The sequence below is a fragment of the Leisingera sp. SS27 genome (assembly GCF_028368855.1).
GTDB lineage: Bacteria > Pseudomonadota > Alphaproteobacteria > Rhodobacterales > Rhodobacteraceae > Leisingera.
Genome location: NZ_JAQNCY010000006.1, coordinates 167,099 through 279,346 on the forward strand (window position 1 = coordinate 167,099; position 112,248 = coordinate 279,346).

The window sequence follows — 112,248 nt, forward strand, 5'->3', positions numbered from 1 at the left end:
CAAGCCGCTGGACCGTGACCTGATCCTGCAGCTGGCCGCGGACCACGAGGCGCTGATCACCATCGAGGAAGGCGCAGTGGGCGGCTTCGGCTCCCATGTGGCGCAGCTTCTGGCGGAGGAAGGCGTTTTTGACAGCGGCCTCAAGTACCGCTCGATGGTGCTGCCCGACACCTTCATCGACCAGGCCAGCCCGGCGGATATGTATGAGACCGCCGCCATGAACGCACCGCAGATCGAGGCCAAGGTGCTGGAGGTTTTGGGTGTTGCAACGATTGGCGAGAAACGGGCGTAACCTGGGCCAGCACTAGGGTTGAGCCTGCCTGGGCAGGTCCGGCTAAAGTTCAGTTACACCCCCGGCGGCTCAGCCGGCGGCACAAAGCTCTCCATATCCTCAGCCTCCAGCACCGCCCGCAACCCCTCGCGGTAGGTGGGATAGAGCAGCTCCACTCCCAGCTCTTCCTTGATCAGGCGGTTCCTGACCCGCTTGTTCTCGCCATAAAAGCTGCGTGCCATCGGGGTCATGCCAGCCTCTTCAAACGGCACCTCCGCAGGCATTGGCAGGCCCAAGAGTTCCGCCGCATGGCCCAGTACATCCTGCGGCGGGGCCGGGTCGTTGTCGCAGACGTTATAGATGGCGCCCGGACGCGGCTGCGCGATGGAGGCCGCCAGCACCTGGGCGATGTCGTCCACATGGATACGCGAAAACACCTGCCCCGGCTTGATGATCCGCCGCGCCTTGCCCGCCATCAGCTTGGCAAAGGGGCCGCGGCCGGGGCCGTAGATGCCGGCCAAGCGGAAGATGTGCAGCGGCAAGCCGGGAATGGCTTGCCATTGCGCCTCTGCCAGGGCGCGCCAGTCGCCGCGCTGGCTGGAGGGTGTCACCGGTGTATTCTCATCCACCCAGGCGCCGTCGTGGTGGCCGTAGACGGCTGTGGTCGACAGGTAGCCGACCCACTCCAGATCAGGCGCGGCGGCAATCCGGTCCCCCATGGCCGCCAGCACCGGATCCCCATCCGCATTGGGGCCGATCGAATTCAGGATATGTGTCACCCCGTCCAGCGGAACGTCCTGCCCGGGCCAGGTGATCATCTCAACACCATCGGCCGCCGCCACCTCGCGCGAGGTGCCGATGACCCGCCAGCCCTGCGCCAGCAGACGCGGGGCAAGCGCCCTGGCGGTATAGCCAAATCCAAGACAAAGCAGCGTTTTTCTCATGCCTCCTAGATGCGTTGGCCGCAGCCGGGGTGCAAGGGTTGATTCGAATCCTTCGCGCGGCTTTGATGGCCCGATGAAAAAGAAGACACCCGGATTGGCCGATGCCTATGAACTGAGCACGCCTGAGGATTCGCGGCGGCTTTATGCGGACTGGGCCGGCACCTACGATCAGGATTTCGCCGCCGGGCAGGACTACCTGCTGCCCGAACTGACGGCCAAGGCTTTTGCCGCCGCCGGGGGATCGGGCCCGGTGCTGGACGCGGGCGCAGGCACCGGCCTCTGCGGCGCGGCGCTGCGGGCGCTTGGGGTTGAACCTGTCGACGCCACCGACATCAGCGCTGCCATGCTGGCCGAGGCGCTGCGCAAGGACGCCTACCGCGACGTGATCGAGGCCGACCTGATGGAAGGCATTCCGGTGCCGCGCAGCTCTTACCGCGGGGTGGTGTCTTCGGGCACGTTCACCCACGGCCACCTTGGCCCCGAAGTGCTGCCCGCCCTGCTGCGCGTGGCCGCACCCGGAGCCTGGTTTGCACTGTCAGTGAATGCCAGGTTCTACGAAAAGGCAGGATTTGCCGAAGCCTTTGACCGGCTGCTCAGCGGTCAATGGATCAAGAGCCTCACCCTGCCGGAGCTGCGCATCTATGGCCCGCGCGCCACCGGCCCGCACAAGGATGACACTGCCCTCATTGCTCTGTTCCAGAAGGCGTAGCACTGTTCCGCTTTCGCCGTGTCAAGGGAGGCGCAGCCTCCGCGCGGCACGCGCGGCTTGCCCTTGAGGCGGCGATGGCCGGTCATACAATGGGCCTGGCTTCTTGAGGAGCAGACCTGCTCCTCAAGAGCGTCCCCGCAAAAAGGTAACGCCGCGCGAAGCGCGGCGCCGGGCCCAACTGTGCAGGGGCGTCTTCAGATTCCCCGCAGCAGGCGGGAGAATTGCGTTACCGCCCCTTCCAGACCGGATCGCGTTTTTCGGCAAAGGCGCGGGCGCCTTCCAGATTGTCCTCCGAACCATAGAGCACATCCACCGTCTTGAGCTGGCGCTGCGTGATGCGGTTCATCGCGTCCTGGAATTTGCTGTCCTCGGCGTCGCGCACGATCTCCTTGATCGCCGCATAGACAAGCGGCGGGCCGGAAGCGAGCAGCCTTGCCAGCTCCCAGGCACGGTCCATCAGCTGATCCGCGGGAACGATCTCATTCACCAGCCCCCAGCGGTTGGCCTCTTCTGCATCAAACCAGCGCCCGGTCAGCAAAAGTTCCATGGCGATGTGATGGGGGATGCGTTTGGGAAGCTTTACGCTGGCGGCATCCGCCACGGTGCCGGAGCGGATCTCCGGCAGCGCAAAGGTGGCATGATCGGCAGCAATGATCATGTCCGCCGACAGTGCCAGCTCCAGTCCGCCGCCGCAGGCGATGCCGTTCACGGCAGCAATCACCGGCTTGTTCATATCGCGCAGTTCCTGAAGTCCGCCAAAACCGCCGACACCATAATCGCCATCCACCGCATCGCCGTCCGCCGCCGCCTTCAGGTCCCAGCCGGGGCAGAAAAATTTCTCCCCGCCGCCGGTCAGGATTGCCACCCGCAGCTCCTGGTCGTCACGGAAATCACGGAACACCTCGCCCATCACCCGGCTGGTGGCCAGATCTATGGCGTTGGCCTTGGGCCGGTCCAGCGTCACTTCCAGAATGGCGCCGTCGCGGCGGGTTCTTACGGGGCTTTCACTCATGTTGTCTCCTCCTGGCATTGGGCATGCCGTTCTGTTTCAGGGCCGCAGCGCTAGTATTTCCGGCGCATCAGCGCATCCGCTGCAACCGCATCCTTTGGCGTGCACAAAAGCGGGTTGATCTCGATCTCCTCAAGGCCCAGCGCATTCTCCAACACATAGGCTTCGACCGCACGGATGGCGCGCAGGATTGCCTCGCGGTCTGCCGCCGGGGCGCCGCGGTAGCCATCCAGCAGCTTGGAGATGCGCAGCGACTGGAGTGCCGCCTCGATCTCCGCTTCCGAGGCCGGCAGAAGGAAAGACGCGCTGTCCTCCATCAGCTCGGTCAGGGTGCCGCCCGCCGCCAGGGTCATGACAAACCCGTGCGCCGCGTCCTTGACCACACCGATCAGCAGTTCCGCCACCGCGCCGGTGACCATCTCCTCCACCAGAAAACGCTCCGCAGGCATGTTAAAAGCCGCGTCGCTCACCTCCTGGCCCGAATTCAGGTTCAGAACCACCGCCCCCGCCTCTGTCTTATGCGCGACGCCTTCGCCCTTCAGCACCACCGGGAAGCCGACATCCACTGCCACAGCGCGGGCATTGGTGGCCGAAGCCGCCCGTTTGAAGCGCGGCGTGCGCAGCCCATAGCTGGCAAGCTGCCACTTGGCTTCGGCTTCCGGCACCAGATCAGGCTCTACAGCGGGAGTTGGCAGCAACAGCGGCGCAGGCGCTTCCGGCAGCGGCAGGCTGGCGGCTTCGCAGGCAGCAATTGCCTCGCTGAGACCGCAGAAGGGCACCACGCCTGCGTCCATCAGCCGGGCCGCCACATCCTCTGGCAATAGCTCCGGCAGAGTCGCCACCAGCCCAACATTGGCGCCGGTCCGTTCGTGCGAACCGATGGCGGCCTGAATGGTGCATTCCCAGTCCGAGGCATCGCAGCGGTCATCACGCGGGAAGTCCACAATCAGCATGGTCATTGCCAGCTGCGGATCCATCATGGCTGAGAACGCCTTGGTCATCGCCTCGGTGTCGCGCCAGATATAGGTGTGGTAGTCGAGCGGATTTGCCAGCGCCACCATCGGGCCCAGCGCGTCGCGCAGGTCCGTTTTCTGGCGGTCATGCAGCGGTGGGAACTCCACCTTCCGCGTATGGCCGGTGTCTGCGGCCAGGCTTGCCTCCCCGCCCGAACAGCTGATGGTTGCGATACGGTTCGAAGGCAGCCGCCCCGTCACATGCAGCAGCTTCAGCGTTTCCAGGAAGGACGGCAGGTCATCCAGACGCGGAATGCCAAGGCGTGAGAGCAAAGCCCCGGCCCCCGCGTCACCGCCCGCAAGCGAGGCGGTATGAGAAACAGTTGCGGCCTGGGCCTCAGCCGATTTGCCGACCTTCAGCGCTATGATCGGCTTGCCCAGTTCACGCGCCCGCGCCGCCAGCGCCTCAAACGCGCGCAGGTCGCCAAAGCCTTCGATGTGCAGGCCCAGCGCAGTGACACGGTCGTCCTCCAGCAGCGCCTCACCAATGGCTGCTATGCCCGACTGCGCCTGATTGCCGGCGGTCACCACATAGGCAAGCGGCAGACCGCGCTTCTGCATGGTCAGGTTGATGGCGATATTGGAGCTTTGGGTGACCAGCGCCACACCCTTCTGCGCCCGCGCGCCGCCATGCTGATCCGGCCACAGCAGGGCGCCGTCCAGATAGTTGATGAAGCCATAGCAATTGGGCCCAAGGAAAGGCATATCGCCCGCCGCTTCCAGCAGCTGCGCCTGAAGGTCCGCGCCTTCAGCGTCCTCGGCTGCCGCTTCCAGAAAACCCGAGGCAAAGCACACGGCCCCGCCAGCACCGCGCGCAGACAGCGCCCGCACCACTTCGATAGTGGCAAAGCGGTTCACTCCGATAAAGGCCGCATCGGGCGCTTCCGGCAGGCTGTCCGCATCCTTGAAGGCCGGCAGCCCCGCGACCTCTTCTGCCTTGGGATGGACGGGCCAGATGGTGCCCTCGAATCCCATCTTCTGACATTGCTCGATGACAAGGCGGCACCACGCGCCGCCGCCAATTACAGCAATGGTTTTCGGGCGGAAAAGCCTGTTTAGAGACTGCATTTGATCTTATTCACCGGTCTTGCCGCGGTCCAGGTGGCCGAGGTCTTGTTCAGGGTCAATCCGGTCGCGCACGCGGGTCTTCAGCTCTTTCACATCAGGAAAGCCGCCATCCCGTTTGCGCTCCCAGACCAGCTCCTTATCAACATGGATCTCAAAGATCCCGCCCAAATCTCCGGGAACCAGTGTCACCCCGCCCAGTTGGTCCTGAAAAGTCTGCAGCAGTTCCTGCGCCATCCAGCCCGCCCGCAGCAGCCAGTTGCAGCCGATGCAGTAGGTAATGGTAACAACGGGTTTCCCGGCTTGGGTCATGGATCAGCCTCCGACGGCGCGCAGCATCTCGCGGCTGATGATGTGCCGCTGGATTTCACTGGTGCCTTCCCAGATACGCTCCACCCGCGCATCGCGCCAGATGCGTTCCAGCGGCAGCTCGTCCATCAGGCCCATGCCGCCGTGAATCTGGATCGCCTCGTCTGCGACAAAGGCCAGCATCTCGGTGGCCTTCAGCTTGGCCATCGACATGTCGCTCTCGGTGACGGTGCCCTGGTCGAACTTCCAGCCGGCTTCCCAGGTCAAGAGGTTCGCCGCCTTCAGCTCCAGCGCCATGTCGGCGAGTTTAAAGGAGATGCCCTGGAACTTGCCGATCTGCTGGCCGAACTGCTTGCGCTCGGCAGCGTATTCGATCGAGTGCTGCAGCGCCCGTTCGGCGCGGCCCAGGCAGGTGGCCGCGACCTGCAGGCGGGTGGCGCCCAGCCAGGTGTTGGCCACCTCGAACCCCTTGTCGACCTCGCCCAGAATGGCCGAGGACGGCAGACGGCAGTCGTCGAATTCCAGCACCGCGTTGGTATAGCCGCGGTGGCTGACGTTGCCGTAGCCGTCGCGCACCTCAAAACCCGGCGTGCCCTTGTCGACAAAGAAGGCGGTGATTTTCTTCTTCGGCCCGCGCGGTGTGTCCTCGACCCCGGTGGCCATGAAGCAAATCGCGAAATCGGCGATGTCCGCGTGGCTGATGAAGTGCTTGGTGCCGTTCAGGATCCAGTCATCACCGTCCTGGCGCGCGGTTGCCTTCATGCCGCGCAGGTCCGAGCCGGCGTCCGGCTCTGTCATCGCCAGACAGTCCCACTTCTCGCCCTTCATACAGGGGAACAGGTATTTCTCTTTCTGCTCCTCGGTGCCTGCCAGCAGGATGTTCGACGGCCGCGCAACGCCGGTCCAGTGCAGCGCATAGTTGGCGCGGCCCAGTTCCTTTTCATACATCAGCCAGGTCAGGGTATCGAGGCCGGCACCACCGGCTTCCTCAGGCATGTTGGCGGCATAAAGCCCCGCTTCCATCGCCTTCTTCTGCACGTCGCGGATTACATCCATGTCCAGGTGGCCGGTGCGCTCGATCTCCGCTTCATGCGGATAGAGCTCCTTCTCCACAAAGGCGCGGGTGGTCTCTACGATCATGGACTGTTCTTCGGTCATCCCGAACTGCATGGCGGTGTTCCTTCGGCAAATCTGTTGCACATCAGATTACGCCGCTTGCCTGCACCTATCATGCAGGAATAGAAATAATCATGCAAAATTGGACAAAAGATACCGCTGCAGTGCAGCAATTGGATGTGCTGCTGTTTGATGCCTTTTCGGCCCATTGCCTGGCCAACACGGTGGAGCCGCTGCGTGCCGCCAATACGTTTGCCGGGCGGCAGGTCTATGCCTGGCGGTTCCTGACGCTGGACGGCAGGGCGGCGGTGTCCTCGTCGGGCATGGAGGTGCGGGCGCACGGGAAACTGGGCGATTGCAGCGGCGATCTGCTGATTGCGATGCCGTCTTATGACTTCCTGCGCCATGCCAGTGCGGCGACCGCCCGAGCGCTGAAGTCCGCAGCCCGCCGCTACAAGGGACTGGCGGGTTTTGACACCGGCGCCTGGCTGCTGGCGCAGGCCGGGTTGCTGAACGGGCGGCGCGCCACCATCCACTGGGAAGAACTGGACCGTTTCACCGAGGCTTTCCCCGAGGTGCAGGCCGAACGCGCTCGGCAAGTCTGGGACGGCGACCGCATCACCTGCACCGGCGCGCTGGCGGCCTTTGACACGATGATGGAGTTGATCGGCGACCAGCATGGCGCCGCCCTGCGGCTTGAGGTTGCCGCGCTGTTCATGGCACCTGAGGCGACCGAAACCCAGGATCCGATCCTGGTGCGCGGCAAATCGGTTGCCCGCGCGGTTGCGGTGATGCAGGCCAATCTGGAAACGCCCTTGCCGATCGCTGCCGTGGCCAGAAAAGCGGGGCGCAGCCAGAAGGATTTGGAGGCCCGGATGAAGGGTGAACTGGGGGCAACGCCGCAGGCGGTCTACCGGCGGCTGCGGCTGATACAGGCCAGAAAGCTCGTGTTAGAAACTGTTCTAAGCGTTTCCGAAATTGCCCTGCGCTGCGGATACGACGACCCGAGCGCGCTGACCCGGGCCTTCAAGGCCGAGTTCGGAACCACCCCGCGCAGCTTGCGCAGCAGCGGTTAGGCCTGCTTCGCCGCCATCCACTGGTTCAGCCGCCACAGCCCCCAGGCCAGCGGAATCGCCGCCAGCCCGCCGATCACATAGGCCAACGGCTCATCGGCAAAGGATTCGAACATCTGCGTATAGGCATGGATCGCGGCAAAGGTCAGCGCCGCATTGAACAGCCCGCGCTGGTGCCGCTGGGCCGCCCAGAAAATCACCGCTGCCAGCACCGCCGCCCAAAGCACGGAATAGACGTTTTCAGAGATGAACAGCGCGCTGTCGCGGAAGGCATCGCGGGCAGCGGAAAAGGATTCCCAATCCTCGTAGCCGTTGCTGTAACGACCCGGCCCCCAGACGGTTTCGCCCACCACGTCCCCCCACAGCGACCCGACCAGGGCGCAGAGGTTTGCAACCACAAATCCCAGGATCGCCAGGATGCGCAGGTGCCGGGCGTCACGCTCTGCCAGCCGGGAGGCACCCCAGACACAGAGCACGATCAGCAGCACCATCTGCAGGATCGTCAGCGTCGATTCCGGCGAATAGAACACATAAGCCGCGTGGAAATAACTGGTGCCGGTCTCCAGCATCTGGGCAAAGGGCGCAATCGCCAGCGCGGTGACAAAGCGCACGTCCACCTGCCAGCCGGCCAGTGCCAGCGCCGCCGTGTAGTAAAGCAGCGCCAGGTTCCGCAACGGTGATCCGATGCCGTATTGCTGCAGCAGCAGCTCGATCCCGGCCAAATGCATCGCCAGTCCCATCAGCAGGATCGCGCCCAACACAAAGCCCGCGGACCAGGCCCCGTGCCGCCAGCGCCAGGTGCAGATCAGCGCCACCAGCGCACCGGCGGGCAGCATCACCCAGCCGGCAATGTCCTCATACTTATCGACCAGCTCAATCCCGGCGCCGCCCATCAGCATGCCTGCGCCGATCAGGGTTGCGGAATTTCCGAACATCCGCAGCGTCTCGCTGCCGCGGGCCAGAACCGCCAGCCCGCCGCCCAGCATCAGGATGCCAGTGACCGCTACCGCCAGCGGATCCGCCAGCCAGAAGATGAACCCGGCAGTGGCTGCAATGATCCCGAAACACAGGATCGCGTTCACCGCCAGCGATACCATCACTTCGCGCGAACGCGCCTCGATGGTGCGGGCCTGATCCGGGGTCAGCACCCCTTCTTCGACCAGGGCAGTTGTATCGGCAATGGCATGCATCAGCGGTCCCTCGCGGCATCAAAATAATACCGCCCAGCATGGACCGGCCGTGGCCAGGGTGAAAGGGGAGGAATTCCCGCCGCTTACCCTTTGGGCCGGCTTGGCACCCAGGCGTAGCCGTTTTCACACAGGACATAGGCCTCGCGCAGGCCATGCGGCTTGTCCGTTGGTGCTTGCAGAATGGTGAAACCCGCGGCCTCCGCCCGTTCCGCCGCGTTATCCGGATCGGTGTCATAAAGCCGGATCTCAATCCCCGCCCCGCGCGGCGGGTTTTCCGGCAGCAGCCCCAGCAGCGGGTTTTCCGCATAAGTGCCGTCACTGTGCAGCTGGAACACCTGTCCGCCATAGGTGACGATGGCAAAATCCTTACTCACCTGATGGCCCTTCATGGCGAAAACAGTCTCTAAAAAAGCGACTTCTGCTGGCACATCCCGCACCAGCAGGTTGATCCCTATCCCGCGCAGGGAGCGGCCGAAACTGTCTGCATCTATTGTTTGATAATCCATAAGGACAGTGTCGTCCCGTTACGGCCCTGCGGCAATGCCAAACACGTCAGCTTTCGGCGCCTTTCCACCGCCTGCATGAAGCTTTGATGGCAAAGCCGGCAATCCGCTTGCCTTCCCGCCCGCAATCGGAACAATTGGATTATGTCAGATAATATTTTCCCAAGCTGGCCCGACTCCGCCCCGCAATTGATCGAAGTAGCCGCCGGCCGCGCGCCCGCCGACACGGTGATCCGGCAGGGCATTTGGGTCAATGTCCACACCCGCGAACAGCTGCCGGATCATGATATTGCGATCAAGGCGGGCCGCATCGCCTATGTCGGGCCGGATGCCTCTTATTGCACCGGGCCGGAGACACAAATCATCGAGGCAAACGGCCGCTACATGATCCCCGGCCTGTGCGACGCGCATATGCATATTGAATCCGGCATGCTGACGCCCGCAGAATTTGCCCGCGCGGTGATCCCGCATGGCACCACCTCGATGTTCACCGACCCGCATGAGATTGCCAATGTTCTGGGTCTGGACGGCGTGCGCTGCATGCATGACGAGGCGCTGATGCAGCCCGTCAACATCTTCACCCAGATGCCTAGCTGCGCGCCCTCGGCGCCGGGGCTGGAAACCACCGGTTATGAAATCTCTGCCGAAGACGTGGCAGAGGCAATGAACTGGCCCGGCATCATCGGGCTGGGGGAGATGATGAACTTCCCCGGCGTTGCCAACGCCGACCCCAAGATGCTGGCCGAAATCGCCGCCACCCAGCGCGCGGGCAAAACCGTCGGCGGCCATTACGCCTCCCCCGACCTTGGCCCGGACTTCGCCGCCTATGTGGCCGGCGGCCCGGCCGATGACCACGAGGGCACCTGCGAGGCCGACGCCATCGCCCGGGTGCGCCAGGGGATGCGGTCGATGATGCGGCTCGGGTCTGCCTGGTATGACGTCGAGAGCCAGATCACCGCCGTCACCGAGAAGGGGCTGGACCCGCGCAACTTCATTCTCTGCACCGATGACTGCCACTCCGGCACGCTGGTCAACGACGGACATGTGAACCGGGTGGTGCGCCACGCCATTGCCTGCGGCTGCGACCCGGTGATCGCCCTGCAGATGGCGACCATCAACACTGCCACCCATTTCGGGCTGGAGCGCGAGATCGGTTCCATCACCCCGGGCCGCCGCGCCGATGTGATCCTGACCTCGGATTTGCGCGAACTGCCGATCGAGGTGGTGATCGCCCGCGGGCAGATCGTGGCGGAATCAGGCTCTATCAAGGTCGAATGCCCGCATTTCAACTGGCCCGCCAGCGCCCGCGGCACCGTGCATCTGGGTCATGAGCTGACGGCTAAGGACTTCGAACTCACTGCGCCTGAAGGCGCCAATGCGGTCACTGCAAATGTGATCGGCGTGGTCGAAAACCAGGCCCCGACCAAGGCGCTGCAGGCGGAGCTGCCGGTGGTGGACGGGTTGGTCGAAGGCAGCGGCGACGTCTGCCAGATTGCGCTGGTCGAACGCCACCGCGCCACTGGCGGCGTCACCAACGCCTTTGTTTCCGGCTTTGGCTACAGCGGCAAAATGGCAATGGCCTCCACCGTGGCGCATGACAGCCACCATATGATCGTGGTCGGCACCGACCGCGCGCAGATGGCGCTGGCGGCCAACCGGCTGGCACAGGTGGGCGGCGGCATCACCCTGTATAAGAACGGGCAGGAGCAGGCGCTGGTCGAGCTGCCGATTGCCGGCCTGATGTCCGACAGCCCCGCCACCGAGGTTGCGGCCAAGGCGCAGGTGATGATGGAGGCAATGCAGGCCTGCGGCTGCGCCCTCAACAACGCTTACATGCAGCACTCGCTTCTGGCGCTGGTGGTGATCCCGGAACTCAGGATCTCCGACCTCGGCCTTGTCGACGTGCGCACCTTCCAGAAAATCCCGGTAATCGAGCCTGCCCAATGATAACAACAAAACACCCCGGTCATCCGCCGGACGAAAGCTTCAACGACGCAACCGAGGCCGTGGACCGTTTGGAGCTGCTGTACCGGCAGGCCACCGGTTTCCTGTGCGATGAGTTTATCCGCGCGATGGCCGACGGCGCGCCTGACAACCAGCGCATCCGCGCCTATTACCCGGAGATCCGGTTCTCCACCCTGACCTTCGCCCAGGTGGACAGCCGCCTCAGCTTCGGCCATGTCTCATCGCCCGGCACCTATGCCACCACGGTGACGCGGCCGGACTTGTTCCGCAACTACCTGATCCAGCAAATCGGCCTGCTGATCCGCAACCACGGCCAGCCAGTGACCATCAGCGTCTCTGACACCCCGATCCCGGTGCATTTCGCAGTGGCCTCGCGCCCGGACCTTACCGTGCCGCAGGAGGGCGCGGCGGGCTTCACCCTGCGCGATGTGTTTGACGTGCCGGATCTGTCCACCACCAATGACGACATCGTCAACGGCACCTATCAGCCCGCCAATGGCACCGGGCCGCTGGCGCTGTTCACCGCCCAGCGCATCGATTACTCGCTGGCGCGGCTCAGCCATTACACGGCCACCAGCCCGGAGCATTTCCAGAACCACGTCCTGTTCACCAACTACCAATTCTACGTGGCGGAGTTCGAAGCCTATGCCCGCGCCCAGTTGGCCGATCCAGACAGCGGCTACACCAGCTTTGTCAGCACCGGAAACCACGAGATCACGGACCCCGCGGCAGTGATCCCCGAAGCCGGCAAACTGCCGCAAATGCCTACCTACCACCTCAAGCGCGAAGGCGGGAACGGCATCACCCTGGTCAACATCGGCGTCGGCCCCTCCAACGCCAAGACCGCAACCGACCACATCGCGGTGCTGCGCCCGCATGCCTGGCTGATGGTCGGCCATTGCGCCGGTCTCCGGAACACTCAGGCGCTGGGAGACTTCGTTCTGGCGCATGGCTACCTGCGCGAGGACCATGTTCTGGACGACGATCTGCCGGTCTGGACCCCGATCCCGGCGCTGGCGGAAATTCAGGTGGCTCTGGAGGAGGCGGTGGCAGAGATCACCGAATACGAAGGCTTCGACCTCAAGCGGATCATGCGCACCGGCACGGTCGCCACCATCGACAACCGCAACTGGGAACTGCGCGACCAGTCCGGCCCGGTGCAGCGCCTGTCCCAGTCCCGCGCCGTCGCGCTGGATATGGAAAGCGCGACCATTGCCGCCAACGGCTACCGCTTCCGGGTTCCGTATGGCACGCTGCTCTGTGTGTCGGACAAACCGCTGCATGGCGAACTGAAGCTGCCGGGCATGGCATCGGACTTTTACAGGACCCAGGTTGCGCGCCATCTGCAAATCGGCATAAGAGCTATGGAACGCCTGCGCGGCATGCCGTTGGAGCGCCTGCACAGCCGGAAATTGCGCTCATTCGACGAAACAGCCTTCCTGTAGGGCGGTTTTTTGCAGTTTTCCTAGAAAAAATGCCCATTTTGGCCTGCGCGGAGCACACAAGAAGTTGTGTTATCATACAACATAACGATAATGTCACGCGATGAGGCCCCACAGTTCGGGCAGTTTAAGGAGACGAAGAATGTCCAAACCGATGACCAAAACCCAGCTTGTTGCCGCTCTGGCAGAGGAAATGGGCAGCGACAAGAAAGTCGCAGGTTCCGCACTGGAAGCGGTCTGCTCGCTGATCACCCGCGAAGTGTCGGGCGGCGGTGCAGTGACCCTGCCGGGCGTCGGCAAGATTTACTGCCGCGAGCGCCCCGAGCGTGAAGTGCGCAACCCGGCCACCGGTGAGAAGTTCACCAAAGAAGCCGACAAGGTTGTGAAAATGACCATCGCCAAAGCGCTGAAGGACAGCGTGAACGGCTGATACCGGACCTGATCCGGACGGTTTGAGGGCTGCCCGCTGCGGGCAGCCCTTTTCTTTTGCCCCGCACATACGGCCGACAGTTCGCCCTCCACCGCAGCGTTCCCGATTGCAAAGCCGGTCCCGGCGGCGCAGGCTGAGGTGAACGCACAAGGGGACCCGCGCCATGGAGAACGTCAATCTTCTGCTGATCCTGGGGGCAGCGCTGCTGGCCGGCGCCAGCCCCGGCCCCGCCACCCTGACCATTGCCGGCACTGCCATGCAGCGCGGCCGCGCCGCCGGGCTGGCACTGGCGGCCGGCGTCAGCAGCGGCTCGCTGATCTGGTCGGTCTCTGCCGCATTTGGCTTGGGCGCGGTGATGCTGGCAAATGCCTGGATGTTCGAGGCGGTCCGCTATTTCGGCGCCGCCTACCTGATGTATCTGGCGGTCCGCTCCGCCCGTTCTGCGCTGCGCTCCGGCGCCCCTGAGCTGCGCCCGTCTGCGGCACCCTCATTGCGCGCCGCCTATGCCAAGGGGCTGGCGCTGCATCTGACAAACCCCAAGGCGATCCTGTTCTTCGGCTCGCTCTATGCTATCGGCATCCCGCCCGGCACCGGACCCTCAGCGCTGCTGGTGGTGATCGCCGCCATCGCGGTGCAAAGCACGCTGGTCTTCCACGGCTACGCGCTCCTGTTCTCCAGCACCGCTGCCAGCCGCATCTACATCCGCATGCGCCGCGGGTTCGAGGCCCTGTTTGCCGCAGCCTTCGGTGCCGCCAGCTGGCAGATCCTGGCAGCCCGCCTCAGCTGACTGGGCTTGAATGACGGGGCTTGATCCCGCCGCCCGCTTCCCTGAAGGTCCGCAGCAGCAGAAAGGGTTGGGACAATGGACGCACGCGCAATTGCCATGGGGCTGGCCTTTGCCCTGATGTGGTCCTCGGCCTTCACCTCGGCAAGGATCATCGTTCAGGACGCCTCGCCGCTGTTCTCGCTGGCGGTGCGGTTCCTGATCTCCGGCCTGATCGGCGTCGCCATCGCCCGCGCCATGGGCCAGACCTGGCGGCTGACGCCCGGCCAGTGGCGCGCGACGGTGATCTTCGGAATTTGCCAGAATGCGCTCTACCTCGGCCTGAACTTTGTTGCCATGCAATGGATCGAGGCCTCACTCGCCGCCATTATCGCCTCCACCATGCCGCTGCTGGTGGCGCTGGCGGGCTGGATGATGTTTGGCGAACGGCTGCGCCCCCTGGGCTATGCCGGGCTGCTGGCAGGCATCCTGGGTGTCGCCCTGATCATGGGCACCCGCCTCAGCGCCGGCGTGGACCTGATGGGCGTCTTCCTCTGCGTGATTGGCGTGCTGGCGCTCACCACCGCAACCCTCGCCCTGCGCGGTGCCACTTCGGGCGGCAACTTCATGATGGTGGTCGGGCTGCAGATGCTGATCGGCTCTGCCATCCTGTTCGTGGCCGCACCGCTGAGCGAGGACATCTTTGTCAACCCAACCTGGCGGCTGGCGGCGGCCTTTACCTACACCACCATCGTGCCGGGGCTGATGGCGACCTTCATCTGGGTGCTGCTGCTGAACCGCATAGGTGCCGTGCGCGCCGCCACCTTCCACTTCCTGAACCCGGTGTTCGGTGTGGCGGTTGCCAGCGTGCTGCTGGGAGAGAAACTGGGGCCGCTCGATGTGCTGGGTGTTGCCATCGTCACCGGCGGCATTCTGGCGGTGCAACTCTCCCGTCAGCCTGCACAGCCGCAAACAGGGCCCTCCCGCGCGGCAAAGCCGGGCTGACACCCGTCCCTGCCCCTTGGGCCCGGCGCCGCTGCCGCGGCGCGGCCCCGTTGCAAGTGCTTGCGTTTCCAACGTAACCTGATCCGCAAGGACACAAACAGGAGGACGCGGCATGAGCGCGCAACTATCCCAGGTGGTGGACGCCATCGACGCCGCCAATGCCAAGGACCCGACACTGGAAGACGGCCAGCCCGCTGCGCTGCTTTACGGCCAGCGGATGAGCGCAGAGCAGGCCCGCCTGTTCCCGGGTGCTTCTGAGCCGCTGCAGATCGCTGCCCGAGGCCAGCATGTGGAACGCTGGAAACTGGAACGCAGCGCCTTCCCCGAAGGCCGCGCCGGCTACCTCGCATGGCGCAAGGCAGAGGCGGAGCACCACGCCGAAGTCGTCACCGCCCTGATGCAGGACGCAGGCTATGGCGCTGAGGACGTGGACGCCGCCGCCAAGATGCTGCGCAAGGAAGGCATCAAGCGCGACGACCAGGTGCAGGCGCTGGAGGACATCATCTGCTTTGTCTTCCTGAAGTGGTACTTTGAACCCTTTGCCGCCAAGCATCCGGCAGACAAGGTGCAGCGCATCGTCGAAAAGACCGCCCGCAAGATGTCGGCAGAGGCCCGCGCCCGGGTGCTGGGCGAATTCACCCTGCCCGCAAAGCTGGCCGGCGCCTTCGCCGCCTGACCGGCACCCGCTACACGGCTTTGCGAGCCGCCTGTAACAGGATTTGCATTTCCGCATCCAGACCCCATGTTCTGCACCAAACGCGAACAGGCGGGAGGACACCATGACCAAATTTTTCAAGAACCCGGACGTTATCGCCACCCTCTCCGAGGAAGAGTTCTATGTGACCCAGAACGCGGGCACCGAACGGCCGGGCACCGGCAAGCTGCTGAACAACAAGGAACCGGGCATCTACGTCGACATCGTCTCGGGCGAGCCGCTGTTTGCCTCCTCCGACAAATATGAATCCGGCTGCGGCTGGCCCAGCTTCACCAAGCCGATCGAATCCGCGCATATCCAGGAGCTGGAAGACCGCACCCTCGGCATGATCCGCACAGAGGTCCGCTCCACCCATGGCGACAGCCACCTCGGCCACGTGTTCCCGGACGGCCCGATGGACCGGGGCGGCCTGCGCTACTGCATCAACTCCGCGTCTCTGCGGTTCGTGCATCTGGACGACATGGAGGCCGAGGGCTATGGCGCCTACATCAACCAACTGGAGGTCGTGAAATGAGCACCACCGAACGCGCCGTCCTGGCAGGCGGCTGTTTCTGGGGCATGCAGGAACTGATCCGCAAACGCCCCGGCGTCATCAGCACCCGCGTCGGCTACACCGGCGGCGACGTGCCCAACGCCACCTACAAGAACCACGGCACCCATGCCGAGGGAATTGAGATCATCTTTGAGCCCGCCGTCACCTCCTTCCGGGAGATGCTGGAGTTCTTCTTCCAGATCCACGACCCGACCACGGTCAACCGCCAGGGCAATGACCTGGGGATGAGCTACCGCTCGGCGATCTACTACGCGGACGAAACCCAAAAGGCCGTGGCCGAGGACACCATCGCCGACGTCAACGCCTCCGGCCTCTGGCCCGGCAAGGTGGTGACAGAGGTTGAACCCGTGGGCGACTTCTGGGAAGCCGAGCCTGAGCATCAGGACTACCTGCAGCGGCTGCCAACCGGCTACACCTGCCATTTCGCGCGGCCCGACTGGGTGCTGCCGAAGCGAAACGAAGCCGCAGAATAGGCTCTAACAAGGCGCTTTTTGCCCCGCCGCACCCCGGCGGGGTTATTCACATGTCAGACGCCCAACAGGCAAACCTGCTTCTTCCGGCTAAAAACATCCCCGCCGGAGACAGCGGCTTTTCCCCGAAAAACCGCTCAGCAAATCCGAAACTAGGCGTGCGCCACCCGCGGCCGCCCGCTGGCTTCCACCGTCAGCGTGCCTTCGACAAACACCTCCCGCGACTCCACCTGCGCGGTGCGGATATCCCGCTCCACATGCACATGGATGTCCTCGGCGCCCGCTTCCTCTGCCGCACCGCGGGCCTCACCGGCCAGTGCTGCCTCCAGCGCCGCCAGCGCCTCGTCTGAGGCCTGGTAATCCACCGGCCCGCTCTCCAGATGCACCCGGTATTTGCCTTCGGAAGGCGACGTCACGGTGCCGCTGCGCCGCATGGTGACACGCCCCACCACAGCACCGATGGCATTCGCCACGCCCGCATGTTCCGGCAGGATCATGTTGCAGTGCAGCCGCTCCCCGACCGCCGGGTAGTAGCTGGGGGCAGAGGCCCCCAGCCCCACCACATCGACATTCAGCGCTGCATCCAGCGCCAGCAGCCCGCGGTGCTTTGCCAGCCCGCGCTGCAACAGAACATGCCGTGCCAGCTGATCCTCGGGCAGGCCAAAATCCTCGGCTTCTTCGGCAAAAGCAGATTCTAACAAGGTCAAAGCGGTCTGTTCGGTCAGCTGATCAATGATCATCTGCGCCAGCGTCTCCGCATCCCTTGCCACCATGTCGCCGCTGCCCACCCGGCGCCGCGCAAACAGCGTCAGCGCCTTCTCTGCCGCCTCCCGGTCCCAAGCATCCACCCGGCCCAGCACATGACTGGCATCCGACGGCGTCACGCCGGATACCTGCACCAGCCCGCGGTCCACCAGCCGGCCCAATGAGCCATGCTCCATCCGGGTGCGCAGGATCTGGCCCAGCGGGTGCACCTGCATCCCGATCCGCGCCAGCAGCCCGGCCTCCCGCTCGCTCAGCCCCGCAACCGGCACCCCCGGCACCGCGCGGACAAAACGCCCGTCAAACTCACCCACGGTGGAGTTGCGCAGCTGCTCATCCAGCGCCGCATGCACCACCTCTGGCGCGTCGGCGGCAATCAGCGAGACCGGAACCACCCGTCGCGGCCCCAGGGTCAGCCCGCCAGCGAGCCCGCTGGTGACCAGATGCACCTGGCTGTCGCCCCCCAGGCCGGTGGTCCGCATCGCCACCGCCTCGACCATGGTGCGGAACGCCCCGACCCGGGCACCCGCCGGGTCAATTGCGGGCTTGCCGTCCTTGATCAGCGCCACATCCGTTGTGGTACCGCCGATGTCGCTGACCAGCGCGTGATCCGCCCCGGTCATCCAGCGCGCGCCCACGATTGAGGCTGCGGGGCCGGACAGGATGGTCTCAATCGGCCGCTCCCGCGCCTGCTCGCCGCTCATCAGCGCGCCGTCGCCGCGCACCACCATCATCGGCGCCTCAATCCCCAGATCGCGCAGCGTGTCCTGCGCCCGCCCGATCAGCCGGTCAATCATCCCGATCAGCCGCGCGTTCAGCACCGCTGTCACCGCCCGCTTGGGCCCGTTCAGCTTGGCCGATAGCTGATGCGAGCAGGTGGCCGGCGCGCCGGTCATCTCATGAATGATCCGCGCTGCCTCAACCTCATGGGCCGGGTTGCGGGTGGCAAAGACGCCCGCCACGGCAAAGCCGGTAACCCCCTGCCCCTCAGTGCGCAGGAACAACTCCAGCGCCTCCGTGTCCAAGGGCGCTGCTTCGCTGCCGGCATGGGTATGGCCGCCGGCAATCACCAGCGCCGGATCGCCCTTCAGCGCATCCCGCAGCCCGTGCCGGTCCAGGTCGGACTCGTTAAACCCGATATAGATCAGCGCCACCCGGCCGCCCTGACCCTCAACCAGCGCATTGGTGGCCAGCGTGGTGGACAGGGCCGCCAGCGACACCTCCTGCGGCTGTACCCCGGACTGCTCCAGCACCGCCCGGATCGCGCCGCCGACACCAATCGCCAGATCAGCCCGCGTGGTCAGCGACTTGGCGGAGGCGATCACCTCCTTCTCGTCGCGGATCAGCACCGCATCGGTATAGGTTCCGCCTGTGTCCACTCCCAGCAGCAACGCCATGCCCAGCCCCTTCACATTCTGTTCGCCGGACCGGGTGTAACGCCTGTATGCGGCCCGTCCATCCTGTTTGCGTCACGAAAGCCGTTGAACCGCCCACCGCGCCGCATCCGCCACCGCCGGATCCGGATCCTCCGCCAGCCCCTGCGCCACCGCGCGCAGCTCCGTCAGGCCGGAATTTCCTATCGCATAGAGCACGTTGCGCACAAAACGGTCGCGCCCGATGCGCTTGATCGGCGAGCCGGAGAATTTCTCCCGGAACGCAGCGTCATCCAGCACCGCCAGCTCCGCCAGCTTCGGCGCCTTCAGCTCTTCGCGCGCGGCATAGCGCATGTCGCTGGCCGCCACCGCAAACTTGTTCCACGGGCAGGCCGCCAGACAGTCGTCGCAGCCATAGATCCGGTTGCCCAGCTTGCCCCGCAGTTCTTCGTCCACCGGCCCCTTGTGCTCGATCGTGAGGTAGGAAATGCAGCGCCGTGCATCAACCTGGTAGGGCGCCGGAAAGGCATCGGTCGGGCAACTGTCCAGACAGGCCCGGCAGGATCCGCAGCGGTCCGGTTCTGCCTTGTCCGCCGGCAGCTCCAGCGTGGTGAAAACAGACCCTAAAAAGGCCCAATTCCCCCAATTCCGGCTCACCAGATTGCTGTGCTTGCCCTGCCAGCCCAGCCCCGCCGCCATGCCCAGCGCCTTTTCCGGCACCGGCGCGGTATCGACAAAGACCTTCACCTCGCAGTCCTCTCCCGCCTCCGCAATCAGCCAGCGCGCCAGCCGCTTCAGCCGCTTCTTAACCAGGTCGTGATAATCCTTATTGCGGGCATAGACCGACACCGCACCGCGGTCCGCCTGCCCCACCACCGCCATCGGGTCTTCCTTGGGCGTGTAGCTTTCAGCCAGCATGATCACCGACCGCGCCTCGGGCCACAACAGCGCCGGATCGCCCCGCCAATGGCTGCGGTCCTCCATCCAGCCCATCTGCCCGTGATAGCCCGCCGCCAGAAACGCCTGCAGCCTCCCAGTCACCTGCGGCACATCCCAAGGCCGGCAGATCCGGCAGGACACAAACCCTTCCGCCAGCGCCTGAGCGACCAGTTTCTCCTTGATGCCGGATCCGTCTTTCATCTGGCTGAAAATATCCTCGGGGGTGAATTGAGCCGGAGGCTCAAGAGGGGGCAGACAGCCCCCTAACCCCGTTAATATCAGAAATCCAGATCAGTGTAATGCGGCGGCGGCCGGAAACCCGGCACCTGATCCGCCAGGATCGACCGGAAGGCGGGCCGCGACTTGATCTTGGCGTACCAGTCCTTGACCACCGCCGACCGGTTCCAGTCCACATCCGAAATGTAATCCAGCGACGACAGATGCGCGGCGGCAGCGAAATCCGCCAGCGTCATCATGTCCCCGGCCAGCCAGCGCCGGTGATCCAAGAGCCAGGCCATGTAATCCAGGTGGTATTTGATCGCCTTGGCGCCGGCCTTCACGTTGCGGCTGTCGGGATAGCCCTCACCGGTGATCTTCTTGTTCACCCGCTCATACAGCAGTTTCGACGTCACCTCGTGGTGGAACTTGTCATCAAACCAGCTGACCAGGCGGCGCACCTCAAACCGGCCCGCGGCATCCTTGGGCATCAGCGGCGGCTCGGGGCGGGTTTCCTCCAGGTATTCACAGATTGCGGCGCTCTCGGCCATCATCTGGCCGTCCAGCCGGATCACCGGCACCTTGGCAGCCGGGTTGCGGCGCAGAAAATCCGGATCCTGCTCCCAGTAGCGTTCCTCGACCAGTTCAACCTCGATCTTCTTCTCTGCCAGCGACAGCCGCACCTTGCGGCAATAGGGGGACAGGGGAACGTGGTACAGGCGCGCCATGGCTACAGGGGATCTCCAGAAAACTTATAACGGTTTCCCCAGCAATGCCTTGCAGGGGAGAAAGATTCAATCCTCGAAACAATCCGCCCGCCCGTCTGCGCGAATGGTGGCCGCCCCGTCCTGGATTTGCCGCGCCCGGCGCTGCACAAAGCCGGAGGGCTTGCGGGCCGAGCGTTCCTTTGGATTAGGCAGCACCGCGGCAATCAGCGCCGCCTGACGGGCGCTCAAGCCTTCCGGGCCCACACCGAAATACTTGCGCGCCGCCGCTTCGGCGCCAAACACGCCCTCATCCATTTCGGCCACGTTCAGGTAGACTTCCAGAATGCGGCGCTTGCTCCAGACGATTTCCACCACCGGCGTCAGCAGCGTCTCCAGCACCTTGCGCGGCCAGCTTCGGCCCTGCCACAGGAACACGTTCTTCACCACCTGCTGTGAAATGGTGGAGCCGCCGCGGCTCCCGCCCGCCTCGATTGCGGCCTGAATTGCGCGGGCATCAAATCCCCAATGGCGGCAGAACTGCGCATCCTCGGCCGCCACGACAGAGCGCGCCAGCACCGGCGCCATTTCCTCCAGCGGCACCCACATCCGGTCCACCTCGCCCAAACGGCGCTGCTCGGCCCAAATGGTATGGGTGATCGGCGGGTTCACCACCGAGTACAGCAGGATAAGGGCTAGAAACACCCCGGCCACTGCCAGAGCCGCCCGCAAAACCCAGCGCCGCAGCCAGCGCAACGGCTGGACCTTCAGCGCCGCCGTCTTTTTGCTGCTCTTGGTTTTCTTCTTTTTTGCAACTGCCTTCGCCATGCCCCTCTATAGGCCAGCATGCCCCCGCGAACCAACCGCCAAAAAGAAAACCCCGCAAGCATTTGCCTGCGGGGTTCCCGTTTTCGTCTCTAACAGGGCTTATTCTGCCGGAACAGCCGCCTGCTCCTGCATCACCGGATGCGGCAGCTTGTCGAGCATCTCCTTCGGGCAGACCTGCAGGAAGTTCGCCTTCTCGATGTCCCAATGCTGCAGAATCTCCGCGGCCTTACGGCTGCCGGTTTCATCCAGATGGCGGGCAATCAGGCCCTTCAGCTCTGCTTCCCAATGGGCAACGGTGACCGGGCAGGTGACCAGGGATTCCCTGTTCATCAAGTCCTCGGCCTTGCCTTCAGGATCATAGAGATAGGCCATGCCGCCGGTCATGCCTGCACCGAAGTTGGCGCCGATCGAGCCGAGGATCACCGCAACGCCGCCGGTCATGTATTCGCAGCCGTTGGAGCCGCAGCCCTCAATCACCACCTTGGCGCCGGAGTTGCGGACCGCAAAGCGCTCGCCCGCGCGGCCGGCTGCAAACAGGTAGCCATCGGTGGCGCCATACAGCACGGTATTGCCGATGATGGTGTTCTCGCTCGCCACCAGCGGGCTCACCTGCGGCGGGCGCACCACAATGATGCCGCCTGACAGGCCCTTGCCGACATAGTCGTTCGCATCACCCGACACTTCCAGCTTCAGCCCCGGCGCGGCAAAGGCGCCCAGCGCCTGACCGGCAGAACCCTGCAGCTTCACCGTCAGGTGGTCCGGCTGGAACGAATTCCGCATGCCGAAGTTGCGCACGATATGGCTGGAGGTCCGGGTGCCCACGGTGCGGTGGGTGTTCTGGATCGCATAAGACAGCTGCATCTTCTCGCCGTCCTGCAGGAAGCGGGCCGCGTCGCGTACAATTTCCGCATCCAGCGTGTCCGGCACCGCGTTGCGTTCACGCTCGCGGTTGTAGACGATGTTGGCGGAGCCATCGACGGTGATCAGCAGCGGGTTCAGGTCCAGGTCGTCCAGATGCGCAGAACCGCGCGACACCTGCGCCAGGAGGTCGGCCCGGCCGATCACCTCATCCAAGCTGCGGGCGCCGATGGAGGCGAGGATTTCCCGCACTTCCTGTGCATAGAAGGTGATCAGGTTCACCACCTTGTCCGCATTGCCGGTGAACTTGGCGCGCAGGCTCTCGTCCTGGGTGCAAACACCGACCGGGCAGGTGTTGGACTGGCACTGGCGCACCATGATGCAGCCCATCGCGATCAGCGCTGCGGTGCCGATGCCGTATTCCTCAGCCCCCAGCATCGCCGCCATCACGATGTCGCGCCCGGTGCGCAGGCCGCCGTCGGTGCGCAGCGTCACCCGCTCGCGCAGGTTGTTCATCGCCAGCACCTGATGCGCCTCGGTCAGGCCCATCTCCCACGGCAGGCCCGCATATTTGATTGAGGTCGCGGGCGACGCCCCGGTGCCGCCGTTGTGGCCCGAGATCAGGATGATGTCAGCCTTCGCCTTGGCCACGCCCGCGGCGATGGTGCCAACGCCGGAGGACGCCACCAGCTTCACCGTCACCTTGCAGCGCGGGTTGATCTGCTTCAGGTCATAGATCAGCTGCGCCAGATCCTCGATCGAGTAGATATCGTGGTGCGGCGGCGGCGAGATCAGGGTCACACCTTTGGTCGAATGGCGCAGGCGGGCAATCAGGTCGGTGACCTTCATCCCCGGCAGCTGGCCGCCTTCACCGGGCTTGGCGCCCTGGGCCACCTTGATTTCCAGTTCCTCGCACTGGTTCAGGTATTCGGCAGTGACGCCAAAGCGGCCCGATGCCACCTGCTTGATCTTGGCAGAGGGGTTGTCACCGTTCGGCTCCGGCACAAAATGCGCCGGATCTTCGCCGCCCTCGCCGGAGTCGGACTTGGCGCCGATCCGGTTCATGGCCACGTTCAGCGTCTTGTGCGCCTCGGGGCTCAGCGCACCCAGCGACATGCCCGGGGTCACGAACCGCTTGCGGATCGAAGTGATCGATTCCACTTCCTCAATCGGAACCGCCTTGCCCAGCGGCTTGATCTGCAAGAGGTCGCGCAGGTGGATCGGCGGATTGCTCTGCATCTTTCCCGAATACTGCTTCCACAGCTCATATGAGGCTCTGTTACAGGCCATTTGCATCATATGCATGCTGGTGGCTTCCCAGGCGTGGGTCTCACCCGACTTGCGCGCCTTGTAGAAACCGCCAATGGGCAGGATGCCTTCCGGCGCCTTCCAGGCCTTGGCGTGGATTTCCTCCGCCTTGGTCTGGATGCCGGTCACACCGATCCCCGAAATACGCGAAGTCATGCCCGGGAAATACTCCGCGCACATGGCGCGGGACAGGCCTACGGCTTCAAAGTTCAACCCGCCGCGGTAAGACGACACAACCGAGATCCCCATCTTGGCCATGATCTTCAACAGACCCTGGTCAATGGCCTCGCGGTAGCGCGCGACGTTTTCAGTCAGCGAACCGTCCAGCAGGCCGCGCTCAATCCGGTCGGCCAGCGAATCCTCGGCCAGATAGGCGTTCACCACAGTGGCGCCGCAGCCGATCAGCACCGCAAAGTAATGCGGGTCGATACATTCGGCGGAGCGGACGTTCAGCGAGCAGAAGGTGCGCAAGCCCTTGCGGGTCAGATGCGAATGCACGGCAGACGTTGCCAGGATCATCGGCATCGCCACCTTGCCGTCATCCGAATACTGGTCAGTCAGCACGATATGGCCGGCACCCGAACGCACCGCCTCCTCGGCCTCGGCCCGGATCCGCGCCAGTGCGGCATTCAGCGAGCCGCGGCCCGGTGCAAAGGTACAGTCGATTTCCGCAAGCGGCGCATTGAACTGCTGCACCAGCTTGTCCCACTGGGCGTTGCCGACAAACGGGCTCTCAAGCACGATGATCTCGGTCTGGGAGCTGTCCTCGTCCAGCACGTTCTTCAGGTTGCCGAACCGGGTCTTCAGCGACATCACCCGGAATTCGCGCAAACTGTCGATCGGCGGGTTGGTCACCTGGGAGAAGTTCTGCCGGAAGAAGTGGCTCAGCGGGCGGTACATCTTGGACAGCACCGCAGACGGGGTGTCATCCCCCATCGAGGCCAGCGATTCCTTGCCGTCCTCGGCCATCGGCGCCAGGATCTGCTCCAGCTCCTCAATCGTGTAGCCCGCGGCCACCTGGCGGCGGCGCAGCTCCTCACCGCTGAACAGCGGCTGTTCAGTCACCTTCGCCAGGGTCCCGTCCAGATCGTTGATACGTTTGACCCAGTCGCCGAAGGGCAGCGCGCGCGACAGCTTGTCCTTGATCTCGGTGTCGCGGAACAGCTTGCCCTTTTCCATATCGACAGCCAGCATCTGGCCCGGGCCCAGGGCGCCCTTCTCGACCACCGACGCCTCGTCAATCGGCACCATGCCGGCCTCGGAGCCTGCAATCACCAGCCCGTCGCCGGTCACCACATAGCGCATCGGGCGCAGGCCGTTGCGGTCCAGGCCCGCGCAGACCCAACGGCCGTCGGTCATCGCCAGCGCGGCGGGGCCGTCCCAGGGCTCCATCACAGAGTTGCAGTAGGAATACATGTCGCGCCAGGCCTGCGGCAGTTCCACCGCCTGCTTGGACCAGCTTTCCGGCACCAGCATGGTCTTCGCCATCGGTGCCGACCGGCCCGCGCGCACCAGAACCTCGAACACCCCGTCCAGCGCGGCAGAGTCTGACGCCCCGCCCGGCACGATCGGCTTGATGTCCTCGGCATAGTCGCCAAAGGTCGCCGAGGCCATGCGGATCTCATGGCTCTTCATCCAGTTCAGGTTGCCCTTCAGCGTGTTGATCTCGCCGTTATGCGCCAGCATGCGGAACGGCTGCGCCAGCCACCACTGCGGGAAGGTGTTGGTGGAATAGCGCTGGTGATAGATCGCAAAGGCGCTCTCGAAACGCTCATCCATCAGGTCCGGGTAGAACACAGCCACCTGTTCTGCCAGCATCATCCCCTTATAGATGATCGAGCGGCAGGACAGCGACGCAATATAGAGACCCGAGATCGCAGCCGCATTGGCCGCCTTCTCGATCCGGCGGCGGATCACATAGAGCTCCCGCTCAAACGTCTCTTCATCCACGCCCTTGGCGTTGGAGATCAGGATCTGCTCGATCTCGGGGCGGGTCGCGTTGGCCTTCTCGCCCAGGCAGGTCACATCCACCGGCACATGGCGCCAGCCGTAGATGGAATAGCCCATGCGCAGAACTTCGGTCTCGACAATGGTCCGGCAGCGCTCCTGGGCACCGAAATCGGTGCGCGGCAGGAACACCTGGCCCACCGCCATCAGCTCATCCTGGCGCGGCTCGTGTCCGGTGCGGCGGATCTGGTCATAGAAGAACGGAACCGGAATCTGCACATGGATGCCCGCGCCGTCGCCGGTCTTGCCGTCGGCATCCACCGCACCGCGGTGCCAGATCGCCTTCAGCGCGTCGATGCCGGCCTCAACCACCTTGCGGCTTTTCTTGCCGTCGACCGACACCACCAGGCCCACGCCGCAGGAGGAATGCTCTTCCTCCTCGGAATAGAGACCGTTTTCGGCCATCCATTTGCGCTTGTCTTCCTCGGCCTTGACCCATGCGGCATCAAATTTGGTCATGACGTTCTCCGATTAACTGATGGCGCAGCATGCCGCTGCGGCCGGTTGACTGTGCAGATCCAGGGCGCGTTCGCCCCAGGCGCGGGGCACCGCGCGGATCCGTTGCATAAGGGTTTTCACGCGGTCCTGATCGTCCTGCCAGACGGCGCCGATCACCGGGTAAAGGATGCCCGCGTCGCGCAGCGGGTCGATGACATCGTGGCTGTCGCGGTCAGCCAGGTAGTGATGAATACCCGGCCCCTGCGGGAAGGACTGCCAGTGCAGCGCTTCCTCGGCATTGTTGCGGCCATGCAGCAGGGTGTACTGCACCTGCCCGCCCATCGCCTGATCCAGCGCCGGACGGCTGAAGTCCGTGATCCGGCTGCGCGCTTCGATCCAGCGGCGGTCCGCCGGAAACGTTTCCGGGCGCGGGCAGTACTGCGGTGCCAGCGCCAGCGCGCGGCCAGCGCCCAGTTCCGCGGCATAAGACAGCGCGCCATAGCCGCCCATCGACACCCCGACCGTCATCAGCCGGCGCAAACCGTGCTGTTGGACATAGCCGGACACGGCCCGAAGGATCGCCGCCGCAACACCTGCCCCCTGGAACCAGCCCTGGCGGCGGTCGGTGACAAAGATGCAATGGCGCGCGCCCCCGTCCGAGGCGCTGGCCGCAAACTCCAGCAGTCCGCGCTTGGCGGCATTGGCATGATAGCTTGTGAACACGATCATGCCGCCATCCCCGCGCCCTTCCAGCGCACGGATCTCCAGCGCCGCGTCCGCGTGGAGGCGGCGGGATCTCAGGCGGAACATTGCCTGACGGAGGGATTTGCGGATCATCATCGGCATGGCAGTCAGCAGCGGGCCGAGCGGGCCTCAGGCTTCTCCTTCAGCGGTTTCGGCGAACATGGCGCGGCATTCCTCGCCAGTCATCCGCCGGTGGGCGCCGGCAAAACCATAGCCTGCAGGCTTTTCGTCGATGAAGAATTCCAGCTTCAGCGCAGCGCCGCCGGCGTTTTCAAACAGGCCAGCCGAAATCTGCGTGTGGCCATGCATCTTTCCCGGCGCTGTCATCCGGTACCACAGCACCGATCCGCATTCGCCGCAGAACGCCCGTTCCGCCCATTGCGAGGACTGAAAGGTCCGCACCGGGCCCAGCGCCGCATAGCCGGTGTCCGCCTGAAAGCTCAGGAACGGGCCGCTGGCCCAGCGCTGGCACATGTCGCAATGGCAGGCGGTCAGGGACGCCTGAACCGGCGTTGCGGTGACGCTGACCGCGCCGCACATGCACTGTCCCTGCAATTCGCTCATATCCATTGTCCTTCTGCTGGCTGGGTCAGCAATGCTGACCTTGCTGCGGTTCGGTCGCTGCCCCGCCGGTGCACAGGGGGTGCACAGACGGTGTACAGGGGGTGCCGGGTTATTCCGCCGCCACCGCGGCCTTGCTGTTGAGTTTCTCCAGGATCGCCTCGGCGCAGTCGCGGCCGTCCTTGATCGCCCAAACCACCAGCGATGCGCCGCGCACGATGTCGCCCACCGCATAGACGCCATCCAGTTCGGTGGCACCGGTCTTGAACGCCGCCTTGACGGTGCCCCAGCGGGTCACCGGCAGCTCCGGCTGGTTCCACAGGGTGGGCAGCTCTTCCGGCTCAAAGCCCAGGGCTTTGATAACCAGATCGGCCTCCTCGACGTAGTCCGCGCCTTCGATCACTTCCGGCGCCTGACGGCCCGAGGCATCCGGCTGGCCCAGGCGCATTTTCTGCACCATCACGCCGGAGACCTTGCCGCCCTCGTCCGTGAAGCCCTTGGGCGCCGACAGCCATTCGAAGATCACGCCTTCTTCCTCGGCGTTCTGGGTCTCGCGCTGCGAACCCGGCATGTTGGCCCGGTCGCGGCGGTAGAGGCATTTGACCGAGGTCGCGCCCTGGCGGATCGAGGTGCGCACGCAATCCATCGCGGTGTCGCCGCCGCCGATCACCACAACCTTCTTGCCTTCGGCATTCAGGCTGCCGTTGTCGAACTCAGCAACTTCGTCGCCAAAGCTCTTCTTGTTGGAGGCGCACAGGAAGTCGATTGCCTTGACGATGCCTTCAGCACCGCTGCCCGGCATTGCCAGATCACGCGATTTATAGACGCCGGTGGCGATGATCACCGCGTCATGCTTGCCGTGAATGTCTTCAAAGGAGATGTCCTCGCCCACGTTGCAGTTCAGCACAAAGGTCACGCCGCCGTCGGCCAGCAGCTTGTTGCGGCGTTCCACCACGTCCTTTTCCAGCTTGAAGCTGGGGATGCCGTACATCAGCAGCCCGCCGGCGCGGTCATAGCGGTCGTAAACAGTGACCTGCACACCCGCCTGGCGCAGCATGTCCGCCGCCGCCAGGCCGCCAGGGCCGGCACCGATGATGCCAACGCTCTCGCTGCGCTCGGCCAGCGGTGCGGCGGGCTTGACCCAGCCGTTTTCCCAGGCGGTGTCGGTGATGTATTTCTCAACCGAGCCGATGGTCACGGTGCCATGGCCGGACTGTTCGATCACGCAGTTGCCTTCGCACAGGCGGTCCTGCGGGCAGATGCGGCCGCAGATCTCCGGGAAGGTATTGGTGGCCTGGCTGGTGGCATAGGCCTCTTCCAGGCGGCCGGTTGCAGTCAGGCGCAGCCAGTCGGGGATGTTGTTGTGCAGCGGGCAGTGGCTCTGGCAGTACGGCACACCGCACTGGCTGCAGCGGCTGGCCTGTTCTTCGGCCTTGGCAGCTGCGTACTCCGCATAAATCTCATTGAAGTCTTCCTTGCGCACACTTGCGTCACGCTTTTGAGGCATGTCGCGTTCGATCTGCACAAATTTCAGCATCGGTTGCTTGGCCACGGGCTGGACTCCATCGTTTGTCTGGCTGCGCTGGCACCCTTTCAGGTACGGATACGCCTTTATGTCAACTGTGCTGACCTATTTTGCCAGCACTTTCCTTCTGATATCGTTTTTGGTGGAAATGTACAGATATTTTAGGTCCATTTCGGACCTTAATAATGACTTTCCAATCCAGAGCCGGGATTTATACAGAGACGCGACAGTTTACGGCCCTTCCGCGGCCAGCGAAGGAAGATTTCAGCATGCCGCTTTTTCAACTGATTCTGGTTGCGTTGATCCAAGGCATCACCGAATTCCTGCCTGTTTCCTCGTCCGGACACCTGATTCTGCTGCCGGGTCTCACAGGCCTCGATGATCAGGGCCAGGTGATCGACGTCGCTGTTCATGTCGGCACCCTGGCGGCGGTGATGATCTATTTCTGGAGCGATGTGCGAACGGGGCTGGCCGGATTGCCCCGTGCTTTGACGGGCCGAACAGACACGCCAGGCGCACGGTTGGCCATGGGGCTGATCGTGGCCACCATCCCCACCGTTTTGTTCGGCGCCTTGCTGCATTTCACCGGCCTCAGCGATGCCTTGCGGTCGATCACCGTGATCGGATGGACCATGCTCGGCTTCGGTCTTGTGCTCTACTGGGCAGACCAGAAAGGCGCCGCGGTAAAACAGGCCGGCGACTGGAGCCTGCGGGACGCGCTGATCATGGGCCTGTGGCAGATGCTGGCGCTGATCCCGGGCACTTCACGCTCCGGCATCACCATCACCGGAGCGCGCCAGCTGGGCTATAAGCGGGAGGACGGTGCCCGCATTGCCATGCTGATGTCGATCCCGACCATCATCGCCTCGGGCGTTCTGCTGGGAACAGAGGTGGCTCTGGAGGCCAACACCGCGCTGCTGCGGGATGCCGGCATTGCCGCTCTTCTGGCAATGCTGTCAGCGCTTGCTGCACTCAGCCTGATGATGAAGCTGCTGCGATCAGTCAGCTTCACACCTTATGTAGTCTACCGCGTGATCCTGGGTGCCGTGCTGTTGAGCATTGCCTACAGCAGCTGAGGCGGACATGAAAAAGCGCGGGTAATGTCCCGCGCTCTCAAGTTCTTCAGCCTTGCCCCGGATCAGGCGCCGTTGCGCAGATTGCGGGCAGAGTCCGTCATTTCGTCATACTGGCCGGAGGGACGGAACTTCCACAGGTAGTCCGGCAGCACGGAACCAGCGGACACAGGGTCGATACCCAGAGCTGCAAACCCCTTGGCACCATCAGACACAACATTGTCCGACTTCAGGCTTTTCAGCTGATCGCGGGTCAGCATCTTGTTCTCGATCAGCTGGAAGCTGACGAACTGAAGCACGTCAAAGCCAAACGCCACCAGCTTTGCCATGAAACCCGGCAGCGAGATGATGACGCGGCGGCGGTGGATCACTTCCAGCATCTGTTCCATCAGCGCGCGGAAGGTTTTGACCTCAGGCCCGCCCAGCTCGTAAACGCCGCCCTCAGCCTCACCCAGTGCGCCCTTGACCGCAGCCTTGGCCACATCGTCCACAAACACTGGCTGGAACCTGGTGCCGCCTGCTGCAATCGGCAGGAAGGGCGACAGGCGGGTCATGCCGGCAAAGCGGTTGAAGAAGCCGTCCTCTGCCCCGAAGATCACCGAGGGGCGCAGGATAACGGCACCCGGGAAATGCTGTTTCACCGCGGCTTCGCCGTCGGCCTTGGTCCGGGAATACTGGCTGGCAGCATCCGCATCGGCGCCAATCGCCGAGATATGCACCAGATTGGCAACGCCTTGCTGCGCGGCGATGCGGGCAATGCGGCCTGCGCCATCGGCGTGGATGGCGCCAAATGTGTTCTTGCCCAGCTCGTTCAGAACACCGACGCAGTTCACAACTGCATCCGCACCCTGCATCACAGACGCTACTGACATTTCGTCGCGGACATTGCAGAAAACAGGCTCCACCTGGCCCGGAACACCGTAGGGTTTCACATGCATGGCTTCGTTTGGCCTGCGCACGGCAACCCGCACCCGCCAGCCTTCCTTGGCCATGCGCCGCGCGATGTAGCGGCCCACAAAACCGGATCCGCCATAGATCGTGACCAGTTTGGACATCATTTGGCTCCTGAACTTAGCTGCCCCTATGCTGTAGCGCCGCAAGAGGCGCCAAACAAGGCGCAAATGGCCGCTGCGGCGGCTCAACCAGCCTGCTTGCACTGGTTTTTCCGCATCTCGGGCAAAGGCTTGGAGACCATCAGCCAAATATCCTGAAGAATCCGTTTGACGCCCCCCGGCAAGCTGCTTATACGCCGGTCTCACGACACCTGCCCAGGTGGCGGAATTGGTAGACGCGCTAGCTTCAGGTGCTAGTGTCCGTATGGACGTGGAGGTTCGAGTCCTCTCCTGGGCACCATCCCCCGAATAGATGAAATTTGTAAGCCGCCGAATGCCCCGGACCCTGCGGAGGCGTGCAGCATCACCTGTTCAAAATGAAAAACGGCAGGACCCGCCTGCCGTCTATCTTGGATCTTCGTTTTAGTGGAAACGGCTTCAGGTCTCCGGTTTAACCGTTTCCCGGGTCTCGCTCTCTGCATCCTCGGCTGGTTCGACTATCTCCGCATCCTCGACCGGTTCCGCGCTTTTGTCCTCAAGCGCGCCGGTGATCAGCGGCAGCATGTGGGCGGCTGCGACGCTGGCCACCTCCGGCGTCTCCGGTCGCTTCCAGGACAAGGTGTCAAAGCTGGAGCAATGCTCGCAGACCGGCGCCCATTCCGCATGGATATGATTGCAGCTGTCACAGACCCACTGCGGCCCGCGCGGCGCGGTCAGCGCCTTGGCCAGCCAGCCCTGCACCACCTTGTCGCTGGCACCCTCGCCGCGTTCTATTGCCGCCATCAGCGTCAGCGCGCGAGCGTCCGGCGCCCGTTTGGCCAGGTCATTCAGCCAGCGGCGGGCTTCGGGGAAATCCTCGGCCACGATGTTCAGCTCTGCCATCACCAGCCGGGTCTCGTCGTTCAGCGGCTTGATACGCGCCAGCTGGTCGAACCGCTTGACGCGCTCCGCAGCTGTTTCCTCCGGCTCGATTTCGGCAAAGGCGTGGGCCAGATCCGGGTGCGGCTGGCTTTCCCAGGCTTTCTTCAGCAGCCGGACAGCCGGGCGTTTCTTGCCCTTGGCAATATAGGCCCGTGCAGCCATGGCAGCAGCCGGGACCAGATCCGGCGACAGGCGGTTGGCCTCAATTGCCTGCTCCTGCTGCTCGACGGTTGCGCCCTCATCCAGCACCCCCTTGGAGGCTGACAAAGCCAGAACTGCATCGCGGCGCTTGTACACATCGCGCGGCAGGGTGCCGGTCTTGAGCTTGGTCGACAGCGTCTTGCGCGCGCCTGCCCAGTCTTCGGCCTGCGCCTGCAGGCGCAGCAGCGTGTCCTGCACTTCCTCGTGCTTGGGGCGCAGCGCCAGTGCCTTTTCGGCCAGCTGGCGGGCGGTATCCATGTCGCCTTCCGAGAGCTTCTGCTTCATGATCCCGCGCACCCCGACAAAGCGGGTCGGCTGGTTGGAGAGCAAACGCTTGTACGCCTCCGCGGCCTTGTGGGTATCGCCGCTCATCTCCGCCGCTTGCGCGACCAGAAGATCAGTCAGCTCCGGCTTCTGCAGATACTTCTCCGCCCGCGCCGCCTTGGCCAGCGCCAGGCGCCCTTCGCCAGAGGCCAGCGCCATCAGACCATCCGACAGCGCCTGGTAGCCTTTCCGCTCGCGGCCCTTGTCCCAATAGCGCGACAGCGCGGTTTCATCGCCATTCAGGAAGCGCAGCGTGGCGACCAGCAGCGACAGCAGTTTCAGGAACAGCCACAGACCAGCAACCAGCACGCCCAGCGCAATGACGGACTGCAGCGCGCCAAGGGTGTATTCCGTGCCGGCAACGGTGATCTGCACCCCGCCGGCTGTTTCCATCAGCAGACCGGCGCCAAAGGCAAGAAGCGCGACAATTGCGACAAATACGAGGATCTTAAACAACGACCAGAGCATGGCGGCTTCCTTATTTGGCTTGCAGGCTTTGGGCCAGTTCAGCAGCTGCTGTGACAGCAGCCGCCCGCGCATTTGCCGCGGCTTCCCAGTTGGACAGGGCCGCACGGGCCGTTTCGGGCAATGCAGATAGTTCGGTCAGCGCATCCTGCAGCTTGCCTGCGGCCACCGCGGCTTCAGCACGGGACAGGACCGCGTCCGGACCCTCACCCTCCTGCGGGGTTACCGAGCGTGCGCCGAGGTGCCGGTTCACGTAGTCCAGCAAACCGCCGCTGCCTTTGGTCTCCTCGCGTGCCGCAGCCAGCGCATCCCGGGCCGCCGGCGCAAAGCTGTCGCGCAAGGCGGAAATTGTGGCAACACCGCTGTCTGCCGGACCGGTCAGGGCTGCGGGCACGTCCACACCCAGGTTTGAAAGCTCCTGCACATTGGCGGCATAGCTGTTGCCGCTGTCCAGCGCAGAGCGCAGCTGCGCCAGCTGGGTCTGGGCGCTGGCGATCCGCGCTGCCTCGGCGCTGGCGGCATCCATTGCCTGGGCCTCCGCCAGCATCTGTTCAACTTCAGACCGCTGCGCGGCAAGACTGTCCTGCAGCTTGGCCAGTTCAGCTTCAAACGCGGCCACAGCCTCCGGCGAGGTGCCTTCGGGCGGCCGGGTTTCCAGCGCGGCAACACGGGCCGCCAATGCATCCAGATCCGCCCGCAAAGCCGCATCCGGGGCCGACGCGGTTTTCAGCGGTTCAATGTCCGCGGCCAGGGCATCAATGCGGGAGGCAAGCGGCGCAAGGTCGGGCGCCTGAGTGGCCTCCACCTGCTGTTTCAATGCAGCAAGGGCTGCCTCCAGCTCTGCCTGGCCAGTCTCAAGCGCGGTCAGATCAACGCCGCCGCGCATGGAGGCGGGCAAGACGCTGTCGAGCCAGCCGCCCTGACCGGCCACGAAGCCGATTACAGCCGCCACGGCACCGCCCAGCACCGCAGAGCCGAAGCCGCCGCGCTTTTCCACCACGCGTTCGATTTCACGCGGAACCTCAACCGCGGCAAGCGGTTCAACCGAGGCCTCTTCCCGCTCTGCAGCGGTGTCCTGATCAAAGGTCTCGGTCTCGGTCTCGGTCTCGGTCTCGGTCTCGGTCTCGGTCTCGGTCTCGGTCTCGGTCTCGGTCTCGGTCTCGGTCTCGGTCTCGGTCTCGGTCTCGGTCTCGGTCTCGGTCTCGGTCTCGGAAACCGGGGAGACTACATCATCAGAAGTGTCAACGGACTCAGCACCGGTTTCCTGCGCCGCATCCTGTTCTGAAGTCTCTGCAGCATCTTCAGCCGGCTGGGTTTCACCGGGGCCGGGCTCAATCACGTCTTCCGGATTTTTCTTGTCAGCCACGCCGGCCTCCCCCTCGATTCCTAAAATACATTTGTGCGAACACGCTGGACCCTACTCCGCGCGTCTCTGGCCCTCAAGCCGGGACAGCTGCGCTGCGGCATCAAGGACAGCCGCCGCCATGGCCGGTGCATCCGGGGCTTTACTTACGCTGAAAGCCTTGTAATTCAAGCCTTTCAACGGTTCCGCCACAGCCTCGCTCAGTGCAATCAGATGCAAATGCGACGCGTCCCCGCACAGATTGGCAAAATGGCGCGCAGTCCTGGGTGAAAATAGCGGCACGATCACACCGTTTTGCGCAGCAAGCACGGTTTGCGCCTCCTCCGTCAGCGGCAGAAGCGCCTGATCATACACGATTTGCTCATCGCACGGGAGGCCTGCCTCCGTCAGCCGCCGGGCAATGCTTCCGCGGGCATGGGTGCCGCGCAGATGCAAAAGCGGTGCCTCCGGCCGACCTTTCAGCAGGGCTGCAGTCAGCTCATCAGCACATTGCCCCAAGAACTCGGCCTGCCAGCCCAATCCGGCCGCAGCCTGCGCCGTGCGTTCCCCGACGCAAAAGGCAGGCAACCGGACTGCGGTTTCACGTGAAGCGGCTTCAACACCGTTGGCGGAGGTGAAGATCACCCCCTTTATGCCCTGCATATCGATCGGTGCCTGAACCGGCTGGATCTCCATCAGCGGCGTATAGATCACTTGCAGCCCGGCAAGTGCCTCTGCAGGCAGGCTGGCGGCAAACCTCTTTGCCGCTGCCAGCGGGCGTGTCATCAGCAAAGGCACCATCGCCAGGCTCCCGGGATTGTTTGCACCCCGCTTCGGTGGTAGCCCCGGCGGCAGTTTGATGCAACGGTAAGGCCATGACAAAGACCCTGACAATCCTGGGGCTGGAGAGCAGCTGCGACGACACCGCCGCCGCCGTGGTACGGCAGGCAGAGGGGGTCAAGCCGGAAGTCCTGTCCTCAATCGTGTTCGGCCAAACCGAGCTGCACAGCGCCTTTGGCGGCGTGGTGCCGGAAATCGCGGCCCGCGCCCATGCCGAAAAGCTGGACATCTGCGTCCGTGATGCGCTGGCAGAGGCCGGGCTGAGCCTGAAGGACTTGGATGCGGTTGCCGTCACGGCCGGCCCCGGGCTGATCGGCGGCGTGATGTCCGGCGTGATGTGCGCCAAGGGGATTGCCGCCGCGACCGGCCTGCCGCTGATCGGAGTAAACCACCTGGCAGGCCACGCACTGACACCACGGCTGACGGACGGGATTGCCTATCCCTATCTGATGCTGCTGGTTTCCGGCGGCCACTGCCAGTACCTGCTGGTGCGCGGGCCTGAGGATTTCACCCGGCTGGGCGGCACCATCGATGACGCACCGGGCGAGGCCTTTGACAAAACCGCCCGGCTGCTGGGCCTGCCGCAACCCGGCGGGCCGTCGGTGCAGGCTGAGGCGGAAAAGGGTGACCCCAAGCGGTTCCGCTTTCCCCGGCCCTTGCTGGACCGGCCCGATTGCAACCTGTCTTTCTCCGGCCTGAAAACCGCGCTGATGCGGATGCGCGATCAGATTGTGGCGGAAAAGGGCGGCTTGACCCGCCAGGACCGCGCCGACCTGTGTGCAGGGTTTCAGGCAGCGGTGGCTGATACCTTGGCGGAGAAAACCCGCCGCGCCATCCGTCTGTATCTGGAAGAACAGCCAGCGCAGGCAGCCATTGCTGTGGCTGGCGGTGTGGCAGCAAATACCGCCATTCGGGCAGCACTGGAGGCTGTTTGCGAAGAGGCCGGCGCCGCCTTTACCGCACCGCCGCTGCGGCTGTGCACCGACAATGCGGCGATGATCGCCTATGCGGGCCTGGAGCGGTTCAAGGCGGGCGCGCGCGACGGGCTGGATCTGACCGCCCGCCCCCGCTGGCCGCTGGATCAAAACAGCCCGGCATTGATCGGATCCGGCCGCAAGGGAGCAAAAGCATGAACATCTCGGTACTGGGATCTGGCGCATTTGGCACCGCCCTGGCAATCTCGCTGGCCGGCAACGGGCCGGTGACCCTGTGGGCGCGCAACGCAATGAAGGCCCAGGCGATGCAGGACAGCCGCCGCAACGGCACACGGCTGCCGGGCGTGTCGCTGCCGGAAAACCTCACTGTCACCGCGGATATCGCCAAGGCCAGCCAGTCCGAAGTGCTGCTTCTGGCGGTGCCGATGCAGACGCTGCGCGGCGTGCTGGAGGAGTACGGCGCGCAGCTGGCAGGAAAGACACTTGTTGCCTGCTGCAAGGGGATTGAGCTGGAGACCGGTCTAGGCCCGGTTGCCGTCATCCAGGAGGTTCTGCCAGATGCGAAGGCCGCGCTGCTGACCGGGCCAAGCTTTGCTGCTGACATCGCCCGGGGGCTGCCAACCGCGCTGACGCTGGCCTGCGGCGATGCCGATCTGTGCAAGTCCCTGCAGGAACTGCTGACCACCGCCAACCTGCGCCTGTACCGGACCACGGACACCATCGGCGCGGAAATCGGCGGCGCGCTGAAGAATGTGATGGCGATTGCCTGCGGTGCGGTCATCGGCGCCGGGCTGGGTGACAGCGCCCGTGCGGCGCTGATGACCCGCGGTTATGCGGAGATGCAGCGCATGGCGCTGGCCTGCGGCGCCAAAGCGGAAACGCTGGCCGGGCTATCAGGCTTTGGCGACCTCGCGCTGACCTGCACTTCTGACTTGTCCCGCAATTACCGGTTGGGCCTGTCCATTGGCCGCGGCGAGGAATTTGACCCCAGCATCACCGTGGAAGGAGCAGCCACCGCGCGGGCCGTGGCGGAGCAGGCCCAGCGGATGGCCTTGGATATGCCGGTCACACTCACGGTAACCAATTTAGTAGATCAGCGCTTGACGATCAGCGAGGCAGCGGCACATTTGCTTAAAAGACCATTAAAAGAGGAATAAAATGCTCATCGCCCTGATCGCCCGCGACAAGCCCGGCCATTTGCAGACCCGGCTCGACAACCGTGACGCCCATCTTGCCTATATCAACGACACTGGTGCAGTCGCACAGGCGGGGCCGCTTTTGGATCAGGAAGGCAATATGGCAGGCTCCCTGGTAATTCTGGACGTAGTGGATATGGCGGCCGGAGAGGTATGGGCAGCGAACGACCCCTATAACAAAGCAGGCCTGTTCGAAGCAGTAGAATTGATCACCTGGAAGAAAGTCATCGGCTGATGCGCTATTGGCTGTTCAAATCCGAACCCTCCACCTGGAGCTGGGATGACCAGGTTGCCAAGGGCGATGAAGGCGAAGAATGGGACGGCGTGCGGAACTACCAGGCGCGCAACTTCATGCGCGAGATGAAAATCGGCGACCGTGGCTTTTTCTATCACTCGCAGAAAGAAAAATCCGTGGTCGGCATCGTCGAGGTTTGCGCCGGGGCGCATCCCGACAGCACCACCGAGGACGACCGCTGGGAATGCGTGGACATCAAGGCGGTGCGCCCCTTTGCCAAGCCAGTAAGCCTGGACCAGATCAAGGCCGACCCGCGGCTGGAAGACATGGTGCTGGTGAAAAACTCCCGATTGTCAGTGCAGCCGGTGAGCGAAACCGAGTGGGCCGCCATCTGCGCGCTGGGGGAGACAGATCCAAGCTGATCTGACACTCTGCTTTCAAATGGCCAAAACCATTCAGGAGAGCATCATGGGATTTCTCAGCGTGATTGCCGCGGCTGCGGCTGCTTTTGCCCTTGGGGCCGCGTATTACGGCACCCTGGCCAAGCCTTGGGTTGAAGCGTCTGGCGTGGAAGTTGACGAGAGCGGCAAGCCGAAGGGCGGGCAAAGCCCGATGATCTTCGCTATGGCTTTTGTCCTGCAGCTGATTGTGGCCGGCATGATGCGCCATGTGTTCAGCCTGTCGGGTATCGAGTCCCTGGGCGCAGGTCTTGTGGGGGGCGCCGGCATCGGCCTCTTTTTCATCAGCCCCTGGATTGCGCTCAACAACATGTACGGGATGCGGCCGGTGAAACTGACGCTGATTGATGGCGGCTATGCCACGCTGGCCTGCGCGGCGGCAGGTCTGGTGCTGACGCTGTTTTGAACTGACACCGGTCTGCGCTGGCGCTGATCTGAAATGAAAAAGGGAAGGACCTGAGGACAATCAGGACCTTCCCTTCCACCCCGCGTGCTCCACTATCCACCACACGCGTATGAAAATCTGGTTCCTGGCCGTCCTGGCCGGTTCCTTAGGTATAGGCCGTTCAGCGCCGATTCCGCAAAACAATAACCCGGACAATGCGAGCTAAATCGGAAAAGACGGGAAGCAAACCGGAAGGTTTCATCTTCAGGTATTGCCAGCTGAGCCGCGCCCTTCCTCCGGGTTCACAGTTCCAGATCCCTCAATAGCATTGCCACCGCTTTTCGGCGCCAGGGCAGATGCCTTTCCGGGCCAGGGACCTATATCGAGGCCTGCGTAACAGCGACACGGAGGAGGTAATTCCATGCAAAAGTTTCTCATCGAACGGGAGATCCCGAAGGTAGGCAGCATGAGCGGTGAAGAGCTTGGCGGCGCGGCGCGCACCTCCAATGAGGCGCTGGCCAAACTGGCCCCCCGGGTCCAGTGGCAGCACTCCTACGTTGCCGGAGACAAAACCTTCTGCATTTACCTGGCCGACTCCGAAGACGCGATACACGAGCATTCAAAGCTGAGCGGCTTCCCGGCCAGTAAGATCACAAGAATCGAAACTGTTATCGACCCAACCACTGGCAGCTAAGCAAGCCGGGAAATGAAAAGCGCCGCCGGATTTCCCCGGCGGCGCTTTGGTAGTTCTGCTTTTACAGCTTAGTAGCGGTAATGCTCCGGCTTGAACGGGCCTTCCGGCTTGACACCTATATAGGCGGCTTGCTCAGAGCTCAGCTGGGTCAGCTTGACGCCGATGCGGCCCAGGTGCAGGCGGGCGACTTTCTCGTCCAGATGCTTGGGCAGGATGTAGACGTCGTTTTCATAGTGGTCGCCGCGGGTCCACAATTCGATCTGGGCCAGCACCTGGTTGGTGAAGGAGGCCGACATCACAAACGACGGGTGGCCGGTGGCATTGCCGAGGTTCAGCAGCCGGCCTTCGGACAAGAGGATCAGACGGTTGCCGGAGGGCATCTCGATCATATCCACCTGGTCCTTGATGTTGGTCCATTTGTGGTTCTTCAGCGCGGCGACCTGGATCTCGTTGTCGAAGTGGCCGATGTTGCCGACGATCGCCATGTCCTTCATCTCGCGCATGTGCTCGATGCGGATCACGTCCTTGTTGCCGGTGGTGGTGATGAACACGTCAGCGGTGGCGACTTCATCTTCCAGCAGGGTAACTTCGAAACCATCCATGGCGGCCTGCAGCGCGCAGATCGGATCGGCTTCGGTGACTTTCACGCGGGCACCGGCGCCGCGCAGGGAGGCTGCGGAGCCTTTACCCACGTCGCCATAACCGCAGACCACGGCAACCTTGCCGGCCATCATGGTGTCGGTGGCGCGGCGGATGCCGTCGACCAGCGATTCCTTGCAGCCGTATTTGTTGTCGAATTTCGACTTGGTGACAGAGTCGTTCACGTTGATCGCCGGGAACGGCAGCTGGCCGTTCTTCTGCAGTTCATACAGGCGGTGAACGCCGGTGGTGGTTTCCTCGGACACACCCAGGATTGCGTCGCGGGTCTTGGTGAACCAGCCGGGCGATGCTTCCATGCGCTTCATGATCTGCGCCTTGATGACCGCTTCTTCCTCGGATTGCGGCACCGGGATGATCTCTTCGCCTGCTTCGGCACGGGCGCCCAGCAGCACGTAAAGAGTAGCGTCGCCGCCATCGTCCAGGATCAGGTTCGCGCCTTCGGGGAACATGAAGGATTTGTCGAGGTAATCCCAATGCTCTTCCAGGGTCTGGCCCTTGATCGCAAAGACCGGAATGCCGGCCTCGGCTATTGCCGCGGCGGCGTGGTCCTGGGTCGAGAAGATGTTGCAGGAGGCCCAGCGCACATCCGCACCCAGCGCCACCAGCGTCTCGATCAGAACCGCGGTCTGAATGGTCATGTGCAGCGAGCCGACAATGCGCGCGCCCTTCAGCGGTTTGCTTTCACCATATTCCTCGCGCAGGGCCATCAGGCCCGGCATTTCGGTTTCAGCGATGTCCAGCTCTTTGCGGCCAAAGCCTGCCAGCGCGATGTCCTTGACGATATAATCCCCGGCCATAGTCTGCTCCATTCCGGTTACGAGTACACTTGGTGCAGGGCCTAGCACTGCAATAGTTGATATTCAACGAAGATACCCGCAACCGGAGCCGTTGGCTCAGGCTTTTCGTCTAGTGTCAGGCAGGAGGGGAAGCCTGTCAGGCGGCCATTGTCAGCTTGGCGTGCCCAGGTCAGACGCTTTTTCAGCAATGTGGAAAAAGGAGGATCCGGTTGCGACAACGCAGCTGATCCCGTTTGCATGTGTGACCAGAACCGTGAATGTACCGGTTTCATCCGAAGACCAAACTTCAATCACTGTCGCTTCGGGGCGGCTTTTCTGCAATCCGCCGGCGGTCAGCCGTTCGGAGTATCCGCTTTCCAGTTTTTGCGTCATGACCTCACGGTCGCCGCAGCTGGCGGCCAAGGCTGGCGGCGCTGTCGCTGCCATGCCGAACAACAGGGAAAGACCAAGTAAGCGTTTGAACATGACAAACTCCTTTCTGTTGCGTGTCACGTCGCAAAAGGGGTTTGCCGCAGAGAGGGGGCGGTGCCCCTTGTGTACCTATAATATTGGGTCTGGATGCACCTTTTTCAAACTCACGCCGCATAAACTGCCCGTTTTCATCCGTGTTCGCGAAAACATACAAACGACGGCAAGCATTGCCCGGCACAGGCCCAGAAGGTAGTCAAAGGACTGAGTGCAGCAACAGGAAAACCCATGCCCGCCAAACCCGCCCGCGCCTGGCAGAGAATGCTGTCCGGCCGCCGTCTGAACCTGCTGGATCCGACGCCCGTCGATATCGAGATTGAGGATATCGCGCACGGTCTGGCCTTTGTGGCGCGCTGGAACGGCCAGACGATGGGGGATTTTGCCTATTCCGTGGCAGAGCATTCGCTGCTGGTCGAGGACATCTTCACCCGCATGCAGCCCAAGGCGCCGGTCAGATGGCGGCTGGCGGCGCTGCTGCATGATGCGCCGGAATATGTGATCGGCGATATGATCTCTCCTGTGAAGGCCGCGGTCGGTCCGGGTTACGGCGATCTGGATCAGCGGCTGACGGCGGCCATTCACCTGCGGTTCGGGCTGCCTACGGCGCTGCCCAAAACGGTGAAGGCGCAGATCAAGCGGGCGGACAAGGTCAGTGCCTGGATGGAAGCGGTACAAATCGCTGGGTTTTCAGAGGCAGAAGCCGGCAAGTTCTTTGGCCGCCCGAATGCAGAGATTGCCAAAGGCCTGCACATCCGCCTGCGCCCGCCGGTGGAGGTGCGTCAGGACTTCATAGCCCGGCACCAGGCGCTGTTGCAGCAGATGTAGCTGGCACCGGTCAGAGCCGTTGCCCCGCCGGTTTTTCAATCCTTATACAGCTGTTTGTCCTGAGTAAGAGCTTGAGCAAGTTATGGGTGGCGGCGCCGCCAGGGGGCGGAGTCGGGACGGGAGTTTCCTCCCGCACGCGAAACGTCGTCTGTGCGTGCCCGTGCCAATGGGCCCTGTTCCTATGCGCCGGGGGTGTCAGGCCCGGCAGTGACCGCGATCAATTGGCACAATGCCGCACGCCGCTTAAGATCCGGTGAGACCAGCGTACGCCGGGTACGCAACACCCCACAGATGCAGGGTGCAGCGCCGTGTCTGAAGCTACCCGCTCAGCGCGGGCTGCGCTTGGCCAGGATTCGCTGCAGGGTGCGCCGGTGCATGTTCAACCGGCGGGCAGTTTCCGAGACATTGCGGTCGCAAAGTTCGTAGATCCGCTGGATATGCTCCCAGCGCACCCGGTCGGCGCTCATCGGGTTTTCCGGCGGCGGCGGCAGCTCGTCTCCGGTCGACAGCAGCGCGTTCATGATGTCGGTGGCGTCAGCGGGCTTGGACAGGTAATCGGTCGCGCCGATCTTTACAGCCGCAACTGCCGTTGCGATGGCGCCATAGCCAGTCAGCACCACAACCCGGCTGTCCGGGCGTTTTTCGCGCAGCACCTCGACAACGTCGAGGCCGTTGCCATCCTCCAGCCGCAGATCAACCACGGCATAGGCAGGCGGGCGGGCGGTTGCGATGGCACTGCCTGCGGCGACGGAGCCTGCGGTCTCCACCTCAAAGCCGCGTTTCTCCATTGCCTTGGCAAGGCGCCGCAGAAACGGCTCGTCGTCATCGACCAGCAGCAGTGTCTTGTCGGGTCCAATTTCCTGCAGAGCAGTTTCGGCCATGCCCGGTCCTCCGCGCAGTTTTATCTATTGACGCAAGAATATGTCCGGGCAGGGGAAAAGGTCAAACAGCTATCCTGCTTCAGATTTTTCCGGCAAAGCAGGCGGTCTTGTCCGCCATTTGTTGTGCCGTTTCATCGCGGCGGAAGAACTCAACGAAGCCTTCTTCGGGCAGCACCAGGTACGAGAAGGTGGAGTGGTCCACGAGGTAGTAATCCTCATCCCCCTCGTTCTTCTTGAAGTAGGTCTTGTAGGCCCTGCTGGCAGCTTTCACCTGCTCCAGCGAACCTGTCAGCCCGATCATCTTTTCATGCAGGTTGGCAGCAAAATCACCAACGGCTTCAGGGGTATCGCGGTCCGGGTCGATAGAAATAAACACTGGCGTTGCGCTGATGCCGCGCTCTGCAAGAACATCGATGGCATCCGCGTTGCGGGCGGCATCCATCGGGCAGACATCGGGGCAGAAGGTGTAGCCGAAATAGACAATTGAGGGCTCGGTGATCACGTCCTTGTCGGTGACGGTTTCACCCTTGGCGTTGATCAGTTCGAACGGGCCGCCGATGGTTTCGGTGCCGCCCGCGATCTGGCTGCTGCGGCACTGCGCGAATTTGTCACCCCCGCCGCCCCCGCGTGTCAGAAACCAGGCGCCCCCCACAAGGGCAGCGACAAAAGCAACAGCTAGAAGAGCATAGACGCGGGTCATGGGATCACACTTTTCGTCAGGGAAGGGTTGTTGATCGTTTGCGGCGCCAGACCTATCAAGAAATACGGCCGATGCAACTGGCGCACGGCGTCACATCTGCGGGAGCACCGGAACCGGATGAACGATCGACTTTTCATGCTGGCAAGCAGCCACGATCACAGTCACTGGGTCCGGCTTCGGACATTGATCCTGCTGCGCTGGGTGGCCATTGCCGGGCAGATCACGGCCATTGCGGTGGCACAGCACCGGTTCAACCTGCAGCTGGAGCTGGGTCTGTGCTATCTGGCAATCGGTATTTCCGCCGCCGGCAACCTGATCGCCATCTTCGCTTTTCCGGAAAACAAGCGTCTCAGCGAGTTCGAGAACTTCCTGATGGTGCTCTTCGACCTGCTGCAACTGGCCTTTCTGGTCTATCTGACAGGCGGGCTGAACAACCCCTTTGCTTTGCTTGTACTGGGACCCGTGACGATTTCCGCTGCGGTGATGGGCCTGCGCTCCACCCTGATCATCGGGGCAACCGCCATTATCCTGGTCACCCTGATGGCCGAATTCCACCTGCCGCTGCGCACGGAGCAGGGGTTCATCCTGCGGATCCCGGATGTGTTCATCTTCGGCAACTGGATCGCCATCGTCATCGCCATTCTTTTCATCGGCGCCTATTCCTTCCGGGTCAGCAACGAAATGCGTCTGATGTCGGACGCGCTGAGCGCCACCCAGCTGGCCTTGTCGCGCGAGCAGAAGCTGACTGATTTGGGCGGGGTGGTGGCCGCTGCTGCGCATGAGCTGGGAACACCGCTGGCGACGATAAAGCTGACCAGTGCCGAGCTGATCGAGGAGCTGGACGACCGCCCCGACCTGCGCGAAGATGCCGCGCTGATCCGCGAACAGGCCGACCGCTGCCGCGACATCCTGCGCAGCATGGGCCGGGCTGGCAAGGATGACCTGCACCTGCGCCAGGCGCCGCTGTCGACACTGGTGACTGAAGCAGCAGAGCCGCACATGCATCGCGGCAAGGCGGTTCTTTATCACGAGGAACCGCTGGAAGGCGGTGACTTTCAGCAGCCTACAGTGCTGCGCAAGCCAGAGATCATTCACGGTCTGCGCAATCTGGTCCAGAACGCGGTGGATTTCTCGAAATCCACGGTCTGGATCAATGCGGCCTGGAACGATGAGCGCATTGTTCTTCTGATCAGCGACGACGGCCAAGGATTTCCGCCGCATCTGCTCGGCCGAATCGGCGACCCTTTTGTCCGCCGCCGCCGGGGGGAAAGCGAACTGAAGCAACGTCCGGAATATGAAGGCATGGGGCTGGGGCTTTTCATTGCCAAGACACTGCTTCAGCGCACCGGGGCGCGTCTGAAGTTCGCCAATGGCTGGGACCAGATGCATACTGCTGCGCATGGGTCTGAAGGGCGCGGGGCCATCGTCGAGGTGGTCTGGCCGCGCGAGAAAATCGACGCCATGGAAGCAGGCGGCCCTGTTACCGGCAAAAATTTGCCTTTAGAAATTTAACTATTCACTTTTGGGAAACCAATTAAACTTCATTTAACCATTTTTAGGGAACCATTAGGGCAAACGAGAGCTGAGCTAGGCAGGAAGACATGCAGGATTTCGCTTCGATCGAATGGTTTGTACTGGCCGCACTGTGCGCCGCCACGGCTGCCGCCGCAGTCTGGTGGCTATCGCCCGCGCCGCGGCGCAATGGCATGGAACATGACCTGCTTGCCGGCGACGGCCGCACCGACGCGGTCTTTCTGTTTGATGACAGCAGCCTGATCGGCTGGTCCTCCGGCGCCCGCAAGTTCATCGGCGATCAGGCGGAGAACTTTGACTGGAGCATGCTGCGCGACCAGCTGGCCCGCAGCTACCCGGGCCTGCCGCAATCCCCCGGTTTTCTTAAGGATGTGGGGCCGCTTGTTCTGTCTGGTACTGCCTCTGCCGAAAGCCGCGAGGCACATTGCGAGTGGATTGATGGTGTCACCCGCGTGCAGCTGCGCCGCAGCACACTGGAAGAGCATAACAAATCCCTGGATCAGGAACTCACCACCCTGCGCGCTGCGGTGCACCAGGCCCCCTATCCGGTCTGGCTTCAGTCGGAAGATGGAAACGTTACCTGGTCCAATCTCGCCTACGACAATCTGAACCATAAAATTCGCGGCGGCAGTGCGGATTTTGCCGATCCTTTGTTCACCGATCTCCACGATCCGATGACCAGCGGCAAGCCAGAGCGCATCCACATTCCGCTGCCGGACAGCGGCAAGAAGCTTTGGTACAACGTGTCGACAACCGAGACCGAGGCCGGCTGGCTGTGCCATGCAGTCGACGTAAATGCCGTGGTCGACGCCGAAGTTGCCCAGCGCAACTTTGTGCAGACCCTGGCCAAGACCTTTGCCCAGCTGTCAATCGGCCTGGCGATTTTTGACCGCAACCGCCAGCTGGTGCTGTTCAATCCAGTGCTGATCGACCTGACCGCGCTGCCCGCAAACTTCCTCAGCTCGCGGCCCAACCTTCTGACCTTCTTCGACCGGTTGCGCGACCAGCGTATGATGCCGGAACCCAAGAGCTATTCCAGCTGGCGCCATCAGATGGCGGACCTCCTGGAAGCAGCAGCCGAGGGCCGTTACCAGGAAACCTGGTCGCTGCCGTCGGGCTCTGTCTACAAGGTCTCCGGCCGGCCGCATCCGGATGGCGCCATCGCCTTCCTGTTCGAGGATATCACCGCCGAAGTCACCCTTACCCGCCAGTTCCGCTCTGAGCTGGAAATGGGGCAGTCGATCCTGGACCAGATGGACGAAGCCATCGCAGTGTTCGCCAATGACGGCAGCATGAGCTTTTCAAACAGCGCGTATGACACCCTCTGGCAGATGGATCCGGACTCCAGCTTTGCCAAAGTGTCCATCATGGATGCCAGCCGGATCTGGCAGGACACCTGCGCGCCTACCCCCGTCTGGGGCGAAATCCGTGACTTCGTGGCAGGCTGCGAAGGACGCGAGGCCTGGTGGTCCAATGTTCAGCTGCGCGACGGCACCGGGCTGGTCTGCAAAGTGTCCGCTATCCAGAACGGGGCCACAATGGTCAGCTTCCGCAAGCCTGAAACCGCGGCTCTGCCGGCTGGCCAGGAACGGTTTCCCGCCTCAAGCAAGAGCTGAGCCGGGAAACCCGCTTGCAGCAGCTGCGCGGCGGCGCCATTCTACCGCCATGACAATTGAAACTGCGTCGTTCACGCTGAATTCACCTGACGAAACGGCCCAGATGGCCGCCCAGATCGCCGGAGCCTTGCGCCCCGGCGATTGCCTGTTGCTGGAGGGCGTAATAGGCGCCGGAAAAACCCATTTTGCCCGCCATCTGATACAGTCCCTGATGGACGAGCCGGAGGATGTGCCCTCGCCCACTTTCACATTGGTTCAGACTTACGACGTGCCCGCCGGCGAGCTGTGGCACACTGACCTGTACCGGCTGTCCTCTTTGGATGAGCTGGAGGAACTGGGCCTGACCGAGGCCTTTGAAAATGCGATTTGCCTTGTCGAATGGCCCGATCGGCTGCAGGAGCTGACACCGCCGCATGCGTTGCATCTGGCGATAGCCCTCGACCCGGAACACGAAGACCGCCGCCATCTGACGCTTCGCTGGAGCGATGAAAAATGGCGGCCCCTAATGGAGCGCATCTGCGCATGAGCGAACGAAACGCATTGTGCGAAAGTTTCCTTTCGCAAACCCCCTGTGCCACCTGGCAGCGCGGACCGCTGGCAGGCGACGCCTCCAACCGGCGCTATGAGCGGTTGACCGGCAGCGAAAGCCAGACCGTTGTGCTGATGGACGCGCCGCCGGAGAAAGGCGAGGATGTCCGCCCCTTTGTCCGCATTGCCGGCTACCTGCGTGCACAAGGACTGAGTGCTCCTGAAATTCTGGCGCAGGATTGCGAAAACGGGTTTCTGCTTTTGGAGGATTTGGGAGACGATCTTTATGCCCGCATCATCGAACGCGAGCCCGCGCTGGAGAAAGAACTCTATGAAGCGGCGACCGACGCGCTGGTTGCCCTCCATCAGGCGCCGATGCCGGAATTGGTGCCCTATGGCCCGCGGCTGATGGCGGAAATGGCCGGGCTGGCCTTTTCGAAATACCGCGCCGGTATTCTTGGCCAGGTCGACCCGGATCTGCAGGCCCGGTTCGAAGACCAGTTCGAAGACATCCTGCGCGAAACGGTCAAGGGCGATCCTGTTCTGGTCCAGCGGGACTACCACGCAGAAAACCTGCTGTGGCTGCCGGACCGCGACGGTGTGGCCCGGGTTGGCTTGCTGGATTTCCAGGACGCGCGCGCCGGCCACCCTGCCTATGATCTTGTGTCGCTGCTGCAGGACGCCCGCCGTGACGTGCCGGCGGGTATCGAGATGCAGATGATCAGCCGTTACATCGCAGCTGCTGGCGCGGATAAATCCGGCTTCCGGACCGCCTATACCGTTTTAGGCGTGCAGCGGAACCTGCGCATTCTGGGTGTCTTTGCGCGGCTCAGCCTGGATTATGGAAAACCGCACTATGTGGATTTGATTCCACGGGTCTGGGATCATTTCATCCGCGGGCTGGACCACCCGGCGCTGGCCCCGGTGGCGGGTCTTCTGCGTGACAGCCTGCCCGTACCGAAACCGGAAAACCTGGAAAAGCTGAGGCCCTGATGCAGCGTGCTCCGAACGCCGTGATGCTGTTTGCCGCTGGTTTTGGCACCCGGATGCGGGAGCTGACCCGCGACAGGCCGAAGCCGATGATCGAAGTTGCCGGCCGGCCGCTGATTGCCCATGCGCTGGATCTGGCCAAGGAAGTTCAGCCGGCCCGGATTGCCGCCAATGTGCATTACAAGCCTGAACCGCTTTTGACCTTTTTAGAGCCTGAAAAGGTGCTGATCAGCCATGAGGCGCCCGAGATCCTCGATACCGGCGGCGGGTTGCGCCAAGCCCTGCCTCTGCTGGGCAGCGGGCCGGTTTTCACGATGAACACGGATGCTATCTGGAAAGGCCCGAACCCGCTGCAATTGGTGCAAGACGCCTGGGACCCTGACCGAATGGATGCGCTTTTGGTCTGCGTGCCGCTGGAGCGCGCGGCGGGGCGCACTGGCTGCGGGGATTTCTCAGCCGATGCCGAGGGCCGTATCAGCCGCGGCGGGAATCTGGTCTATGGCGGTGTTCAGATCCTGAAAACAGAGGGGCTGCACGACGTCGAGGAGCAGGTATTCTCTCTCAATGTCCTGTGGAACCGGATGGCTGCAGCCGGCCGGCTGTTTGCGCTGGAATATCCCGGCCGCTGGTGCGATGTGGGCCATCCCGAAGGGATCAAACTGGCCGAGGACCTGATAGCCGCAGATGATGTTTGAACCGTCCGCCAAACCGCGTGTTTTTGCCGTGTCCTGCGGCGTGGATTTTCCGGGTGCGCTGGTCGAAGGGCTGCGGGAGCAGGCCCGAAGCTTGCCGCCGGAGGCACTGGCGCGGGCTGAGCTGATCGTCAACACGTCCCGCATGGCACGGCGCATCCGCAGCCTGTTTGACAACGGCCCAGCGATGCTGCTGCCACGCATGCTGATGCTGACCGATCTGGCGCAGAAGGCTGCATTGGACGGATTGCCACCCGCCCTGCCCCCGCTGCGGCGCCGGCTGGAGTTGTCGCAGCTGATCGCCAAGCTGCTGGACGCGCAGCCTGACCTAGCCTCCCGCGCGTCCCTTTATGATCTTTCTGACAGCCTCGCGGCTCTTATCGACGAGATGCAGGGTGAAGGTGTCAGCACCGATGCCATCCGGGATCTGGACGTCTCTGACATGTCCGGCCATTGGGCGCGGGCGCAGGCCTTCATTGGTATCGCGGATGAGTTCACCGGCCTGCATGAAGGCGCGATGGACGCGCAGGCACGGCAGCGGCAGGTGGTGCTGAACCTGATTGGAGAGTGGCAGGAAAACCCGCCGCCGCATCCCGTCATCCTGGCCGGTTCAACCGGCTCCCGCGGCACCACATTGATGCTGATGCAGGCCATCGCCCGCCTGCCGCAGGGTGCGGTGGTGCTGCCCGGATTCGATTTTGACCAGCCGGACCACGTTTGGGATGGTCTGGATGACCCGATGATCTCGGAAGATCACCCGCAGTACCGCTTCCACAAACTGATGAAAGATCTGGAGCTGGCCCCGGGCGATGTACTGTCCTGGACTGGAACCCCACCGGTCTCTCCCGAGCGCAACCGTCTGGTCTCTCTCGCCTTGCGTCCTGCTCCGATAACTGACGCCTGGATGAGCGAAGGCCCCAAGCTGACCGGGTTGGACAAAGCCACGGAAAATGTCACGCTTGTTGAAGCCCCAAGCCCCCGTTCCGAGGCACTGGCCATCGCGCTGCGCCTGCGCCAGGCGGCAGAGGACGGTCAGACCGCTGCTCTGATCACGCCCGACCGGATGCTGACGCGCCAAGTCTCCGCCGCGTTGGACCGCTGGGACATCCTGCCGGATGATTCCGCCGGCCAGCCGCTTCAGCTGTCGCCGCCGGGCCGGTTCCTGCGCCATGTCGCCGGGCTGTTCTGCAAACCGCTGGCCTGCGACAGCCTGCTGACGCTGCTGAAGCACCCGCTCACCCATGACGGCGCTGATCGCGGCAACCACTTGCGCCAGACCCGTGAGCTGGAGCTGTCGCTGCGCCGCAATGGACCGCCCTTCCCCGATGCCGCGGCTTTTGCCGGCTTTGAAAAGGGACGCAACCTGATCCCCGGTTGGACAGAATGGCTGTCCGCCTGTTTCGCGGATCAGGAGATCGCCGGCACTCTGCCCCTGACCGATTGGGCCGAACGGCTGCGGCAGCTGGCCGAGCGCATCGCCGCCGGCAGCCAGGCTGATGGCGCAGGGACACTTTGGGACAAGAAAGCCGGGCAAGCCGCCCTCGCCTGCATCGAAAACCTGGAAGCCGAAGCCCCCTTTGGCGGAGAAATGAGCGCCCGTGATTTCGCCGACCTGCTGGGCGCGCTGCTGAGCCAGGGCGAGGTGCGCGACCGCGATGCGCCCTATGGCTCGATCATGATCTGGGGCACGCTGGAGGCCCGGGTGCAGGGCGCCGATCTGGTCATTCTGGGCGGTTTGAACGAAGGCAGCTGGCCGGAGGCCGCCAGCCCTGATCCCTGGCTGAACCGCCAGCTGCGCAACCAGGCGGGGCTGTTGCTGCCTGAACGCCGTATCGGTCTGTCGGCGCATGACTTCCAGCAGGCGATTGCCGCACCTGAGGTCTGGCTGACCCGCGCTGAGAGGTCAGAAGAAGCCGACACCGTGCCGTCGCGCTGGTTGAACCGGCTGACAAACCTGCTGTCCGGGCTGCCGGATCAGGGCGGCCGCGATGCGCTGAACGCGATGCGTGCAAGGGGCCAGAAATGGCTGGGCTTGGCAGACGCACTGGAGGAACCCGCGTTCATTCCGCAGATGCCGCGCCCGTCGCCGCGGCCGCCGGTTGCGGCCCGCCCGCGCCGCTTGACCATCACAGAGATCCCGCGCCTTATCCGTGACCCCTATGCGATCTATGCCAAACATGTGCTGCGTCTGAAGCCGCTGAACCCGCTGGTGCAGGAGCCCGACGCCCTGCTGCGCGGGATCGTGGTGCATGAGGTGTTCGAACGTTTCATCAAGGAAGCACAGGCGGACCCTAGCCTGCTGACCGCAAGCCAGCTGATTGAGAAGACCCGGGAATTGCTGGAAACCCACGTGCCCTGGCCGGTTGCGCGCATCCTGTGGCACAGCCGCATCCGCAAGATTGCCAGCGATTTTGTATTGGCAGAACAGGAGCGGCAATCCCGCGCCAAACCGGTTGCCTTTGAAGCCAAAGGCAGCGCCCGGCTGGATCCGCTGGATTTCACCATCGCCTGCCGCGCCGACCGGATCGACATGGATGAGCGCGGTTTCCTGCATCTTTATGACTACAAGACCGGCACACCACCCAGCGAGTCCCAGCAGAAGAAATTCGAGAAACAACTGCTGATCGAGGCCGCCATGGCAGAAGAGGGCGCCTTTGACGATCTTGGCCCGGCGGAGGTTTCCCGCGCCCTGTTCATTGGTCTTGGGTCCAGTATGAAAGAGGTGCGCGCACCGCTTGAGGAGGAGCCGCCGACCAAGGTCTGGGATGAGCTGAAGACCCTGATTGGAGCCTATTTCGAGCCTGAACAAGGTTATTCGAGCCGCCGCATGGTGTATAGGGACGACCTTGCCGGCGACTATGACCACCTGGCGCGCTACGGCGAATGGGACCGCAGCGCCGAACCGCAGCCGGAGGATCTGGCATGACCATCCGCGACGCCGCCTCCGAGGCGCAGTTCCGCGCTGCGCGCCCTGATACCTCCACCTGGCTGGCCGCCAACGCGGGATCGGGCAAGACCAAGGTGCTGACCGACCGGGTGGCCCGGCTGCTGCTGAAGGGCGTGCAGCCTCAGCACATCCTGTGCCTCACTTATACCAAGGCGGCGGCCAGCGAGATGCAGAACCGTCTGTTCAAACGGCTGGGTGAATGGGCGATGCTGGATGACCCCGCGCTGATCGCTGCATTGACCGAACTTGGGGAGGTCAGCACCGCGCCTGCGGATCTGGCCCAAGCGCGGACCCTGTTTGCCCGCGCGATCGAGACGCCGGGCGGGCTGAAGATCCAGACCATCCACTCCTTCTGCTCGTCGCTGCTGCGCCGCTTCCCGCTGGAGGCTGGTGTCAGCCCGCAGTTTTCCGAAATGGACGACCGGGCAGGCCAGCTGCTGCGGGCGGAGATCATGGAGGATTTTGCCCAACGCGATGAGGCCCCGCTGGTCGATGCCCTGGCGCGGCATGTAAGCGACAGCGACTTTGAGACACTAACCTCCGCGATTTGCCAGCGCCGGGCCGATTTCGGAGAACCGCTGAGCTGGGCCGGGCTGCTGGACTTGTTCGAACTGCCTGAAGGTTTCGACGAAACAGCACTGGAAACGCTGGTATTCCTGGGCGGCGAGGAAGAATTGCTGCAGCGCACGCGTGAGATGCTGGGGCAGGGCGGTTCGACCGACCAGAAAGCGGCCGGGAAGCTGGCAGGGATCACCAAGCCAACACTCGCAGATCTGGGCACATTGGAAAGTGTTTTCCTGACCGGCGCCAGCGCCAAGGAGCCGTTTACTGCCAAAATTGACAAGTTCCCAACCAAGAAACTGCGCGAAGCCCATCTGCCGCTGATGGATCAGCTGGAACCGCTAATGCGGCGGGTCGAGGATGCCCGTGCCAAACGTTTGGCGCTGTCCGCCGCGCGCAAGAGCCACGACCTGCACCGGTTTGCCGCCGCCTTTCTGCCAGAGTATGAGCGCCGCAAGCAGCTGCGCGGCTGGCTCGACTTTGACGACTTGATCCTGAAGGCCCGCCAGCTGCTGAACGATCCGGGTGTTGCCACCTGGGTATTGTACCGGCTGGACGGCGGCATCGATCACATCCTGGTGGACGAGGCGCAGGACACCAGCCCGGTGCAATGGGACGTGATCGAGAAGCTGGCGCAGGAATTCACTGCCGGCGAGGGCGCGCGCTCTGATGTGGAGCGCACGATCTTTGTTGTCGGTGACAAGAAGCAGTCGATCTATTCTTTCCAGGGCGCTGACCCGGATGCGTTTGACCGGATGCAGCAGGAGTTCAGCAACCGGCTGGCGGAAACCGGGGCAGGGCTGCAGGATGCCTCACTTGATTTCTCCTTCCGCTCCTCTGCAGCGATCCTGAAGCTGGTCGATCTGGTGTTCAAAGACAGCCTGCGCGCCGGCTTTCGCAAGGACGCGCTGCACCGGGCCTTCAAATCAGACCTGCCGGGCAGGGTGGACCTGTGGCCGGTGGTCGAAAAGGTGGAGGATGACGAGGATCCAGACTGGACAAGCCCTGTCGACCGCCCCAGCAGCCGCCACCACACGGTGATCCTGGCAGAACGGATTGCGGCGTCGATCAAGAAGATGATCGAAACAGGTGTCACCATCCCCGAGGATGGCCCGGAATGCGGCACGTTTCAGCGCCGTCCGGTGCAGGCTGGTGATTTTCTGATCCTGGTACAACGGCGTTCGGAGTTGTTTTCGGAAATCATCCGCGCGTGCAAGAAGGCTGAACTGCCGATTGCCGGCGCTGACCGGCTGAAAGTCGGCGCAGAACTGGCGGTGAAAGACATCGCCGCGCTGCTGCGGTTTCTGGCACTGCCAGAAGACTCTCTGTCTCTGGCGGAGGCTTTGAAATCGCCGTTGTTCGGCTGGGAGGAGCAGGCGCTGTTCGACCTCGCGCACCGGCGGGAAGCCATGTACCTGTGGCCGGCGCTGCGGGAGCGTGCAGGGGAGTTCCCGGAAACCATGGCAGTGCTGGATGACCTGCGCGCCAATGCGGATTTCCTGCGCCCCTTTGACCTGATCGAACGCATCCTGACCCGCCACGGCGGCCGCCAGAAATTGCTGGGCAGGCTGGGGCCGGAAGCGGAAGACGGTATCAATGCGCTGTTGTCACAAGCACTGGCTTATGAGCGCACCGACGTGCCCAGCCTCACCGGGTTTCTGGTTTGGATGCAGACGGACGATCTGGAAATCAAACGCCAGATGGGCGCTGCCGGGAACATGATCCGGGTAATGTCTGTACATGGATCCAAGGGGCTGGAGGCGCCGATTGTGATCCTGCCGGACACCGCGAAACGCCAGGCGCCGCGGGACGCGGAGATCATGCTGGCCGATGGCACACCTGTCTGGAAGCTTCCCAAGGATCAGATGCCTGCAGCCATGCTGGCAGCCCGCGAATCTGCCCAGGAAAAGCTGCAGAATGAACGCCTGCGTCTGCTATATGTGGCTCTAACACGTGCAGAGAAGTGGCTGATTGTCGCTGCCGCCGGCGACGCGGGTGAGCGGGAAGACAGCTGGTACCGCATGACAGAGCACGCCTTGCGCGAAGGCGGCGCAGTGGAGGCTGACTGTCCTGGCGGGGCCGGCTTGCGACTGCAGCACGGGGATTGGGACGGGCTGCCTTTGGTTGACGCGCCGGTCGAGAAAGTTGTGAAACACAGCCTGCCTGAGGTTTTCAACCGGCCTGCCAAAGCCTACGAGGCGCCGGCACCGGCGCTTAGCCCCTCTGATCTTGGCGGGGCTAAGGCCCTGCCGGGTGAAGCGGGCCTTGACGAAGATGCCGCCAAGGCGCGCGGCGGCCGGCTGCACCTCTTACTCGAGCATCTGCCAGGCCGGCCTGAAGGTCTCTGGCCAAAGCTCGCCGGCAACTTGCTGCAGAATGCCGGTGACACTGAAGACCTGCTCGCCGAAGCGTCCAGTGTTCTGAGTAACACGGGTTTAGCTCATATTTTCTCCGCGGAAAGTTTGGCTGAGGTTCCGGTAACCGCAGACCTGAATGGAACCCGTCTGCACGGCATCATCGATCGGCTGATCGTCACAGCGGACAGGGTTCTGGCAGTCGATTTCAAATCCAATGCCACCGTGCCTGCAACGCCCGCTCAATGCCCCGAAGGCCTGCTGCGACAAATGGGTGCCTATGCCCAAGCGCTGGCGCAGATCTACCCCGGCCGCACTGTTGAGACTGCACTGCTCTGGACCCGAACGGCCACGCTGATGCCGCTGCCGCACGAACTTGTGACAGCCGCGCTGATGCGGCGTCTGGAACCTTGACGATCCGTTAAGCCGTACATAGGTTCCAACTCCAGTTGCCACACACTCATGGAGACATGCATATGTCCACCGTAGCCGTCACCGACGCCACCTTTGACGCCGAAGTCAAGAACTCCGATATCCCCGTTGTGGTGGATTTCTGGGCAGAGTGGTGCGGTCCCTGCAAACAAATCGGCCCGGCTCTGGAAGAGCTGGCCGCGGAATTCGGCGGCAAGGTGAAAATCGCCAAGGTCGACGTTGACAGCAACCCGAACTCCGCCGCTGCCATGGGCGTGCGCGGCATTCCGGCGCTGTTCATCTTCAAGGACGGCCAGGTGATCTCCAACCGTGCCGGCGCCGCCCCCAAGGCTGCGCTGCAGAGCTGGATCGAAGAATCGATCTAAGCCGGATCCAAACGGATTTCGAAGGGCTGTCCCCGCCGGGGCGGCCCTTTTTCATTCTGAGCGCTGGCGTACCGGCCGGCAGCAAACTGGCACTGTTCTTTGCGCTGATGTCTTGCAACGGTTCGCCAGGAGACAGGTAATGGAGGCAAAATGTCCAAGACACGGGTATTGGTGGAATTCGGTATGGGCACATCGCTGAGACGCGAGGATTATACCGAGGCCGCCCGCCGCGCGATCAAGGACGCGCTATGGCACAACTCCGTCAGCATGGCGGAGCTTTTTGATTTCCGTAAGGAAGACATGATCATCGAAGCGGAGATCGGCGTGCAGAAACCGGACGCCGTCGACAGGGACGCGTTGCTTGAAATCTTCCCCTACGGCAAACCCAGCATCCGTGTTGTGGAAGGCGGGCTCAACATTGAGAAACCGCATGGCGGGCGCACGGTGATTGCCAATGCGGCGGTGGTAGTTTCCTTTGACATGGAGGCGGCGGAATGAGTGAGAAGCGTATCATTCTGGAAATGGGCACAGGCAACGATCTTTACGGTCAGGATTACACCAAGGCTGCGCGCCGTGCTGTGCAGGACGCGCTGCATCATTCGTCTATCACCCTGTTCGCCAAGCTTGGTATCGATCACAGCGAAATGCGCGTTGATGTGACCATCGGGGTGCAGCAGCCGGAGGCAGTTGATTGCGATCTGGTCGCGCAGGATTTGCCCCGGGGCAGGGCCAGCGTGCGTGCCGTCAAGGGCGGGCTGGATGTTGCAGATGCAGACGCAGGAAGCCGCCACGTGGTGGCAACCGCTGCAATTGAAGCCTGGCTGCCGGATCAGGCCGGAAAATACAATATCGCCGTCCCAGAATGAACAAAGCCGCCCGTTTCTGGGCGGCTCTTTCTAAATCTTCGACCATTCTGGTCTCAGATTTTTGCGATATCAGCGCGGCTCATGCCGATGTCATCGAGCTGCGCATCGGTCAGCCGGGACAAAGCCTTGCGGGTTTCGCGGGCTTCGTACCACTCAACGATGGAGCTTTTCACACTGGTCATAGTGTCGACCACGCGGAGAACGGTGACTGCTCCGAGCGGCGCATGAATGTTTGCGGTCGTCATTTGCGCATATCCTTCTAAGAAACAGCCGACCCTGTGCCGGTTGTGAGCCTCATGTAGGATGCGTGGCTGAGTCCCGCAATTGCCGGTTCAACAGCCCCGCCTTGCACTTTCTGCATAGCAGCAAAAGGCCTGGCGGCCGTGGCAATGCCTGTGATCCCGCCCGCTCTCTTGTGCCGGCGGGGGGATGGTTCCATATAGGGGGCAACTTAACGGAGGCATAAATGGCAGACGATCAATTCCCCGGCTGGCACGGCACCACCATCATCGGCGTCAAGAAGAACGGCCAGGTGGTCATTGCCGGCGATGGTCAGGTGTCGCTGGGGCAGACAGTGATCAAGGGAACCGCCCGCAAAGTCCGCCGGCTGTCGCCCGGCGGCTTTGATGTGGTGGCCGGTTTTGCCGGCTCGACCGCGGATGCATTCACCCTGCTGGAACGGCTGGAAGCCAAGCTGGAAGCAACCCCGGGCCAGCTGGCCCGCGCCAGTGTTGAGCTGGCCAAGGACTGGCGCACAGACAAATACCTGCAGAAGCTGGAAGCGATGCTGATCGTCACCGACGGAACCGACATGTTTGTGATCACCGGCGCCGGCGACGTGCTGGAGCCCGAACATGACGTGGCAGCCATCGGATCCGGCGGCAATTTTGCCCTGGCAGCAGCCCGCGGCATGATGGACAGCGATAAATCCGCAGAAGACGTTGCCCGCGATGCAATGGCAATTGCTGCCGACATCTGCGTCTATACCAATGGCAGGCTGACGGTGGAAACCATCGGCCAGGACGGCTGAGATGAGCCGGATAGGTCAGGATGACCTGCGGGCCGCTGTTGGGTCAGGTTTGGTAAGCGAGGCACAGGCGGCGTCATTACTGGCGCTGGCAGACAGCCGGCGGGGGGCACGTGAAGACCTCGCCCCCGGAGATGAGCCTTTTGAGCTGTTCAAAGGTTTCAACGAGATTTTCATCGTCATCGGCCTGCTGATCCTGACCTCGGGCTGGGTGGGTTTCATCGCAATTGATCTGAGCGGATCTCCGAGCGACTATCAAAGAAAGGCCGTAACGGCCGCTATCGTCGGCGCCGTCGTATTATGGGGTCTGTCCGGGTACTTCATCCGCCGTCGCCGCATGGTGGCGCCGGCGATTGCGCTGTCGCTTCTTTGGGCCATCAATGCGGGCACCGGTTTGAATGCCCAGTTTAGCCAGCCCTTCATGATTGCCCAGAACGATTATGGCAGCCTGCCGCTGCCCCTGGCGTTGACAACAGCGGCCATCGCGCTCTTTTGGCTGCGCTTCCGGGTGCCATTTGCCATGGCTTTGATTGCGCTGGGGGTCTTTGCCTTTGCGCTGCTGTCCGGCGCCATTCAGGCCGGCACCCCGGCAGGGATTGGCGATCTGTTCCTGCTGTCAGCCACCGGTTCGTTTGCCTGGATCACCCTCGCGGTCGGGTTGGCGGTGTTTGCCGTTGCCATGGGGTTTGACCTCAGCGATCCGCATCGCGTCACCAGACGATCAGCGCAGGGGTTCTGGCTGCATGTCGTTGCCGCGCCAGCCCTGGTCAACACCATTGCTCTCAGCCTTCTGGACAGTGGAACCTCCAGTTCAAACCTTCTCTTGTTTGCCGTCCTTGTGCTGTTTGCCCTCATCGCAATCATCATCGACCGCCGCTCCTTCCTGATTGCCGCCATCGGCTACAGCGTCACCCTGGCCGGCACCGTGTTCAACGGCGAAGGCACCGCCATCACCATACTGGCGCTTGGCGTGTTTCTGGTTGCCCTCGGCGCCTTCTGGAGCCGCATCCGAGCGGCCATGCTTACCCCCTTGTCCGGTGTGCTGCCACTTGACCGGCTGCCGCCCTCACACTGAAACGGAAAGACCCATGACTGATCTGACCCCGCGCGAAATCGTTTCCGAACTGGACCGCTTTATTATCGGCCAAAAGGAAGCCAAACGGGCCGTGGCAGTAGCGCTGCGCAGCCGCTGGCGGCGCAAGCAGCTGGCTGACGACCTCCGCGACGAGGTGTACCCCAAAAACATCCTGATGATCGGCCCCACCGGTGTCGGCAAGACAGAGATTTCCCGCCGCCTGGCCAAGCTGGCCCGTGCGCCGTTTATAAAGGTGGAAGCCACCAAGTTCACCGAGGTTGGTTATGTCGGCCGCGATGTGGAGCAGATCATCCGCGATCTTGTGGACAGCGCCATTGCTCAGACCCGCGAGTACATGCGCGAGGAAGTGAAGGCCAACGCCCACAAGGCAGCGGAAGACCGGGTTGTGGAAGCCATCGCCGGCACAGATGCCCGTGAAGCCACCCGCGAGATGTTCCGCAAGAAGCTGAAGGCGGGCGAACTCGACGACACGGTTATCGAGCTGGATGTGGCCGACACCTCCAACCCGATGGGCATGTTCGAGATCCCCGGCCAGCCCGGTGGCGGCAATATGGGCATGCTGAACCTGGGCGACCTGTTCGGCAAGGCGATGGGCGGGCGCACCACCCGCAAAAAAATGACCGTTGCCGAAAGCTATGAGGTGCTGATCAGCGAGGAGGCTGACAAGCTGCTGGATGACGAATCCGTCACCCGTTCCGCTCTGGAATCGGTGGAGCAGAACGGCATCGTCTTCCTGGACGAGATCGACAAGGTCTGCGCGCGTCAGGAAACCCGTGGCGGCGACGTCAGCCGGGAAGGCGTGCAGCGCGACCTGCTGCCTCTGATCGAAGGCACCACCGTCAGCACCAAACACGGGCCGGTCAAGACGGACCACATCCTGTTCATCGCCTCCGGTGCCTTCCACATCGCCAAACCGTCGGATCTGCTGCCGGAACTGCAGGGCCGGCTGCCGATCCGGGTGAACCTGCGGGCGCTGACCGAGAAGGATTTTGTCCGCATCCTGACCGAGACCGACAACGCGCTGACACGTCAGTACACCGCGCTTATGGGCACAGAGGAAGTCGAGGTAACCTTCACCGAAGATGGCATTGCCGCGCTTGCCAAGATTGCGGCCGAGGTGAACCAGACAGTCGAAAACATTGGTGCCCGCCGGCTTTATACCGTGATGGAACGGGTCTTCGAGGAACTCTCCTTTACGGCACCAGACCGCTCCGGTGAGGCTGTCACGGTTGACGCGGCTTTTGTGACCAAAAACCTGGGCGAGCTTGGCCGGTCTGCGGATGTCAGCCGTTACGTGCTGTAAACCGCCATCAAAAGGCACAGCTACTGGACAATGGCGGCAGGTCGGATAGCCTGCCGCTATTTGAATTTGGGGGCTGGCATCATGCAGGTTCTGCGCGCGGTTTGCGTTTTTTTGATGATCGGGCTGGCAGGTTGCGCAGACAGATCCTACTCACCCACAGTTCCTGAAGCCTTGAACGTTGGCAAACCCGCAACTGTATTTGCAGCTACAAACCGGGAACCGTTGCCCGATGGCACATTCGGGTCTGAAAGAACCGACGGTATTAGCCTGCTGGAACTGACAGTTTCAATTCCGCCCGAACATAAACCTGGCTCACTGAAATTCGGTTATGCAAACCCTGACCCCTCGGCCGAGTTCACTATGGCGGGACGCAGTAAATTCCGAACTGAAGCGGCCTTTTCATCCAGGCTGCAACAGGAATTGGCCAAGTTTCCAGCCAATGAGCGGGATGTCACAGTGTTTGTGCACGGCTTCAATTCCACCCAGGCGGAAACCGCGTTCAGGGCCGCCCAGCTGACCCATGACCTGAATGTCCCTGGCGCAACCGTGATCTATTCCTGGCCCAGCAAAGGCAAGGCACTTGGCTATGCCTATGATGGTGACAGCGTTCTGTTTGCCCGTGACGGTCTGGAATCTCTGTTGCGCAAGCTGCGCACCTCCGGTGCCGGCCGGATTGTTGTTGTGGCACATTCCATGGGCGGGCTGCTGACCATGGAGGCGCTGCGGCAGATTGAGATCAAGTCGCCAGGGTGGACTGCTCGCAATCTAGGCGGCGTGGTGCTGATGTCACCGGATTTGGACGTGGATGTTTTCAAGTCGCAAATGGCCCGCTTTGCCGAAGTCCCGCAACCGTTTGCGATTTTCGTTTCGCAAAAGGACAGCATCCTGACCTTGTCGCAGAGGTTACGGGGATTGAACGGGCGTGCAAGGCTAGGCAACCTGAACAATGCCGAGGAGATCAGTGATCTGCCGGTGGAGGTCATTGATACTACAGCCTTTGCAGATGAGGCAGAATCTCAGCATTTTGTTGCCGCTACGTCGCCTGCGCTGCTCGCGCTGCTGAATGGTGCGCGTGAAACAGCGCAAACCTTTGACCGCGATCAGGACCGTTTGCGCAGACTTTTGCCTGGTCAAATCATTGTCCGTGAGAATGCAATTGAAATCGCCTTGGAAGGCCCCCCGTCGGACAGCAGATGACAGCCCTTAACGGCTGCGCCTGAGATAGACGTAGTAGGCGCCTTCACCGCCATGACTGAGGTGGGCCGGTGTGACCTGCAAGACGGCTTGCGACAACGGCGGCAGGGCCAGCCACTGCGGCACCTTGTGACGCAGCACTCCGCGCGGCACTGGCATTGGACCCGGCTCGTCCCGGTCCTTGCCCTTGCCCGTTACCACCAGCACCAGCCGCTTGCCCGACGCCTGAGCCGACAGGATGAAACGCGTGAGTGCAGGATGAGCGGTGTCGATCCGCATGCCGTGCAGATCCAGCTTGCCTTCCGGCCTGATCTTGCCGCGTTTCATACGGCGGAAAGCCTTTTCGTCCATTTGCAAGGGATCGCTGGCGAAGCTTCGGGCAATCGAAGGCTTCAGATCGTGTTTGACGGGTTTCGCCTTAGCCCGGCTGCCAATCTCAAATGCCGCCAGGCGCGGCTCCGGCTGCTTGACCGGTTTGGGTTTGGGCATCGGCGGGGCTGGCGGCGAAGAATGCGCACCCGGGTGCAGCCGCTCTGTGTGCTTCACGACCTTGTGCCAAAGGTCGATTTCGTCGCCTGTCAGTTTGCGCCGTGTCATTCAAATGTCTTCCGGCAGCATCGCATAGGCCCGCTGGATCGGCAGCAGAACCACCATCCGTCCCGGGTCTTTCATGGTGCCAGCGGTCTCGCCCGCTGCATCACCTGTTCCGACAAAAATGTCGGCCCTTTGCGCGCCCTTGATGGCAGAGCCGGTGTCCTGTGCAACCATCAGCCGCCGCAGCGGCATGTGCCCGTCCTTCTCCACCCAGACCGGCGCCCCTAGCGGGGTGTAGGCAGGATCGGCGGCAATGGTGCGCATTGGCGTTACAGACCGGTTCATCGCCCCGAGCGGCCCCTTGGAGGCTGCAACCCTGCGCACCTCCCGGAAAAACACATAGGACGGATTGTGGAACAACAGTTCCTTACCGTCGGACGGGTTGCGGCGCACCCAGGATTTGATCACTTGTGCACTTACCTGATGGGCGTTGTAGACGCCGCGGCGCACCAATTCCTTGCCGATGGATTTGTACGGATGGCCGTTGGCCCCGCCATAGCCCACGCGGATGGTCGAGCCATCCGGCAACCGGATCCGCCCGGATCCCTGGATTTGCAGAAAGAACAGCTCCACCGGGTCATCGACCCAAGCGATTTCCAGACCACGGCCCTGCATCACATCGCTTGTCAGGATGTCCCGCCGCGGCAGCCAGAGACCGGCACCCCGTGCCTCTGGCGGCATTTTGTACACCGGATAACGGTAGCGGCCTGTGGGGTAGCGCGAACCGCTCAGCTCCGGCTCGAAATATCCGGTAAAAAGGGCAGGGTTCCCGTCCTCAATCAGCACCGGGCGAAAAAACAGCTCGAAAAACGCGCGGGCGCCATCAGACGACTGCGATCGGGCGGCCTTGCACAGTGCAGCCCAATCCGGATCCTTTAGATCCTTGCACGTCCCCAGAAAAACTTCCAGCGCGGCTGCGTGATCATCCTGTGCCCAGCCGTCCAGCTGGGCAAAATCCAAAATGCTGGACACGGTTTCAGATTGCGCCCCGGAGGCGGTCATCGCGGCGCCTGCAATTGCAGCCGCCCCAAGTGCCCCCCGAAGCGCCGCAATCATGCGTCCGTCGCAACAAGCTGCCAGTTGGGATCGTCACTGCCCATGTTACGGGCAAAGACCCAGGTGTCTTTCTGGCGTTTCACGGCCTTGGGATCACCCTCTACGATGTCGCCGCCGCGGTCACGCACAACAGACGTCAGCTCACCAACGAAACGCATGGTAATCTCAGCCCGGCCCGACTGTGCATCAAATTGCGCGTTGGCCAGAGTGGTTTCACGGACACCGATGAATTCAGCTTCAATCTTATAGCCCTGGTCTTCACGCTGCGCGACAGCTTCTACAAAGCTATCGAACACGTCTTCCGCCAGGAAGGGCTGGATTTCGTCCAGATTTCCGTGCTCGAAACCCATCAGGATCATCTCATATGCGCCGCGGGCGCCTTGGACAAAATCCTGCACCTGAAACGATGGCTCAGCCCGTTTCATGGCAGCCAGGGCCTGGGCCTGCGGGCTTTCTTCTGCCACGTAATCGGTAATATCGCGGTCCGGGCCGCCTTCGATAACTTCCAGATCCGGGCGGCGGCTCTTGGCTTCGGATTTTGGCAGCGGCGGTTTTTCGAACCCTTCGCGCGTTCCCAGAACGCTTTTCAAGCGCAGGATCAGAAACACGGCAATACCGGCCAGAACCAAAAGCTGAATCACAGGCGACTCCATGGATACCTCATACTAGGCGTTCGTGCTTTGTTTGAAACCAAAGCGATCAGACCTTATGTAGGTGACAGGCGGGAGCAAGTCTACCGCCCGGACGTATGATCGCAAGGAAACCCCATGTATCTCTTCCTGGCCTTTCTGATGGTTCCCATCATTGAAATTGCTTTGTTTATTCAGGTCGGCGGTGCAATCGGCCTATGGCCGACCTTGGCCATCGTAGTGCTGACCGCGGTATTGGGCACCTGGCTGGTGAAAACCCAAGGGCGCATGGCAATGGGACAGCTGCGGTCGTCCTTTGAACAATTGTCTGATCCGGCAGAACCGCTGGCGCATGGCGCAATGATCCTGTTTGCAGGCGCTTTGCTGCTGACCCCTGGTTTCTTTACCGACGCGGCTGGGTTTGCCTTGCTGATGCCGCCTGTGCGGCTGGCGGTTTACCGCTATCTGCGTGCCCGTATCACCGTGGCACAGTTTCAGATGGGTCCAGGCAGCATGCAGGGCCGCCACTATCCCGGCGCTGCCGGCAGGCCGGATGATGTCATCGATGGTGATTACGAAGATGTGACCCCGGGTCATCGCCCGAACGGCACCTCAGGCTGGGTTGATGGCCCCCGTTGAGCTGCCTGAACCAAGCTGTTAAGCACGGTCCAAAGCATTTTTTCAGGAGTATCCCGATGGCCGAAAACGGCGAAGCCCAGCAGCAGCCGCAAGTCCAGATGAACATTCTGGCCCAGTTCATCCGCGACATGTCGTTCGAAAACGTAATGGCGCAAAAAGGCACCGGCGGCGAGGTTCAGCCCGACGTCAGCGTGCAGGTGAACCTGGATGCGAAGAAACGCTCAGTTGAGAACCAATACGAGGTTGTCACCAAGCTGACCGTGGAGTCCAAAAACAAGGAGGGCGGCAACGTCCTGTTCGTGCTGGAGCTGGAATATGTCGGTGTCTTCAACATCGTTGGAATTCCGGAAGACCAGCTGCACCCGTTCCTGCTGATCGAATGCCCGCGCATGACCTTCCCGTTCCTGCGCCGCATCGTGTCCGACGTGACCCGCGACGGCGGCTTCCCGCCGCTGAACCTCGACAACATCGATTTTGTGGCGATCTACCGCAACGAGTTGTCCCGCCGCCAGTCCGAGGCGGCAGCTGCTGCACCCACGCAGTAAGAAGCTTCCCTTAAAAAGAAAACGCCGCTGACATTCAGCGGCGTTTTTTATGTAGCCTTTGGGTCTAACCCGACTTCCACAAGGCATCATCTCCCATTTTTCCAACAAACGTTTCATGCGCTTTCAGCTCCTCTGCCGTTATCCGCGGTGGCAGTGGCGATTGCCGGGGGGCAGGGCGCCAGTCGTCCTCTGCTTGTGCAGTGGCGGAAGAGCTGGTTTGCGTGGAAAGACCAAAATCAGGCTGCCGCCCGCCGATCAGCTCCAAATAGACATCAGCAAGGATCTCGGAGTCGAGAAGGGCTCCGTGCAGAGTCCGGTTGGAGTTGTCGATGTTGAAACGCCGGCACAGCGCATCCAGTGTCGCCGGTGAGCCCGGAAAACGCTGGCGCGCCATTGCCAATGTGTCAACCGCCTGATCCATCGGCAGCTTTGGCAGCCCCATCCAGCCAAGTTCCGCATTCAGGAACTTCATATCAAAGCTGGCGTTGTGAATGACCATCTTGGAGTCTTTCACGAAATCCAGAAATTTCTGACCAACCTTGGAAAAAACCGGCTTGTCCCGCAGTGTGACCGCGCCAGGTTCAGGTTTCTGCGGCGGCTCCAGAAGGTCCGGCCCGATGCCATGGACCGAAAACGCCTCCGCCGGCATCGAGCGTTCCGGGTTGATGTAAACGTGAAACGTTTCCCCGGTCGGCATGTGATTGAACAACTCCACCGCGCCGATCTCAACGATCCGGTCCCCCGAGAACGGATCAAATCCGGTGGTTTCGGTATCGAGAACGATTTCACGCATGGCCCAGCTTGCTCCTGATATCTGAGAGGATTTCCACAACTTGAGCGGCAGCATGCTCGAGCGTGTCTGTCTCGATCACATAGTCAGCGCGGGCCATCTTTTCCTCAATCGGCATCTGTTTTTGCAGAATATGCCGGAATTGCTCAACCGTCATCGTGCCGCGGGCAAGAACCCGCTCTTGCTGGGTCTGTGCATCCACAGTCACGCAAGCCACCGCATCCATTTCCGCATTGCCACCGGTCTCAAACAGAAGGGGGATGTCGAACACCAGTATGTCGCTTTGCGCCGCTGACCGGAACGCCGCCCGATCCTGCGCGACCAGCGGATGCACAATGGCCTCAATGCGCGTCAGCGCTTCGGGCTCGCTGCCGATAATCCGCTTCAGAGCGGTTCGGCTGACCTCGCCCTTCTCTACGGCTTCAGGAAAGGCAGCCTGCATAGGCTTAACGGCAGCGCCTCCGTTGCCATAAAGCCGGTGAACCGCTGCATCCGCGTCCCAAACCGCACAGCCCTGTGCCGCGAACAGCTGGGCCGTGGTGCTTTTTCCCATGCCGATGGAGCCAGTGAGGCCAAGGCAGAAACTCATTCGAGCACCGCATCCCGCGTGGCGGCGTCAACCTCAGGACGGTGGCCGAACCAGCGCTCAAATCCCGGCACCGCCTGGTGCAGAAGCATTCCCAATCCGTCGACCACGGTGCAGCCCGCGTCTTCAGCAGTTTGCAAGAGATCCGTTTTTAAAGGTGCATAGATAAGGTCGGTCACCACCGCGCTGGACTGCAAACCATCAAGCGGCACCCGCAAACGCGGTTTGCCCACCATGCCTAGCGAAGTGGTGTTCACGATCAACGCGCCTTCTTCGATTATGTTGCCGGCATGGAGCCACTCCTCCACCTTAACACGGCTTCCGAAATCCTTCTGAAGCTGATCCGCACGCTCCCGGGTGCGATTGCTCAGCAAGATTTCCGGGACGCCTGCTTCCATCAAGGACGCAACAACCGCCCGGCAAGCGCCGCCCGCCCCCAAAACAACTGCAGGTCCGGAATGAGGATCCCAGTCGGGTGCACCTTGATGCAGGTTCGTAATGAACCCGTAACCATCTGTATTATCAGCTAAAATGCTTCCATCATCGCGAAAGGTCAAAGTGTTCGCCGCACCGATCAGCCTGGCGCGGTCTGTCACCTTGTCGGCGATCTCCATCACTGTTTCCTTGTGCGGGATAGTGACATTAGCCCCAACAAAACCCATCTTTGGCATCGCCCGGAGGGTTTCGGCGAGGTCATCTCTCTCAACATGTATGGGAACATAATGACCGGAGATACCGTGCGCCTTCAGCCAGTGACCGTGAAGCTGAGGCGATTTTGAATGCGCTACCGGACAGCCAATCACGCCAGCAAGCGGAATTCTTGCTTCTGTCATTGCTCGATCACCCCCTGAAGTCCCAGGTAACTGATAAGCTCCATCAGCGGTAATCCCAAGACATTAAAGTAGCTGCCCTCGATGCTGGCAAACAACCGCACGCCTTCCTCCTCAAGCTTGTAACCTCCTACCGCAAAGCGGAGGCTGTCCCAGTTCCGGGAGACATAATCTTCGAGGTAAGCATCAGAAGATTTCCGCATGACCAGCCGGACTTGCCCGACATGGCGCCAAATGGGTTCGCCGTCTCTGTATATCACGGCTGCGGACAGGAGCATGTGACGCTTGCCCCGCATGTCCTTCAACTGGCTCAATGCGACCTTGGGATTGTCAGGTTTGGATAGGAGGTTTCCTTCAAAATCAAGAACCTGATCACAACCCAGCACCAGTCTCCCGGGATGCCTGCCGCTTATCTTGCGTGCCTTCGCCTCTGCCAGCGCATCGGCAATGTCGCGCGGCGGAGCCTGTTCGGCCAGCAATGCCATTTTGATCGCATCTTCATCCAGACGCGGCACATCGCGTTCAAACTTGATGCCTGCCTGACGCAGCAGATGCGCCCTGATTTCGGAACCGGAAGCCAGCACAATGTGGGCAGTCATGTGGAAAACCCCGTGGGAAAGACGCAGATCGTTTCAGGACGTTTTGTATGGTTTTCCGCGGTTAAGTAAAGACTCCAGGGCTTGACGCAAATCTCAGGAAACTGCCGGCTGAGTCGTCCTTTGTGAGTCAGGATAACTTTAAAATCGTGGATATGCCGGCTCTCCCCGGATCATCCTTGCGTTATCCCCAAGTTCAGAAAGGTAAACCTATCCTTAACAACCTATGTTTTATGGGGGTTAAGAAAATTTCCACGACTCCTATCCCATGCACGCTGGAATCTTATCCCTGCTGGGGATAAGCGGAGGAAGATTCACTTATCCACTGGAATCCACGCACACTACAAAAACATCATCCTTCTAATATTTCTTTAATTATTAGGGTGGTCCAATCAAACCGGGGAGAACTGACCATGGACCTGACCGATCTGATGTTCACACTCTACCCATATGCAAAATCCCTGCACATCATGGCAGTGCTGAGCTGGATGGCGGGTCTCTTCTACCTGCCACGTTTGTTTGTGTATCACGTGGAGCAAGCAGAGAAGGTTCAGGAAGCAGTGCCGATCTTCCTGACCATGGAAGAAAAGCTTCTCCGGATCATCATGCGGCCTGCAATGTATGTTTCCTGGGCTGCTGGCCTGTTCATTGTTCTGACACCGGGCATTGTCGACTGGAGCTATCTGTGGCCTTGGACCAAGGGAGTATCCGTGATCGGCATGACCTGGTTCCATCACTGGCTTCTGTTTCGCTACCGTGATTTCAAAGAAGGCCGGAACACCCTGACCGGACGGCAATTCAGGCTGATGAATGAGGTGCCAACAGTTCTGATGATGGTGATTGTGATCGCGGTGATCTTCAAATTTTAACGCAGCGGCGCTGAGGCGCGGGCTGTGGCCGCGAAACGTTTGCAGCCGGCGTTTGACTCATCTGAAGCGAGTCCCTATGTATGGCTCTCAGCGGGCCCGTCCGGGCAACCGTGTTTTCCAATCCTGTCGTGTGACCGACCCCCGGGTGAGCGGGGAGTAGAGGCCGTATCTATATGACCGTGCAATCCCTGAATCTGTCCGATCTCAAGGCTAAGAGCCCCAAAGCGCTGCTGGCGATGGCCGAGGAGCTGGAGATCGAAAACGCCTCGACCATGCGCAAGGGCGAGATGATGTTCCAGATCCTGCGGGAACGCGCGGATGAAGGCTGGGACATTGGCGGCGACGGCGTGCTGGAAGTGCTTCAGGACGGCTTTGGCTTCCTTCGCTCGCCCGAGGCGAACTACCTTCCGGGTCCGGACGATATCTATGTCTCACCCGACATGATCCGGCAGTACTCGCTGCGCACTGGTGACACTGTCGAGGGGCAGATCAAGGCGCCGCTGGAGACGGAGCGCTACTTTGCGCTGACCAATGTCACCATGATCAACTTCGAAGAGCCCGAGAAGGCCCGCCACAAGATCGCTTTTGACAACCTGACGCCGCTTTACCCCGATGAGCGCCTGAAGATGGAGATCGAAGATCCCACCATCAAGGACCGCTCCGCCCGGGTGATCGATCTGGTTGCACCCATCGGCAAGGGCCAGCGTTCGCTGATCGTGGCGCCGCCCCGGACCGGCAAAACGGTGATCCTGCAAAACATCGCGCACTCCATCGAAAAGAACCATCCTGAGTGCTATCTGATCGTTCTTCTGATCGACGAACGCCCTGAAGAAGTGACAGACATGCAGCGCTCTGTGAAAGGCGAGGTTGTGTCCTCCACCTTTGATGAGCCCGCGACCCGCCACGTTGCAGTCTCCGAAATGGTTATTGAAAAGGCTAAGCGCCTTGTTGAGCATAAGCGAGATGTTGTGATTCTTTTGGATTCCATCACAAGACTTGGTAGGGCCTTCAACACCGTCGTGCCGTCCTCGGGCAAGGTTTTGACTGGTGGTGTTGATGCAAACGCCCTGCAGCGGCCGAAACGCTTCTTTGGTGCGGCCCGGAACATCGAAGAAGGCGGCTCGTTGACCATCATCGCCACCGCGCTGATCGACACAGGCTCGCGCATGGATGAGGTGATCTTTGAGGAATTCAAAGGCACCGGTAACTCGGAGATCGTGCTGGACCGCAAGATTGCCGACAAACGCGTGTTCCCGGCGATCGACATCCTCAAATCAGGCACCCGGAAAGAGGATCTGCTGGTCGACAAGGGAGATCTGGCCAAGACCTTTGTTCTGCGCCGGATCCTGAACCCGATGGGCACAACCGACGCTATTGAGTTCCTGCTGTCCAAACTGAAGCAGACCAAGTCAAACTCCGAGTTCTTCGACTCGATGAACACCTGACCAAGGCCGGGAAGCGAGAAAGGCCACCCCATGGACACGATCTTTGCGCTGGCCTCTGCCCAAGGGAAGGCCGGGGTCGCGGTGATCCGCGTCTCTGGCCCGTTGGCGCATGAAGCCGGCACGGCGCTTTGCGGTGTTAAGCTGCCGGCCCGAGGTTCCAGTCTAAGAATTCTGAAAGACGATTCGGGTGAGACGCTGGACGAGGCTTTGGTTCTTAGCTTTACCTCTCCTAACAGCTTTACTGGTGAAAATACCGTTGAATTTCAAACACATGGCAGCACAGCAGTTGTTGCTGCTGTGCTTGATTCACTGCAGAGAATCGACGGCCTCAGGATGGCTGAGCCCGGCGAATTTACCCGCCGGGCCCTGGAAAACGGGAACTTGGACCTTGCCCAGGTCGAGGGTTTGGCTGACCTGATTGATGCGGAAACCGAAGCTCAGCGCAAGCAAGCGCAAGTTATCCTTGCCGGCGGGTTGGGGAAACTGGCAGAAACTTGGAGGGCCAAGCTGATCCGGGCTGCGTCCTTGATCGAAGTAACCATTGACTTCGCTGACGAAGAAGTGCCAGTCGATGTCACTCCTGAAGTTTCCGCCTTGCTTGCAGATGTTCAAGCCGGCCTTGAAAGAGAAACAGCCGGCGTCAGGATTGCAGAACGTATTCGCAGCGGCTTTGAAGTCGCCATTGTCGGGGCGCCAAATGTTGGGAAGTCCACTCTCCTGAATGCATTAGCCGGCCGCCAGGCTGCCATCACGTCCGAATATGCGGGCACCACCCGAGACATTATCGAAGTGCGTATGGATCTCGCAGGTTTGCCCGTCACTTTGCTGGACACCGCCGGGCTGCGGGATACGGATGATCATGTTGAAGGAATCGGCATAGCCTTGGCTCGAAAGCGGGCTGAGGACGCTGACCTTCGCGTTTTTCTTGCGGAAGACACTAAAGTCCTGGATGTGGAAATGCGGGCCGGCGACATCCGGTTCCGGCCTAAAGCAGACTTGCGTGTTGATCAGGAAAATGCAATTTCAGGTCAATCAGGGCAGGGAGTTGATAAGCTGATCGATCATGTATCGTCAGTTCTCAAGAACCGGTCCGCACAGGCTGGAGTCGCTACACGGGCGCGTCATCGCGATGCCATGTTGTCTGCCTTGGTGAACCTTACTGAAGCCCAACACATATTGCGGCGTGGGCCGGAGTTTTATGATATTGCTGCCGAAGAAATGCGTTCGTCAATCCGCGCCTTAGAAATGCTGGTTGGACGTATCGGAGTTGAAAATCTCCTGGATGAGATTTTCTCTAGTTTCTGTCTGGGAAAGTGAAGGAGTGTTTCACGTGAAACATTCATCTTATGACGTGATTGTAGTCGGCGGCGGTCATGCCGGCACTGAGGCCGCCCACGCATCCGCACGAATGGGCGCATCGACCGCTCTGGTGACCCTTGACCGGAAAGGCATCGGCGTCATGTCTTGCAACCCCGCCATTGGCGGATTGGGGAAGGGGCACCTGGTGCGGGAAATTGACGCAATGGATGGCGTCATGGGTCAGGTTGCTGATCTGGCGGGTATTCAATTTCGCCTGCTGAACCGCAGGAAGGGGCCTGCTGTACAAGGGCCGCGCGCGCAATCAGACCGCAGTATCTACCGCAGGGAAATGCTTCGTCTGACACAGGCACAGGAAAATCTGGATATCCTTGAGGGGGAAGTAACTGATTTTTTGATGTCCGGGAAGACTGTCGCCGGCGTGGTTCTTAGCGACGGAAGCGAAATCCCGGCTAAGTCAGTAGTTTTGACGTCAGGCACCTTTCTTCGTGGCGTTATTCATATTGGCGATATTTCTAAACCAGGCGGCCGGATGGGGGATAAGCCTTCGGTCAAGCTGGCAGAGCGTCTGGACAGCTTTGAACTTCCTCTAGGCCGCCTGAAAACCGGTACGCCGCCTAGATTGGATGGGAGAACCATAAACTGGGAAATCTTGGACGCGCAGCCAGGTGATGAGGTCCCGGTATTCTTTTCCTTTCTTACAAAATCCTTAAACGCTCAACAGGTGTCCTGCGGCATCACTCACACAAACGCCAAGACACATGATATCATTCGTGCAAACTTGGACCGGTCAGCGATGTACGGAGGGCATATTGAAGGTGTCGGGCCGCGCTATTGCCCATCGATTGAAGATAAAATCGTTCGGTTTGCAGAGAAGGAATCGCACCAGATCTTCCTGGAGCCTGAAGGGGTGTCGGATTACACGGTTTACCCCAACGGCATTTCCACCAGCCTGCCTGTTGACGTTCAGGAGGATTATGTTCGCTCAATAACGGGCCTTGAACGGGCTGAAATTCTGCAGCCGGGCTATGCTATTGAGTATGACTACGTCGACCCGCGCGCACTTCAGCTTGATCTTTCCCTGAAGGACGTCCCAGGACTTTTTCTCGCAGGACAGATAAATGGCACGACTGGGTATGAGGAAGCAGCTGCGCAGGGCCTTGTTGCGGGATTGAACGCGGCGCGAAGGGCGCAGGGTGCTGAGCCAGTGAGCTTCAACCGGTCAAACAGCTACATTGGCGTCATGATTGATGATCTTACAGTAAACGGCGTCACTGAGCCGTATAGGATGTTTACATCCAGGGCTGAATTTAGACTTTCTCTGCGAGCTGATAATGCAGATCAGAGGCTCACTCCCCTGGCAATTGATCTCGGGTGTGCGGGAGAAAATCGCCGTAAGTCCTTCCTTGAAAAGAGCGAGCAGTTGACCAGTGCCCGTCAAGCGTTGGAGGGTCAGACTTTCACACCCAAGCAGATCGCGGCAGCGGGTATTCGGGTCAATCAGGATGGTAACCGGAGAAACGGTCTGGATGTCCTGGCGTTTCCGGATGTTACCTTCGAGCACGTGTTAGAACTGATGCCGGATTTAAAGGATGTCACACCGGACGTCCGGCGGCAGATGGAGCGTGATGCCCTGTATGCAAATTACATCGCGCGACAGGAGAAGGAAATCTCAGTGATGAAGCGGGATGAGGGGCATTTGATCCCTAGCAGCTTCGTCTATGAAGACATTGAAGGTTTGTCTAAGGAACTTAAGCAGAAACTCGCGCATTCTCGCCCTGAGACGCTTGCTCAGGCAGCCAGGGTGGACGGAATGACGCCGGCGGCGCTGGCCTTGATACTTGCCCGCATCAGGAAAGAAGCGAGCCAGCAGGAGAAATCTGCATGAGCAGTAAGGAACTCCTTGATTCGCTCAATGTTTCACGTGAAACAATCCAGCGTCTTGAGATCTTTGATGGTGTCATACAGAAGTGGAACCCGAGGATTAACCTTGTGTCCCGCTCCAGCCTTGACCAGCTTTGGACACGCCATATTGCCGATTCCGTTCAGGTATTTCGTTGTGTGAAAACACCTCTTCACTGGGTGGATATTGGCAGCGGCGGAGGCTTTCCCGGTCTAGTAATTGCGCTGCTGGCTGCCGACGAGGCACCGGAAATGAAGGTTACGCTGATCGAGAGCGATCAACGCAAGTCTGCCTTTCTCCGGACAGCTGCGCGGGAGTGCGGGGCATCAGTAACTGTCTTGTCCGAGCGGATTGAAAAGGTTCCTTCGCAGGAAGCAGGGGTTCTGTCCGCGCGTGCGCTTGCAAGTTTGGATGATCTTCTAGGGTTCTCTGAACGGCATCTTGCAGAAAATGGAACTGCCGTTTTTCCTAAAGGGGAGAACTGGAAAAAAGAAGTGGATAACGCGCAGCAGCGATGGCGGTTCGAGGTGGAAACCTCTAAAAGCTTGACTGAGCCAGAAGCAGTAATCCTGAAAATCAGGGGAGTAGAACGTGTCTGATTATTCCCGCCCGGAGGGGCCTCGTATCATCGCGGTCGCAAATCAGAAAGGCGGGGTAGGGAAGACAACAACAGCCATTAATCTCGCCGCGGCTCTGGTGGAATGTGGGTTGCGGGTTCTGGTTGTTGATCTGGATCCGCAGGGGAATGCTTCAACCGGCCTGGGAATCGAGCCGTGTGACCGGGATCTGACAACTTATGATCTCCTGGTGGAGGATGCATCCCTTGAAGATGTCATCAGGCAAACGGAAATCGAGGATCTTTGTATTATTCCGGCAACTGTTGACCTGAGCTCGGCTGACATAGAGCTGTTTACCAACGAAAAGCGCAGCTTTCTTTTGCACGACGCTTTGCGCCAAACTGCAATGGACGAATATGACTGGGACTATGTCCTAATTGATTGCCCGCCCTCTTTGAACTTGCTCACGGTCAATGCAATGGTGGCAGCTCACTCTGTTCTGGTTCCTTTGCAAAGCGAGTTCTTTGCGCTGGAAGGTGTGACACAACTCATGCTGACGATCCGAGAGGTTCGGCAGTCTGCGAATCCTGACCTGCGCATTGAGGGAATTGTTCTAACCATGTTTGACCGGCGCAACAACTTGTCGCAGCAGGTTGAGCAGGATGCGCGGGACAACCTTGGTGATCTAGTGTTCCGGACCAAGATTCCACGAAACGTGCGTGTCAGCGAAGCACCGTCTTACGCTCAACCCGTTCTCAACTATGACAGCAATTCCCAGGGTGCGCGGGCTTATCGCGCACTGGCAGAAGAAATCCTGAATAAACATCACAAGATAGCGGCGTAAATGCAGAATACGAACCGGAGGCATCCATGGCAGACAAGAAAACAAAACCACGCGGGCTTGGCCGGGGCTTGTCGGCGTTGATGGCGGATGTGAACCCTGCGCCAGTAAGCACGCAGGCAGAGGCACCGCGGAACGCGGAAATTTTGGTGCCGATTGAAAATGTGGTTGCCAACCCCAATCAGCCGCGCCGGCAATTCCTGCAGGAAGACCTTGATGACCTGACAGCGTCCATTAAGGAAAAGGGGGTTCTGCAGCCGCTAATCGTACGGCCCAGAGCCGGCGGTAAGTATGAAATCGTTGCAGGTGAACGCCGCTGGCGGGCCTCGCAGGCGGCACAACTGCATGAAGTACCGGTTCTGATCCGGGACTACTCCGATCTGGAAATGATGGAAGTTGCCATCATTGAAAATATCCAGCGCTCGGACCTGAACGCGATGGAAGAGGCGCAGAGCTATAAGCAGCTCATGGAAAAGTTCGGTCATACGCAAGAGAAAATGGCGGAGGCACTGGGCAAGAGCCGCAGCCATATTGCGAACCTGGTCCGGCTTTTGCATTTGCCGGAAGATGTCCAGATCCTTGTTCAAGAGCGTAAACTGTCGGCTGGTCACGCACGTGCGCTGATTACGTCTGATAATGCATCTGAATTGGCTACCAAAATCGTAAAGGGCGGTCTGTCTGTCCGGGCTACTGAAGCGCTGGTCAAAAAAGATGCCGCAGGTATTCAAACAGGCGGAGCGAAGAACCCGCGCAAGGCGCCTGAGAAAGATGCGGACACGAGAGCGCTTGAGGGTGACTTGTCGGCAATGCTGAAAATGAAGGTTTCAATTGACCATAAGCCAGGCGGTGAAACCGGCGCAGTGACAATCAGTTACGAGTCTCTCGATCAGCTGGACGAGCTGTGCAACCTGCTCAGCCGCTAGGGCGAGACCAGATAAAGACAAGAACGCCTGTCAAAACCACTGCCTGGATACTCAGCACATGAGTTGGCACGCCTAGCAGCAGAGAAAGTCCAAAGACGGCGGCAATCGAAAGGGTTGCCGCCCTTTTTGCGCCAGGCCTGATAGCTCCGTGATCTCGCCAATCCAAGATCATTGGTCCAAAAACGTTGTGGGCAACAATCCAATTATGAAGGCGCTCGGAAGAATTGGCAAAGAAGAAAGCAGCGAGAAGCAGGAAAGGAACTGTTGGCAGGAGGGGAAGAATAATGCCTATGACGGCCAGGGCTACGCAGAACAATCCCAAGACGGCATAGAGGAAACGCATTGGATCAATCCATCAAGAGTTCGCGGAGAACCGCATTCAATAGCGCACGGCCCTGATCTGTCGCGCGTAACCTTTGGCCAGAGATAGTTACCATCCCAAGCTGTACAAGGTTCTCCAGACGCTTCTCAGAAATCTTGTGACCCGACAGCCTGGAAAAACGTACCATATCCAGACCTTCTGCTAGGCGGATACTCATCATGAGGTATTCAGACGCAGCATCTTCTGCTGACAGGGGCTCGCGGAGCGACTCACCATTTCCCTCTTTAACCGCTTCCAGCCAGGCACCTGGAGAAAGATGGGTTTCGGTCGCAAAGCGCCGTTGGTTCAGGGTTATGCGGCCATGTGCACCGGGGCCAATCCCGGCGTAGTCTCCATAGCGCCAGTAGATCAAGTTGTGACGCGACTCCGCTCCTGATCTCGCATGGTTGGAGACTTCATAGCCATTCATACCAAAGGATGCGCATATCTCCTGTGTTGCCAGGTACATATCTGCTGCGGTGTCTTCTTCAGGAAGCCCGCGCAGCTTACCGCGGGCGTAGCGGTCGCCAAAGGCGGTGCCTTCTTCAATTGTGAGCTGGTAAAGCGAAAGATGATCAACAGCCATCGACAAGGCTTCGCGTAGCTCAGTTTTCCATGCGTCAAGTGTTTGGCCTTGGCGGGCATAAATCAGATCAAAGCTCACCCGGTCAAAGCAGTTACGGGCAATGTCAAACGCGGCCTTGGCTTCAGCGACGGTATGAATGCGGCCAAGACGGCGCAGGTCCTCATCGTCCAGAGCCTGTAAGCCCATGGAGATACGGTTCACACCGGCATCCCGGTAGCCTGCAAAGCGGGCTGCTTCGACGGAACCGGGATTGGCTTCAAGAGATATCTCTATGTCATTGGCAAAAGGCCAGATTTCACGTGCGCGCTCAATGACGGCAGCCACCGTTTCCGGAAGCATCAGGGATGGGGTGCCGCCACCAAAGAAAATTGTGTTGAGAACGCGGCCTGAAAGCTGTTCTGAGAGTCTATCGAGCTCTTGCAGATAGGCGCTAACCCATAGGTTTTGGTCTATTTTGGCTGAAACATGGCTGTTGAAATCGCAATAAGGGCATTTGGCCTGGCAATAGGGCCAATGCACGTAGAGGCCAAAGCCCCCATTGCGCCAGTCATCCACCGAAACAGCCCTGTACGAATAGGGCTAGTGCCTTACCGCGGTGGCTGATTTTGTTCTTCTCCGCGGGATCCATCTGGGCGCAAGTTATCTCGTAACCGTCCGGCTGGAACATCGGATCATAACCGAATCCATTCTCACCGCGGATCGGCCAAACCAGCTGTCCGGGCATCACGCCTTCGAAAACCTCGTCGTGGCCGTCGGGCCACGCGATAACAAGGGTGCAGCGGAACTGAGCAGTGCGCGGTGCCTTGGCGCCTGCCGCGGTCAGCTCATTATTGGCACGGGTCATTGCTTTCATGAAGTCGCGGCCGTTCGGTGTTTCGGCCCAATCGGCGGTGTAAACGCCAGGCGCGCCGTCCAAAGCATCGATGGTGATACCGGAGTCATCGGAGAGGGCCGGCAAACCGGTTGCCCCGGCAGCTGCATGCGCCTTGATGCGGGCGTTTCCGACAAATGTGTCCTCGGTCTCCTCCGGTTCCGGAAGGTTCATCTCGCCGGCGCCGACTACCTGCACGCCGAATGGTGCAAGGATCTCGGTGATTTCGTTCAGCTTACCCTTGTTGTGGGTGGCGACAAGCAACTTGCCGCCTTCCAGTTTGCGCGTCATTTGCACGCGGCCTTCTGCATCTCCGCCAGTTCAGTGGTGCCCTTGGCTGCCAGGTCCATCAACTGGTTCATCTGATCACGTGAGAAGACAGAGCCTTCTGCAGACATCTGCACTTCGATCAGCTTTCCCGATCCGGTCATGATAAAGTTGCCGTCGACGCCGGCCTCAGAGTCCTCGGGGTAGTCCAGATCCAGTACCGGCTGGCCGGCATAGATGCCGCAGGACACGGCGGAAACCGGATCGATCAGCGGGTCAATTTGCACATCGCCTGCCTTCATCAGCTTGTTCACTGCCAGGCGAAGGGCCACCCAGCCACCGGTGATTGAGGCGCAGCGGGTGCCGCCGTCGGCCTGGAGCACGTCACAGTCGATGGTGATCTGGCGCTCGCCCAGGGCAACACGGTCGACGCCGGCCCGCAGTGCGCGGCCAATCAGGCGCTGGATTTCCACGGTGCGTCCGCCCTGTTTTCCTGAGGCAGCTTCGCGGCGCATCCGGGTGTTGGTGGCGCGGGGCAGCATCCCGTATTCAGCTGTGACCCAGCCCAGGCCAGTTCCCTTGATGAAGGGCGGCACACGGTCTTCGATGGTAGCGGTGCACAGGATGTGGGTGTCGCCGGCTTTGATCAGGCAGGAGCCTTCGGCGTGTTTGGTGAAGCCGGTCTCGATCGAGACAGGGCGCATTTCATTCAGTTCTCGTCCTGAGGGTCGCATGGCACATCCTTTTGCTGTTGGCTTGGGGATATCCCCCGGATGCGGGGCTATGCAAGCCCGATTGACCTTTTGGTCTGCTGCTCTTTAATGACAACTCCGGCCGGGGTTCTTATGTTTATCCCGGGCAACGTGCTGGAAGGCTGATGAGCGATCCGAACAACATCCTAAAGGACCTGAATGACCGTTCCCGGGACGTTTTCCGGGCGGTGGTTGAGAGCTATCTGGAGAGCGGCGATCCTGTTGGAAGCCGCACGCTGACCCGGTCACTCAGTGAGAAGGTCAGCGCGGCCACAGTGCGCAATGTTATGCAGGATCTGGAATATCTCGGCCTGCTTGATAGCCCGCACATCAGTGCCGGCCGGGTACCGACGCAGATGGGCCTGAGAATGTTTGTCGATGGCCTCTTGGAGGTTGGCGATCTAAACGCGAAGGACCGGGAAAAGATCGACGCGACCCTTGGCCGGAACGCGGGTGACGTTGGCGGCATGCTGGACCGAGTCGGTGCTGCGCTGTCCGGGGTGACGCAAGGTGCGTCGTTGGTGCTCACTCCCAAACATGAGGCGGAGATCAGGCACATTGAGTTTGTTTCGCTGGCGCACGACCGGGCACTGGTGGTTCTGGTTTTTTCCGATGGTCATGTTGAAAACCGTCTTTTTACTCCGCCGCCGGGACAAACACCAAGCTCGATGCGAGAGGCGGCGAATTTCCTCAACGCATTGATCGAAGGCAAGACGCTGAGCGAGGTTCAGAGGCAGATCGAGAAGGAGATTTCGGTCCGGCGTCAGGAAATTGACAGCCTTGCACATGCAATGATTGAAAGCGGGCTGGCGGCCTGGGAAGATGAAGGCAGCGAACAAGCCCGCCTGATCGTGCGCGGGCGTGCGAATCTTTTGGCAGAAACTGGTGCTGCTGAGGAACTCGAGCGGATCCGCACGCTGTTCGATGATCTGGAACGCAAGCGGGACATCGCCGAATTTCTGGAACTGACTGAAGAAGGCGAGGGAGTGCGCATTTTTATCGGTTCGGAGAACAAACTTTTCTCACTTTCGGGTTCCTCTTTGGTGGTGTCTCCCTATATGAACGCGGATCGAAAGATCATCGGTGCAGTCGGAGTGATTGGTCCGACGCGCCTGAATTACGGACGGATTGTGCCGATTGTGGACTACACGGCACAGCTGGTTGGCAAACTGTTGTCCGACCGGAGTTAGAGGTGAAATATGGCAGAGCTCAAGGACGAAGACTTTCTGGATGACATCGCCGCCGCTGAAGCTGAAGAGCTGGCAGCGCAGACCGAGGAATTTGACGATGCCTCGCTGGAACTTGATGCGCTCCGGGCAGAACGGGATGAGCTGAAGGACCGATTTATGCGGGCCCTGGCAGATGCAGAGAATGCCCGCAAACGCGGCGACAAGGCGCGCCGGGAAGCAGAGAATTACGGCGGCTCAAAACTGGCACGAGACATGCTGCCTGTTTATGACAATATGAAACGCGCGATTGAAGCGGCTACTGACGAGCAGCGCGAGGTGTCGGCGGCACTGATTGAAGGCGTGGAACTGACCATGCGCTCGCTGCTGGGCGTGTTTGAAAAGCATGGTATCCGGATCGTGTCGCCGGAAGTGGGCGACAAATTCGATCCGAAGGTGCATGAGGCGATGTTCGAGGCGCCTGTACCGGGCACCAAGGCGGGTGACATCATTCAGGTATCTGCCGAAGGTTTTATGCTGCACGACCGTCTGCTGCGCGCGGCGCAAGTTGGTGTGTCGTCGACACCGGCATAAGGATGTGCGCCCTTGCAGGCGCCACTCCCTGCGGGGGTATTTTCTGAAAGATGAAGAGGCAGGTCTGGTTTGGGCCTGCCTTTTTCTTAGTTTACCGCTTCCTTAAGCTTGTAGAGCATCTCCAGTGCCTCCCGCGGGGATAGATCGTCCGGATGTATACCTGCGAGAAGCTCTTCAGCCGGTGAGGGTGATGCCGGTGCTTTGGGCTGCGGAGGCGGCGCTGCTGCAAACAAGGGCAAGTCGTCGATCTGAATCTTGGACCCGCCTTCACGGCTGCCTTGTTCCAGCATGTCGAGCACATCGCGGGCACGTGCAACAACCGAGGCAGGCAGGCCTGCGAGCTGGGCCACCTGGACACCATAGGAACGGTCGGCAGCGCCTTTGCGGACTTCATGCAGGAAGATGACTTCGCCTTCCCATTCCTTGACCGCAACTGTGGCGTTTTCGACGCCGTCCAACTTGGCCGCTAGCTGTGTAAGCTCGTGATAGTGGGTGGCAAACAGCGCGCGGGAACGGTTCACTTCGTGCAGGTGCTCCAGCGTCGCCCATGCAATGGACAGGCCGTCGTAGGTGGCTGTGCCACGTCCAATTTCGTCGAGGATCACTAGTGCGCGGTCGTCCGCCTGGTTCAGGATCGCGGCGGTCTCGACCATTTCAACCATAAATGTTGAGCGGCCGCGGGCCAGATCGTCAGAGGCACCGACGCGGCTGAACAGCTGGCTGACAAGGCCGATATGTGCGGTCTCGGCCGGGACATAGCTGCCCATCTGGGCGAGCAGGGCAATCAAAGCATTCTGGCGCAGAAAGGTTGATTTACCGGCCATGTTGGGGCCGGTCAGCAGCCAGACAGCAGCACCGTCCTGCGCTGACAGATCGCAGTCGTTGGCGACGAAGGTCTCTCCGCCTTGCTGGCGCAAGGCCTGTTCCACAACCGGGTGGCGGCCGCCTTGCACGTGAAACGCACGGCTGTTGTCGACCTTGGGGCGGGTCCAGTTCTCACCGCGGGCCAGGTCGGCCAACCCGGTCAGCAGGTCCAGTTCGGCTAGCCCCCGTGCAGCAGTGCTGAGGCGCGCAGCACTATCCAGAATAGCGCCAGAAAGCCTTGCATAGAGCCTTTTTTCGATCTCCAGCGCTAAGTTGCCTGCATTCAGGATGCGGGTCTCGATCTCGCTCAGCTCCACCGTTGTGAAGCGGACCTGATTTGCCGTTGTCTGGCGGTGAATGTAGGTCTCATTCAGCGGTGGCGACATCATCTTGTCGGCGTGCGTTGCAGTCGTTTCGATGAAATATCCCAGCACGTTGTTGTGCTTGATTTTCAGCGAGGCGACGCCAGCGTGCTCAGCGTATCTTTTCTGCATTGAAGCAATGACTGAGCGGCCCTCATCGCGCAGGGTGCGAGCCTCATCCAGTTCAGCATCATAACCGGCTGCAATGAAACCGCCATCACGGGCCATCAGCGGGGGTTCCGCCACAAGAGCGGCATCCAGCAGCGACAGGAGATCATCGAAGTCTCGCAGGTCGGACAATGCACGGGACATCAGGTCCGGAAGCTCCTGGTTGGCGCAGAGGCCGGCGATAACCTCTGCTTGAGACAATCCGTTCCGGACGGCGGCTAGATCACGGGGGCCGCCGCGCTCAAGCGCAAGGCGGGAGAGGGCCCGGTCGAGATCTGGTGTCTTGCGAAGCGCCGCGCGTAAGTCATCTGCGGTTTGTGAGTTTTCAACCGCAAAATCCAGGGCGGCCAGCCGCTGGTGGATGGTTTCGAGATTGCGCGAAGGACTGGACAGCCGCTGTTCCAGAAGCCGGGCGCCGCCCGGAGTGACGGTCCGGTCCACGACGGACAGCAGAGAGCCGGCACGGCCGCCTGACAGGGACCGCGTCAGTTCCAGATTGCGGCGGGTGGCAGCGTCAATTTGAACCACACGGTCCTGAGCCTCCTGTTGCGGCGGCTGCAAGAGTGGCAGTTTGCCTTTCTGCGTGATTTCCAGATAGTCGATCAGCGCGCCCATTGCCGACACTTCAGCGCGGGTAAAGGTGCCATAGCCGTCAAGAGCGCTGACGTTGAATAGGGAGCAAATACGTTTTTCGGCAGCCGTGCTGTCAAAGCTTGCCTTGCCCAGCGGGGTTAGCGGGATCTTGTATTCATCAGCCAGAGGGCGGGCTGCATCATAGGCAGGACCGTCCGCAACGATCAGCTCAGATGGTGCCAGTCGGGCCAATTCCGGGGATAGACGCACCTGCGCAACCGGCATCACGTGAAACGCACCGGTGGAGATATCAGCCCAAGCCAAGGCTGCCTCGTCGCGCAGTTCAGAGTAGGAAACCAGGAAATTGTGGCGGCGCGCTTCCAGCAGAGAGTCTTCGGTCAGGGTGCCGGGAGTCACCAAGCGCACCACATCGCGTTTTACCACGGATTTGGATCCGCGTTTCTTGGCCTCGGCCGGGCTTTCAAGCTGCTCGCCAACAGCTACGCGGAATCCCTTGCGGATCAGGGTCAGAAGATAGCCTTCGGCGGCATGGACTGGCACGCCGCACATCGGGATGTCTTCCCCATTGTGCTTACCGCGTTTTGTCAGTGCAATGTCCAGGGCCTCAGCCGCATTGACCGCATCCTCAAAAAACATCTCGTAGAAGTCGCCCATCCGGTAAAAAAGCAGCGCATCCGCATGCGCTTCTTTGATCTCGAGATACTGCGCCATCATGGGCGTTACGGTCATTGGAGGTCCCCCGGGGTCGTCTTTGCAAGACATCTACAATGGGGGCGGAGCGAGGAAAACCCGGATATGGCTGCCGCCGGGCGGCCCGGCGGCAGGCTGCTGTCAGTAGAGATTGCGCAGCGTGTCAGGCATCGTGTTGACGATCGAAAGCGATAGGGTGCTCAGCTGCTGCTGTGCCTGCAGGGCCAACAGCTTTGTCGCAGCTTCCTCCATGCTGGTGTCAATCATTGAGCTGACACCGCGGGTGAGCGCATCCGATTGTTTGCTGACATAGTCGCCTTGGTCAGCGAGCTGATTGGCACTAGATCCCAACGCCGCTGAGCCTTCTATTGCGTAGGCAAGAAAGCCTTCGATTTCACCCAAAGCGGTCAGCGCGCTGGCGCCGTCAGTGATTGCCGTCCGGTTGCCGAGGTCGAACAGCGGGCTGCCTTCAAAATCCACACCGTCAACGCTGAGAGTGCTCAGGCTGCCATCGCTGGATACTGCTGATGGCACTGTCAGCCCGGTGCCTCCGGCACCGTCGACATCTGTTTTGAGCAGGTTCACCCCGTTGAAGCCCGAAGAAGAGATGATCGAATTGATCTGCTCTGTCTTTTTTGACATGGCGGCTTCGTACTTGCTGAAGTCGCCCATGCCGCTGCTGGCCATGATGGCCAGTGACCGCATTTCAGTCAGGGTTTCGGTGATCTGCTCCGCCCCGGCTGAGGCAACCGCTACGGTGGCTTCGCCCAGTGACAATGAGTCCGATACAGAGCGCAAGCCGGAAATATCCGAGTTCATGAGCTCAGAGATGGCCCAAAGCGCCGCATTGTCTTGCGCTGAATTGATCGTCTGACCGGTTGAAATGCTGTCTTGCGTTTGGTTGAGCTGAGAATTGACTCCGCCCAATGTCTGCAACGCCACCATCGCACCGGAATTGTTGTGGAAGCTTATCATTCCTCACTTTTCCTTTGATCCTATGCCCTTGCCGGGCGGACAATGGCCGTTCTGACCGTTGCTTGCAGGTCCCTGTCTTCCAGACCTCAGCGCCACCTGGAAGACAGGTGCACGTTAATATCTATTAAGAAATTACAGCATTCCGCGGTCTACTTTGAGGCGAAAACCTGACGGAATTTATCGTCCTTTAGCCGCTTTTTTCTAAAATCTGGCAATACAGATTCTTGAAACCGCGGATTGAGGGGCGCGTTGGGCTGAGCTAAGACGGTCCGCGACGAGGAGAGGACACGAGTTTAAATGCCCAAGAACAAGATCACCGACGAAGAAGCCCTGGCGTTCCACCTGGAGCCGTCTCCGGGCAAATGGGAGATCAATGCGACCGTCCCGATGACCACGCAGCGGGATCTGTCGCTGGCGTATTCTCCGGGTGTTGCGGTGCCTTGTGAGGCAATCGCGGAAAACCCCGAAACCGCCTACGATTATACCAACAAGGGCAACCTCGTTGCGGTGATCTCCAACGGTACGGCGGTTTTGGGGCTTGGTAATCTCGGCGCACTCGGCTCCAAGCCGGTGATGGAAGGTAAGTCGGTCCTGTTCAAACGGTTCGCTGACGTAAATTCGATCGATATCGAACTGGACACGGAAGACCCGGACAAATTTATCGAAGCTGTCAAGCTGATGGGGCCGACGTTCGGCGGCATCAACCTGGAAGACATCAAGGCGCCCGAGTGTTTCATCATTGAGCAGAAGCTCAAGGAAGAGATGGACATTCCTGTGTTCCACGACGACCAGCATGGCACGGCGGTGATCTGTGCGGCGGGTCTGATCAACGCGCTGCATCTGTCTGGCAAGAAGATTGAGGATGTAAAGATCGTTCTCAATGGTGCCGGCGCGGCGGGCATCGCCTGTATCGAATTGCTGAAGGCTATGGGTGCACGGCATGAGAACTGCATTGTTTGCGACACCAAGGGCGTAATCTATCAGGGCCGCACGGAGGGGATGAACCAGTGGAAATCGGCGCATGCGATCAGCACTGATCTGCGCACACTTGAGGAAGCAATGCGCGGGGCCGATGTGTTCCTCGGCGTGTCGGTCAAGGGGGCGGTGACCCAGGAGATGGTCGCCTCCATGGCCGACAATCCGGTGATCTTTGCCATGGCCAACCCGGATCCGGAAATCACGCCGGAAGAGGCGCATGAAGTTCGCGTGGATGCCATTGTTGCCACTGGCCGGTCGGACTACCCGAACCAGGTCAACAACGTGCTGGGCTTCCCTTACCTGTTCCGCGGTGCGCTGGATATTCATGCACGCGCCATCAACGACGAGATGAAGATCGCCTGTGCCCACGCGCTGGCCGCACTGGCGCGCGAGGATGTGCCCGACGAGGTGGCGCTGGCCTATGGCAAGTCACTGACTTTTGGACGCGACTACATCATTCCGACCCCGTTTGATCCGCGTTTGATCCACCGGATCCCGCCGGCCGTGGCCAAGGCGGGTATGGATACCGGTGCGGCGCGGCGCCCCATCGTGGACATGGATGCCTATGAGGTTGGCCTGAAATCCCGGATGGACCCGACGGCGTCGATCCTGCGCGGCCTGAACGCCCGGGCGCGCTCCGCCCAGTCGCGGATGATCTTTGCCGAGGGTGACGATCCCCGGGCGCTGCGTGCCGCAGTGATGTACCAGCGCTCCGGCTTTGGCAAATCGTTGGTTGTTGGCCGTCAGGAAGACGTGCGGGTCAAGCTGGAGAAAGCCGGCCTTGGAGATGCGGTGCGCGAGCTGGAAATTATCAACGCAGCCAACACGCCGCATTTCGAGATGTATAAGGATTTCCTGTACAACCGCCTGCAGCGCAAAGGTTTTGACCGAAAAGACATCCACCGCCTTGTAGGCCGTGACCGGCATGTGTTCTCCAGCTTGATGCTGGCGCATGGTCATGGCGACGGTCTGGTCACCGGTGCAACCCGGAAGTCGGCGCATGTGCTGGACCGGATCAACCATGTGTTTGACGCCGATGCCGACCACGGTGTGGCAGGTGTGACCGCACTGCTGCACAAGGGCCGGATCGTGCTGATCGGTGACACGCTTGTGCACGAATGGCCGGATGAAAATCACCTGGCGAATATTGCCGAGCGTGCTGCCGTAGTTGCCCGCCACATGGGACTTGAGCCGCGGGTGGCTTTTGTCAGCTTCTCCACCTTCGGCTATCCGGTATCGGAGAGGGCTGAAAAGATGCATGTCGCGCCGACCGTGCTGGATCAGCGGGGGGTGGATTTCGAGTATGAAGGCGAGATGACCGTCGATGTTGCCCTGAACGAACGTGCGCAGCGGTATTATCCTTTCCAGCGCCTGACCGGTCCGGCCAACATCCTGATTGTGCCTGCCCGCCATTCTGCTTCCATTTCAGTCAAACTGATGCAGGAAATGGGCGGCGCTACAGTGATCGGCCCGATCCTTTCCGGCATCGACAAGCCGATCCAGATCTGCTCGACCACCTCCACCACCAATGACATTCTCAACATGGCGGTTCTGGCGGCCTGTAACATCGGGTGATCTGATATGGCAATCTGGAACCTCGGCTCGATCAATGCGGACATGGTCTATGCAATGCCGCATTTGCCGGCGGCGGGGGAAACCCTTGCCGCCCTCAGCCTTGACCGCTTTCTTGGCGGCAAGGGCGCCAATATGTCCGTCGCTGCCACCCGTGCAGGCAGCGACGTGCACCATATCGGTGCTGTGGGGCCTGACGGCGATTGGGCGGTGAAGCGTCTTGAGGAATACGGGGTTGGCATCAGCCATATCGTCCAGGCGGACACTCCAACCGGGCATGCCATCATCGCGGTGGATCCTGAGGGAGAAAACCAGATCCTTCTGTTTCCTGGGGCAAACAGGACGCTGAACCGGGAACAGGTGAATCAGGCTCTGTCCCAAGCAATCGCCGGCGATATTCTGGTTATGCAAAATGAAACCAGCATGCAGGCAGAGGCGGCGCAGCTGGGGCGGAAGATGGGGCTGCGCGTCTGCTATGCGGCCGCACCGTTTGATGCAGAAGCGGTGCAGGCAGTTCTTCCGTACCTGGATTTTCTGATCCTCAATGAGGTCGAAGCCCAGCAGCTTAAGCAGGCCACAGGAAAAGAGCCTGGCGGGTTGGGCATTAAGGATGTGATTATCACCCTGGGTGCCAAGGGCGCGCGGCATATCGACGGGGAGACGGGCGCGGTCAGTGATGTGCCCGCCTTGGCGGTCACGCCAGTCGATACAACCGGTGCAGGCGATACGTTTACAGGCTATGTCCTGTCAGGCTTGGACTTGGGTCTTACCGTTGCGGAGGCGATGGAACAGGCCAGCCGCGCCGGGGCGCTTATGGTTACGCGCCGGGGCACGGCTGATGTCATTCCAACTTTGGAAGAAGTTCAAGCCGCCGCGTTCTAATTCAGGACGGCATAGACTCAGTGGCCCTTGGCAAACGGGGCCGCGCTGCCCCAAAGCTTCGCGACCCTGGCGTCCCGCCCGCAGGCTTGGCGGTAACGCTTGTAAGCTTCGGCCTGCCGTTTGGGGCCGAACCGCGTAAACACCAGGCTTTGACCCTTGTAATAGTCTTGGTGGTAGTCTTCCGCCTTATAGAACGTTCGGGTTTCCAGAACCGGGGTAACGATGTTCTGCCCCAAGGCGTGCTGTGCTTCGGCCTTTACCTCTTTCGCCAGCGCTTCTTCTTCCGAGTTGGAGACAAAGATTGCGGTGCGGTAACTGTCCCCGCGGTCACAGAATTGGCCACCTGCGTCTGTCGGATCAACAGATCGGAAAAACAATTCCAGCAGCCGCTTGCGAGAGACTTTGGTGGGGTTGAATGCTATTTGTACGGCCTCATAATGTCCCGTCCCACCACGGGTAACGTCCTTATAAGTGGGGTTCTGCGTCTTGCCGCCGGTGTATCCAGACACGGCTTCGATGACGCCCGGCACACTTTCGAAATCGCTTTCGACGCACCAGAAACAGCCACCGGCGACGGTCAGAACTTCTGTTGCCTGAGCGCGCGCCGGGTTGCTGTGCGCGACAAGGCCGATGGCAATTAGACTGGTAAGTACAAAAGGTTTCAGTTTCTCCAGAACTCGCATTTCCGACTCCATGCTGCCTTGCTGACAGCCTGCCGGCTGCAGAGGGTTCTCTCAACCCGGCAAGTCAGGATTTCACGGACTGGTGACAGCACGTTATCGTTTGGATTCCGGATCCAATCTTACTAACGTGCCGGCCAAGGAGGATCCCATGAGCGATAAAATGAGCACCCATCAGGCTGAGGAAGATCAGCGCAACGAAGAGATCCTGATCTATCTGAATGGTGAAGTTGTACCCAAGACCGAGGCCAAGGTTAGTGTATATGACAGCGGGTTCATGCTGGGCGACGGCGTGTGGGAGGGGCTGCGGCTGTACAATGGCACCTGGGCGTTCATGGATGAGCATCTCGACCGGCTGTTTGAGGCTGCCAAGGCAATAGATCTGGACATCGGCCTGGACCGAAACGGTGTAAAAAATGCTTTGTTTGAGACGCAAAATGCCAATGGGATGACGACCGATGCCCATGCCCGGCTGATGGTGACGCGCGGTGTGAAAACCCGGCCGTTTCAGCATCCTTCACTGTCGCGCCAGGGGCCGACGATGACAATTATCATGGAACATTCCCGCCCCAATCTGCCGCGCCCGATAAAGCTGGCAACAGTGCCGCATATCCGGGGGCTGCCTATGACACAGGATCCCAAGCTCAATTCGCATTCCAAGCTGAACTGCATCCTTGCCTGTATCGCGGCGGAGAAGGCCGGCGCAGATGAGGCGCTGATGCTGGACGTGAATGGCTTTGTGAATACCACAAACGCCTGCAACTTCTTCATCGTGCGCAAGGGGGAGGTTTGGACCTCTACCGGTGATTACTGCATGAATGGAATTACCCGCCAGAAAGTGATCGACCTCTGCCGCGAAAACGGCATCCCGGTCTACGAGAGAAATTACTCTCTGGTAGATACATATGGCGCGGACGAGGCCTTCCTCACCGGGACTTTTGGTGCGCAAACCCCGGTTGGCAGCATCGATGGCCGCCAAATCGGCGAGGGGCAAATGGGTCCGGTGACAGAGCGCATCCGCGGCCTCTACAAAGCGCTGATCGGGAAGGAGTGCGCCTGATGCGGATTGCCATGTGGTCGGGGCCCCGGAACCTCTCGACGGCAATGATGTACGCTTTTGGCAACCGCGGCGATTGCGCCGTAGTGGATGAGCCGTTTTACGCCGCCTATCTGGCGATGACCGGGCTCGATCACCCGATGCGTGCGGATATTCTGGAAAGCCAGCCGCAGGATCCCGAGACCGTGGCGCAAGCGCTGCTGGGGCCGGTGCCGGCAGCCAAGCCGTTTTTTTATCAGAAGCATATGACCCAGCATATGATCCCGGGTGTTCCGCGGGACTGGATGCGGGAAGTCACGAATGTATTTCTTATCCGGCACCCGGCCCGGGTAATTGCGTCTTATGCGGCGAAGCGGCAGAGCCCGGTGCTGGAGGACATAGGATTCCGCCAGCAGGCAGAACTGTTTGACCTTGTGCGCAGCTGGGGGCAGGTGCCGGTAGTGGTGGACAGCCATGACATCCGCGAGGATCCGGCGGCCAAGCTGGAGCAGCTGTGTGAGATGATCGGGATGCCTTATTCACCGAAGATGCTGAGCTGGCCCAAAGGCGGCCACAAGGACGACGGTGTCTGGGCGGCGCATTGGTACGGCGCTGTCTGGACTTCCACCGGATTTGCGGGCCCCGAAGGGCCCTTGCCGGATGTGCCGGAGGAATTGCAGCCGATCTTGCAGGCAGCGATGCCCTATTATGAACAAATGAAGGCTGCCAAAATCTGATGGGCTGAGGGGAGTTGCCCCTCGCGCCTGCGGCGCTAAGCCCCGGGAACTTGCCACCCGAAATGGATTAGCTGATCAGCTTGCTTAGTTTCATAGCAACGCCCATGTCACCGGAAATCTTGATCTTGCCCATCATGACCGCTGTCATCGGATTGAGGTTTCCGGTCAGCAGCTTTTTCAGGTTTTCAGCCGACAGCCGCAGCGTGCAATCTGTTTCGCGGTCATCTGTGCTGGCGCTTCCGTCAGACAGGACAATCACACCGTCCGTTCCGCAATCGAATTTCAGCGACCCGTCGAAACTTTTCCCGGCCAGGCCATCCCGGATCCCGGCTGCTATTTCGTCCAGTGCCATCTTGTCCTCCTGCATTTTGCAAGAGGGTTAGGCAGAGGCATGATAGCGGACAAGATTGACTAAGGGAAAGGCGGGTAGATTACGCAGCGGCAAGTGCGGCCTTGGTCATCGGGCATGGCTGGCCGCCGTAGAATGCACTCAGAACCTTTCGGAATTCCGTCGACGCGCCGGGTACGGCGGCAAACAACGTCATCGAAGAGCGCAGTTTCTTTGCGTCGATGTCGCCAAGTATTTGTGCAGCGTCCGTGCCCTGATGAGACAGTATGAGCCGGCTGACCTCGACCAGTCGGGCACGCAATACCTCGTGATTCAAATATGCTGTGGCTTCGGCCAGATCTTCGATCCCGTAAAGCTGCGCCATATGGGACCGGCCAAGTTCAGCCAGCTGAGGAAAGACGAACCACATCCAGTGACTCGTCTTCTGACCTGCAGAGAGTTCGCTCAGGACAGCCGTCCAGACGGTGTCCTGAGCTTCGACGAACATGTCCAGCTCTTCCGCGAAGTCGTCCTCGAACTCGCCGTCTATGCCGTCGTTGCCACTCACTTCTTGATGCGGCGTTCGCGGGCGGCCAGCAGTTTGAGACGCAGGGCGTTGAGCTGAATGAAACCTGCGGCATCCTTCTGATCGTAAGCGCCGGCGTCTTCCTCGAAGGTCACATGTGCCTCGGAGTAGAGCGAGTTTTCGGACCAGCGGCCAACGGTGTTCGCTGAGCCTTTGTAAAGCTTCACGCGGACGGTGCCGGAGACATGTTTCTGGCTTGCGTCGATGGCGGCCTGCAGCATCTCACGCTCGGGGCTGTACCAGAAGCCGTTGTAGATCAGCTCCGCGTATTGCGGCATCAGCTGGTCCTTCAGGTGCATTGCACCGCGGTCCATTGTGATGGATTCGATGCCGCGGTGGGCTTCCAGCATGATGGTGCCGCCCGGAGTCTCATAGATGCCGCGCGACTTCATGCCGACAAAGCGGCCTTCAACCAGGTCAAGGCGGCCGATCCCGTGCTTGCGGCCGTATTCGTTCAGTGTGGTCAGGATGGTTGCCGGGCTCATAGCTTCGCCGTTGATGGCAACCGGATCACCTTTTTCGAAGGTGATTTCGATGAATTCCGGTGTGTCCGGTGCGTCCTCGGGGTGGACGGTGCGCTGGTAGACGTAATCGGGCGCCATTTCCGCCGGATCCTCCAGCACTTTGCCCTCAGAAGAAGTGTGCAGCAGGTTTGCGTCGACCGAGAAGGGGGCCTCGCCGCGCTTATCTTTGGCGATCGGGATCTGGTGCGCCTCAGCAAATTCCAGCAGCTTGGTGCGCGAAGACAGGTCCCACTCGCGCCAGGGTGCGATCACCTTGATGTCGGGGTTCAGCGCATAAGCCGCCAATTCAAACCGGACCTGGTCGTTGCCTTTGCCGGTGGCGCCGTGGGAAACCGCATCTGCGCCGGTAGCTTCTGCAATCTCAACCAGGCGCTTAGAAATCAGCGGGCGTGCGATGGATGTGCCCAGCAGGTACAGGCCTTCGTAGACCGCGTTGGCGCGGAACATCGGGAACACGAAGTCGCGGACAAATTCCTCGCGCACATCTTCAATGAAGATGTTTTCCGGCTTGATGCCCAGCATCTCCGCCTTCTTGCGGGCGGGTTCCAGCTCTTCGCCCTGGCCGAGATCGGCGGTGAATGTGACAACTTCGCAGCCGTATTCGGTCTGCAGCCATTTCAGGATGATCGAGGTGTCGAGGCCGCCGGAATAGGCGAGCACAACTTTCTTGGGCGCGGACATGGAATTCCCTCTCAGGTCAGAACGCCTGCGGCGTATCGGGTTTTGGCCGCAAGGGCAAGGTTTTCCGGGGTTTTCTAATTCACCTGGCACGCATACCGTGCGCGGCGAAAATGAAGGATCTTTTGGAGAACGTCTGCGATGAAAGCGTGGTCGATTTTTGCTCATTCACTTGGAATGGTTATTCGCAACTTGAGGGAGGCGGTTCAGATAGCCTTAGTTCCGTCAGTAATCGCTTTTGGGCTGTTGCTGGCGCTGGGATCGGCGGCGGGGCTGAGTCTGTCTGCATTTTCGGATCCTGTTGCAATGGATCAGTTGATTTCAGACAGCCCGGGTAGTTTTGCTGGTGGTATTTTTGCGTTCTGGGTGTTGATCACGGTCACGATGCTTTGGATTGTAGTCTCCTGGCATCGTTTTGTTCTGCTGGAAGAATACCCGTCCGGCTGGGTGCCGGCTTTCCGGTTTGACCGCATACTGTCCTATTTTGGGCATGGTTTGCTTCTGGCGCTGGTCGCCTCTGTTATGATGATCCCTGTTTTTCTGCTCATTATGGCTGTTTCCGCAGTTTCGCCGGTTGTTTCGATCTTAGTAATGGTTGCCGCATACTTGGCCGTGCTGGTTGCGATGTACCGGCTGGTGCCGGTGCTGCCGGCCGCGGCAATTGGTAAGAGTTTGAAACTCAAAGAAGCCTGGAACGCGACAGCCGGTGCCAATGGGACAATTATTGCACTCTTCCTGATAATGATTGCTTTCCAGATTCTGGTGCAGCTTGCGGCAGCAGTTGTACTTCTGATCCCGGTCATCGGTGCCATCATAGTCCTTGCCGCGATGCTTATACTCTCTTTGGTAAGCGCCAGTGTCCTGACCACGTTCTACGGCCATTACGTCGAAGGCCGCCCGATCTAGCTTCCCGGTATTCTTATGTATGCTTCGCACCCGCCCCTTGCCTTGGGGGCGGGCATGCGCCACTGAAGGATGCATGAGCGATTTCAAGACCCAAGCCCGCGCTGCTGAACAGGCAATGCGCGATGTATTCCCTGCAACTCCGCTGCAGCGCAATGTGCATCTGTCCGAACGCTTTGGCGCGGACATTTACCTGAAGCGCGAAGACCTGAGCCCGGTCCGTTCCTACAAGATCCGCGGCGCAATGAATGCGATGCGCAAACAGCCGGATCAGGAGCTGTTTGTCTGCGCCTCGGCTGGTAACCATGCGCAGGGCGTGGCCTTCATGTGCCGCCAAATGGGCAAGCGCGGGGTGATCTTCATGCCCGTCACCACGCCGCAGCAAAAGATCCAAAAGACCCGGATGTTCGGTGGAGACAACATTGAGATCCACTTGGTCGGTGACTATTTCGATGTCTGCCTGGCCGCCGCGCAGGAATGGTGCGCGCAAGAGGGCGGTCATTTCCTGTCGCCCTTTGACGATGCAGATGTGATCGAAGGACAGGCTTCCATCGCAGTGGAAATCGAGCAGCAGCTGGGCAAAGCACCCGATCACGTGCTGCTGCCGGTCGGCGGCGGAGGCATGTCTGCGGGTGTTTCCTCGTGGTTTGGCGACGAAGTGCACAGTCTGTTTGTGGAGCCGGACGGCGGTGCCTGCCTGCGTGCGGCGCTGTCGGCAGGCAAATCGGTGCCGCTGGATGCAGTCGATACTTTTGTGGATGGCGCGGCAGTGGGGCGGATCGGCGATTTGCCATTTGATATCCTGAGAAACGTGCCGCTGCCGGACGTGCTTGCAATTTCTGAGGACCGGATCTGTGCGACGATCATCGAGATGCTTAACGTCGAGGGCATTGTTTTGGAGCCGGCAGGAGCGCTGTCGGTTGAGGCGCTGCATGATGTGCGCTCCTGGATCCGCGGCAAAACCGTGGTTTGCGTTACATCCGGAGGTAACTTCGATTTTGAACGGCTGCCTGAGGTGAAGGAGCGGGCGCAACGTTATTCGGGGGTGAAGAAATACTTCATCCTGCGGCTGCCGCAACGGCCGGGTGCGCTAAAGGAATTCCTCGGCATATTGGGGCCTGAGGATGATATCGCCCGCTTTGAATACATGAAGAAGTCGGCGCGTAACTTTGGTTCCGTTCTCATCGGGATAGAAACCAAGCGGCCGGAGAATTTTGAGCAACTGTTTGCGCGTCTTGATGCTGCGGGCATGACCTACACGGACATCACCAGCGACGAAACTTTGGCGCAGTTTGTTATCTGACCCGGAGCGGGGATCAGAATTTTTCGGACAGGCCGGCCAGAAAAGCAGACTTGGATGATTGGAAATTGGCGATGATTGCGGAGACATCGACGCCTTCTGCTTCCCCCTGTGCAGACTTCCGCTCGCCATCCAGGCACATTGAGGAAAACTCTTCAAATCCAAGGTTGAGCGCACTGCCTTTCAGAAAATGCAGGTCCTGCTCAAGCTGGCGGCGGTCGCCCCCTTCCAGCTTGCCGATGACTTCTTCGACCTCTTCCAGGAAAATATCGACAACTTCCCCGAAATCCTCGGCGCCTACCTCTTCGCGCAGCTCTGTCACGCGTGGCCAGTCAATCATGTGATACGTCCTTACGATCTTTCGCTGTGCGCAGCATCTTAAGTTGCTTGCAGTAAAAATATGGTGAAATAAAGTAGGAAGCTCAAATTTTAGGCTTCACCGCCTGTTAAATCTCTGGGCCGATAGTGACACAAGATCTTCTGATTTTGCCATTTGTGAGGTGCCTTCGGTGCTGCCAGAAAGTTCGATGGACGACGAGGACCAGACAGTGGCCGGATCAATACGCCGTGTGCTGGTTGTGGACGACAGCCGCCTGCAAAGACGCATTCTTGTGGCGTCTCTCAAGAAATGGGGATTCGAGGTCGTCGAAGCCGACAGCGGCGAGGCAGCCATGGAGATATGCGAGCAGGAGACCCCTGATCTGATTCTCAGCGACTGGATGATGCCAGGAATGAACGGGCTGGAGTTTTGCCGTGCGTTCCGCGCCCGTGCCAGCGAGGACTATGCCTACTTCATCCTTCTGACCTCCAAGAGTGAAAAGAATGAGGTCGCTGAAGGGCTTGATGCAGGTGCCGATGATTTTCTGACGAAGCCGGTCAGTTCTGATGAACTTCGGGCACGGATCTCTGCCGGCGAGCGGATCTTGCGGATGCAGCGGGAGCTTTCTGAGAAGAACCGCATCGTGTCGGAAACCTTGGGTGAACTGCAGCGGGTCTATGACGCAATCGACAAAGATCTGATTCAAGCCCGAAAAATCCAGGAATCCCTGGTACCTGAGCTTTCTAGGGAATTCGGTTCTTCCACGGTTAGTCTGCTGCTTAAGCCTTGCGGCCATATCGGCGGGGACCTGGTCGGGATGTTCTCGCCCGGTGTGAATCGAATCGGCTTCTATTCGATCGATGTGTCTGGCCATGGCATCACCTCTGCCATGATGACGGCGCGTTTGGGCGGTTACTTGTCTTCCAACTATTTTGACCAAAACGTGGGCATGGAGAAGCGTTTTAACCGGTTCTACGCCCTGCGCCAGCCGGAAGAGGTTGCCAGCCTTCTGAACGCACGCCTGATCGCCGATACTGGGATCGAAGAGTATTTCACGATGGCGTATTGCATCGCTGACCTGCGCAGCGGGGGCGTCAAGATGGTGCAAGCGGGCCACCCGCACCCGCTGCTGCTGCGTAAATCCGGTGAAATGGAATTCATTGGCAAAGGGGGCGTGCCTGTCGGCTTGGTACCGGACATCGGCTACAGCCAGGAAGAATTCACGATGGAGCGCGGCGACAGGTTGCTGCTGTTTTCTGATGGATTCACCGAAGCGCGGCTGGAGGATGGGTCGATGCTCGAGCCCGAGGGCCTGCTGGATTTGGTGCAGAAGTGCGGACCGGAGCAGAATGGCAAGGAGTTCCTTGACGACCTTTATTGGCATCTGACCCAAATAATGAGCAAGGAACATGGGTTGGAAGATGACGTCTCCGCCACCTTGTTCGAATACCAAGGGCCATAGCCGCGTTTTTTTTGCTGCTGAGTGCTGACGTCCCGGCTGCGGCTGGGATTTTGTGTTTAGTTCTGCCGCCGCCGCCGCAGGCCGACTGCCAACTGAGCGGCAAAGTGGCGGTCTCCGGCATTGCCAAGTTTGGCTGCAGCTTCTGAAGGGTCTATCCAGAGCGCTTCATGCCCTTGTTCTGCCGGTGGACCGACCCTGCGCAGAGGCCATGCCACATAAATGTGGCAAAGTTTCTCAGCCCAAAGATCGTATTCCGGCATGTAGGCAAAACGCCTGAAGGCGCCCAGTTTACGCGGGTCGTGAATTTTCCATCCGGTCTCCTCATAAACTTCCCGGTGCAGCGCGGGGATCGGAGATTCGCCAGGATCAATGCCGCCTCCAGGCAGCTGCAGATCCGGATGGGGATCATACTGGCAGGTGATCAATAGTTTACCGTCACGGGGCAGAAGAGCATAAACTCCCGGGCGCATCCGGTAGCGCCGGCCCTTTTCCGGTGTGTCGCCAAAACGTCTGATCAAGGGCCGGCCCCTTCACTCTAGTGTCGTTTCTCCTATATAGCCCCGGTATGCCAATCCCCGGCGCGTAAGGAAACCCCATGACTCTTGGTTCGAAAATCGCGTGGGACGACACCGTCCTGCCATTCCAGCTTGATGCTTCGGATATGCGCGGCCGCGTTGCGCGGCTGGACGGCGTTCTGGACGGCATCCTGAAACAGCACGACTACCCGCCTGTGGTCGAGGCGCTGGTTGCCGAAATGGCACTGCTGACGGCATTGATCGGTCAGACGATTTCCCTGCGCTGGAAGCTGTCGCTGCAGGTGCAGTCCAAAGGGGCGGTGCGGATGATCGCAACCGATTACTATGCGCCGCGAAAGGAAGGCGAGATCGGCCAGATCCGCGCCTATGCCAGTTTTGACCGCGACAGGCTGACGGACAGCAATCCTTTTGACCAGGTGGGTGAAGGCTATTTCGCCATTCTGATTGATCAGGGCAATGGCACCCAACCTTATCAGGGCATCACGCCGCTGTCGGGCGGGTCGCTGAGTGCTTGTGCGGAAGCCTATTTCGCGCAGTCAGAACAATTGCCGACTATGTTTAAGCTGAGCTTTGGAAAATCGGCGGAACCTGGTGTAGCTGAGCATTGGCGCGCCGGCGGTGTTATGCTGCAGAGCATGCCCAAGGCGTCGCCCTTTGCCGCGCAGGCCGAAGGGGCCGGAGAGGTCCTGCAGGCAAGTGACCTGGTTTCCGGGGATGAGGAGGAGAACTGGAACCGCGCCACTACGCTGCTGAATACGGTGGAAGAGCTCGAGCTTATAGGTCCGTCGGTAACCCCCACAGATCTTCTGATCCGATTGTTTCACGAGGAACAACCGCGGGTCTATGATACCCAGCCAGTGCGCTTTGGCTGTACTTGCTCAGAGGACAGGGTACGGCAAAGCCTGTCGATTTATTCAGCCAGGGACATCCAGCATATGACCACGGAAGATGGCAGGGTGACTGCCGACTGCCAGTTCTGCGGCGCTCATTACGATCTGGACCCTGCAAGCGTGGGATTTGAAGCGGATAACCCGCCCAGTGAGTGACCCTGTCCAGGATCTGGTGAACCGGATTTCTGCTGCCCTGAGCGGTCAGGGCGGCGGCTCGTCCGATTTTGATCTGAATCCTGGCGCCGGGCTGCCGGCAGGGCGCAAGCTGCGCCCGGCTGGTGTGCTGGTTCCCGTCACCATTGCATCGGGCACGCCGCGTCTGATTCTGACGAAGCGGTCCTCAGCACTGAAGCATCATCCGGGTCAGATTGCCTTTCCTGGCGGCAAGGTGGACGCTGGCGACAAGGACGCCTGTGCCGCTGCACTGCGGGAGGCTTGGGAAGAAATTGGCCTGCCGCAAAACCTTCCTCAGATCATCGGCTGTTTGCCGGAGCATGAAACCGTGACCGGATTTTCCGTGACCCCAGTGGTTGCGCTGATCCGGAACCATTTTGAGGAGCGGGCGGAAACCGGTGAAGTTGCAGAGGTGTTTTCGGTCCCGCTGGAACATGCTCTGGAACCGGAAAACTATTTCATCGAATCCCGCCGCTGGCGTGGCAGCCGCCGCAGTTACTATACCGTTCCCTACGGACCGTATTACATTTGGGGGGCCACCGCGCGTATTCTGCGCGGGTTCGCGGCCCGGATGGAGGGGGAATGCAGCTAGATCAGCCTTGGCTGAAGAACCCGGGAACGCAGGCGGTGTGCCAAGCCGTTGCTGCCGATGGTGCGCAAGTGCTGTTTGTCGGCGGCTGTGTGCGCAATGCGCTGTTGGGTGCACCTGTTTCCGATATTGACCTTGCCACTGATGCACGTCCCGAGCAGGTGATGGAACTTGCCGCCCGAGCGGGGATCAAGGCGGTGCCGACGGGAATAGACCATGGCACGGTGACGCTGGTGAAGAACGGCATCCCGCATGAGATAACTACCTTCCGCAAGGACGTGGCCACTGATGGCCGCCGGGCTGTAGTGGCGTTCTCCAATGACATAGCCGAAGATGCCCGCCGTCGCGATTTCACCATGAATGCTATTTATGCGCGCCCGGATGGCGGCCTAGTGGACCCGCTGGGTGGTCTGGCGGACCTCAGAAGGCGCCAGGTGCGGTTCATCGGGTCGGCGGAAAACCGGATCCGGGAGGATTACCTGCGCAGCCTTCGCTATTTCCGCTTTCACGCCTGGTACGGCGATCAAACAGAGGGATTTGACGAGGTTGCGCTGGCGGCGATTGCGGCCAACTTGGATGGGCTGGCCGCTTTGTCCAGGGAGCGGATTGGGGCCGAATTGTTGAAGCTGCTGGCGGCACCCGATCCGGCGCCGTCGGTTGCCGCGATGCGTCAGGCTGGTGTCCTGTCGAGCATTCTGCCCGGGGCTGATGACAGAGCACTGGCACCGCTTGTTCATCTTGAGGCCGGGCGAACTGCTTCTGGCATCCGCCGTCTTGCGGTGCTGGGCGGCGAAGACCTGCAGGAAGCGCTGCGGCTCAGCAAGGCTCAGGGTTCTTACATCGCTGCAATCCGGGAGGCTGCCATTGGTACCGCTGGCGCAAGTGAGCTAGGGTACCGGATGGGAGCTGAGAAGGCCTTGGATACGCTGCTGCTTCGCGCTTCATTCCTGGAACAGCCGCTCTCAGCTGATGTCGAAACGTATATCGGGCTGGGCGCCAGTGCGACGTTCCCGGTAAAAGCCCGGGACCTTCTGCCGAACCTGAAAGGGCCGGAACTGGGCACTGCTTTGAAAGAACTCGAAGCGGATTGGATCGCCTCGGGTTTCAGCCTCAGCCGGGAAGAGTTGCTGAAATCTGTCCGCTGACAGGGTCATGTCAGCAGCGTTACAACCTTGGGGGGTGACAAGACGGAAAATCTTGCGTACCCATTAGGCAGCCACCACATGACGGAGGAATGCTGATGTATTACGGGATCTGGTTTCTCTAACGCCTGAGACCTCGCCCGTGTGACGTGGGAGCCTTGGGCCGCCCACTGACTTCATCTGTATTCCGATTTGCTCAAACGCTGGAGCACCCGCATGTTTCGCTTTTTCGAAAACCTCATTGATCCGTATTGCGCCTACCCGGAAACCAATACGCCGCCAACGCGGCTTTGGCCGTTCCTGCGCGACTATTCCAAGCCGTTCAAAAGGATCTTCGTGCTGACCGCGCTGATGTCGGTGATTGTCGCTGCAATTGAGGTCGGGCTCATCTACTACATGGGCCGCGTCGTAGACATCATGTCCGGCACACCTGAGCAAGTCTGGGAGGATTACGGTACTGAACTCATTCTGGTCGCCCTGTTCATCTTGCTGCTGCGGCCGCTGATCCAGCTTTTGGATGTTGTGCTTCTAAACAATGCGATTCTACCGAACTATGGAACCTTGATCCGCTGGAGAGCGCACAAGCATGTGCTGCGACAGTCTGTGGGATGGTTCGAGAACGATTTTGCCGGCCGGATTGCCAACCGGATCATGCAGACACCACCCGCTGCGGGGGAGGTCATCTTTCAGGTTTTTGACGCGATCACATTTTCGCTGGCCTATCTGGTAGGCGCGGCGGTGTTGCTGTGGTTTGCAGACGTTCGGCTGATGCTGCCGCTGGCAGTGTGGTTCACGCTGTATGCAATGCTGGTGATGTGGACCGTCAAAAGGGTTGGGCCGGCCAGCCAAGCATCGTCTGATGCGCGTTCTACAGTGACGGGGCGGGTGGTCGATAGCTATTCCAACATTCACTCGGTCAAGATGTTTGCCCACCATGACCGGGAACTGACCTATGCCAAGGATGCGATCGAAAACACCCGTAAGACGTTCCAGGCGGAGATGCGAATCTTCACTGTTATGGACGCCACGCTGGTCACCCTGAACGGGCTTCTGATTGTTGGAGTTGTGGGCTGGGCGGTGATGTTGTGGATGCAAGGCTCCGCTTCCGTCGGGCTTGTGGCTGCGGCGACGGCGCTGACTCTGCGTCTGAATGCAATGACCGGCTGGATCATGTGGGCGCTGACGTCCTTCTTCCGGCAGCTGGGTGTTGTCGCAGAGGGCATGGAGACGATTGCCCAGCCGATTGATCTGGTGGATGCAGCCAATGCGGAACCGCTGCAGCTGACAAAGGGAGAAATCGAACTGCGCAATCTCTCGCACCACTACGGGCGCGAGGCTGGCGGGCTGGACAAGATCAGCCTAACCATCCAGCCCGGTGAAAAAATCGGATTGATCGGGCGTTCAGGTGCCGGAAAATCGACCTTGGTGAAACTGCTTTTGCGGTTCTATGACGCCGAGCGCGGTCAGATCCTGATTGACGGTCAGGATATCCGATGTGTTACTCAGGATAGCTTGCGCAGCCGCATCGGCATGGTGCAGCAGGACAGTGCGCTGATGCACCGGTCGGTGCGGGACAACCTCCTGTACGGCCGTCCGGACGCAACAGAAGAGCAGATGATTGCTGCCACCAAACAGGCGGAGGCGCATGCGTTCATTCTGGACCTTGAGGACCCGCATGGGCGGATGGGGTATGATGCCCATGTCGGTGAACGCGGGGTCAAACTCTCAGGTGGGCAGCGACAGCGGGTTACTTTGGCACGGGTGATCCTGAAGGATGCGCCGATCCTGGTTCTTGATGAAGCGACATCTGCGCTGGATTCCGAAGTCGAAGCGGCCATTCAGGAGACCTTGTACGGCATGATGCAGGGTAAGACGGTGATCGCCATTGCACATCGGCTGTCCACCATCGCGCAGATGGACCGTATCCTGGTGATGGACCAAGGCCGTATAGTTGAAGAGGGGTCTCACGAGACGCTTTTGCAGGCGCAGGGGCTTTATGCGCAACTCTGGGCGCGCCAGTCCGGCGGCTTCCTGAATATTGAGGCAGCAGAATGAACATCGGAAATTTGATCGACGCTTTCCGCCCGGCCTGCGGGCCTCCGCCGCAAAGTCTAGGGGCCTTCCTGCGCTGGTGCCTTGCCGGCGCCTGGCCGATGCTGGTGCTGGCGGCCGCATTTTCAGCACTGGCCGGCGGTATGGAGGCAGGCACGGCATTTATCCTTGGCATGGTGATTGACACGGCCATCGATAGCGGACCAGAACAGTTTTTCTCCGTTGGGAATGTTGCTGTTATTGCCCTGGCTCTGGGGTTCTTCCTGTTTGTGCGCCCGGTGCTGTTTGGCCTGTCGGCGGCGTCCAATGCGATCATCGTGCAACCGAATGTGAACCCGATGGTGCTGTCGCGCCTGAATCGTTGGACATTGGGTCAGTCAGTGCGGTTTTTTGACGATGATTTCGCCGGACGTATCGCCCAGAAACAGATGCAGACGGCCTCGGCAGTAACTTCAGTCACCACTGAAGTGATCAACGTGGTGGCGTTTGCACTAGCATCGTTGGCAGGTTCGCTGGCCTTGCTAGGCTCTATTGACTTGCGCATCACTGGTCTGTTTCTGGCGTGGCTCGTCGCTTATTTCGCGCTGATCCGATGGTTTTTGCCACGCATCCGCAAACGGTCTGGCACGCGGGCCGGTGCGCGGGCGATGGTGACTGGCCAGGTTGTGGACTCGATCACCAACATTAAGACGGTGAAGTTGTTTGCCCATGCCGATCATGAGGAGCGTACCGCTTTGGATGCGATGGTCGAGTTTCGGGAAAAGTCGCTTGATTTTGGCTACCTCTCTGCCAGCTTCCGCTTCTGCCTCATGTGTTTGGCAGGCATTCTGCCGGTTTTGCTGATCGGAGCGACTCTGTTCCTTTGGAAATCAGGAACGGCAACTGAAGGTGATATCGTGGCAGCTGGCGCTGTTTCAATCCGGATTGCACAAATGACCGGTTGGGTCAGTTTCACGCTGATGGCGATTTACTCCAATGTGGGTGAAATCGAAAACGGCATGAAAACCCTGGCAGTGCGCGACAGGGTGGTAGACGCGCCAGAGGCAATGCCGCTTGTGGTTAGCGAAGGCGGAATTGTCTTTGATCAGGTGGAGTTTGCCTATGGCCGCGATGTCGGCGGGGTGCAAGGGATCGATCTGACCATACACCCAGGTGAAAAGCTGGGTATAGTCGGTGCTTCTGGGGCGGGAAAGTCGACGCTCGTTTCGCTCCTGCTCAGGCTCTATGACGAAGAGAAAGGCCGCATTCTGATTGATGGTCAGGAGATTTCCCAAGTCACGCAGAACTCTTTGCGCAGCCAGATTGGCATGGTCACGCAGGAGACTGCCATGTTCAACCGCTCCGCGCGGGAAAACATCCTGTACGGCCGGCCGGACGCTTCAGAGGCCGATCTGATTGCCGCGGCCAGAAAAGCAGAGGCACATGAATTCATCACTGAATTGGAGGACGGACAGCGGCGCACAGGCTATGATGCTCACCTTGGCGAACGTGGTGTGAAGCTTTCTGGCGGGCAGCGGCAACGGATAGCCCTGGCACGTGCAATTCTGAAAGACGCACCGATCCTCGTGTTGGATGAGGCGACCTCTGCATTGGATTCTGAGGTCGAAGCATCGATCCAGACTGCATTGCACCGTGTGATGGAAGGCAAAACTGTTCTTGCCATTGCGCACCGTTTGTCGACGCTGAGCGAAATGGACCGGATTGTCGTGATGGAAAAAGGCAGGATCGCAGAAACTGGCAGCCATCAGGAATTGCTGGTGAAAGGCGGTCTTTATGCCTCCTTCTGGGCGCGTCAATCTGGTGGTTTCATCTGCACGGATGATGAACAAACAGCTGCAGCTGAGTAATCATTCCAGCGCATTTTGCTTTTGCTGGCAGGAATGGCGGGGTAATGAGCGCCCATGACTGACGCAGCCAGAACCACAGCAACAATCAGCCGGCTGGGCCATCAGGGCGATGGCGTAGCCGATGGTCCCTTGTTTGCTCCGCGCACCCTGCCGGGCGAGATTGTCAGCGGCATCGCCGAGGGCAGCCGCCTGACACAGGTCCGAATTGAAACGCCATCTGAACACCGGGTGCAGCCGTCCTGCCGCCACTACAAGGCTTGCGGCGGCTGTCAGCTGCAGCATGCCAGCGACGCCTTTGTGGCACAGTGGAAAACAGACGTTGTGCGCAATGCCTTGTCTGCGCAGGGGCTTGAGACCGAGTTCCGGCATATTCAGACGTCTCCTCCAAGGTCCCGCCGCCGGGCCACATTGGCTGTAAGGCGCACGAAAAAAGGGGCGATGGCCGGGTTCCATGGCCAGGCATCGGATGTGATTACTGAAATTCCGGACTGCCAGCTGCTGGAGCCAGACTTGCTGGCAGCCGTTCCAGTTGCAGAGGCGCTGGCCCTAGCCGGTGCCAGCCGGAAGTCGCCGCTGGCGGTGACTATCACTTTGTCTGAAGCAGGCCTCGATATGCTGGTGCGTAACGGTAAACCGCTGGACGGCCCATTGCGGATCGAACTTGCACAATTGGCTGAAAGACACCGGATCGCTCGGCTAACTTGGGAAGACGAGCCGGTGGCGATGGAGCAGCCGCCAGTGCAGCCCTTTGGCGCGGCACATGTTTGTCCGCCCCCTGGCGCATTCTTGCAGGCTACCCGCGAAGGCGAGGCTGCATTGCTGACAGCGGTGCTGGATATTACCAGAGGCGCCAAGCGGATCGTGGATCTTTTTGCCGGCTGCGGCACCTTCTCGCTGCCTCTGGCGTCGGTGGCCGAAGTGCATGCGGTTGAAGGCGAGCGGGAGATGGTGAAGGCCTTGGACGCCGGCTGGCGCAAGGCAAAGGGGCTGAAGAAGGTCACTACCGAGGCCCGTGACTTGTTTCGCAACCCTTTGCTGCCGGAGGACCTCAATCCCTTTGGTGCCGAGTTTGAAGCCGCCGTTATCGATCCGCCCAGGGCCGGAGCAGAGGCGCAGGTGGCACAGTTGGTCAAGGCTCGGACGCCGGTGATCGCCTATGTGTCTTGCAACCCAGTCAGCTTTGCCCGTGATGCAAAGTTGCTGGTTGAGGCAGGCTATGAGCTGGCCTGGGTTCAGGTTGTTGACCAGTTCCGCTGGTCAGCACATACCGAGCTGGCCGCAAAATTTGCCCTGAAAGACTAAAATGACGGATATTCAAGTGATGACACCAACCCGACGCCTGGAAGCCATTCTGGATAGCAGCCGTTTTGGCCGTTTCATCACGGCCGTGATTCTGATCAATGCCGTAACTCTTGGGTTGGAGACCGCGCCATCAGTTATGGAACAAGTTGGCGGGCTGATCCACTTGATCGACAAGGTCTGCCTTTCAATCTTTGTTATCGAGATTCTGGCCAAGCTGCTGGTACGCCGGCTGCGGTTTTTCCTGAGCGGCTGGAATGTATTTGACTTCATAATCGTGGGCATTGCTCTTGCACCTGGCACCCAGGGGCTGTCGGTCCTGCGGGCACTGCGAATCCTGCGGGTTCTACGAGTGATCTCTGTTGCTCCGCGGCTGCGCCGGGTGGTTGAGGGGTTCATCACCGCACTGCCCGGGATGGGCTCCGTGTTTTTGCTGATGGCGATCATCTTCTACATCGGCTCTGTCATTTCGACCAAACTGTTCGGTCAGGATTTTCCGGAATGGTTCGGTAACCTCGGCCTGAGTGCCTATTCGTTGTTCCAGATCATGACACTGGAAAGCTGGTCGATGGGAATCGTGCGCCCGGTTATGGAAGTGCATCCGCATGCTTGGGCGTTTTTCGTGCCGTTCATCATGGTCACGACGTTTGCAGTGGTGAACCTTCTGGTCGGCCTGATTGTGAACTCGATGCAGGATGCTCACGGCGAAGAGGAAGGTGAGCGAACCGATGCGTACCGGGATGAGGTGCTGAGCCGGCTGGAGGCAATTGAGCAAAAGCTATCCAATCAGCCGGTTCAGGACAGGAAATTGTGAATTTCCTTAACAGAGCTTTCGCGCTAAAGCCTGAATAGAGGCACAATAAAAATACAGGCTGGGACTATGAACAGAAGGGCATTTGGCATGAGTGCGGCCGCGAGTCTGGCGTTGGCTGGCTGCAGCAGTACCACAGGCGGCACGGTGAGCAGGTTCAAGGCTTATGATGGCCCGCAGGTCACTTCGATTGTGATCAACAAAGGCGCGCGCAAGCTGTACCTGATGCACAACGATGAAATCCTTCGGGAATACAAAGTTGATCTGGGGTTTGCACCGCTCGGGCCAAAGCGGTTTGAAGGTGATGGCAAAACACCGGAAGGCACTTATGTGATCAACCGGCGTAATCCCAACAGCAGTTACCATCTGTCGGTAGGAATCTCTTATCCCAACAATCAGGACCGTGCCCTTGCACGGGCCAACGGCAAGCGGCCAGGCGGAGAGATCTTCATCCATGGTCAGCCAAACAATCCCAAGGAACGCAAGCGTGCGTCCCGGGTTGATGACTGGACAGCTGGCTGCATTGCTGTGACCAACGAGGAAATCGAAGAGATCTATGCGATGGTGCAGGACGGCACAACTATTGCACTGCGGCCCTGATTTAGGGATTCATCTGAACAATAAGGTCCGGCGTGTCAGCGCAGGACCTTTTTTCAGAACCGTTTCAAAACGAAGCGCAGCGGTTTAGCTGCCCATCACCAGCGTCCACCAGATCTTACCGTTTGGCTCTTGGAACCAGGAAAATCCCATGTTTCTAGCCTTGGGATCCAGGATCACAGCTCGGGTGGCCGGTTTTTCCAGCCAAGCAGTCAGGGTTTGCTGTTCATTCTCGTAGGTTTCAGAGATGTTTTCACCCAGCAGCGTGCCTGCATAGCCCGCACGGGCAACCCGGTCCAGCGGCGATGATCCGTCAGACCCGAAGTGCCAGGGCCGGTTTTGTACGGACATGTCGCGGGAGTGAGTCGCTGCAGCAGCAGTCAGTTCGGCGTTCAACTGAACAGACTGCGCACCAGCAGCCTGGCGCAACGCATTGACAGAGTCGAGCATTCGCAACTGCACTTTGTCTGCATTTCTGATGCGGTAGGATCCGCCGGATTCTGATGACGGTGTACAGGCCGCCGCCAGCGTTAGAATTGCAGCAGCCACCAGCAGAAAAACGCGATTCATAATGCTCTCTCGCTCTATCAGTCGCAGATGCATTTATCCTTCATGTGGCAGCTGTGCAAACGGACCGGCAGAATTATGCAGGCTTGACCGCCGGATTGATTTGCGACTGCGGCTTTCCGGCCATAAAATGGAGCACCTAGGATCCTGATCGCGCAAATTGGAAGATGTGATGTCCCAAAAACCATTTGAAAGCTTCAGCAGGAGGCAGTTCCTTGCCGGGAGCGCTGCTATGATATCCTCTACGGCGCTGGCGCAAGAGGAATCTGATAGTGCCGCGCAGGCTTATGACCCCTTACGCCCGCCGCCTGAGCCTGAACCGCCGGTACAGCGCAATATTTCTGCTTTCCGGGCCAAATCCTGGCGTCCCTATTTCGACAATCTGCGCAACGGGGCGATTCTGGTCGATATCGACAGCCGGGCGCTGCACTATTGGTCCGCGGATGAAAACACCTACAAGCTGTTTCCGTCATCTGTGCCGCTGTCAGACGATCTCACACGCCGCGGCCGTACCGAGGTAGTGCGCAAGGTGGAGGGGCCAAGCTGGGCACCAACACCCAATATGCGAAAACGTAACCCGGAATGGCCTGCCTACATTCCGCCGGGCCCGGATAATCCGCTGGGTACCCATGCACTTTACCTGAGCTGGAAGTACTACCGGATCCACGGAACCCACGATACGCGCAAGATCGGGCGAAAGTCGTCGAACGGATGCATCGGGCTTTATAATGAGCATATCGGTGAGTTGTTCAGCTTGGCAAAAGTCGGCACTCAGGTGTTGCTAATTTGACGACACGCAGCTGGGCGCTAAGCTGTTAACTATAACAAGCAATTGCAATCCCGCGTTTTTGCTGGTTAGAAAAAAATACGAGGTAAGTCTTGGGTGCGTGGTTCAGATGTTTGATCCGCGCAAATTCTGGAGGTTAACATGAAAAAACTCGTTATCGCTGCTGCGCTGACCGCTGCTGCTTCCACTGCCACCGCTGGCAACCTGTCCGAGCCGGTTGTTGAACCGCCGGTCATCGTGGAAGAAGCTCAGGGTTCTTCCAGCGGCATCCTGCTGCCGCTGCTGCTGCTGGTTCTGGTCGGCGCAGCTGTTGCATCGAACTAATTTCGATTCACGGTTACAGAGAAGGCGGTGGTTTCCCACCGCCTTTTTTGTTGTCCGAAGCGATCTCTGAAGCTCCTGTCAGACCGCTTCCACTTCTTGCAGAATGCTGTCCAACGTTTTGACGATCATGCTAGTGTCGTCTGAATCGATGGTCAGTGGCGGCCGGATTTTCAGGATGTTGTCCTTGGGGCCTTCACTGCCGATCAGGATCCGTCGGTCCCGCATACGGTTTTTGACATAAGAGCAGATTTCTGTGGCTTGGGAGCCATCCGGGTTGATCAGCTCCATCCCTAGAAACAGTCCCATGCCGCGGACATCGCCAACGCAAGCGTATTTTCGTTCCAGAGATTTCAGGCCTTCAATCAGCTGCTTTCCCTGGATACGGGCATTTTCCTGCAGACCCTCCTCATCCACGATATCCAGAACCTCCTTTCCCATCCGGCAAGACAGTGTTGAGCCGCCAAAGGTTGAAAAGAACTCGATCCCGTTGTCGAAGCTTTCGGCAATAGCCCTGGTCGTTACAAGCACACCTAATGGATGGCCGTTACCGATTGGCTTGCCCAGCACTACAATGTCGGGCAGAGCTCCCTGGTGTTCGAACCCGAAATAATAGTCGCCAAGCCGTCCGAGGCCAGTTTGCACTTCATCTGCGATGCAGATACCGCCTGCATTGCGGATTTTTTCATAAACCGCAGGAAGATATCCCGTGGGAGGTATAATTTGGCCTCCAACGGAAGGGAAGGTTTCCGCGATGAAACCGGCCACGCCGTGGCGCTTTTCCTGAAGGCGGTCGATCGCTGCATCTACTAGACCGGCGTATTTTTGTGCCCGGTCCGGGTCATCCCTCCGGAAAGAGCCACGATAGTCATCGGCAACTTCAACAAGTTCTACCCAATCTGTCTGCCCGATCCCGCCGGGCTTGTTGAATTTGTAGGCTGAAATGCTGACTGCGCCGGTGGTGTTGCCGTGATACCCGTGATCTGGTGTCACCATGCCTTTGGAGCCCGTGTGGGCGCGGGCGAGACGCAAGGCTAGTTCGTTAGCCTCTGTCCCTGAGTTGACGAAAAAGCAGACCTCCAAATGATCGGGCAACTTGGATAGCAGCTTCTCTGCAAAGGCAGTTTGTACCGGGTGCAGGTACCGGGTGTTGGAATTCATTCGCCTTAATTGGTCGGCGGCAACGGCCTGGATGCGCGGGTGGGCGTGCCCCACATGCGGCACGTTGTTGTAGGCATCCAGATATGGCCGGCCCCATTCGTCAAACAGGTGGTGCTTCCAGCCGCGTACCAGCATCACGGGGTCGGTGTAGGTCAAGCTTAGATTGCCACCGAAATGTGCGCGGCGTCCCGCAAGAATGCCATCCTTGCTGGTGGGCTTATAAAGAACCTTCTCGTCAGGCAGATTGAGCAACGGCGCCGGATTGGGGCAGAGTGCGCTCCACAGATACATCTCGTCTGGATCGCCGACTCCGGGCCAGCCGGCTTCGATGCCTTCTGTGGTCATCGCCAGCTGAAAATGAACATGGGGTGCCCAGCCGCCGTTTTGGTTAGGATTGCCAAGGCGGCAGAATTCTTCGCCCTTTTCGACTGTATCACCAGGTTTCAATCGGTCCAGGAACTCGGGATCCAGATGACCATACAGAGTGTAGAAGGAATCGCCTTCGGGTGTTTCATGGCGCAGAATGATCACACCGCCGTAGTCCAGGTGGCCATCGCGGTATTCGGCAGCAAACACTTCTCCGCGCAGCGGTGCAAACATAGCAGTTCCGGCCGGGGCAAAAGCGTCTACCGCCAGATGAACCGTGCGGCGATTGCTGGCCTTCCACGGCCCCTTGCGGAATGCAGCGTCTGTGTAAATCAGCCTGGGTTCATGGTAGTAGCCCAGCCAGATGCGGCCATTATCCTCGAATTCTTCACCAACCTTGGCAGCTTCTTTTAAGGGCATGTGGAACGGGTTTTGCGGCCAAGTTGATTGTTCTACGGAAAGCGACCCCATAGGGGCGTCCGCGAGGCTTTTTCCCATGAGAAGCGCGAAGTTTCCGCGCTCCTGATCAAGCCATGCCAGGACACGGTCGGCACCCTCAATAACGGGCAAACCGCATGCCGCGCGGAGCCGTGCTTTCAGCAGCCCGCTATGCAGTGAATTGCTTTCCAGAAACCGCCAGGCCGGTGCCTGAGAAATTGTCACATAGGGGTCATCCGGATTTTCCGCGGCCATCAGGGTGGAATTCACCACGCTTACTGCCAACCGCATCCTCAGCAGCGGCCAAACCATGTCCGCTTCGGCAGCGGTCAGCGGGTAGGCCTCGTGATACCCCGCAACCAGCGACGCAAGGGCCTCCTCCGGTGCAGGGTGATCCAAAACAATGTATGCCGCGGCAATCGCCAGATCGCAGACGCGGGGGCCTGTGCACATGTCGCCCAGATCGATCAGTCCGGATACCCGCCGAGGTTCATTCAAGTCGCCGGCCACCATGATGTTGTAATCATTGGCGTCATTGTGGATGGCCTGTTTGGGAAGCTTCGCCAGTTCAGGCTTTAACTTTGCGAACTCTGCAGAAATTTCTTGCAGGATGGCGAGGCGTGCGGGGGAGTTGATGCAGGAAAGCTGTTCCGTGATCCATCCTGCCTGCATCAGGTCCCATTTGAAATCTCGTTCAAGACCTTCGTGACGGAAGTCTGCCAGCGCCTTGGCCGAGCCGCCCAAAACTCTGCCGACCTCTTGGATCAGCGCATCGCTTTTCGGCTCTGTCCTGGCATAACAACGGCCCGGCAATTGGTTCAGCAACCAAACCAGCCGGTACTGGCCGTCTTCATCCGGTAGTGACAGAAGTGACCGTCCGGATGAAGACGCAATGACCCGCGGGCAGGGTAGATCAGGCTGGCGCTCCGCGATATGCTCGAACGCCTTTACCTGCATGTCGACCAGCCACTCCTCGCAGCCAGGGCGCATTGCCTTTAGGATGTATCCTTGGCCGTTCTGGCCGTTTGCCAGGAAGTTCTGGTCGTATTCGCCGTCCAGCCGGGTCAGTTCCGCTTCAATGCCCCAATGCTCCCGGAGGGCTTTGGCCCAATGCGCAAGCGTCATCCAATATCTCCCTGTTTTCCGGACGGTCCGGAAACTGAATATTGGATACTTTTTGGACTGAGGCCGCCGGTTAGTCCAGCCAGCCTTTCAGGTTTTCCTCGATAACACCGGCCAGAGCCGCAACGTGATCGTCATCGTCATTGAGGCACGGAATATAGAGGAAGTCTTCGCCGCCGGCGTGTTCAAAGCTCTCGCGAATCTCTTCGTTGATCTCTTCGAGTGTCTCGATGCAGTCAGCGGAGAAAGCCGGCGCAATCACCGCAATGTTTTTCTTGCCTTCCTTGGCAAGCGTGGCGACGTGATCCACCGTGTAGGGTTTCAGCCACTCCTCGGGTCCGAAAACCGACTGGAAAGTGGTGGTGATCCGGGTGTCGTCCCACCCCAGCCGCTCTTTCAGCAGCCGAGTCGTTTTCTGGCACTGGCAGTGATACGGGTCCCCCTGCATCAGATACCGTTGTGGCATCCCGTGATAAGAGACCACCAGAATATCTGGGCGTTTTTGCGCCTTGGCATAGGCTTCCTCAACTGACCTTGCCAAAGCGTCGATATAGGCAGGCTGATCAAAATATGGCGCAATAGTACGGGCTGCTGGCTGCCAGGATTCTTCCATCAATGCACGAAAGAACTGGTCGTTGGCGGTGCCTGATGTCGCGCCTGCGTACTGCGGATAAAGCGGGACAAACAGGATCTTCTGGCAGCCAGCCTCAACCATTTTCCGCACCTTGGATTTGGTGGATGGATTGCCGTAGCGCATGCAGAAATCGACCATAACCTGATCGCCGTACCGCGCTTTCATCACCTCTTCGATCTTGTTGGTCTGGTCCTTGGTGATGGTCATCAGCGGGCTTTCACCCTTGTCGTGGTTCCAGATCGACTTGTAGGCCGCGCCGGAGGAAAACGGGCGCTTGGTCAGGATGATCAGCTGCAGCAGCGGCTGCCATTTCCACCACGGGTAGTCGATCACCCGCTTGTCGGACAGGAACTCACTCAGATACCGGCGCATCGGCCAGTAGGAATAGTCATCCGGGGTGCCAAGGTTGGCCAGTAGGATACCGACCTTTTCCGCCGGGATCTTGGGATGATGGGCCGGGGCGTGGGCAGGGCATTGGGCGGTCCGGGCGGCGTCCAGCATGGGCAGGTCCTGTGCGGCTAAGATTTGTTGTTGGCGGATAATTACTGTGTTTACGCGCAGAAGGCCAATTGGATCACATTGGCGCAGCCATAGCGGAAACTTATCAGGAGTCGAGCTTGGTTTCCGGCACCTTCAGCGCATCGGCCAGGCGCATCTGGGCAGAGCCGGGGCGCAGGGGTTTCTGCTGGCTGTCTGATGGTGACCAGCCGGTGAGGCAGACCAGCTCGAACGTTGCAGGCAACCGGCCCTCGGCGTTGGCGAAATGCTCCCGGTAGATATGATCGGCCAGCTGGAAGAGGCCGCGCGGCGCCGGGCGCCTCAGGCGCTGGGCAAGAGCGTTGGTTTCACCCATGCCGCGCAGGTCATGGATCAGGTGGGTCAGGTCGCGGTATTCGGCAGTAAGAGGTACAAGGTCAGCAACCGGCAGGGCAAAGCCTGCACGTTGCAACAGACCACCCAGATCACGGATTTCCCCCATCGGCGCTATGCGCGGTGAAAGACCGCCCAGCACAGCGGTCTCGGCTTCGGCCATGGCTGCGCGCAGTTCGTGCAGGGTCTGACCGCCCAGCAGAATCACCAGCAGAAGCCCGTCCTCTTTCAAAGCGCGGCGGCATTGTATCAGTTGCCCGACCGGATCGTTCGCCCAGTGCAGGCACATGGCGTGGATCACCACATCGTGCGCGCCGGCTTCCAAATCCAGCATGTCCTCATCCGCGACGATTTTCGCCTCAGGTTCAAACCCCTCCCAGACCTCGGGAAATGGGCAGACAACAGCGGGGGCTGTAAAGGTTCTGTTAACCAAGCTTATACGATCCTCAGCCTCGTCCCGTGCCATTTGGTGCAGGAATAGGGTATCCGGCCGCCGACGCGCTCGGCGGACTTCGAGGACGCGGCGGTCGAAGAGCTGCATGGGTGCTTGTGTCATGGGGGCTATTTAGATGCTGACAGCCCGGATTCAAACTGCTGTTTCACTGATTTATCCATCCCAGTGCTTAGGCTGCGGCGGGTTGGTTGGCAGTGACTTCGGGCTGTGTGCGGCTTGCTGGGCAGGCATGCACTTTATTAGTGGGACAGTTTGCGAAGGCTGCGGTGCTCCGCTGCCAGGTGAAGCGGACGGGTTCCGCTTGGAATGCGATAGTTGTCTGCGCAATTCCAGGCCCTGGATAAAGGGGCGGTCCGCCTTGCTCTATGAAGGTCAGGGACGCAAACTGGTTCTGGCCTTGAAGCATGGCGATCGAACTGAAATTGCCGGTCCGGCAGCAAACTGGCTGCACCGGGTGGTAGAACCCTTGCTG

The 112,248-nt window shown here is 60.4% G+C and carries 109 protein-coding genes and 1 tRNA gene (2 of these 110 only partly in view); 63 read left to right on the top strand and 47 right to left on the bottom strand.

The window, feature by feature from the left end; genetic code table 11:
- Window positions 1-292: the 3' end of a 1-deoxy-D-xylulose-5-phosphate synthase gene (gene dxs, locus N6L27_RS14445; protein WP_271907999.1), read on the top strand. It extends 1,637 nt beyond the left edge of the window; only the last 292 of its 1,929 coding nucleotides appear in the window; the start codon falls outside the window, past its left edge; its stop codon occupies window positions 290-292.
- 53 nt (window positions 293-345) lie between these two features.
- On the opposite strand, the gene N6L27_RS14450 is transcribed toward dxs, so the two are convergent.
- Window positions 346-1,215, bottom strand: a complete 870-nt coding sequence (locus N6L27_RS14450; protein ID WP_271908000.1) for an SDR family oxidoreductase — start codon at window positions 1,213-1,215, stop codon at window positions 346-348.
- Between the two features lie 73 nt (window positions 1,216-1,288).
- On the opposite strand from N6L27_RS14450, the gene N6L27_RS14455 reads away from it, so the two are divergent.
- Window positions 1,289-1,924 carry a class I SAM-dependent DNA methyltransferase gene (locus N6L27_RS14455; RefSeq protein ID WP_271908002.1) on the top strand — a complete coding sequence of 212 codons (636 nt, stop codon included), beginning with the start codon at window positions 1,289-1,291 and terminating at the stop codon, window positions 1,922-1,924.
- Window positions 1,925-2,150: 226 nt separating this feature from the next.
- On the opposite strand, the gene N6L27_RS14460 is transcribed toward N6L27_RS14455, so the two are convergent.
- From N6L27_RS14460 to N6L27_RS14475, 4 genes are read right to left on the bottom strand one after another with little or no spacing between them, the layout of a single operon-like run.
- A complete protein-coding gene (locus tag N6L27_RS14460) occupies window positions 2,151-2,936 on the bottom strand; it encodes a carnitinyl-CoA dehydratase (protein ID WP_271908003.1) in 786 nt (261 codons plus the stop codon).
- Between the two features lie 50 nt (window positions 2,937-2,986).
- Window positions 2,987-5,014, bottom strand: a complete 2,028-nt coding sequence (locus N6L27_RS14465) for an acetate--CoA ligase family protein (RefSeq protein ID WP_271908004.1) — start codon at window positions 5,012-5,014, stop codon at window positions 2,987-2,989.
- A 6-nt stretch (window positions 5,015-5,020) separates the two neighbouring features.
- A complete protein-coding gene (locus tag N6L27_RS14470) occupies window positions 5,021-5,323 on the bottom strand; it encodes a SelT/SelW/SelH family protein (RefSeq protein ID WP_271908005.1) in 303 nt (100 codons plus the stop codon).
- A 3-nt stretch (window positions 5,324-5,326) separates the two neighbouring features.
- Complete coding sequence (locus N6L27_RS14475; protein WP_271908006.1) at window positions 5,327-6,490, bottom strand: acyl-CoA dehydrogenase family protein; 1,164 nt, start codon at window positions 6,488-6,490, stop codon at window positions 5,327-5,329.
- An 80-nt stretch (window positions 6,491-6,570) separates the two neighbouring features.
- On the opposite strand from N6L27_RS14475, the gene N6L27_RS14480 reads away from it, so the two are divergent.
- Window positions 6,571-7,512 (top strand): GlxA family transcriptional regulator, encoded by a 942-nt coding sequence (locus N6L27_RS14480; protein ID WP_271908007.1) that lies wholly within the window; start codon window positions 6,571-6,573, stop codon window positions 7,510-7,512.
- On the opposite strand, the gene N6L27_RS14485 is transcribed toward N6L27_RS14480, so the two are convergent.
- Complete coding sequence (locus N6L27_RS14485; RefSeq protein WP_271908008.1) at window positions 7,509-8,699, bottom strand: hypothetical protein; 1,191 nt, start codon at window positions 8,697-8,699, stop codon at window positions 7,509-7,511. The genes N6L27_RS14480 and N6L27_RS14485 overlap by 4 nt on opposite strands.
- Before the next feature lie 83 nt (window positions 8,700-8,782).
- The gene (locus tag N6L27_RS14490) at window positions 8,783-9,205 is read right to left on the bottom strand and encodes a VOC family protein (protein ID WP_271908009.1); all 423 of its coding nucleotides are present in this window, start codon (window positions 9,203-9,205) and stop codon (window positions 8,783-8,785) included.
- Window positions 9,206-9,346: 141 nt separating this feature from the next.
- Between N6L27_RS14490 and ade the strand changes: the two genes are divergently transcribed.
- The 8 genes from ade (at window position 9,347) to msrA (N6L27_RS14530) (ending at window position 16,548) form a co-directional block, all read left to right on the top strand.
- Entirely contained in the window at window positions 9,347-11,149 is a 1,803-nt protein-coding gene (ade, locus tag N6L27_RS14495; RefSeq protein WP_271908010.1) for an adenine deaminase, read from the top strand.
- Complete coding sequence (locus N6L27_RS14500) at window positions 11,146-12,612, top strand: AMP nucleosidase (protein ID WP_271908011.1); 1,467 nt, start codon at window positions 11,146-11,148, stop codon at window positions 12,610-12,612. Before ade ends, N6L27_RS14500 begins: the two co-directional genes overlap by 4 nt.
- Before the next feature lie 139 nt (window positions 12,613-12,751).
- The gene (locus N6L27_RS14505) at window positions 12,752-13,039 is read left to right on the top strand and encodes an HU family DNA-binding protein (protein WP_019297532.1); all 288 of its coding nucleotides are present in this window, start codon (window positions 12,752-12,754) and stop codon (window positions 13,037-13,039) included.
- Between the two features lie 163 nt (window positions 13,040-13,202).
- Window positions 13,203-13,826, top strand: a complete 624-nt coding sequence (locus N6L27_RS14510; protein WP_271908012.1) for a LysE family translocator — start codon at window positions 13,203-13,205, stop codon at window positions 13,824-13,826.
- A gap of 75 nt (window positions 13,827-13,901) precedes the next feature.
- Entirely contained in the window at window positions 13,902-14,807 is a 906-nt protein-coding gene (locus tag N6L27_RS14515) for a DMT family transporter (protein WP_271908013.1), read from the top strand.
- 112 nt (window positions 14,808-14,919) lie between these two features.
- The gene (locus tag N6L27_RS14520) at window positions 14,920-15,483 is read left to right on the top strand and encodes a DUF4202 domain-containing protein (protein ID WP_271908014.1); all 564 of its coding nucleotides are present in this window, start codon (window positions 14,920-14,922) and stop codon (window positions 15,481-15,483) included.
- A gap of 103 nt (window positions 15,484-15,586) precedes the next feature.
- Entirely contained in the window at window positions 15,587-16,036 is a 450-nt protein-coding gene (gene msrB / locus N6L27_RS14525) for a peptide-methionine (R)-S-oxide reductase MsrB (RefSeq protein ID WP_271908015.1), read from the top strand.
- Complete coding sequence (msrA, locus tag N6L27_RS14530; protein ID WP_271908016.1) at window positions 16,033-16,548, top strand: peptide-methionine (S)-S-oxide reductase MsrA; 516 nt, start codon at window positions 16,033-16,035, stop codon at window positions 16,546-16,548. Before msrB ends, msrA (N6L27_RS14530) begins: the two co-directional genes overlap by 4 nt.
- Window positions 16,549-16,697: 149 nt before the next feature.
- Here the strand turns inward: msrA (N6L27_RS14530) and N6L27_RS14535 are convergent, their stop codons facing one another.
- The 8 genes from N6L27_RS14535 to N6L27_RS14570 all read right to left on the bottom strand — a co-directional run bounded on the left by N6L27_RS14535 (window position 16,698) and on the right by N6L27_RS14570 (window position 28,835).
- Window positions 16,698-18,704 (bottom strand): hydantoinase/oxoprolinase family protein, encoded by a 2,007-nt coding sequence (locus tag N6L27_RS14535; RefSeq protein WP_271908017.1) that lies wholly within the window; start codon window positions 18,702-18,704, stop codon window positions 16,698-16,700.
- Between the two features lie 72 nt (window positions 18,705-18,776).
- A complete protein-coding gene (gene queG, locus N6L27_RS14540) occupies window positions 18,777-19,820 on the bottom strand; it encodes a tRNA epoxyqueuosine(34) reductase QueG (protein ID WP_271908018.1) in 1,044 nt (347 codons plus the stop codon).
- 77 nt (window positions 19,821-19,897) lie between these two features.
- The gene (fzlA, locus tag N6L27_RS14545; RefSeq protein ID WP_039184994.1) at window positions 19,898-20,563 is read right to left on the bottom strand and encodes an FtsZ-binding protein FzlA; all 666 of its coding nucleotides are present in this window, start codon (window positions 20,561-20,563) and stop codon (window positions 19,898-19,900) included.
- Between the two features lie 66 nt (window positions 20,564-20,629).
- The gene (gene mtgA / locus N6L27_RS14550; protein WP_271908019.1) at window positions 20,630-21,367 is read right to left on the bottom strand and encodes a monofunctional biosynthetic peptidoglycan transglycosylase; all 738 of its coding nucleotides are present in this window, start codon (window positions 21,365-21,367) and stop codon (window positions 20,630-20,632) included.
- 99 nt (window positions 21,368-21,466) lie between these two features.
- Window positions 21,467-25,999, bottom strand: a complete 4,533-nt coding sequence (gene gltB / locus N6L27_RS14555) for a glutamate synthase large subunit (RefSeq protein ID WP_271908020.1) — start codon at window positions 25,997-25,999, stop codon at window positions 21,467-21,469.
- A gap of 12 nt (window positions 26,000-26,011) precedes the next feature.
- Window positions 26,012-26,788 carry a hypothetical protein gene (locus N6L27_RS14560; protein WP_271908021.1) on the bottom strand — a complete coding sequence of 259 codons (777 nt, stop codon included), beginning with the start codon at window positions 26,786-26,788 and terminating at the stop codon, window positions 26,012-26,014.
- A gap of 63 nt (window positions 26,789-26,851) precedes the next feature.
- A complete protein-coding gene (locus N6L27_RS14565) occupies window positions 26,852-27,286 on the bottom strand; it encodes a GFA family protein (protein WP_271908022.1) in 435 nt (144 codons plus the stop codon).
- Window positions 27,287-27,395: 109 nt separating this feature from the next.
- Entirely contained in the window at window positions 27,396-28,835 is a 1,440-nt protein-coding gene (locus N6L27_RS14570; protein ID WP_271908023.1) for an NAD(P)-dependent oxidoreductase, read from the bottom strand.
- A 242-nt stretch (window positions 28,836-29,077) separates the two neighbouring features.
- Between N6L27_RS14570 and N6L27_RS14575 the strand changes: the two genes are divergently transcribed.
- Entirely contained in the window at window positions 29,078-29,884 is an 807-nt protein-coding gene (locus N6L27_RS14575) for an undecaprenyl-diphosphate phosphatase (protein ID WP_271908024.1), read from the top strand.
- A 62-nt stretch (window positions 29,885-29,946) separates the two neighbouring features.
- On the opposite strand, the gene N6L27_RS14580 is transcribed toward N6L27_RS14575, so the two are convergent.
- Window positions 29,947-30,936, bottom strand: a complete 990-nt coding sequence (locus N6L27_RS14580) for a complex I NDUFA9 subunit family protein (RefSeq protein ID WP_271908025.1) — start codon at window positions 30,934-30,936, stop codon at window positions 29,947-29,949.
- A 211-nt stretch (window positions 30,937-31,147) separates the two neighbouring features.
- On the opposite strand from N6L27_RS14580, the gene N6L27_RS14585 reads away from it, so the two are divergent.
- Window positions 31,148-31,234, top strand: a tRNA-Leu gene (locus N6L27_RS14585).
- A gap of 137 nt (window positions 31,235-31,371) precedes the next feature.
- On the opposite strand, the gene N6L27_RS14590 is transcribed toward N6L27_RS14585, so the two are convergent.
- Genes N6L27_RS14590 through N6L27_RS14600 form a run of 3 tightly spaced genes read right to left on the bottom strand, consistent with a single transcriptional unit; the run spans window position 31,372 to window position 34,972 of the window.
- Window positions 31,372-32,847 carry a heme biosynthesis protein HemY gene (locus N6L27_RS14590; protein ID WP_271908026.1) on the bottom strand — a complete coding sequence of 492 codons (1,476 nt, stop codon included), beginning with the start codon at window positions 32,845-32,847 and terminating at the stop codon, window positions 31,372-31,374.
- A 10-nt stretch (window positions 32,848-32,857) separates the two neighbouring features.
- Window positions 32,858-34,210: a COG4223 family protein gene (locus N6L27_RS14595; protein WP_271908027.1), complete on the bottom strand. Its 1,353-nt coding sequence runs from the start codon at window positions 34,208-34,210 to the stop codon at window positions 32,858-32,860.
- Window positions 34,211-34,261: 51 nt separating this feature from the next.
- The gene (locus tag N6L27_RS14600) at window positions 34,262-34,972 is read right to left on the bottom strand and encodes a uroporphyrinogen-III synthase (protein ID WP_271908028.1); all 711 of its coding nucleotides are present in this window, start codon (window positions 34,970-34,972) and stop codon (window positions 34,262-34,264) included.
- Window positions 34,973-35,061: 89 nt separating this feature from the next.
- On the opposite strand from N6L27_RS14600, the gene tsaD reads away from it, so the two are divergent.
- The 6 genes from tsaD to N6L27_RS14630 all read left to right on the top strand — a co-directional run bounded on the left by tsaD (window position 35,062) and on the right by N6L27_RS14630 (window position 38,929).
- Complete coding sequence (gene tsaD, locus N6L27_RS14605) at window positions 35,062-36,159, top strand: tRNA (adenosine(37)-N6)-threonylcarbamoyltransferase complex transferase subunit TsaD (protein ID WP_271908029.1); 1,098 nt, start codon at window positions 35,062-35,064, stop codon at window positions 36,157-36,159.
- The gene (locus N6L27_RS14610; RefSeq protein ID WP_271908030.1) at window positions 36,156-37,118 is read left to right on the top strand and encodes an NAD(P)H-dependent glycerol-3-phosphate dehydrogenase; all 963 of its coding nucleotides are present in this window, start codon (window positions 36,156-36,158) and stop codon (window positions 37,116-37,118) included. The genes tsaD and N6L27_RS14610 overlap by 4 nt, the downstream gene beginning before the upstream one ends.
- Window position 37,119: 1 nt before the next feature.
- A complete protein-coding gene (locus tag N6L27_RS14615) occupies window positions 37,120-37,392 on the top strand; it encodes a YciI family protein (protein WP_271908031.1) in 273 nt (90 codons plus the stop codon).
- A complete protein-coding gene (locus tag N6L27_RS14620; protein WP_271908032.1) occupies window positions 37,392-37,814 on the top strand; it encodes an EVE domain-containing protein in 423 nt (140 codons plus the stop codon). Before N6L27_RS14615 ends, N6L27_RS14620 begins: the two co-directional genes overlap by 1 nt.
- A gap of 46 nt (window positions 37,815-37,860) precedes the next feature.
- Window positions 37,861-38,256 (top strand): DUF1761 domain-containing protein, encoded by a 396-nt coding sequence (locus N6L27_RS14625; protein WP_271908033.1) that lies wholly within the window; start codon window positions 37,861-37,863, stop codon window positions 38,254-38,256.
- Between the two features lie 400 nt (window positions 38,257-38,656).
- A complete protein-coding gene (locus N6L27_RS14630) occupies window positions 38,657-38,929 on the top strand; it encodes a DUF4242 domain-containing protein (protein WP_271908034.1) in 273 nt (90 codons plus the stop codon).
- Window positions 38,930-38,997: 68 nt separating this feature from the next.
- Here the strand turns inward: N6L27_RS14630 and ahcY are convergent, their stop codons facing one another.
- Both ahcY and N6L27_RS14640 read right to left on the bottom strand, forming a co-directional pair.
- The gene (gene ahcY, locus N6L27_RS14635) at window positions 38,998-40,386 is read right to left on the bottom strand and encodes an adenosylhomocysteinase (RefSeq protein WP_271908035.1); all 1,389 of its coding nucleotides are present in this window, start codon (window positions 40,384-40,386) and stop codon (window positions 38,998-39,000) included.
- Between the two features lie 150 nt (window positions 40,387-40,536).
- A complete protein-coding gene (locus tag N6L27_RS14640; protein WP_271908036.1) occupies window positions 40,537-40,851 on the bottom strand; it encodes a hypothetical protein in 315 nt (104 codons plus the stop codon).
- A gap of 231 nt (window positions 40,852-41,082) precedes the next feature.
- Between N6L27_RS14640 and N6L27_RS14645 the strand changes: the two genes are divergently transcribed.
- Window positions 41,083-41,679 carry an HD family hydrolase gene (locus tag N6L27_RS14645; RefSeq protein ID WP_271908037.1) on the top strand — a complete coding sequence of 199 codons (597 nt, stop codon included), beginning with the start codon at window positions 41,083-41,085 and terminating at the stop codon, window positions 41,677-41,679.
- A 326-nt stretch (window positions 41,680-42,005) separates the two neighbouring features.
- On the opposite strand, the gene N6L27_RS14650 is transcribed toward N6L27_RS14645, so the two are convergent.
- Window positions 42,006-42,560 (bottom strand): ActR/PrrA/RegA family redox response regulator transcription factor, encoded by a 555-nt coding sequence (locus N6L27_RS14650; protein WP_039184470.1) that lies wholly within the window; start codon window positions 42,558-42,560, stop codon window positions 42,006-42,008.
- A gap of 79 nt (window positions 42,561-42,639) precedes the next feature.
- On the bottom strand, window positions 42,640-43,260 hold the full coding sequence (locus N6L27_RS14655) for an SCO family protein (protein ID WP_271908038.1): 621 nt from the start codon (window positions 43,258-43,260) through the stop codon (window positions 42,640-42,642).
- Between the two features lie 117 nt (window positions 43,261-43,377).
- Here N6L27_RS14655 and regB point away from each other — a divergent pair, with 117 nt between their 5' ends.
- The 10 genes from regB (at window position 43,378) to N6L27_RS14705 (ending at window position 56,144) form a co-directional block, all read left to right on the top strand.
- Window positions 43,378-44,772: a sensor histidine kinase RegB gene (gene regB / locus N6L27_RS14660; protein ID WP_271908039.1), complete on the top strand. Its 1,395-nt coding sequence runs from the start codon at window positions 43,378-43,380 to the stop codon at window positions 44,770-44,772.
- Between the two features lie 89 nt (window positions 44,773-44,861).
- A complete protein-coding gene (locus N6L27_RS14665; RefSeq protein WP_271908040.1) occupies window positions 44,862-46,409 on the top strand; it encodes a PAS-domain containing protein in 1,548 nt (515 codons plus the stop codon).
- Between the two features lie 49 nt (window positions 46,410-46,458).
- Window positions 46,459-46,935 carry a tRNA (adenosine(37)-N6)-threonylcarbamoyltransferase complex ATPase subunit type 1 TsaE gene (gene tsaE / locus N6L27_RS14670; protein WP_271908041.1) on the top strand — a complete coding sequence of 159 codons (477 nt, stop codon included), beginning with the start codon at window positions 46,459-46,461 and terminating at the stop codon, window positions 46,933-46,935.
- Window positions 46,932-47,930, top strand: coding sequence for an aminoglycoside phosphotransferase family protein (locus tag N6L27_RS14675; RefSeq protein ID WP_271908042.1), 999 nt, complete (start codon window positions 46,932-46,934; stop codon window positions 47,928-47,930). Before tsaE ends, N6L27_RS14675 begins: the two co-directional genes overlap by 4 nt.
- A complete protein-coding gene (locus tag N6L27_RS14680) occupies window positions 47,930-48,622 on the top strand; it encodes a nucleotidyltransferase family protein (protein WP_271908043.1) in 693 nt (230 codons plus the stop codon). The genes N6L27_RS14675 and N6L27_RS14680 overlap by 1 nt, the downstream gene beginning before the upstream one ends.
- Window positions 48,612-51,545 (top strand): double-strand break repair protein AddB, encoded by a 2,934-nt coding sequence (addB, locus tag N6L27_RS14685; protein WP_271908044.1) that lies wholly within the window; start codon window positions 48,612-48,614, stop codon window positions 51,543-51,545. The genes N6L27_RS14680 and addB overlap by 11 nt, the downstream gene beginning before the upstream one ends.
- On the top strand, window positions 51,542-54,895 hold the full coding sequence (gene addA / locus N6L27_RS14690; protein WP_271908045.1) for a double-strand break repair helicase AddA: 3,354 nt from the start codon (window positions 51,542-51,544) through the stop codon (window positions 54,893-54,895). The genes addB and addA overlap by 4 nt, the downstream gene beginning before the upstream one ends.
- A 62-nt stretch (window positions 54,896-54,957) precedes the next feature.
- Window positions 54,958-55,278, top strand: a complete 321-nt coding sequence (gene trxA, locus N6L27_RS14695) for a thioredoxin (protein ID WP_019295334.1) — start codon at window positions 54,958-54,960, stop codon at window positions 55,276-55,278.
- A gap of 150 nt (window positions 55,279-55,428) precedes the next feature.
- Window positions 55,429-55,776, top strand: a complete 348-nt coding sequence (locus N6L27_RS14700; RefSeq protein WP_271908046.1) for a Lin0512 family protein — start codon at window positions 55,429-55,431, stop codon at window positions 55,774-55,776.
- Window positions 55,773-56,144, top strand: a complete 372-nt coding sequence (locus N6L27_RS14705; protein WP_271908047.1) for a Lin0512 family protein — start codon at window positions 55,773-55,775, stop codon at window positions 56,142-56,144. The genes N6L27_RS14700 and N6L27_RS14705 overlap by 4 nt, the downstream gene beginning before the upstream one ends.
- 53 nt (window positions 56,145-56,197) lie before the next feature.
- On the opposite strand, the gene N6L27_RS14710 is transcribed toward N6L27_RS14705, so the two are convergent.
- Window positions 56,198-56,389, bottom strand: coding sequence for a DUF1127 domain-containing protein (locus tag N6L27_RS14710; RefSeq protein WP_039184491.1), 192 nt, complete (start codon window positions 56,387-56,389; stop codon window positions 56,198-56,200).
- A 221-nt stretch (window positions 56,390-56,610) separates the two neighbouring features.
- On the opposite strand from N6L27_RS14710, the gene hslV reads away from it, so the two are divergent.
- The 4 genes from hslV (at window position 56,611) to N6L27_RS14730 (ending at window position 60,767) form a co-directional block, all read left to right on the top strand.
- Window positions 56,611-57,174: an ATP-dependent protease subunit HslV gene (hslV, locus tag N6L27_RS14715; RefSeq protein ID WP_271908048.1), complete on the top strand. Its 564-nt coding sequence runs from the start codon at window positions 56,611-56,613 to the stop codon at window positions 57,172-57,174.
- 1 nt (window position 57,175) lies between these two features.
- On the top strand, window positions 57,176-58,246 hold the full coding sequence (locus N6L27_RS14720; protein ID WP_271908049.1) for a hypothetical protein: 1,071 nt from the start codon (window positions 57,176-57,178) through the stop codon (window positions 58,244-58,246).
- Window positions 58,247-58,259: 13 nt separating this feature from the next.
- Complete coding sequence (hslU, locus tag N6L27_RS14725; protein ID WP_271908050.1) at window positions 58,260-59,570, top strand: ATP-dependent protease ATPase subunit HslU; 1,311 nt, start codon at window positions 58,260-58,262, stop codon at window positions 59,568-59,570.
- Window positions 59,571-59,651: 81 nt separating this feature from the next.
- The gene (locus tag N6L27_RS14730) at window positions 59,652-60,767 is read left to right on the top strand and encodes an alpha/beta hydrolase (RefSeq protein ID WP_271908051.1); all 1,116 of its coding nucleotides are present in this window, start codon (window positions 59,652-59,654) and stop codon (window positions 60,765-60,767) included.
- 6 nt (window positions 60,768-60,773) lie between these two features.
- Here N6L27_RS14730 and N6L27_RS14735 read toward each other — a convergent pair whose 3' ends face one another.
- Genes N6L27_RS14735 through N6L27_RS14745 form a run of 3 tightly spaced genes read right to left on the bottom strand, consistent with a single transcriptional unit; the run spans window position 60,774 to window position 63,067 of the window.
- Window positions 60,774-61,361: a Smr/MutS family protein gene (locus N6L27_RS14735; protein WP_271908052.1), complete on the bottom strand. Its 588-nt coding sequence runs from the start codon at window positions 61,359-61,361 to the stop codon at window positions 60,774-60,776.
- Window positions 61,362-62,414: a murein transglycosylase A gene (gene mltA / locus N6L27_RS14740; protein ID WP_271908053.1), complete on the bottom strand. Its 1,053-nt coding sequence runs from the start codon at window positions 62,412-62,414 to the stop codon at window positions 61,362-61,364.
- On the bottom strand, window positions 62,411-63,067 hold the full coding sequence (locus N6L27_RS14745; RefSeq protein WP_271908054.1) for a Tim44/TimA family putative adaptor protein: 657 nt from the start codon (window positions 63,065-63,067) through the stop codon (window positions 62,411-62,413). Before N6L27_RS14745 ends, mltA begins: the two co-directional genes overlap by 4 nt.
- A gap of 114 nt (window positions 63,068-63,181) precedes the next feature.
- Here N6L27_RS14745 and N6L27_RS14750 point away from each other — a divergent pair, with 114 nt between their 5' ends.
- On the top strand, window positions 63,182-63,682 hold the full coding sequence (locus tag N6L27_RS14750; RefSeq protein ID WP_271908056.1) for an FxsA family protein: 501 nt from the start codon (window positions 63,182-63,184) through the stop codon (window positions 63,680-63,682).
- Between the two features lie 56 nt (window positions 63,683-63,738).
- Window positions 63,739-64,227, top strand: coding sequence for a protein-export chaperone SecB (secB, locus tag N6L27_RS14755; RefSeq protein ID WP_271908057.1), 489 nt, complete (start codon window positions 63,739-63,741; stop codon window positions 64,225-64,227).
- Between the two features lie 64 nt (window positions 64,228-64,291).
- Here secB and dnaQ read toward each other — a convergent pair whose 3' ends face one another.
- Genes dnaQ through N6L27_RS14775 form a run of 4 tightly spaced genes read right to left on the bottom strand, consistent with a single transcriptional unit; the run spans window position 64,292 to window position 67,032 of the window.
- Window positions 64,292-65,020, bottom strand: a complete 729-nt coding sequence (dnaQ, locus tag N6L27_RS14760) for a DNA polymerase III subunit epsilon (protein ID WP_271908058.1) — start codon at window positions 65,018-65,020, stop codon at window positions 64,292-64,294.
- Window positions 65,013-65,606, bottom strand: coding sequence for a dephospho-CoA kinase (gene coaE, locus N6L27_RS14765; RefSeq protein WP_271908059.1), 594 nt, complete (start codon window positions 65,604-65,606; stop codon window positions 65,013-65,015). Before coaE ends, dnaQ begins: the two co-directional genes overlap by 8 nt.
- Window positions 65,603-66,436 (bottom strand): shikimate dehydrogenase, encoded by an 834-nt coding sequence (locus N6L27_RS14770; RefSeq protein WP_271908060.1) that lies wholly within the window; start codon window positions 66,434-66,436, stop codon window positions 65,603-65,605. Before N6L27_RS14770 ends, coaE begins: the two co-directional genes overlap by 4 nt.
- The gene (locus N6L27_RS14775; protein ID WP_271908061.1) at window positions 66,433-67,032 is read right to left on the bottom strand and encodes a Maf family protein; all 600 of its coding nucleotides are present in this window, start codon (window positions 67,030-67,032) and stop codon (window positions 66,433-66,435) included. The genes N6L27_RS14770 and N6L27_RS14775 overlap by 4 nt, the downstream gene beginning before the upstream one ends.
- A gap of 410 nt (window positions 67,033-67,442) precedes the next feature.
- On the opposite strand from N6L27_RS14775, the gene N6L27_RS14780 reads away from it, so the two are divergent.
- From N6L27_RS14780 to N6L27_RS14810, 7 genes are all read left to right on the top strand, one after another.
- Window positions 67,443-67,898, top strand: a complete 456-nt coding sequence (locus tag N6L27_RS14780; RefSeq protein ID WP_271908062.1) for a CopD family protein — start codon at window positions 67,443-67,445, stop codon at window positions 67,896-67,898.
- A 173-nt stretch (window positions 67,899-68,071) separates the two neighbouring features.
- Entirely contained in the window at window positions 68,072-69,343 is a 1,272-nt protein-coding gene (gene rho / locus N6L27_RS14785; protein ID WP_039184518.1) for a transcription termination factor Rho, read from the top strand.
- Window positions 69,344-69,373: 30 nt separating this feature from the next.
- Complete coding sequence (gene mnmE, locus N6L27_RS14790; RefSeq protein ID WP_271908063.1) at window positions 69,374-70,660, top strand: tRNA uridine-5-carboxymethylaminomethyl(34) synthesis GTPase MnmE; 1,287 nt, start codon at window positions 69,374-69,376, stop codon at window positions 70,658-70,660.
- Window positions 70,661-70,673: 13 nt separating this feature from the next.
- On the top strand, window positions 70,674-72,548 hold the full coding sequence (gene mnmG, locus N6L27_RS14795) for a tRNA uridine-5-carboxymethylaminomethyl(34) synthesis enzyme MnmG (RefSeq protein WP_271908064.1): 1,875 nt from the start codon (window positions 70,674-70,676) through the stop codon (window positions 72,546-72,548).
- Window positions 72,545-73,162: a 16S rRNA (guanine(527)-N(7))-methyltransferase RsmG gene (gene rsmG / locus N6L27_RS14800; protein WP_271908065.1), complete on the top strand. Its 618-nt coding sequence runs from the start codon at window positions 72,545-72,547 to the stop codon at window positions 73,160-73,162. Before mnmG ends, rsmG begins: the two co-directional genes overlap by 4 nt.
- Window positions 73,155-73,964: a ParA family protein gene (locus N6L27_RS14805; RefSeq protein ID WP_271908067.1), complete on the top strand. Its 810-nt coding sequence runs from the start codon at window positions 73,155-73,157 to the stop codon at window positions 73,962-73,964. Before rsmG ends, N6L27_RS14805 begins: the two co-directional genes overlap by 8 nt.
- Window positions 73,965-73,990: 26 nt before the next feature.
- Window positions 73,991-74,884, top strand: coding sequence for a ParB/RepB/Spo0J family partition protein (locus N6L27_RS14810; RefSeq protein ID WP_271908068.1), 894 nt, complete (start codon window positions 73,991-73,993; stop codon window positions 74,882-74,884).
- Here N6L27_RS14810 and N6L27_RS14815 read toward each other — a convergent pair.
- Genes N6L27_RS14815 through rph form a run of 4 tightly spaced genes read right to left on the bottom strand, consistent with a single transcriptional unit; the run spans window position 74,874 to window position 77,703 of the window.
- Entirely contained in the window at window positions 74,874-75,227 is a 354-nt protein-coding gene (locus N6L27_RS14815) for a YbaN family protein (RefSeq protein ID WP_271908069.1), read from the bottom strand. The two genes, N6L27_RS14810 and N6L27_RS14815, sit on opposite strands and share 11 nt — an antisense overlap.
- Before the next feature lie 4 nt (window positions 75,228-75,231).
- Window positions 75,232-76,386 carry a radical SAM family heme chaperone HemW gene (hemW, locus tag N6L27_RS14820; protein WP_271908070.1) on the bottom strand — a complete coding sequence of 385 codons (1,155 nt, stop codon included), beginning with the start codon at window positions 76,384-76,386 and terminating at the stop codon, window positions 75,232-75,234.
- A complete protein-coding gene (rdgB, locus tag N6L27_RS14825) occupies window positions 76,379-76,993 on the bottom strand; it encodes an RdgB/HAM1 family non-canonical purine NTP pyrophosphatase (protein WP_271908071.1) in 615 nt (204 codons plus the stop codon). The genes hemW and rdgB overlap by 8 nt, the downstream gene beginning before the upstream one ends.
- A complete protein-coding gene (gene rph, locus N6L27_RS14830) occupies window positions 76,990-77,703 on the bottom strand; it encodes a ribonuclease PH (RefSeq protein ID WP_271908072.1) in 714 nt (237 codons plus the stop codon). The genes rdgB and rph overlap by 4 nt, the downstream gene beginning before the upstream one ends.
- A gap of 143 nt (window positions 77,704-77,846) precedes the next feature.
- On the opposite strand from rph, the gene hrcA reads away from it, so the two are divergent.
- Both hrcA and N6L27_RS14840 read left to right on the top strand, forming a co-directional pair.
- Entirely contained in the window at window positions 77,847-78,911 is a 1,065-nt protein-coding gene (hrcA, locus tag N6L27_RS14835; RefSeq protein ID WP_271908073.1) for a heat-inducible transcriptional repressor HrcA, read from the top strand.
- 9 nt (window positions 78,912-78,920) lie between these two features.
- The gene (locus tag N6L27_RS14840) at window positions 78,921-79,481 is read left to right on the top strand and encodes a nucleotide exchange factor GrpE (RefSeq protein WP_271908074.1); all 561 of its coding nucleotides are present in this window, start codon (window positions 78,921-78,923) and stop codon (window positions 79,479-79,481) included.
- Between the two features lie 86 nt (window positions 79,482-79,567).
- Here N6L27_RS14840 and mutS read toward each other — a convergent pair whose 3' ends face one another.
- Window positions 79,568-82,198 (bottom strand): DNA mismatch repair protein MutS, encoded by a 2,631-nt coding sequence (mutS, locus tag N6L27_RS14845; protein ID WP_271908075.1) that lies wholly within the window; start codon window positions 82,196-82,198, stop codon window positions 79,568-79,570.
- A 102-nt stretch (window positions 82,199-82,300) separates the two neighbouring features.
- On the bottom strand, window positions 82,301-83,134 hold the full coding sequence (locus N6L27_RS14850) for a flagellin (RefSeq protein ID WP_271908076.1): 834 nt from the start codon (window positions 83,132-83,134) through the stop codon (window positions 82,301-82,303).
- 297 nt (window positions 83,135-83,431) lie between these two features.
- Here N6L27_RS14850 and N6L27_RS14855 point away from each other — a divergent pair, with 297 nt between their 5' ends.
- Both N6L27_RS14855 and N6L27_RS14860 read left to right on the top strand, forming a co-directional pair.
- Window positions 83,432-85,687, top strand: coding sequence for an NADP-dependent malic enzyme (locus tag N6L27_RS14855; protein ID WP_271908077.1), 2,256 nt, complete (start codon window positions 83,432-83,434; stop codon window positions 85,685-85,687).
- Window positions 85,688-85,693: 6 nt separating this feature from the next.
- Window positions 85,694-86,566, top strand: coding sequence for a ribokinase (locus N6L27_RS14860; protein WP_271908078.1), 873 nt, complete (start codon window positions 85,694-85,696; stop codon window positions 86,564-86,566).
- Between the two features lie 17 nt (window positions 86,567-86,583).
- Here N6L27_RS14860 and msrA (N6L27_RS14865) read toward each other — a convergent pair whose 3' ends face one another.
- On the bottom strand, window positions 86,584-87,249 hold the full coding sequence (msrA, locus tag N6L27_RS14865) for a peptide-methionine (S)-S-oxide reductase MsrA (RefSeq protein ID WP_271908147.1): 666 nt from the start codon (window positions 87,247-87,249) through the stop codon (window positions 86,584-86,586).
- 148 nt (window positions 87,250-87,397) lie between these two features.
- Between msrA (N6L27_RS14865) and N6L27_RS14870 the strand changes: the two genes are divergently transcribed.
- Window positions 87,398-88,306, top strand: coding sequence for a D-amino acid aminotransferase (locus N6L27_RS14870; protein ID WP_271908079.1), 909 nt, complete (start codon window positions 87,398-87,400; stop codon window positions 88,304-88,306).
- Window positions 88,306-89,019, top strand: a complete 714-nt coding sequence (locus N6L27_RS14875; RefSeq protein ID WP_271908080.1) for an HAD family hydrolase — start codon at window positions 88,306-88,308, stop codon at window positions 89,017-89,019. Before N6L27_RS14870 ends, N6L27_RS14875 begins: the two co-directional genes overlap by 1 nt.
- Window positions 89,020-89,086: 67 nt before the next feature.
- Here the strand turns inward: N6L27_RS14875 and N6L27_RS14880 are convergent, their stop codons facing one another.
- The 3 genes from N6L27_RS14880 to N6L27_RS14890 form a co-directional block, all read right to left on the bottom strand.
- A complete protein-coding gene (locus tag N6L27_RS14880) occupies window positions 89,087-89,371 on the bottom strand; it encodes an SCP2 sterol-binding domain-containing protein (RefSeq protein ID WP_271908081.1) in 285 nt (94 codons plus the stop codon).
- A gap of 79 nt (window positions 89,372-89,450) precedes the next feature.
- A complete protein-coding gene (locus N6L27_RS14885) occupies window positions 89,451-89,915 on the bottom strand; it encodes a DUF1810 domain-containing protein (RefSeq protein ID WP_271908082.1) in 465 nt (154 codons plus the stop codon).
- On the bottom strand, window positions 89,912-91,138 hold the full coding sequence (locus N6L27_RS14890; protein WP_271908083.1) for an argininosuccinate synthase: 1,227 nt from the start codon (window positions 91,136-91,138) through the stop codon (window positions 89,912-89,914). The genes N6L27_RS14885 and N6L27_RS14890 overlap by 4 nt, the downstream gene beginning before the upstream one ends.
- Window positions 91,139-91,276: 138 nt before the next feature.
- Between N6L27_RS14890 and N6L27_RS14895 the strand changes: the two genes are divergently transcribed.
- The gene (locus N6L27_RS14895) at window positions 91,277-92,041 is read left to right on the top strand and encodes a hypothetical protein (protein WP_271908084.1); all 765 of its coding nucleotides are present in this window, start codon (window positions 91,277-91,279) and stop codon (window positions 92,039-92,041) included.
- 73 nt (window positions 92,042-92,114) lie between these two features.
- Complete coding sequence (gene ilvA, locus N6L27_RS14900; RefSeq protein WP_271908085.1) at window positions 92,115-93,341, top strand: threonine ammonia-lyase IlvA; 1,227 nt, start codon at window positions 92,115-92,117, stop codon at window positions 93,339-93,341.
- A gap of 13 nt (window positions 93,342-93,354) precedes the next feature.
- Here the strand turns inward: ilvA and N6L27_RS14905 are convergent, their stop codons facing one another.
- Entirely contained in the window at window positions 93,355-93,678 is a 324-nt protein-coding gene (locus N6L27_RS14905) for an Hpt domain-containing protein (RefSeq protein WP_271908086.1), read from the bottom strand.
- A 187-nt stretch (window positions 93,679-93,865) separates the two neighbouring features.
- On the opposite strand from N6L27_RS14905, the gene N6L27_RS14910 reads away from it, so the two are divergent.
- On the top strand, window positions 93,866-95,119 hold the full coding sequence (locus N6L27_RS14910; RefSeq protein WP_271908087.1) for a PP2C family protein-serine/threonine phosphatase: 1,254 nt from the start codon (window positions 93,866-93,868) through the stop codon (window positions 95,117-95,119).
- A 56-nt stretch (window positions 95,120-95,175) separates the two neighbouring features.
- Here the strand turns inward: N6L27_RS14910 and N6L27_RS14915 are convergent, their stop codons facing one another.
- Window positions 95,176-95,637, bottom strand: coding sequence for an NUDIX hydrolase (locus tag N6L27_RS14915; protein WP_271908088.1), 462 nt, complete (start codon window positions 95,635-95,637; stop codon window positions 95,176-95,178).
- A gap of 77 nt (window positions 95,638-95,714) precedes the next feature.
- Between N6L27_RS14915 and hslO the strand changes: the two genes are divergently transcribed.
- The 8 genes from hslO (at window position 95,715) to N6L27_RS14955 (ending at window position 105,059) form a co-directional block, all read left to right on the top strand.
- Window positions 95,715-96,701 carry an Hsp33 family molecular chaperone HslO gene (gene hslO, locus N6L27_RS14920; RefSeq protein WP_271908089.1) on the top strand — a complete coding sequence of 329 codons (987 nt, stop codon included), beginning with the start codon at window positions 95,715-95,717 and terminating at the stop codon, window positions 96,699-96,701.
- Window positions 96,694-97,311 (top strand): CoA pyrophosphatase, encoded by a 618-nt coding sequence (locus tag N6L27_RS14925; RefSeq protein WP_271908090.1) that lies wholly within the window; start codon window positions 96,694-96,696, stop codon window positions 97,309-97,311. The genes hslO and N6L27_RS14925 overlap by 8 nt, the downstream gene beginning before the upstream one ends.
- The gene (locus tag N6L27_RS14930; protein WP_271908091.1) at window positions 97,302-98,453 is read left to right on the top strand and encodes a CCA tRNA nucleotidyltransferase; all 1,152 of its coding nucleotides are present in this window, start codon (window positions 97,302-97,304) and stop codon (window positions 98,451-98,453) included. Before N6L27_RS14925 ends, N6L27_RS14930 begins: the two co-directional genes overlap by 10 nt.
- A 213-nt stretch (window positions 98,454-98,666) precedes the next feature.
- Window positions 98,667-100,505 (top strand): ABC transporter ATP-binding protein, encoded by a 1,839-nt coding sequence (locus N6L27_RS14935; RefSeq protein WP_271908092.1) that lies wholly within the window; start codon window positions 98,667-98,669, stop codon window positions 100,503-100,505.
- A complete protein-coding gene (locus tag N6L27_RS14940) occupies window positions 100,502-102,349 on the top strand; it encodes an ABC transporter ATP-binding protein (protein ID WP_271908093.1) in 1,848 nt (615 codons plus the stop codon). Before N6L27_RS14935 ends, N6L27_RS14940 begins: the two co-directional genes overlap by 4 nt.
- A gap of 54 nt (window positions 102,350-102,403) precedes the next feature.
- Window positions 102,404-103,651 carry a class I SAM-dependent RNA methyltransferase gene (locus tag N6L27_RS14945; protein WP_271908094.1) on the top strand — a complete coding sequence of 416 codons (1,248 nt, stop codon included), beginning with the start codon at window positions 102,404-102,406 and terminating at the stop codon, window positions 103,649-103,651.
- Window positions 103,652-103,670: 19 nt separating this feature from the next.
- Window positions 103,671-104,462 carry an ion transporter gene (locus tag N6L27_RS14950; RefSeq protein ID WP_271908095.1) on the top strand — a complete coding sequence of 264 codons (792 nt, stop codon included), beginning with the start codon at window positions 103,671-103,673 and terminating at the stop codon, window positions 104,460-104,462.
- A gap of 66 nt (window positions 104,463-104,528) precedes the next feature.
- Entirely contained in the window at window positions 104,529-105,059 is a 531-nt protein-coding gene (locus N6L27_RS14955; RefSeq protein WP_271908096.1) for a L,D-transpeptidase family protein, read from the top strand.
- A gap of 84 nt (window positions 105,060-105,143) precedes the next feature.
- Here N6L27_RS14955 and N6L27_RS14960 read toward each other — a convergent pair whose 3' ends face one another.
- Window positions 105,144-105,626 (bottom strand): CAP domain-containing protein, encoded by a 483-nt coding sequence (locus N6L27_RS14960; RefSeq protein WP_271908148.1) that lies wholly within the window; start codon window positions 105,624-105,626, stop codon window positions 105,144-105,146.
- Between the two features lie 169 nt (window positions 105,627-105,795).
- Between N6L27_RS14960 and N6L27_RS14965 the strand changes: the two genes are divergently transcribed.
- Both N6L27_RS14965 and N6L27_RS14970 read left to right on the top strand, forming a co-directional pair.
- Entirely contained in the window at window positions 105,796-106,413 is a 618-nt protein-coding gene (locus N6L27_RS14965; protein ID WP_271908149.1) for a L,D-transpeptidase, read from the top strand.
- Window positions 106,414-106,551: 138 nt separating this feature from the next.
- The gene (locus tag N6L27_RS14970) at window positions 106,552-106,734 is read left to right on the top strand and encodes a hypothetical protein (RefSeq protein WP_024092111.1); all 183 of its coding nucleotides are present in this window, start codon (window positions 106,552-106,554) and stop codon (window positions 106,732-106,734) included.
- A 78-nt stretch (window positions 106,735-106,812) separates the two neighbouring features.
- Here the strand turns inward: N6L27_RS14970 and N6L27_RS14975 are convergent, their stop codons facing one another.
- From N6L27_RS14975 to N6L27_RS14985, 3 genes are all read right to left on the bottom strand, one after another.
- The gene (locus N6L27_RS14975) at window positions 106,813-109,821 is read right to left on the bottom strand and encodes an aminotransferase class III-fold pyridoxal phosphate-dependent enzyme (protein WP_271908097.1); all 3,009 of its coding nucleotides are present in this window, start codon (window positions 109,819-109,821) and stop codon (window positions 106,813-106,815) included.
- 70 nt (window positions 109,822-109,891) lie between these two features.
- Window positions 109,892-110,953, bottom strand: a complete 1,062-nt coding sequence (gene hemH, locus N6L27_RS14980) for a ferrochelatase (RefSeq protein ID WP_271908098.1) — start codon at window positions 110,951-110,953, stop codon at window positions 109,892-109,894.
- Between the two features lie 103 nt (window positions 110,954-111,056).
- A complete protein-coding gene (locus N6L27_RS14985; protein ID WP_271908099.1) occupies window positions 111,057-111,878 on the bottom strand; it encodes a methyltransferase domain-containing protein in 822 nt (273 codons plus the stop codon).
- A 13-nt stretch (window positions 111,879-111,891) separates the two neighbouring features.
- On the opposite strand from N6L27_RS14985, the gene N6L27_RS14990 reads away from it, so the two are divergent.
- Window positions 111,892-112,248 carry the 5' portion of a ComF family protein gene (locus tag N6L27_RS14990; protein ID WP_271908100.1) on the top strand. It continues 372 nt past the right edge of the window, so 357 of the gene's 729 nt are visible here — the first part of the coding sequence; it begins with the start codon at window positions 111,892-111,894; its stop codon lies beyond the right edge, outside the window.

Excerpts from the sequence above, each read along its gene's own strand:
- fzlA (WP_039184994.1), bottom strand. The coding sequence starts at position 20,563 with ATGGCGCGCCTGTACCACGTTCCCCTGTCCCCCTATTGCCGCAAGGTG.
- rdgB (WP_271908071.1), bottom strand. The coding sequence starts at position 76,993 with ATGACGCGCAAACTGGAAGGCGGCAAGTTGCTTGTCGCCACCCACAAC.
- addB (WP_271908044.1), top strand. The coding sequence starts at position 48,612 with ATGATGTTTGAACCGTCCGCCAAACCGCGTGTTTTTGCCGTGTCCTGC.
- hslO (WP_271908089.1), top strand. The coding sequence starts at position 95,715 with ATGACTCTTGGTTCGAAAATCGCGTGGGACGACACCGTCCTGCCATTC.
- N6L27_RS14620 (WP_271908032.1), top strand. The coding sequence starts at position 37,392 with ATGCGCTATTGGCTGTTCAAATCCGAACCCTCCACCTGGAGCTGGGAT.
- N6L27_RS14655 (WP_271908038.1), bottom strand. The coding sequence starts at position 43,260 with ATGACCCGCGTCTATGCTCTTCTAGCTGTTGCTTTTGTCGCTGCCCTT.
- N6L27_RS14930 (WP_271908091.1), top strand. The coding sequence starts at position 97,302 with ATGCAGCTAGATCAGCCTTGGCTGAAGAACCCGGGAACGCAGGCGGTG.
- N6L27_RS14965 (WP_271908149.1), top strand. The coding sequence starts at position 105,796 with ATGTCCCAAAAACCATTTGAAAGCTTCAGCAGGAGGCAGTTCCTTGCC.
- N6L27_RS14465 (WP_271908004.1), bottom strand. The coding sequence starts at position 5,014 with ATGCAGTCTCTAAACAGGCTTTTCCGCCCGAAAACCATTGCTGTAATT.
- N6L27_RS14935 (WP_271908092.1), top strand. The coding sequence starts at position 98,667 with ATGTTTCGCTTTTTCGAAAACCTCATTGATCCGTATTGCGCCTACCCG.
- hslU (WP_271908050.1), top strand. The coding sequence starts at position 58,260 with ATGACTGATCTGACCCCGCGCGAAATCGTTTCCGAACTGGACCGCTTT.
- N6L27_RS14680 (WP_271908043.1), top strand. The coding sequence starts at position 47,930 with ATGCAGCGTGCTCCGAACGCCGTGATGCTGTTTGCCGCTGGTTTTGGC.
- N6L27_RS14480 (WP_271908007.1), top strand. The coding sequence starts at position 6,571 with ATGCAAAATTGGACAAAAGATACCGCTGCAGTGCAGCAATTGGATGTG.
- N6L27_RS14890 (WP_271908083.1), bottom strand. The coding sequence starts at position 91,138 with ATGTCCGCGCCCAAGAAAGTTGTGCTCGCCTATTCCGGCGGCCTCGAC.
- N6L27_RS14610 (WP_271908030.1), top strand. The coding sequence starts at position 36,156 with ATGAACATCTCGGTACTGGGATCTGGCGCATTTGGCACCGCCCTGGCA.
- N6L27_RS14625 (WP_271908033.1), top strand. The coding sequence starts at position 37,861 with ATGGGATTTCTCAGCGTGATTGCCGCGGCTGCGGCTGCTTTTGCCCTT.
- addA (WP_271908045.1), top strand. The coding sequence starts at position 51,542 with ATGACCATCCGCGACGCCGCCTCCGAGGCGCAGTTCCGCGCTGCGCGC.
- N6L27_RS14600 (WP_271908028.1), bottom strand. The coding sequence starts at position 34,972 with ATGACACGCCCGCTGGCAGCGGCAAAGAGGTTTGCCGCCAGCCTGCCT.
- N6L27_RS14850 (WP_271908076.1), bottom strand. The coding sequence starts at position 83,134 with ATGATAAGCTTCCACAACAATTCCGGTGCGATGGTGGCGTTGCAGACA.
- N6L27_RS14520 (WP_271908014.1), top strand. The coding sequence starts at position 14,920 with ATGAGCGCGCAACTATCCCAGGTGGTGGACGCCATCGACGCCGCCAAT.
- N6L27_RS14450 (WP_271908000.1), bottom strand. The coding sequence starts at position 1,215 with ATGAGAAAAACGCTGCTTTGTCTTGGATTTGGCTATACCGCCAGGGCG.
- N6L27_RS14565 (WP_271908022.1), bottom strand. The coding sequence starts at position 27,286 with ATGAGCGAATTGCAGGGACAGTGCATGTGCGGCGCGGTCAGCGTCACC.
- hslV (WP_271908048.1), top strand. The coding sequence starts at position 56,611 with ATGGCAGACGATCAATTCCCCGGCTGGCACGGCACCACCATCATCGGC.
- N6L27_RS14500 (WP_271908011.1), top strand. The coding sequence starts at position 11,146 with ATGATAACAACAAAACACCCCGGTCATCCGCCGGACGAAAGCTTCAAC.
- trxA (WP_019295334.1), top strand. The coding sequence starts at position 54,958 with ATGTCCACCGTAGCCGTCACCGACGCCACCTTTGACGCCGAAGTCAAG.
- dnaQ (WP_271908058.1), bottom strand. The coding sequence starts at position 65,020 with ATGCGTGAAATCGTTCTCGATACCGAAACCACCGGATTTGATCCGTTC.
- N6L27_RS14640 (WP_271908036.1), bottom strand. The coding sequence starts at position 40,851 with ATGTTCAAACGCTTACTTGGTCTTTCCCTGTTGTTCGGCATGGCAGCG.
- N6L27_RS14510 (WP_271908012.1), top strand. The coding sequence starts at position 13,203 with ATGGAGAACGTCAATCTTCTGCTGATCCTGGGGGCAGCGCTGCTGGCC.
- N6L27_RS14460 (WP_271908003.1), bottom strand. The coding sequence starts at position 2,936 with ATGAGTGAAAGCCCCGTAAGAACCCGCCGCGACGGCGCCATTCTGGAA.
- N6L27_RS14970 (WP_024092111.1), top strand. The coding sequence starts at position 106,552 with ATGAAAAAACTCGTTATCGCTGCTGCGCTGACCGCTGCTGCTTCCACT.
- rsmG (WP_271908065.1), top strand. The coding sequence starts at position 72,545 with ATGAGCAGTAAGGAACTCCTTGATTCGCTCAATGTTTCACGTGAAACA.
- N6L27_RS14810 (WP_271908068.1), top strand. The coding sequence starts at position 73,991 with ATGGCAGACAAGAAAACAAAACCACGCGGGCTTGGCCGGGGCTTGTCG.
- N6L27_RS14630 (WP_271908034.1), top strand. The coding sequence starts at position 38,657 with ATGCAAAAGTTTCTCATCGAACGGGAGATCCCGAAGGTAGGCAGCATG.
- N6L27_RS14675 (WP_271908042.1), top strand. The coding sequence starts at position 46,932 with ATGAGCGAACGAAACGCATTGTGCGAAAGTTTCCTTTCGCAAACCCCC.
- N6L27_RS14960 (WP_271908148.1), bottom strand. The coding sequence starts at position 105,626 with ATGAATCGCGTTTTTCTGCTGGTGGCTGCTGCAATTCTAACGCTGGCG.
- N6L27_RS14560 (WP_271908021.1), bottom strand. The coding sequence starts at position 26,788 with ATGTTCCGCCTGAGATCCCGCCGCCTCCACGCGGACGCGGCGCTGGAG.
- rph (WP_271908072.1), bottom strand. The coding sequence starts at position 77,703 with ATGCGACCCTCAGGACGAGAACTGAATGAAATGCGCCCTGTCTCGATC.
- N6L27_RS14950 (WP_271908095.1), top strand. The coding sequence starts at position 103,671 with ATGACACCAACCCGACGCCTGGAAGCCATTCTGGATAGCAGCCGTTTT.
- N6L27_RS14860 (WP_271908078.1), top strand. The coding sequence starts at position 85,694 with ATGGCAATCTGGAACCTCGGCTCGATCAATGCGGACATGGTCTATGCA.
- ilvA (WP_271908085.1), top strand. The coding sequence starts at position 92,115 with ATGAGCGATTTCAAGACCCAAGCCCGCGCTGCTGAACAGGCAATGCGC.
- N6L27_RS14975 (WP_271908097.1), bottom strand. The coding sequence starts at position 109,821 with ATGACGCTTGCGCATTGGGCCAAAGCCCTCCGGGAGCATTGGGGCATT.
- tsaD (WP_271908029.1), top strand. The coding sequence starts at position 35,062 with ATGACAAAGACCCTGACAATCCTGGGGCTGGAGAGCAGCTGCGACGAC.
- N6L27_RS14875 (WP_271908080.1), top strand. The coding sequence starts at position 88,306 with ATGCGGATTGCCATGTGGTCGGGGCCCCGGAACCTCTCGACGGCAATG.
- tsaE (WP_271908041.1), top strand. The coding sequence starts at position 46,459 with ATGACAATTGAAACTGCGTCGTTCACGCTGAATTCACCTGACGAAACG.
- ade (WP_271908010.1), top strand. The coding sequence starts at position 9,347 with ATGTCAGATAATATTTTCCCAAGCTGGCCCGACTCCGCCCCGCAATTG.
- N6L27_RS14485 (WP_271908008.1), bottom strand. The coding sequence starts at position 8,699 with ATGCATGCCATTGCCGATACAACTGCCCTGGTCGAAGAAGGGGTGCTG.
- mltA (WP_271908053.1), bottom strand. The coding sequence starts at position 62,414 with ATGATTGCGGCGCTTCGGGGGGCACTTGGGGCGGCTGCAATTGCAGGC.
- coaE (WP_271908059.1), bottom strand. The coding sequence starts at position 65,606 with ATGAGTTTCTGCCTTGGCCTCACTGGCTCCATCGGCATGGGAAAAAGC.
- N6L27_RS14905 (WP_271908086.1), bottom strand. The coding sequence starts at position 93,678 with ATGATTGACTGGCCACGCGTGACAGAGCTGCGCGAAGAGGTAGGCGCC.
- N6L27_RS14615 (WP_271908031.1), top strand. The coding sequence starts at position 37,120 with ATGCTCATCGCCCTGATCGCCCGCGACAAGCCCGGCCATTTGCAGACC.
- N6L27_RS14455 (WP_271908002.1), top strand. The coding sequence starts at position 1,289 with ATGAAAAAGAAGACACCCGGATTGGCCGATGCCTATGAACTGAGCACG.
- msrA (WP_271908016.1), top strand. The coding sequence starts at position 16,033 with ATGAGCACCACCGAACGCGCCGTCCTGGCAGGCGGCTGTTTCTGGGGC.
- N6L27_RS14780 (WP_271908062.1), top strand. The coding sequence starts at position 67,443 with ATGGACCTGACCGATCTGATGTTCACACTCTACCCATATGCAAAATCC.
- N6L27_RS14775 (WP_271908061.1), bottom strand. The coding sequence starts at position 67,032 with ATGACTGCCCACATTGTGCTGGCTTCCGGTTCCGAAATCAGGGCGCAT.
- mnmE (WP_271908063.1), top strand. The coding sequence starts at position 69,374 with ATGGACACGATCTTTGCGCTGGCCTCTGCCCAAGGGAAGGCCGGGGTC.
- N6L27_RS14515 (WP_271908013.1), top strand. The coding sequence starts at position 13,902 with ATGGACGCACGCGCAATTGCCATGGGGCTGGCCTTTGCCCTGATGTGG.
- N6L27_RS14945 (WP_271908094.1), top strand. The coding sequence starts at position 102,404 with ATGACTGACGCAGCCAGAACCACAGCAACAATCAGCCGGCTGGGCCAT.
- msrA (WP_271908147.1), bottom strand. The coding sequence starts at position 87,249 with ATGCGAGTTCTGGAGAAACTGAAACCTTTTGTACTTACCAGTCTAATT.
- gltB (WP_271908020.1), bottom strand. The coding sequence starts at position 25,999 with ATGACCAAATTTGATGCCGCATGGGTCAAGGCCGAGGAAGACAAGCGC.
- N6L27_RS14955 (WP_271908096.1), top strand. The coding sequence starts at position 104,529 with ATGAACAGAAGGGCATTTGGCATGAGTGCGGCCGCGAGTCTGGCGTTG.
- N6L27_RS14985 (WP_271908099.1), bottom strand. The coding sequence starts at position 111,878 with ATGACACAAGCACCCATGCAGCTCTTCGACCGCCGCGTCCTCGAAGTC.
- N6L27_RS14910 (WP_271908087.1), top strand. The coding sequence starts at position 93,866 with ATGGACGACGAGGACCAGACAGTGGCCGGATCAATACGCCGTGTGCTG.
- N6L27_RS14645 (WP_271908037.1), top strand. The coding sequence starts at position 41,083 with ATGCCCGCCAAACCCGCCCGCGCCTGGCAGAGAATGCTGTCCGGCCGC.
- N6L27_RS14730 (WP_271908051.1), top strand. The coding sequence starts at position 59,652 with ATGCAGGTTCTGCGCGCGGTTTGCGTTTTTTTGATGATCGGGCTGGCA.
- msrB (WP_271908015.1), top strand. The coding sequence starts at position 15,587 with ATGACCAAATTTTTCAAGAACCCGGACGTTATCGCCACCCTCTCCGAG.
- N6L27_RS14720 (WP_271908049.1), top strand. The coding sequence starts at position 57,176 with ATGAGCCGGATAGGTCAGGATGACCTGCGGGCCGCTGTTGGGTCAGGT.
- N6L27_RS14475 (WP_271908006.1), bottom strand. The coding sequence starts at position 6,490 with ATGCAGTTCGGGATGACCGAAGAACAGTCCATGATCGTAGAGACCACC.
- secB (WP_271908057.1), top strand. The coding sequence starts at position 63,739 with ATGGCCGAAAACGGCGAAGCCCAGCAGCAGCCGCAAGTCCAGATGAAC.
- N6L27_RS14880 (WP_271908081.1), bottom strand. The coding sequence starts at position 89,371 with ATGGCACTGGACGAAATAGCAGCCGGGATCCGGGATGGCCTGGCCGGG.
- N6L27_RS14870 (WP_271908079.1), top strand. The coding sequence starts at position 87,398 with ATGAGCGATAAAATGAGCACCCATCAGGCTGAGGAAGATCAGCGCAAC.
- N6L27_RS14470 (WP_271908005.1), bottom strand. The coding sequence starts at position 5,323 with ATGACCCAAGCCGGGAAACCCGTTGTTACCATTACCTACTGCATCGGC.
- mutS (WP_271908075.1), bottom strand. The coding sequence starts at position 82,198 with ATGACCGTAACGCCCATGATGGCGCAGTATCTCGAGATCAAAGAAGCG.
- N6L27_RS14840 (WP_271908074.1), top strand. The coding sequence starts at position 78,921 with ATGGCAGAGCTCAAGGACGAAGACTTTCTGGATGACATCGCCGCCGCT.
- N6L27_RS14665 (WP_271908040.1), top strand. The coding sequence starts at position 44,862 with ATGCAGGATTTCGCTTCGATCGAATGGTTTGTACTGGCCGCACTGTGC.
- mtgA (WP_271908019.1), bottom strand. The coding sequence starts at position 21,367 with ATGGCGAAGGCAGTTGCAAAAAAGAAGAAAACCAAGAGCAGCAAAAAG.
- N6L27_RS14590 (WP_271908026.1), bottom strand. The coding sequence starts at position 32,847 with ATGCTCTGGTCGTTGTTTAAGATCCTCGTATTTGTCGCAATTGTCGCG.
- N6L27_RS14535 (WP_271908017.1), bottom strand. The coding sequence starts at position 18,704 with ATGGCGTTGCTGCTGGGAGTGGACACAGGCGGAACCTATACCGATGCG.
- N6L27_RS14490 (WP_271908009.1), bottom strand. The coding sequence starts at position 9,205 with ATGGATTATCAAACAATAGATGCAGACAGTTTCGGCCGCTCCCTGCGC.
- N6L27_RS14855 (WP_271908077.1), top strand. The coding sequence starts at position 83,432 with ATGCCCAAGAACAAGATCACCGACGAAGAAGCCCTGGCGTTCCACCTG.
- N6L27_RS14710 (WP_039184491.1), bottom strand. The coding sequence starts at position 56,389 with ATGACGACCGCAAACATTCATGCGCCGCTCGGAGCAGTCACCGTTCTC.
- N6L27_RS14770 (WP_271908060.1), bottom strand. The coding sequence starts at position 66,436 with ATGACAGAAGCAAGAATTCCGCTTGCTGGCGTGATTGGCTGTCCGGTA.
- N6L27_RS14940 (WP_271908093.1), top strand. The coding sequence starts at position 100,502 with ATGAACATCGGAAATTTGATCGACGCTTTCCGCCCGGCCTGCGGGCCT.
- queG (WP_271908018.1), bottom strand. The coding sequence starts at position 19,820 with ATGAAAGACGGATCCGGCATCAAGGAGAAACTGGTCGCTCAGGCGCTG.
- N6L27_RS14700 (WP_271908046.1), top strand. The coding sequence starts at position 55,429 with ATGTCCAAGACACGGGTATTGGTGGAATTCGGTATGGGCACATCGCTG.
- N6L27_RS14815 (WP_271908069.1), bottom strand. The coding sequence starts at position 75,227 with ATGCGTTTCCTCTATGCCGTCTTGGGATTGTTCTGCGTAGCCCTGGCC.
- N6L27_RS14580 (WP_271908025.1), bottom strand. The coding sequence starts at position 30,936 with ATGTCCAAACTGGTCACGATCTATGGCGGATCCGGTTTTGTGGGCCGC.
- hemH (WP_271908098.1), bottom strand. The coding sequence starts at position 110,953 with ATGCTGGACGCCGCCCGGACCGCCCAATGCCCTGCCCACGCCCCGGCC.
- N6L27_RS14895 (WP_271908084.1), top strand. The coding sequence starts at position 91,277 with ATGAAAGCGTGGTCGATTTTTGCTCATTCACTTGGAATGGTTATTCGC.
- N6L27_RS14505 (WP_019297532.1), top strand. The coding sequence starts at position 12,752 with ATGTCCAAACCGATGACCAAAACCCAGCTTGTTGCCGCTCTGGCAGAG.
- N6L27_RS14750 (WP_271908056.1), top strand. The coding sequence starts at position 63,182 with ATGTATCTCTTCCTGGCCTTTCTGATGGTTCCCATCATTGAAATTGCT.
- regB (WP_271908039.1), top strand. The coding sequence starts at position 43,378 with ATGAACGATCGACTTTTCATGCTGGCAAGCAGCCACGATCACAGTCAC.
- ahcY (WP_271908035.1), bottom strand. The coding sequence starts at position 40,386 with ATGGCCGGGGATTATATCGTCAAGGACATCGCGCTGGCAGGCTTTGGC.
- N6L27_RS14745 (WP_271908054.1), bottom strand. The coding sequence starts at position 63,067 with ATGGAGTCGCCTGTGATTCAGCTTTTGGTTCTGGCCGGTATTGCCGTG.
- N6L27_RS14735 (WP_271908052.1), bottom strand. The coding sequence starts at position 61,361 with ATGACACGGCGCAAACTGACAGGCGACGAAATCGACCTTTGGCACAAG.
- N6L27_RS14705 (WP_271908047.1), top strand. The coding sequence starts at position 55,773 with ATGAGTGAGAAGCGTATCATTCTGGAAATGGGCACAGGCAACGATCTT.
- hrcA (WP_271908073.1), top strand. The coding sequence starts at position 77,847 with ATGAGCGATCCGAACAACATCCTAAAGGACCTGAATGACCGTTCCCGG.
- rho (WP_039184518.1), top strand. The coding sequence starts at position 68,072 with ATGACCGTGCAATCCCTGAATCTGTCCGATCTCAAGGCTAAGAGCCCC.
- N6L27_RS14650 (WP_039184470.1), bottom strand. The coding sequence starts at position 42,560 with ATGGCCGAAACTGCTCTGCAGGAAATTGGACCCGACAAGACACTGCTG.
- N6L27_RS14575 (WP_271908024.1), top strand. The coding sequence starts at position 29,078 with ATGCCGCTTTTTCAACTGATTCTGGTTGCGTTGATCCAAGGCATCACC.